The 115,343-nt window shown below is 65.8% G+C and carries 108 protein-coding genes and 1 pseudogene (2 of these 109 only partly in view); 52 read left to right on the plus strand and 57 right to left on the minus strand.

Annotation, left to right across the window (positions count from 1 at the left end; translation table 11 throughout):
* The 40 genes from GAK28_RS03450 to GAK28_RS03645 form a co-directional block, all read right to left on the minus strand.
* Positions 1 to 2,445 carry the 5' portion of a phage tail length tape measure family protein gene (locus tag GAK28_RS03450; protein WP_291775138.1) on the minus strand. Its footprint begins 1,341 nt before the window's first position, so 2,445 of the gene's 3,786 nt are visible here — the first part of the coding sequence; the start codon lies at positions 2,443 to 2,445; its stop codon lies off the left edge, out of view.
* 24 nt (positions 2,446 to 2,469) lie between these two features.
* The gene (locus GAK28_RS03455) at positions 2,470 to 2,616 is read right to left on the minus strand and encodes a hypothetical protein (RefSeq protein ID WP_291775140.1); all 147 of its coding nucleotides are present in this window, start codon (positions 2,614 to 2,616) and stop codon (positions 2,470 to 2,472) included.
* 2 nt (positions 2,617 to 2,618) lie between these two features.
* Positions 2,619 to 3,149 carry a DUF6631 family protein gene (locus tag GAK28_RS03460; RefSeq protein ID WP_291775142.1) on the minus strand — a complete coding sequence of 177 codons (531 nt, stop codon included), beginning with the start codon at positions 3,147 to 3,149 and terminating at the stop codon, positions 2,619 to 2,621.
* A gap of 206 nt (positions 3,150 to 3,355) precedes the next feature.
* The gene (locus tag GAK28_RS03465; protein ID WP_291775144.1) at positions 3,356 to 4,114 is read right to left on the minus strand and encodes a hypothetical protein; all 759 of its coding nucleotides are present in this window, start codon (positions 4,112 to 4,114) and stop codon (positions 3,356 to 3,358) included.
* Complete coding sequence (locus tag GAK28_RS03470) at positions 4,111 to 4,299, minus strand: hypothetical protein (RefSeq protein ID WP_291775146.1); 189 nt, start codon at positions 4,297 to 4,299, stop codon at positions 4,111 to 4,113. Before GAK28_RS03470 ends, GAK28_RS03465 begins: the two co-directional genes overlap by 4 nt.
* A 7-nt stretch (positions 4,300 to 4,306) precedes the next feature.
* The gene (locus GAK28_RS03475; RefSeq protein WP_291775148.1) at positions 4,307 to 4,786 is read right to left on the minus strand and encodes a hypothetical protein; all 480 of its coding nucleotides are present in this window, start codon (positions 4,784 to 4,786) and stop codon (positions 4,307 to 4,309) included.
* Positions 4,783 to 5,289, minus strand: a complete 507-nt coding sequence (locus GAK28_RS03480) for a DUF1320 domain-containing protein (RefSeq protein WP_291775149.1) — start codon at positions 5,287 to 5,289, stop codon at positions 4,783 to 4,785. Before GAK28_RS03480 ends, GAK28_RS03475 begins: the two co-directional genes overlap by 4 nt.
* A 23-nt stretch (positions 5,290 to 5,312) precedes the next feature.
* Entirely contained in the window at positions 5,313 to 5,810 is a 498-nt protein-coding gene (locus GAK28_RS03485; protein WP_291775150.1) for a hypothetical protein, read from the minus strand.
* Between the two features lie 70 nt (positions 5,811 to 5,880).
* Positions 5,881 to 6,780, minus strand: a complete 900-nt coding sequence (locus GAK28_RS03490; protein ID WP_291775152.1) for a Mu-like prophage major head subunit gpT family protein — start codon at positions 6,778 to 6,780, stop codon at positions 5,881 to 5,883.
* 53 nt (positions 6,781 to 6,833) lie between these two features.
* On the minus strand, positions 6,834 to 7,235 hold the full coding sequence (locus GAK28_RS03495) for a hypothetical protein (RefSeq protein ID WP_291775154.1): 402 nt from the start codon (positions 7,233 to 7,235) through the stop codon (positions 6,834 to 6,836).
* A 31-nt stretch (positions 7,236 to 7,266) separates the two neighbouring features.
* Entirely contained in the window at positions 7,267 to 8,415 is a 1,149-nt protein-coding gene (locus GAK28_RS03500; protein WP_291775155.1) for a phage protease, read from the minus strand.
* Between the two features lie 246 nt (positions 8,416 to 8,661).
* Positions 8,662 to 9,252, minus strand: coding sequence for a phage virion morphogenesis protein (locus tag GAK28_RS03505; RefSeq protein ID WP_291775157.1), 591 nt, complete (start codon positions 9,250 to 9,252; stop codon positions 8,662 to 8,664).
* Positions 9,252 to 10,484, minus strand: coding sequence for a phage minor head protein (locus GAK28_RS03510; protein ID WP_291775159.1), 1,233 nt, complete (start codon positions 10,482 to 10,484; stop codon positions 9,252 to 9,254). The genes GAK28_RS03505 and GAK28_RS03510 overlap by 1 nt, the downstream gene beginning before the upstream one ends.
* A complete protein-coding gene (locus GAK28_RS03515) occupies positions 10,477 to 10,647 on the minus strand; it encodes a hypothetical protein (RefSeq protein ID WP_291775161.1) in 171 nt (56 codons plus the stop codon). Before GAK28_RS03515 ends, GAK28_RS03510 begins: the two co-directional genes overlap by 8 nt.
* A complete protein-coding gene (locus GAK28_RS03520) occupies positions 10,647 to 12,233 on the minus strand; it encodes a DUF935 domain-containing protein (protein ID WP_291775163.1) in 1,587 nt (528 codons plus the stop codon). The genes GAK28_RS03515 and GAK28_RS03520 overlap by 1 nt, the downstream gene beginning before the upstream one ends.
* On the minus strand, positions 12,227 to 13,825 hold the full coding sequence (locus tag GAK28_RS03525; protein WP_291775164.1) for a hypothetical protein: 1,599 nt from the start codon (positions 13,823 to 13,825) through the stop codon (positions 12,227 to 12,229). Before GAK28_RS03525 ends, GAK28_RS03520 begins: the two co-directional genes overlap by 7 nt.
* On the minus strand, positions 13,822 to 14,376 hold the full coding sequence (locus GAK28_RS03530; RefSeq protein ID WP_291775166.1) for a phage protein Gp27 family protein: 555 nt from the start codon (positions 14,374 to 14,376) through the stop codon (positions 13,822 to 13,824). Before GAK28_RS03530 ends, GAK28_RS03525 begins: the two co-directional genes overlap by 4 nt.
* A gap of 3 nt (positions 14,377 to 14,379) precedes the next feature.
* Positions 14,380 to 14,685 (minus strand): ArsR family transcriptional regulator, encoded by a 306-nt coding sequence (locus GAK28_RS03535; RefSeq protein ID WP_291775169.1) that lies wholly within the window; start codon positions 14,683 to 14,685, stop codon positions 14,380 to 14,382.
* On the minus strand, positions 14,685 to 14,987 hold the full coding sequence (locus GAK28_RS03540; protein WP_291775171.1) for a DUF2730 family protein: 303 nt from the start codon (positions 14,985 to 14,987) through the stop codon (positions 14,685 to 14,687). Before GAK28_RS03540 ends, GAK28_RS03535 begins: the two co-directional genes overlap by 1 nt.
* Entirely contained in the window at positions 14,984 to 15,223 is a 240-nt protein-coding gene (locus GAK28_RS03545) for a TraR/DksA C4-type zinc finger protein (protein ID WP_291775173.1), read from the minus strand. Before GAK28_RS03545 ends, GAK28_RS03540 begins: the two co-directional genes overlap by 4 nt.
* Positions 15,220 to 15,519: a hypothetical protein gene (locus GAK28_RS03550; RefSeq protein WP_291775175.1), complete on the minus strand. Its 300-nt coding sequence runs from the start codon at positions 15,517 to 15,519 to the stop codon at positions 15,220 to 15,222. Before GAK28_RS03550 ends, GAK28_RS03545 begins: the two co-directional genes overlap by 4 nt.
* A gap of 159 nt (positions 15,520 to 15,678) precedes the next feature.
* Positions 15,679 to 16,116: a hypothetical protein gene (locus GAK28_RS03555; RefSeq protein WP_291775176.1), complete on the minus strand. Its 438-nt coding sequence runs from the start codon at positions 16,114 to 16,116 to the stop codon at positions 15,679 to 15,681.
* Positions 16,113 to 16,829, minus strand: coding sequence for a transglycosylase SLT domain-containing protein (locus GAK28_RS03560; protein WP_291775178.1), 717 nt, complete (start codon positions 16,827 to 16,829; stop codon positions 16,113 to 16,115). Before GAK28_RS03560 ends, GAK28_RS03555 begins: the two co-directional genes overlap by 4 nt.
* Positions 16,826 to 17,149, minus strand: a complete 324-nt coding sequence (locus GAK28_RS03565) for a hypothetical protein (RefSeq protein WP_291775179.1) — start codon at positions 17,147 to 17,149, stop codon at positions 16,826 to 16,828. The genes GAK28_RS03560 and GAK28_RS03565 overlap by 4 nt, the downstream gene beginning before the upstream one ends.
* A 186-nt stretch (positions 17,150 to 17,335) precedes the next feature.
* The gene (locus GAK28_RS03570; RefSeq protein WP_291775181.1) at positions 17,336 to 17,755 is read right to left on the minus strand and encodes a Mor transcription activator family protein; all 420 of its coding nucleotides are present in this window, start codon (positions 17,753 to 17,755) and stop codon (positions 17,336 to 17,338) included.
* A gap of 32 nt (positions 17,756 to 17,787) precedes the next feature.
* Complete coding sequence (locus tag GAK28_RS03575) at positions 17,788 to 18,060, minus strand: hypothetical protein (protein WP_291775183.1); 273 nt, start codon at positions 18,058 to 18,060, stop codon at positions 17,788 to 17,790.
* A complete protein-coding gene (locus tag GAK28_RS03580) occupies positions 18,057 to 18,512 on the minus strand; it encodes a regulatory protein GemA (protein WP_291775184.1) in 456 nt (151 codons plus the stop codon). The genes GAK28_RS03575 and GAK28_RS03580 overlap by 4 nt, the downstream gene beginning before the upstream one ends.
* Entirely contained in the window at positions 18,505 to 19,041 is a 537-nt protein-coding gene (locus tag GAK28_RS03585) for a hypothetical protein (RefSeq protein WP_291775186.1), read from the minus strand. The genes GAK28_RS03580 and GAK28_RS03585 overlap by 8 nt, the downstream gene beginning before the upstream one ends.
* Positions 19,038 to 19,565, minus strand: a complete 528-nt coding sequence (locus GAK28_RS03590) for a hypothetical protein (protein WP_291775188.1) — start codon at positions 19,563 to 19,565, stop codon at positions 19,038 to 19,040. Before GAK28_RS03590 ends, GAK28_RS03585 begins: the two co-directional genes overlap by 4 nt.
* Positions 19,562 to 20,044 (minus strand): hypothetical protein, encoded by a 483-nt coding sequence (locus GAK28_RS03595; protein WP_291775189.1) that lies wholly within the window; start codon positions 20,042 to 20,044, stop codon positions 19,562 to 19,564. The genes GAK28_RS03590 and GAK28_RS03595 overlap by 4 nt, the downstream gene beginning before the upstream one ends.
* On the minus strand, positions 20,041 to 20,256 hold the full coding sequence (locus GAK28_RS03600) for a hypothetical protein (RefSeq protein ID WP_291775190.1): 216 nt from the start codon (positions 20,254 to 20,256) through the stop codon (positions 20,041 to 20,043). The genes GAK28_RS03595 and GAK28_RS03600 overlap by 4 nt, the downstream gene beginning before the upstream one ends.
* Positions 20,253 to 20,528: a host nuclease inhibitor protein gene (locus GAK28_RS03605; protein WP_291775191.1), complete on the minus strand. Its 276-nt coding sequence runs from the start codon at positions 20,526 to 20,528 to the stop codon at positions 20,253 to 20,255. The genes GAK28_RS03600 and GAK28_RS03605 overlap by 4 nt, the downstream gene beginning before the upstream one ends.
* Entirely contained in the window at positions 20,525 to 21,139 is a 615-nt protein-coding gene (locus GAK28_RS03610) for a DUF3164 family protein (RefSeq protein WP_291775192.1), read from the minus strand. The genes GAK28_RS03605 and GAK28_RS03610 overlap by 4 nt, the downstream gene beginning before the upstream one ends.
* Positions 21,132 to 21,692 carry a hypothetical protein gene (locus GAK28_RS03615; protein WP_291775194.1) on the minus strand — a complete coding sequence of 187 codons (561 nt, stop codon included), beginning with the start codon at positions 21,690 to 21,692 and terminating at the stop codon, positions 21,132 to 21,134. The genes GAK28_RS03610 and GAK28_RS03615 overlap by 8 nt, the downstream gene beginning before the upstream one ends.
* A 2-nt stretch (positions 21,693 to 21,694) precedes the next feature.
* Entirely contained in the window at positions 21,695 to 22,015 is a 321-nt protein-coding gene (locus tag GAK28_RS03620) for a hypothetical protein (RefSeq protein WP_291775196.1), read from the minus strand.
* A 41-nt stretch (positions 22,016 to 22,056) separates the two neighbouring features.
* On the minus strand, positions 22,057 to 22,365 hold the full coding sequence (locus tag GAK28_RS03625) for a hypothetical protein (RefSeq protein WP_291775198.1): 309 nt from the start codon (positions 22,363 to 22,365) through the stop codon (positions 22,057 to 22,059).
* Positions 22,362 to 23,327 carry an AAA family ATPase gene (locus GAK28_RS03630; RefSeq protein ID WP_291775200.1) on the minus strand — a complete coding sequence of 322 codons (966 nt, stop codon included), beginning with the start codon at positions 23,325 to 23,327 and terminating at the stop codon, positions 22,362 to 22,364. The genes GAK28_RS03625 and GAK28_RS03630 overlap by 4 nt, the downstream gene beginning before the upstream one ends.
* A gap of 72 nt (positions 23,328 to 23,399) precedes the next feature.
* Positions 23,400 to 25,349: a transposase domain-containing protein gene (locus tag GAK28_RS03635; protein ID WP_291775202.1), complete on the minus strand. Its 1,950-nt coding sequence runs from the start codon at positions 25,347 to 25,349 to the stop codon at positions 23,400 to 23,402.
* Positions 25,349 to 25,804 (minus strand): hypothetical protein, encoded by a 456-nt coding sequence (locus GAK28_RS03640; RefSeq protein ID WP_291775204.1) that lies wholly within the window; start codon positions 25,802 to 25,804, stop codon positions 25,349 to 25,351. Before GAK28_RS03640 ends, GAK28_RS03635 begins: the two co-directional genes overlap by 1 nt.
* Before the next feature lie 190 nt (positions 25,805 to 25,994).
* Positions 25,995 to 26,342 carry a helix-turn-helix transcriptional regulator gene (locus tag GAK28_RS03645; RefSeq protein ID WP_291775205.1) on the minus strand — a complete coding sequence of 116 codons (348 nt, stop codon included), beginning with the start codon at positions 26,340 to 26,342 and terminating at the stop codon, positions 25,995 to 25,997.
* Positions 26,343 to 26,471: 129 nt separating this feature from the next.
* Between GAK28_RS03645 and GAK28_RS03650 the strand changes: the two genes are divergently transcribed.
* Both GAK28_RS03650 and GAK28_RS03655 read left to right on the plus strand, forming a co-directional pair.
* A complete protein-coding gene (locus GAK28_RS03650) occupies positions 26,472 to 26,954 on the plus strand; it encodes a helix-turn-helix transcriptional regulator (RefSeq protein ID WP_291775206.1) in 483 nt (160 codons plus the stop codon).
* A 663-nt stretch (positions 26,955 to 27,617) separates the two neighbouring features.
* Positions 27,618 to 29,456, plus strand: a complete 1,839-nt coding sequence (locus tag GAK28_RS03655) for a diguanylate cyclase (RefSeq protein WP_291775207.1) — start codon at positions 27,618 to 27,620, stop codon at positions 29,454 to 29,456.
* 139 nt (positions 29,457 to 29,595) lie between these two features.
* Here the strand turns inward: GAK28_RS03655 and ykgO are convergent, their stop codons facing one another.
* The 4 genes from ykgO to GAK28_RS03675 form a co-directional block, all read right to left on the minus strand.
* Complete coding sequence (gene ykgO / locus GAK28_RS03660; protein WP_029213509.1) at positions 29,596 to 29,721, minus strand: type B 50S ribosomal protein L36; 126 nt, start codon at positions 29,719 to 29,721, stop codon at positions 29,596 to 29,598.
* Positions 29,722 to 29,809: 88 nt separating this feature from the next.
* Positions 29,810 to 30,724, minus strand: coding sequence for a LysR family transcriptional regulator (locus tag GAK28_RS03665; RefSeq protein WP_291775208.1), 915 nt, complete (start codon positions 30,722 to 30,724; stop codon positions 29,810 to 29,812).
* A gap of 305 nt (positions 30,725 to 31,029) precedes the next feature.
* Entirely contained in the window at positions 31,030 to 31,665 is a 636-nt protein-coding gene (locus GAK28_RS03670; RefSeq protein ID WP_291775210.1) for a CoA transferase subunit B, read from the minus strand.
* Positions 31,666 to 31,678: 13 nt separating this feature from the next.
* Entirely contained in the window at positions 31,679 to 32,398 is a 720-nt protein-coding gene (locus GAK28_RS03675; RefSeq protein WP_291775211.1) for a CoA transferase subunit A, read from the minus strand.
* Between the two features lie 146 nt (positions 32,399 to 32,544).
* Here GAK28_RS03675 and gndA point away from each other — a divergent pair, with 146 nt between their 5' ends.
* Together gndA and gspD (GAK28_RS03685) are read left to right on the plus strand one after the other, a co-directional pair.
* The gene (gene gndA, locus GAK28_RS03680; RefSeq protein WP_291775213.1) at positions 32,545 to 33,966 is read left to right on the plus strand and encodes an NADP-dependent phosphogluconate dehydrogenase; all 1,422 of its coding nucleotides are present in this window, start codon (positions 32,545 to 32,547) and stop codon (positions 33,964 to 33,966) included.
* Between the two features lie 177 nt (positions 33,967 to 34,143).
* Positions 34,144 to 36,522, plus strand: a complete 2,379-nt coding sequence (gspD, locus tag GAK28_RS03685; RefSeq protein ID WP_291775215.1) for a type II secretion system secretin GspD — start codon at positions 34,144 to 34,146, stop codon at positions 36,520 to 36,522.
* A 5-nt stretch (positions 36,523 to 36,527) separates the two neighbouring features.
* Here the strand turns inward: gspD (GAK28_RS03685) and GAK28_RS03690 are convergent, their stop codons facing one another.
* The gene (locus GAK28_RS03690; RefSeq protein ID WP_291775216.1) at positions 36,528 to 36,881 is read right to left on the minus strand and encodes a hypothetical protein; all 354 of its coding nucleotides are present in this window, start codon (positions 36,879 to 36,881) and stop codon (positions 36,528 to 36,530) included.
* Positions 36,882 to 37,061: 180 nt separating this feature from the next.
* Between GAK28_RS03690 and GAK28_RS03695 the strand changes: the two genes are divergently transcribed.
* The 17 genes from GAK28_RS03695 (at position 37,062) to GAK28_RS03775 (ending at position 66,806) form a co-directional block, all read left to right on the plus strand.
* Positions 37,062 to 37,760 carry an STN domain-containing protein gene (locus GAK28_RS03695; protein ID WP_291775218.1) on the plus strand — a complete coding sequence of 233 codons (699 nt, stop codon included), beginning with the start codon at positions 37,062 to 37,064 and terminating at the stop codon, positions 37,758 to 37,760.
* 1 nt (position 37,761) lies between these two features.
* Positions 37,762 to 38,298 (plus strand): RNA polymerase sigma factor, encoded by a 537-nt coding sequence (locus GAK28_RS03700; protein ID WP_291775219.1) that lies wholly within the window; start codon positions 37,762 to 37,764, stop codon positions 38,296 to 38,298.
* The gene (locus GAK28_RS03705; RefSeq protein ID WP_291775221.1) at positions 38,295 to 39,269 is read left to right on the plus strand and encodes a DUF4880 domain-containing protein; all 975 of its coding nucleotides are present in this window, start codon (positions 38,295 to 38,297) and stop codon (positions 39,267 to 39,269) included. Before GAK28_RS03700 ends, GAK28_RS03705 begins: the two co-directional genes overlap by 4 nt.
* A gap of 136 nt (positions 39,270 to 39,405) precedes the next feature.
* Positions 39,406 to 41,016: a ShlB/FhaC/HecB family hemolysin secretion/activation protein gene (locus GAK28_RS03710; protein ID WP_291775223.1), complete on the plus strand. Its 1,611-nt coding sequence runs from the start codon at positions 39,406 to 39,408 to the stop codon at positions 41,014 to 41,016.
* A gap of 37 nt (positions 41,017 to 41,053) precedes the next feature.
* Positions 41,054 to 42,829 (plus strand): MotA/TolQ/ExbB proton channel family protein, encoded by a 1,776-nt coding sequence (locus tag GAK28_RS03715; protein ID WP_291775224.1) that lies wholly within the window; start codon positions 41,054 to 41,056, stop codon positions 42,827 to 42,829.
* A 10-nt stretch (positions 42,830 to 42,839) separates the two neighbouring features.
* Positions 42,840 to 43,247 (plus strand): biopolymer transporter ExbD, encoded by a 408-nt coding sequence (locus GAK28_RS03720; protein WP_291775225.1) that lies wholly within the window; start codon positions 42,840 to 42,842, stop codon positions 43,245 to 43,247.
* Positions 43,248 to 43,251: 4 nt separating this feature from the next.
* Positions 43,252 to 43,932 carry a ferric siderophore transporter TonB gene (locus GAK28_RS03725; protein ID WP_291775227.1) on the plus strand — a complete coding sequence of 227 codons (681 nt, stop codon included), beginning with the start codon at positions 43,252 to 43,254 and terminating at the stop codon, positions 43,930 to 43,932.
* Between the two features lie 41 nt (positions 43,933 to 43,973).
* Positions 43,974 to 45,680, plus strand: a complete 1,707-nt coding sequence (locus GAK28_RS03730; protein ID WP_291775229.1) for a putative porin — start codon at positions 43,974 to 43,976, stop codon at positions 45,678 to 45,680.
* An 11-nt stretch (positions 45,681 to 45,691) separates the two neighbouring features.
* On the plus strand, positions 45,692 to 46,318 hold the full coding sequence (locus tag GAK28_RS03735) for a hypothetical protein (protein WP_291775230.1): 627 nt from the start codon (positions 45,692 to 45,694) through the stop codon (positions 46,316 to 46,318).
* 102 nt (positions 46,319 to 46,420) lie between these two features.
* The gene (locus tag GAK28_RS03740) at positions 46,421 to 46,912 is read left to right on the plus strand and encodes a hypothetical protein (RefSeq protein WP_291775232.1); all 492 of its coding nucleotides are present in this window, start codon (positions 46,421 to 46,423) and stop codon (positions 46,910 to 46,912) included.
* 58 nt (positions 46,913 to 46,970) lie between these two features.
* Entirely contained in the window at positions 46,971 to 59,045 is a 12,075-nt protein-coding gene (locus GAK28_RS03745) for a filamentous haemagglutinin family protein (RefSeq protein ID WP_291775233.1), read from the plus strand.
* A gap of 230 nt (positions 59,046 to 59,275) precedes the next feature.
* On the plus strand, positions 59,276 to 60,646 hold the full coding sequence (locus GAK28_RS03750) for a substrate-binding domain-containing protein (protein ID WP_291775234.1): 1,371 nt from the start codon (positions 59,276 to 59,278) through the stop codon (positions 60,644 to 60,646).
* 136 nt (positions 60,647 to 60,782) lie between these two features.
* A complete protein-coding gene (locus tag GAK28_RS03755) occupies positions 60,783 to 61,217 on the plus strand; it encodes a prepilin-type N-terminal cleavage/methylation domain-containing protein (RefSeq protein WP_291775236.1) in 435 nt (144 codons plus the stop codon).
* The gene (locus GAK28_RS03760) at positions 61,214 to 61,870 is read left to right on the plus strand and encodes a general secretion pathway protein GspJ (RefSeq protein WP_291775238.1); all 657 of its coding nucleotides are present in this window, start codon (positions 61,214 to 61,216) and stop codon (positions 61,868 to 61,870) included. Before GAK28_RS03755 ends, GAK28_RS03760 begins: the two co-directional genes overlap by 4 nt.
* Positions 61,867 to 62,742, plus strand: coding sequence for a type II secretion system protein GspK (locus GAK28_RS03765; protein ID WP_291775240.1), 876 nt, complete (start codon positions 61,867 to 61,869; stop codon positions 62,740 to 62,742). The genes GAK28_RS03760 and GAK28_RS03765 overlap by 4 nt, the downstream gene beginning before the upstream one ends.
* A 42-nt stretch (positions 62,743 to 62,784) precedes the next feature.
* A complete protein-coding gene (gspD, locus tag GAK28_RS03770) occupies positions 62,785 to 65,058 on the plus strand; it encodes a type II secretion system secretin GspD (protein ID WP_291775242.1) in 2,274 nt (757 codons plus the stop codon).
* 71 nt (positions 65,059 to 65,129) lie between these two features.
* Positions 65,130 to 66,806 carry a GGDEF domain-containing phosphodiesterase gene (locus GAK28_RS03775; protein ID WP_291775244.1) on the plus strand — a complete coding sequence of 559 codons (1,677 nt, stop codon included), beginning with the start codon at positions 65,130 to 65,132 and terminating at the stop codon, positions 66,804 to 66,806.
* Here the strand turns inward: GAK28_RS03775 and GAK28_RS03780 are convergent.
* On the minus strand, positions 66,716 to 67,417 hold the full coding sequence (locus GAK28_RS03780; RefSeq protein ID WP_291775246.1) for a hypothetical protein: 702 nt from the start codon (positions 67,415 to 67,417) through the stop codon (positions 66,716 to 66,718). The two genes, GAK28_RS03775 and GAK28_RS03780, sit on opposite strands and share 91 nt — an antisense overlap.
* A 134-nt stretch (positions 67,418 to 67,551) precedes the next feature.
* Here GAK28_RS03780 and GAK28_RS03785 point away from each other — a divergent pair, with 134 nt between their 5' ends.
* The 4 genes and pseudogenes from GAK28_RS03785 (at position 67,552) to sodC (ending at position 71,559) form a co-directional block, all read left to right on the plus strand.
* Positions 67,552 to 69,105, plus strand: a complete 1,554-nt coding sequence (locus tag GAK28_RS03785; protein ID WP_291775248.1) for a YdiU family protein — start codon at positions 67,552 to 67,554, stop codon at positions 69,103 to 69,105.
* Between the two features lie 98 nt (positions 69,106 to 69,203).
* Positions 69,204 to 70,260: pseudogene (locus GAK28_RS03790) on the plus strand (methyltransferase).
* Positions 70,257 to 70,955 (plus strand): 16S rRNA pseudouridine(516) synthase, encoded by a 699-nt coding sequence (locus tag GAK28_RS03795; RefSeq protein WP_291775250.1) that lies wholly within the window; start codon positions 70,257 to 70,259, stop codon positions 70,953 to 70,955. The pseudogene GAK28_RS03790 and the gene GAK28_RS03795 overlap by 4 nt, the downstream one beginning before the upstream one ends.
* A 91-nt stretch (positions 70,956 to 71,046) precedes the next feature.
* Positions 71,047 to 71,559: a superoxide dismutase [Cu-Zn] SodC gene (gene sodC / locus GAK28_RS03800; protein WP_291775512.1), complete on the plus strand. Its 513-nt coding sequence runs from the start codon at positions 71,047 to 71,049 to the stop codon at positions 71,557 to 71,559.
* 58 nt (positions 71,560 to 71,617) lie between these two features.
* Here the strand turns inward: sodC and GAK28_RS03805 are convergent, their stop codons facing one another.
* From GAK28_RS03805 to GAK28_RS03815, 3 genes are all read right to left on the minus strand, one after another.
* Positions 71,618 to 72,685: a GGDEF domain-containing protein gene (locus tag GAK28_RS03805; RefSeq protein WP_291775252.1), complete on the minus strand. Its 1,068-nt coding sequence runs from the start codon at positions 72,683 to 72,685 to the stop codon at positions 71,618 to 71,620.
* Between the two features lie 254 nt (positions 72,686 to 72,939).
* On the minus strand, positions 72,940 to 73,899 hold the full coding sequence (locus GAK28_RS03810) for a CorA family divalent cation transporter (RefSeq protein ID WP_291775254.1): 960 nt from the start codon (positions 73,897 to 73,899) through the stop codon (positions 72,940 to 72,942).
* A 61-nt stretch (positions 73,900 to 73,960) separates the two neighbouring features.
* A complete protein-coding gene (locus GAK28_RS03815; protein WP_291775256.1) occupies positions 73,961 to 74,386 on the minus strand; it encodes an OsmC family protein in 426 nt (141 codons plus the stop codon).
* A 98-nt stretch (positions 74,387 to 74,484) separates the two neighbouring features.
* Here GAK28_RS03815 and GAK28_RS03820 point away from each other — a divergent pair, with 98 nt between their 5' ends.
* From GAK28_RS03820 to GAK28_RS03835, 4 genes are all read left to right on the plus strand, one after another.
* On the plus strand, positions 74,485 to 74,775 hold the full coding sequence (locus tag GAK28_RS03820) for a GNAT family N-acetyltransferase (protein WP_291775258.1): 291 nt from the start codon (positions 74,485 to 74,487) through the stop codon (positions 74,773 to 74,775).
* A 54-nt stretch (positions 74,776 to 74,829) separates the two neighbouring features.
* Positions 74,830 to 76,884 carry a S9 family peptidase gene (locus tag GAK28_RS03825; RefSeq protein ID WP_343161838.1) on the plus strand — a complete coding sequence of 685 codons (2,055 nt, stop codon included), beginning with the start codon at positions 74,830 to 74,832 and terminating at the stop codon, positions 76,882 to 76,884.
* A 289-nt stretch (positions 76,885 to 77,173) separates the two neighbouring features.
* Entirely contained in the window at positions 77,174 to 78,721 is a 1,548-nt protein-coding gene (locus GAK28_RS03830) for an EAL domain-containing protein (protein ID WP_291775261.1), read from the plus strand.
* A 133-nt stretch (positions 78,722 to 78,854) separates the two neighbouring features.
* Complete coding sequence (locus GAK28_RS03835; RefSeq protein WP_291775264.1) at positions 78,855 to 81,806, plus strand: ligand-binding sensor domain-containing diguanylate cyclase; 2,952 nt, start codon at positions 78,855 to 78,857, stop codon at positions 81,804 to 81,806.
* Positions 81,807 to 81,877: 71 nt separating this feature from the next.
* Here the strand turns inward: GAK28_RS03835 and GAK28_RS03840 are convergent, their stop codons facing one another.
* Positions 81,878 to 82,360 carry a YajQ family cyclic di-GMP-binding protein gene (locus tag GAK28_RS03840; protein ID WP_291775267.1) on the minus strand — a complete coding sequence of 161 codons (483 nt, stop codon included), beginning with the start codon at positions 82,358 to 82,360 and terminating at the stop codon, positions 81,878 to 81,880.
* Positions 82,361 to 82,441: 81 nt separating this feature from the next.
* Here GAK28_RS03840 and GAK28_RS03845 point away from each other — a divergent pair, with 81 nt between their 5' ends.
* The 3 genes from GAK28_RS03845 to GAK28_RS03855 all read left to right on the plus strand — a co-directional run bounded on the left by GAK28_RS03845 (position 82,442) and on the right by GAK28_RS03855 (position 84,903).
* A complete protein-coding gene (locus GAK28_RS03845) occupies positions 82,442 to 83,617 on the plus strand; it encodes an NAD(P)/FAD-dependent oxidoreductase (protein ID WP_291775270.1) in 1,176 nt (391 codons plus the stop codon).
* Positions 83,618 to 83,703: 86 nt separating this feature from the next.
* A complete protein-coding gene (locus tag GAK28_RS03850; protein ID WP_291775273.1) occupies positions 83,704 to 83,985 on the plus strand; it encodes a hypothetical protein in 282 nt (93 codons plus the stop codon).
* Positions 83,986 to 84,045: 60 nt separating this feature from the next.
* The gene (locus GAK28_RS03855) at positions 84,046 to 84,903 is read left to right on the plus strand and encodes a nitrate reductase (RefSeq protein ID WP_291775276.1); all 858 of its coding nucleotides are present in this window, start codon (positions 84,046 to 84,048) and stop codon (positions 84,901 to 84,903) included.
* Positions 84,904 to 85,262: 359 nt separating this feature from the next.
* On the opposite strand, the gene GAK28_RS03860 is transcribed toward GAK28_RS03855, so the two are convergent.
* Positions 85,263 to 86,138 carry a PhzF family phenazine biosynthesis protein gene (locus tag GAK28_RS03860; RefSeq protein WP_291775278.1) on the minus strand — a complete coding sequence of 292 codons (876 nt, stop codon included), beginning with the start codon at positions 86,136 to 86,138 and terminating at the stop codon, positions 85,263 to 85,265.
* Positions 86,139 to 86,278: 140 nt separating this feature from the next.
* Between GAK28_RS03860 and GAK28_RS03865 the strand changes: the two genes are divergently transcribed.
* From GAK28_RS03865 to lpxK, 9 genes are all read left to right on the plus strand, one after another.
* Entirely contained in the window at positions 86,279 to 86,884 is a 606-nt protein-coding gene (locus tag GAK28_RS03865) for a rhomboid family intramembrane serine protease (RefSeq protein ID WP_291775281.1), read from the plus strand.
* A 166-nt stretch (positions 86,885 to 87,050) separates the two neighbouring features.
* Positions 87,051 to 87,833, plus strand: coding sequence for a histone H1-like repetitive region-containing protein (locus tag GAK28_RS03870; protein WP_291775285.1), 783 nt, complete (start codon positions 87,051 to 87,053; stop codon positions 87,831 to 87,833).
* 119 nt (positions 87,834 to 87,952) lie between these two features.
* The gene (locus GAK28_RS03875; protein ID WP_291775286.1) at positions 87,953 to 88,462 is read left to right on the plus strand and encodes a hypothetical protein; all 510 of its coding nucleotides are present in this window, start codon (positions 87,953 to 87,955) and stop codon (positions 88,460 to 88,462) included.
* Between the two features lie 164 nt (positions 88,463 to 88,626).
* On the plus strand, positions 88,627 to 90,864 hold the full coding sequence (locus GAK28_RS03880) for a DNA internalization-related competence protein ComEC/Rec2 (protein WP_343161839.1): 2,238 nt from the start codon (positions 88,627 to 88,629) through the stop codon (positions 90,862 to 90,864).
* 83 nt (positions 90,865 to 90,947) lie between these two features.
* Positions 90,948 to 94,301: a GH92 family glycosyl hydrolase gene (locus tag GAK28_RS03885; RefSeq protein ID WP_291775291.1), complete on the plus strand. Its 3,354-nt coding sequence runs from the start codon at positions 90,948 to 90,950 to the stop codon at positions 94,299 to 94,301.
* 228 nt (positions 94,302 to 94,529) lie between these two features.
* Positions 94,530 to 95,189 carry a MotA/TolQ/ExbB proton channel family protein gene (locus tag GAK28_RS03890; RefSeq protein ID WP_291775294.1) on the plus strand — a complete coding sequence of 220 codons (660 nt, stop codon included), beginning with the start codon at positions 94,530 to 94,532 and terminating at the stop codon, positions 95,187 to 95,189.
* A gap of 3 nt (positions 95,190 to 95,192) precedes the next feature.
* Entirely contained in the window at positions 95,193 to 95,618 is a 426-nt protein-coding gene (locus GAK28_RS03895; RefSeq protein WP_291775298.1) for a biopolymer transporter ExbD, read from the plus strand.
* Positions 95,615 to 97,393 carry a lipid A export permease/ATP-binding protein MsbA gene (gene msbA / locus GAK28_RS03900; protein WP_291775301.1) on the plus strand — a complete coding sequence of 593 codons (1,779 nt, stop codon included), beginning with the start codon at positions 95,615 to 95,617 and terminating at the stop codon, positions 97,391 to 97,393. The genes GAK28_RS03895 and msbA overlap by 4 nt, the downstream gene beginning before the upstream one ends.
* 4 nt (positions 97,394 to 97,397) lie before the next feature.
* On the plus strand, positions 97,398 to 98,387 hold the full coding sequence (gene lpxK / locus GAK28_RS03905) for a tetraacyldisaccharide 4'-kinase (protein ID WP_291775304.1): 990 nt from the start codon (positions 97,398 to 97,400) through the stop codon (positions 98,385 to 98,387).
* Here the strand turns inward: lpxK and GAK28_RS03910 are convergent.
* The gene (locus tag GAK28_RS03910) at positions 98,366 to 99,571 is read right to left on the minus strand and encodes an MFS transporter (protein ID WP_291775307.1); all 1,206 of its coding nucleotides are present in this window, start codon (positions 99,569 to 99,571) and stop codon (positions 98,366 to 98,368) included. The two genes, lpxK and GAK28_RS03910, sit on opposite strands and share 22 nt — an antisense overlap.
* Before the next feature lie 97 nt (positions 99,572 to 99,668).
* Between GAK28_RS03910 and GAK28_RS03915 the strand changes: the two genes are divergently transcribed.
* Positions 99,669 to 100,574 carry a LysR family transcriptional regulator gene (locus GAK28_RS03915; RefSeq protein ID WP_291775310.1) on the plus strand — a complete coding sequence of 302 codons (906 nt, stop codon included), beginning with the start codon at positions 99,669 to 99,671 and terminating at the stop codon, positions 100,572 to 100,574.
* Between the two features lie 64 nt (positions 100,575 to 100,638).
* Here the strand turns inward: GAK28_RS03915 and GAK28_RS03920 are convergent, their stop codons facing one another.
* Positions 100,639 to 101,088, minus strand: coding sequence for a glycine zipper 2TM domain-containing protein (locus GAK28_RS03920; protein ID WP_291775313.1), 450 nt, complete (start codon positions 101,086 to 101,088; stop codon positions 100,639 to 100,641).
* A gap of 123 nt (positions 101,089 to 101,211) precedes the next feature.
* Here GAK28_RS03920 and GAK28_RS03925 point away from each other — a divergent pair, with 123 nt between their 5' ends.
* A complete protein-coding gene (locus GAK28_RS03925) occupies positions 101,212 to 102,624 on the plus strand; it encodes a deoxyribodipyrimidine photo-lyase (protein ID WP_291775316.1) in 1,413 nt (470 codons plus the stop codon).
* Here GAK28_RS03925 and GAK28_RS03930 read toward each other — a convergent pair.
* Positions 102,590 to 103,777: a cation:proton antiporter gene (locus tag GAK28_RS03930; protein ID WP_291775318.1), complete on the minus strand. Its 1,188-nt coding sequence runs from the start codon at positions 103,775 to 103,777 to the stop codon at positions 102,590 to 102,592. The two genes, GAK28_RS03925 and GAK28_RS03930, sit on opposite strands and share 35 nt — an antisense overlap.
* 55 nt (positions 103,778 to 103,832) lie before the next feature.
* Positions 103,833 to 105,308 carry an MFS transporter gene (locus GAK28_RS03935; RefSeq protein ID WP_291775321.1) on the minus strand — a complete coding sequence of 492 codons (1,476 nt, stop codon included), beginning with the start codon at positions 105,306 to 105,308 and terminating at the stop codon, positions 103,833 to 103,835.
* A gap of 109 nt (positions 105,309 to 105,417) precedes the next feature.
* Here GAK28_RS03935 and ligA point away from each other — a divergent pair, with 109 nt between their 5' ends.
* The 5 genes from ligA to GAK28_RS03960 all read left to right on the plus strand — a co-directional run bounded on the left by ligA (position 105,418) and on the right by GAK28_RS03960 (position 111,413).
* Positions 105,418 to 107,802, plus strand: a complete 2,385-nt coding sequence (gene ligA, locus GAK28_RS03940; protein ID WP_291775324.1) for an NAD-dependent DNA ligase LigA — start codon at positions 105,418 to 105,420, stop codon at positions 107,800 to 107,802.
* Positions 107,799 to 108,740, plus strand: coding sequence for an EF-P lysine aminoacylase EpmA (epmA, locus tag GAK28_RS03945; RefSeq protein WP_291775327.1), 942 nt, complete (start codon positions 107,799 to 107,801; stop codon positions 108,738 to 108,740). The genes ligA and epmA overlap by 4 nt, the downstream gene beginning before the upstream one ends.
* Positions 108,741 to 108,742: 2 nt before the next feature.
* A complete protein-coding gene (locus tag GAK28_RS03950; RefSeq protein WP_291775330.1) occupies positions 108,743 to 109,129 on the plus strand; it encodes a VOC family protein in 387 nt (128 codons plus the stop codon).
* Positions 109,130 to 109,184: 55 nt separating this feature from the next.
* Positions 109,185 to 110,444, plus strand: a complete 1,260-nt coding sequence (ispG, locus tag GAK28_RS03955; RefSeq protein ID WP_291775333.1) for a flavodoxin-dependent (E)-4-hydroxy-3-methylbut-2-enyl-diphosphate synthase — start codon at positions 109,185 to 109,187, stop codon at positions 110,442 to 110,444.
* Positions 110,445 to 110,582: 138 nt separating this feature from the next.
* Complete coding sequence (locus GAK28_RS03960) at positions 110,583 to 111,413, plus strand: aldo/keto reductase (RefSeq protein WP_291775336.1); 831 nt, start codon at positions 110,583 to 110,585, stop codon at positions 111,411 to 111,413.
* A gap of 27 nt (positions 111,414 to 111,440) precedes the next feature.
* Here GAK28_RS03960 and GAK28_RS03965 read toward each other — a convergent pair whose 3' ends face one another.
* Positions 111,441 to 111,806: a peptidase C13 gene (locus tag GAK28_RS03965; protein WP_291775339.1), complete on the minus strand. Its 366-nt coding sequence runs from the start codon at positions 111,804 to 111,806 to the stop codon at positions 111,441 to 111,443.
* A 104-nt stretch (positions 111,807 to 111,910) separates the two neighbouring features.
* Between GAK28_RS03965 and GAK28_RS03970 the strand changes: the two genes are divergently transcribed.
* Entirely contained in the window at positions 111,911 to 112,219 is a 309-nt protein-coding gene (locus GAK28_RS03970) for a hypothetical protein (protein ID WP_291775342.1), read from the plus strand.
* Positions 112,220 to 112,296: 77 nt separating this feature from the next.
* Entirely contained in the window at positions 112,297 to 112,611 is a 315-nt protein-coding gene (locus tag GAK28_RS03975) for a hypothetical protein (RefSeq protein ID WP_291775345.1), read from the plus strand.
* Positions 112,612 to 112,791: 180 nt separating this feature from the next.
* Here GAK28_RS03975 and GAK28_RS03980 read toward each other — a convergent pair whose 3' ends face one another.
* Positions 112,792 to 113,487 (minus strand): YdcF family protein, encoded by a 696-nt coding sequence (locus GAK28_RS03980; protein ID WP_291775348.1) that lies wholly within the window; start codon positions 113,485 to 113,487, stop codon positions 112,792 to 112,794.
* A 160-nt stretch (positions 113,488 to 113,647) separates the two neighbouring features.
* On the opposite strand from GAK28_RS03980, the gene GAK28_RS03985 reads away from it, so the two are divergent.
* Positions 113,648 to 114,271 carry an XrtA/PEP-CTERM system exopolysaccharide export protein gene (locus tag GAK28_RS03985; RefSeq protein WP_291775351.1) on the plus strand — a complete coding sequence of 208 codons (624 nt, stop codon included), beginning with the start codon at positions 113,648 to 113,650 and terminating at the stop codon, positions 114,269 to 114,271.
* Positions 114,272 to 114,305: 34 nt separating this feature from the next.
* Positions 114,306 to 115,343 carry the 5' portion of an XrtA system polysaccharide chain length determinant gene (locus GAK28_RS03990; RefSeq protein ID WP_291775354.1) on the plus strand. 495 nt of this gene lie beyond the right edge of the window, so the window shows 1,038 of its 1,533 coding nt (coding positions 1-1,038); its start codon is at positions 114,306 to 114,308; the stop codon falls past the right edge of the window.

The raw sequence follows: 115,343 nt of genomic DNA on the forward strand, positions 1-115,343 counted from the left end.
GATCATCGCCTTGGTGTACTTGTCCCAAATCGCAGTGACCGGACCCAGCGCCGTATTGCCCAAGCCGAGAATCTGTTCTTGCAGCTGCTTTTGCGCCTCGGCCAGGGCGTTGGAGGTGTCCTTGACCTTCGGGTCGGCGTAGCGTTTGTTGATCTCGGTACGGATGCGGTCCCAGCCGGGGCCTTGCGGCTCATCGGCCACTGGACCGTTGAAGTTCACCCCGTCGGGCAGCTTGCCGCCCGCCAGGTGCGTGTTGTAAAGCGCGGTGGCGGCCTTGTTGAGCGCGTTTTGCCGCTCCACGGCCTTATCCAGACTGCCAACCAAGGCATCGATGTAGGCGGCGCCTTCATTGCCTTCGGACTGAACCCGGTTGCGCACGCGTTCGGCCGCCGCCGCGTTATCGGAGGCGGCTTGCAGGTTCTTGAGCGACCCGACCTGCTGGTCGATGTAAGCGATGGCCGCCTGTTGGCCCTTGAAGGCCTTGCCATCGACGTACTGGTATCCGTTGGGATGGACGTCATCGGACTGGATTTCGTTGCGCTTGCCTTCGTAGTACGACAGCTGTGCCGCGTTGTCGGTACGGCCTAGATTTTTAAGCTTCTCCCAATAGTCCTGTACCGCTGTGGATACCGAGCGCCATGCACGCTCGATCGTGCCCAGGTTCTCCACGTCGCGTTGCCGGCGCTGTTCAAGTGCATTGGCCAGGGTACGCTGTGCCAACGCGGCCGCTTCGCTTTCCTGACCTTGCCGTTGGAGCACAGCGATCTGCTGATACGTGGTCGTTTGCAGGAAGTGGTACTGCTTATCCAGCTCCTGAATCGCGCGCACCGGGTCCTCCTGTAAGCGGACGATATGCTGCACGGCCTGATCGATGCTTTGATCGGTCAACTGCGCCATGGCAACAGCCGCACGCGCCGCATCGCCCAGGCTATCGGCGCCGACGCGTCCGGAGGCGGCCAGCTGGGTGACGGCCGAACGTGCGGTCGAGAATGAGCCGCTGGTCGCGCCCAAGGTGCCGATGAGCGATTGCAGGTTGGCCGAGGACGTACTGGCGTAGTTTCCCGTCGCCTCGATCGCGCGATTGAGTTCGTGCTCTTCGGTGTACCCCTTGACGACGGCCGCGACCAACATGCCCACGGCCGCCACGCCCAGCGCGATGCCAGCGCCCATCGGCGTGAACGCGGCGCCGATCAAGCCTGTCGCGTTGGCCAAGGTCAACGCGGATTGTTCGAATCGACCCCACTGGCCGGTCGCGATGTCCTTGGCGAGCAAGCCCATCTCACGACGCGCCATGGACGAGTTGAGCGACAGCTTGTGCGCAGACTCCGCCGGCCCTTCCAGGGCGTCGCGCTTGTCCTGGATGCCCACCATGGCCTTGGCGAACTGGTCGGCGCTGATGGCCCCGCTGCGCTGCGCGGCTTCGAGTTTTCCCTGATCAGCATTGAGCCGCTCCAACGCGGTTTGCGCCGGCGCATACCGCGCGAGCAACTGATCCATTTCGGCGCGCAGGCGCTGTTGCTGCTGGACAAGAGAGACCGTGCCCTGGGCGTATTCGTCTTCGGTGATCGCGCCACGCTCAAGCGCGGTATCGAGCGTTGCCTGGCGGCTGGCTACATCGGCCAGCGAAGCGGCCTGGGTTTCCAAAATCGCCTGCGCCCGACTGGCTTCGGCCATGAACTCGACCACTGCATCGCGCTGCCGCTGATACTGCGCGGCCGAAGCGGCCCGCGCGGCAGCATCGCGCTGCGTGGCCTGCTCGCTGGTCTGAGAGGCCGATGCCGCACGCGTTGACGCAGCCACGGCGTCATCGAGCGCGCGTTGCTGCGCGACGCTCGCGGCCACCATGTCACGAATACGTACCGCCGCCTGCGCTTCGCTTTCACCCTGTGCCTGGAGCGCCGCTGACGTCGCCTTGGCCGAGGCCGCCGCACCCTGTTCGCCGGAGGCCTTCTCGCGCGCGGCGGCGGCCGCATCACGGCGCTGTGATGCGACCTGACTCTCGGCCTGGCCGAGGGCCTGCGCTGACGAGGCGGCAGTCTTCGACGCGGAGGCGGCGGCCTGTTCGGCGGCCGCCTGCTCGCGGGTAGTCGCCACCACGCCCTCGGCCTGAGCGGCCACGGCGGTCTCGGCGGTAGCGAGCTGCTGAACGCTTTGCGCCGCGTCCTGGCTCGCCCTGGCGACCTGCTCGGTGGCTGCGGCCGCTTCGCCCGAGTGACTCGCGGTGGCGGCCAATCGCTGATCCATGCTTTGCAGCACCTGGACCATTTGGCTAACGCTGACCAGCAACGCATCCATGCGCTGGCCAGCGCGGCCGACGGCGGTGCCCGTGGTGTCCGCCTGCTGGGCGGTACCACTTAGCGAACCCTGCAACTTCTCCACCCCGGCCGCCGCCGAGGCCAGGTCGGCCTTAATGCGTAGCGCGATGTCGAGCGTGCGATCGGTCACAGGGCATTCCGGCGAAAGGGTGGATTAACGAAGGCGGCGAAGCGTGTTGACGAAGCGGGTCATGGCCTCGAAGCCTTCCTTGCTTTGCGATCCGGCGAAGGCCATCGTGGCGGTCTCCACCAGGTCCGCGCGCTGGCGAGCGCGACGCACCTGCGCGCGCTCATAGAACAAAATCAGTTGGTGCTCGGTGTAGCGACCGAGTCGCTCGACGGGTCCGTACCCTGCGTCGATGAGAGCGTCGTAGACGTCGGCCCAGCGCTGGGCATCGCGTCCCGTGCGCTGCGTTCCTGCCACCGCCGAACGACTTGCCGAAGAAAAAAAGGGCCGCACACTGTCCACCAGGCTTGGACCAGGTCGTCGCCGTCACGGTCGTTCAGCGCCGCCACCCACGCCGGATCGCGATCCACACTGACTGCGATCGCTTGGCGCATCAGGTCCACATGGGTACCCAGCACGTCGTAGACGTCTTCGGCCAGCGGCTTGGTGACGATCAAGGTGCACAAGTCGGCGATCAGTGGCGCGACCACCGGGCGCAGGCGCATGCCTTCGATGAAACCGTATTCACGAACCGTGATCGACTCCCCGGCGATGGGCAGGGTGATGTCGGGATGGAGGACGCTCAGATCGTCCTGGCCCACGGCCGCTTCGGGTGCGGCAGACGCGACAGCGGCGGCGATGTCACTGGGATCGACTTTACGGGCCATGGTGCGAGACTCCTTGGGGCGGGCATGGGTGATGCCAGCGAAGACGAAAGGCGAGAAGGTGTTGGACGGTCTCGCGACGAATAGATCGCGGCGCGGGATAGGCCGGCGTCATCGGGATGCAACATGTCGCCGGGGCCAGGAAAAGCACATCGCGGGCCGAATGACGGTCCGCGATATGGCGTGGACGCGGCGCGCGCGACATGGACTCACGCGACCTTGGGTAGCTCCGCCCGCCAATAGCCGCCGTACTCGGCCTTGCTGGCGTTGACCACGTCCAGCAGCAGGGAGCCGGAGAGCTTCAGCAGGCCGTGGCTGTCTTGGATAAGGCCGATGTCGCTGACCGGATCGAACTGCATGCGGTACATCTGCGCACGCATCCGCGAGTTGTCGATCGTGTTGATGCCGTCGAATACGCCGTATTTCTCGATGGACGGGATCGTGAAGGCCGCCACGTTGGTGCTTGCGCCGTACGCGTAGTTGCCCAGGAACGGCTGCTTGAAGCCATCCACCTTCAGGATCTTGACCAGGCTGGCTTCCGGCGAGTCGATCACATAGTCCTGGTTCAGGACCAGCGGCTTGGGCTGCGCGTCGGTGCTGTCGGTCAACGCGAGCGTGCTCAGATCACGATGGTCGAGCATGAAGGTATCGCCGGCGAGCGCGGGGGGCAGCTTCTCGGCCGTCACCGTGCCGGCCGGCACATCGATCACGGTACCGGCGAGCGCCAGGGCCAGCGTCTTGGCGTCGAAGTAGCGCAGGCTCAGCTCGAAGGTCGCCTTGAGCGCCTTGCGCATGCTCGACGCCGTGCCGCGATTGCCCGTGTAGTTCTCACTGATTTCGTCCTTGTCCTGCGAGAACTTCAGGGTCAGGTCGGGCGCATCGCCTGCCCACGCCAGCGCGCCGGGACGGCCGGTGAGCAGACGGTCGGCCAGCATGACCCTGCCCTGGAGCGAGTAGTAAGTGCTCATGCCAGATTCTCCGTGATGGCGGGCATCTTCGGCGCCGCCGACTTGCCGCCGGCGCCGTCAAGTACCGGATCGATGACCTGCATCTCGGCCAGCCACGCCGCCTGCGACGCGTTGACCTCGATCTCGTCGCCGGCGACGTAGGCGACGCCGTTGTGGGTGTGGGGAGCTTTCAATTTGACTTTCATGACGTCCTCAAGCGGAGAGGTGAATGGTGGTGGACCACACGTCGCACCAAAGCGCGGTGGCGTTGTCGTACTGCAACAACTCGCCTTGGCGAAGTTGCAGCGGCCGGGCACCGGCAATGGGAGGTACCCAACCCAGCAGGCGGGCGCGCACGCTGCCCAGAAGTAACTCGAACTCCCCACTGAGCTGCGCGCCGCCCTGTTCGCGGTAATTGCGCGCGGCGATGACCACGCCAATCGTGACCGTGCCGGACTGGACACTGGTGACCTGTTGTCCTGGTAGTCCAAACGAGGGTGGTTGCGGATCGAACTGCTCGCGGGCAAGCAACACAAACGCGCTGGGTGTCACGAAATCACGGAGGTTCTTCACGGCCGCGTAGTCGGCCGCCATGCCAATCTCACGCAAGCGGCTGTCGGGGCCGACGTCCTGCAGCTCGCTTTCCCGAAGTCGCTCCACCACGACGTTGACATCGAACGGTGCGGTGCTCATCGGAAATGTCGCATCTGAGCGCGATCGAACACCCGTTCATCGTCTTTGAAACGCACGTCGAGCAGCTGCGGATCGGTCAGGACCGGATCGTCCAAGCCCAGGCTAAACTTGCCATCAGCCGTCAGCTGCAGGAATTTGAGCGCGTCCTTGTAGTCGCGCACGATCGGATCGTCGGTTTCCGACGCGCTGCGATCGCCGTGCAACTGATAGCGCGTGATGGCCCGCGCCCACACGGTGACGACGCTGGGCACCTTCGGTAGCGGCAACGGGCGCGTACGGGCCAGAAAGCCGTCGATGATGCCTTGCGCCCCCTGGATCGCTTCCATGATGCGTGCAAGGGCCTCGTCAGCCGTGGCTAGCTGCGCGACCGTCCATGCCGAGCGATCGGAGCCACGCAAGGTCGCGTCCATCAGCGCGTCGGGCACGATGGCATCCCGGGTGCGCGTGGCGACCTGCGCTAATTCGCGCGCGCCAGGCTTCTCGGCCAACTGGGCGGGCGTCACGTACAAGGCAGTATCCATCGACATTACTGGGCACGCTCGGTGGTCGATGCGTCCCGCGCCGCGCGGGCGGCAGCACGCCGCTGCGCGCGCGTGAGAACGGGAGCATCCGTGGCGGTCGCGGGCGGCGCATCCGGGTGCTGCTCGTCCTGGCCGGTGCTGCTTTGGTCGTCGATAGCGCCATCTACCCGATCGTCGCCGCTCGTCTTGAGCGACGAGGGATCACCGGAAACCACACCGCTCGCATCGCCGGCCGGTTGAGTGGTCCCGGTGGCTGCGTCGATACGATGATCCTCCAGAGTCCCGTAGGGAGCTGCCGACCGATCGCCGACCGTGAGTTCACCTTCGTTCTGTCGGTCGGCGAGCGCTACTGGCACACCGATCAGACCGGGATCGTCTTCGATGGCGCGCTGTTGCTCGGTCGTCAAGGTCGATAGATCCAGTGTCACCCCGTGACGAGTGAACTCGATCCCCGCGCGGCGAAGCGACTTGCCGCGCGATCGGTAAAGGATAAGGGTGGACATGGTCATTCCTGACGGGTGAAAGGCCGACGAGGCTGCGTACAGCGGCATCGCCGGTTGGGCAGCGGCCGGGTTAGACGATCCAGGGCGAGTCCAGGACCTGGACCATGCCCTTCAAGACGTTCTCCGCGCCGTTGGCCAGCGTGGTCGCATTGACCAGCTTCGCGGCCGCAAACTTCAGTCCCGGACGAACCACCAACAGCGTCGGCCGGATCGCCAGCGTCCGACCGTTATCTCCCTTACGCTCGGCCATGGCCGTATAGGCCGCGATGAGGTTTTCTTCGGTCAGCGGCTTGCGGCTTCCGTAGGCCATCTGCCAGAAGCCATACCCCACGTTGCGACGCGCATCCACGCCGTAGACGTATTCGCTACGGAAGAAGACGTTGTCGTCGTTCTCGTTGGTCTTGGCAACGAACTGCGGGTCCTTGCGGTTCTGGAAGATGATCGGCTTGAGCGCACGACTGGTGTCGAGCAGATACCACGCAGAGCCCGCGCCACCATTGTCATCCCAGTTGGATTGGGACTGCGCCATGCCATCGGGGCCGATGACCGGGTGATCGGTGTCGAAGAAGTACTGGCCGTCGTAGCACAGCGACGTGTTGCCGTTCTTGAGCAGGCCGAAGCACATCTCGTCCGGCTGAGCATTCACGGAACGGCCCATTTCCTGGAACATCGGCTGGAAGACGCCGTACTGGTCATCTTCGATGGCGGTGCGCGGGACACCGATGGTCAGCTCATACGGCTTGTTCTTAATGGTGTAGCCGTGCTCCTTCACGCCGTTGATGACGCGATCACCGATCCATTCGCGCATGCCGGGGAAGTTACCCAACCATGCATACTCTTCCGAGCCGGTACTGGACGACACCGTCGTGGCGATCTGAGCGTATTGCGACTCGGCCATGCCGAGACCGCCGCGAAACGCTGCGTTGAACGCGGTGTAGAGCGTACGCAGGTTGGTAGCATTGATGAACATGTCGGGGTCCTATAGCGATGGACTACGCCATCGCGTGAGCGAGGTGGGTGGGTTTAACCGACCAGGACCCAGACGCCCGTGGCGTCCACGTCGATGATCTTGCCGGCGACCTTTCGGACGCCCGTGTTGTCGGTCTTGGCGACGGTCTGGTCATCGACCACATATGCGGTGCCATGGATGTCGGCGCGGGCGATCTGGTCACCGGCCAGGCTGTTGGCGAACAGAAAGCAGCCGCGCCGTGCTTCTACGATCTGCACGCCGTCACCCAGGACGGTCGACTCAGCGACACCGACGGCATCGCCGGACGCGGCGGTGCCGGCGGGCACCGCATTGCCGCCAGCGGTGAGCAGGGCGACCAGCGTGCCGGCAAACACGGTGTTACCGGCGTTGACGGGATGCCCCACGCTCTCGGCGTTGCGGCGTTTGGTGTTGCGACCTTCGGTGGCGGCGGTCATAGAACAGTCCTGGTCAAGGGATGGAAGCGCGTCAGGCCGGACGGGCCGCGATGAAGTCCTTGGGATCGGTCCCCAAGGCCGTGCACACCGCCAGTTCGTCGGCGGTGAGGCCGTGTTCGTTTTGCGTCACGCGCTGGTCGCCGCGCGTCTGCGTGCGGGTCAGCGCAGCGATGGGTACGGCCTTTTCCAGGTACGCGCTAAGCGAGGCCAAATTGGACTTGCCCAGGTCGCGGGCCCAACCTTCCTGGGCCGGCAGCAGACGACCATCGGCCAGACCGGCCTTGACCAGTTCGTCGACGTCCTTGTCGACCTGGCGGGCGGTCAGCGCCGCGACGGTGTTCTTCAGATCCTCCACCACGGCCACAGAGACGAACTTGCTCGGGTCCGGGGTGTGGGCCGAGTCGGCGCGCTGTTTGAGTGAGCTGCAGGCGGCGACCAGATCGTCGGTGGCGCCGATGCCCAGCGCGGCGCGCGCCTTCTCCAGGTCGGCCGGCACGGCCGCCTTCAGGCGGGCGGTGAGGGCCGCGAGGGCATCCACCTCGGGCGTGGATTCGGGCAGGCCGAGGGCGGCCAGGAGGGCTTTGAGAAGCGGATTCATGAGGTCGTCCTCAGTGGTAAGTCCGAAAGTGGCGGCGGCCTGGCGAGCCAGCGGCTCCATGCCGTGAATCGCCGGGTCGTTGGTGATGGCAGCCATCCGGATGTCGAGCACCTCGCCCGACACCGGGTCATAGGTGAACACCGGGCTGACGTACTGGTACTCGAGGCCGTCGATGAGCTGCTGGGCCCGTGCCGTCATGTCGGCCACGCCGTAGAGGCCCTGGCCGTCCACCCATTCCAGGGATTTGATCCAGCCAGCGGCCGGCGCCGGCTGACCGTTTTCTTCCTTGTTTAGGGTCTGATGCTCGTAGTCGAGCACCGCGGGGTTCTTCCGCGCGGCGAAGCGGGCGATGACACGCTGCGCGATGGTGCCGTCGATGACCCACTGGCCGGAGGCGGGCAAGTCGGTACGCCCATCGGAGGGCTTGAAGGGGCCACCCGGGGTGAGCTGGATGCGGCGAGGGCCATCACCGGCTTGCGCATCGACCTTGGATACCCACGCAGCGATCGCAACGCGGGGGACGCGGCCGGCCGAGCAGGCGGCCAGGGCGGCAATGCGGGGTTGGGAGCGAAGGCGAGGCATGGCGCCATGGTGGCGATCGCCCGATGGCGACCAGGAACGAAGCCCTTCGCCCCATATCACGTCGATTCGATGCCGCCTCGACGCCGGTGATCCCAGCGCATTTTTACCCTACGCCTGTCCTTACGGTGGCAGCAAGGGGCGTGGCACCCGTTTGACACCCTTTAAACCCCGTTTAAAAACGTCGAGGGGGTGGTTGTCCGGACCCTTGCCGCCCCCCGGGGGTCTCCACGCGCCTTACGGCGCGTTTTAGGTGGAGGCGTTCGGGAAGTCCTGGGTGAGGTGGTCGAGGGTGAGCTGGACGATCTCCGCCTCGTCTTCGGCGTCCACGCCCAGCCAGGGGCGTGCGGGGATCGTCACGGTATGCTCGGGCACGGTCGCCGCCTGGACGAAATTGGCCTTACGCCGGTTGACGAACTGCGGCGACACCTCGCCGTCCTTGTGGTGGAAGTAGAGCGAGGTCGGGCGAGCCGCGTGGGTGACGTCGCCACCGAACTGCTGGAGAGCGCCGTAGGGCGCATTCGTGCCGTGATAGAGCGTGTCGCCCTCGACCTGGCTGCTCAACTGATCGCCGAGCATGTGGTTGTCGAAGCGCAGCATCGCTACGCCCGGCCGCACTTTCGCCTTGGCCTTCGCATACCGTGGCTTCAAGGGCGCCCAGGGGATGCCGTCGGGCGACACCTGGCGAGCCGCTCGCGCTGGTGTGGCGCGCATGAGGTACTCGCCAATGTCCTGGAGCAGCAGCGTCTGACCCTCGGGGGCCAGCTGGCGGGCGAGCGAGGCCAGGGCATCGATTGCCTGCTGTGCCTGGAGGTCCAGGGTGAAATGGGCACCGGCCATCAGTTGAGGGTTCCCTTCAGGAGGATAAGCCGCCCGGCCGCCATGGCCTCACGTAGCGAGGTCAGGTCGGCGTCGGTCACGTTATCGAGAACGATGCCGCCATCGACGGCCATGTTGACGGTCAGCGGGCTCCCGTCGGCCTGCGCGCCGCCCACGTAGAGCAGCCGGGCGTCTGCGCCGGCGAGCAACACGGCCTGCGGATCGCGCAGGATCGCCGAGGCCTGGACCAGCTTGCTGACCTGTGCCGGCGCGGCGCTCGCCAATGCGTGACCCAGGCGTTCGGCCGTGGCCTCCAGCGTGGCCACGGCCGGCCGGATCTCGTGGCTGGCCAGCGCGCGGACCAGGTCTGGGGTCAAGGCGCCGATCGTGCGTGAGGGTTGGTCCGGGGAGCGACCCGTAACGACGTCATCGACCAGGCGCTGCAAGCCGCGATCGAGCGACGCCTGCGCACGCGGCAAGGCCAGTGGCTCGGCCAAGGCCTGCGCGGCCGCCTGCGTGGGCAGCGCCTGTGCTTTGCTGGCTAGGTTTTGTACCTGGGAGTCGAAGGCGGCGCGTCCGGGCGCATAGCCGAAACCGGGATCTACACCAGCCGGAGTGTCCACGATCATCGGTGCCGGGCCTCGCTGACCCACCACGGTTGGCTGCATATCGTCCGGCGGCGGTTGATCGGGCCCCTCCTTGCCCAGGCGCTTTAAGTCACGCAGGTTCAACGCCTGGATCGTGCATTGGCAACCCCAGCCGTTGGGCGGGAAGTGCCGCATCCACCACGGGTGGTTCGCCGGGAGCACCAAACCATTCCACGCCAGGTGCATCGGGCGTGGGTGCTGCACGCTGTCGCTGTGCACGTACCGCCAGAACGGACGCACCTTGACCAGGGCCTGCAGCTGCGACCACCGGCCGGCCGCGTAGGAGGTGCGCAGGTTGGTCTCGTAGATGACCCGCGATCGCCAGTTCCGACCGCCGGTGTAGTCCCAGCCGTAGCGTGCGACGATGGTGTCGAAGTCCTTGCGGAACTCGGCCAGCGTCGTCCCCTGCGCGATCGCCTTGTCGACCGCCGCGCGCATATCGGCCAGCAGGTCGATCCGGTTGGCGCCGGCCACCATGAACGACTGGTCATGGGCCTCTTCCCACACGTCCGTCCATCGATCGGTGAGCACGTTCTTCTTGGCGCGGAAGAACGCGATCTGCTCCTTGAACGGGAGCGAGCCGTAGGCGACCGAACCGTCAGCCACGCCCGCTCCACGGCGCGACGGCCAGGTACAGGGCCTGGAGCTGGTCGAAGGTCAGCGTGACCTCCAGCTGCGCGCCGAACGACACGATGAGATCATGGGCGGTGACCTCGATGACCTCCACGGCGGTCAACTCATCGGCGGACAGGTCGGCCTGGAGCAGCACTACACGCTCCCCGCTTCGCGCAGGATCTCATAGCGCCCGGCCAGCGCGGCCGCCGCCAGGCCTTCGCGCATGGCCTGTGTGTAATCCTCCAGCGTCATGTCCGGCACCAGGGCCATGAGCTGGTCGCGCAGCTCGGCCAACGACGTCGCGGCCGCCGCCGCCGCGCGGATCTGCTCGAGCCAGCCGTCCAGCGCGGGCGAGACCGCCGTGGCTAGCTGATTGACCATGCGCGCCGGCGGATCCTGCGGACCGGTCGGGCGAACGGAAGATGCTGATGCCTGCGCGTGCACGAGGTCGGTGATCGGCGAGGGCGGCGTGACCGCCTTAGGCGGGGCGACCAGAAGATCGGTTTCGTCCGCCTCCGGCTCGGGTATGCCGACGCGCTCCTGCGCCCATTGACGCGACACACGAAAGCCCATGCCGACCAGGGTCGGCAACGATTCGGCCATCGCTGCCAGATCGTCCGGCTCTTCGGTGATGAACTTGAAGCGGGGGCAACGACGCAGGTCGGTGGCCAGCCCGTTAAGCACAGCGATGGGATAGATCAGGTCGTGCCATATGGTGGCGGCCACCTGGCGCGCATCGCCATCACGCAGATCCTTGCGAACCTCGTTGTGGACCTTACCCAGCGCGTTGGTGCTGCTTTTGCCATCGGCCTGGCTGGTTAGCGTACCGCCCAGGATGACCTTCGATTGCGTGCGTTCGCACCAGTCGATCATAGCCTTGAAGGCGTCCGGATCGCCCGTGGCGGCGTCCTTGAAATCCAGTTCCATGCCGTTGGGAATGATGCCGGCGGCGTTGTGCCCTACTTCGGCCAGCGCGCGCAGCAAGGTCAGCTTGTCCTGCTGACTGGAACCGGGCGGGTACTTGCCGATGCGGATGGGGATGCCGTAAATCTCCAAGAACTCGGCCAGGTCGGCCACGGAGTAGTTCTTGAACAGGTACGGCCAGGCCAACACCCGATACATGGACGAGCGCGCCAGGTAGCCGGACTTCGCCCGATGCGTGTGGGTGATCCAGCCGAAGGGTTGCAGCGGCTCGCCCTCGGGCGTGCCATCGCGAAGACGCAGTTCCTCGCGATAGCCACGATGGATCATGAACCAGCTTTGTGGGCGGTGGGTGACCGACGCCGGAATCCAGGTGGCGCCAACCTGGGCCCATTCGATTTCCAGACATGCGTACCCCTTACCGATCGCGTCGGTGACGTCGAAGATCAGCTCTTCGATATCAGGAATCTCCGCGATCAGTTCCTTGAGCGTCTTAGCGGCCGCCTTCTCGGCCGCGCTCGGATTGGGCGGCGGCACGATGTCCCACTCCAGCTGCTTGATCGCGCCTCGGCGCTTCAACATCTCGCTGGCCAGGTGGCCGTCTTTTTCCTCCATGTCTTCGAACAACTCGGCCTGCCCGACCAGGTTGCCCTGCTCGGCCATTTCGAGAATGCCGGCCAAACGCGAGGGCGTAAGGCCTCGGCTGGGGTGGCCTTGCCATTCGTTGCGCAACTGACCGGTACGGCTGGTTTGCGGCTGGGCGAGGTCCGCCTTGGCGATCGGCTCGCCGTTGGGGCCGAGGATGGTTGGCGTCACCATGCTTTATGTTCCGGTAGGGCCAGGTCGTCCTGCTCATCCGCGCGATCGCTCAGACGGTAGGCGGTGACATTGTCGAAGCCGCGAGGATGGCGCGGCAGGGAATCGAACGCGATCGGCGCGCCCGGATGACGGCTGGCGTAGTGCATCAGCGCGATGGAGATGGCCGCATCGCCGTGGCGCTTGGCGCCATCCTTGTCGTCCGCACGTTGCTGAGGCAACCGTGCGACACCGCCGATCAACTTCAACATCCGAAGATCCGAGGCGACGTACACGTCGCGGGGCAGCGCGATCATGTCGTCCTGGAAAGCCGCCTTCAGCGGCGGCATGTGCTCGCGATACCAGCTCTCGCTGGCCATGATCAACTCGACGCGGTCGTAGCCGTACTTCTGCGCGAGGAACTTGGCCACGGCGTTACCGTTACCACGCGCATCCACGGCGGCCTTGACGAAGTTCGGCAAGCGATCGCACAGGAAGAACAGGATTTGCTCTTGCTGCCGGTGCGGCATGTTGCGCAGCTCCAACATGAAGGGCACGCGTCGGCGCAGGTTCTGTTCGATCTGCCCCGGCGTGATCACGGTGAGGTCACCCGTGCGGCCAAAGTCCTGGCCCAAGACGCTTTGCAGCGCCGGGTCCAGCACGGCAAGTAGCGACGCAACCTCTTCCTCCAACCACTGTTGGATGACCGCATAGCGCAGCGCATCGGGTTCGCGCTCGAAGCCGGGCGGGCACGCATAACGCAGCACCGGCGCATCGAACATGCGCGCTTCGATCAACGTGCCGGTCAGCCACGCGCCGGAACCTTGCGAGGGCACGACGTCCAGCTCTTCCTCGGCCGCGTCGGCGTAGGTCTTACGAATCGTCGCTTTCCACGCCGCCTCAGTTTCAGGCGACCAGGCCAAACCCGAGCGCAAGCAGACGCGCCGGTAGAGCCCCTGGGTGCATGCATCCTCGAAGGTGATCCGGTGGATGCTTCCTGATCGTTTCCCCGAGCGAATATCCTCAATCAACTGGTTGAACGGATTGTCCACGCCGTCGTGGGTGGAAATGATGCGGACCTTGCCGCCCCACATGAGCAACGCGATGGCGGCCTTAAGCAACTCATCGAGCGCGCCATGGAAGGCCGCTTCGTCAATGACGACGACACCCTGCTTACCGCGCAGGTTGGCCGGGCGGCTGGACAGGGCGACGATACGAAATCCCGAAGCGAAACGGATGGTGTAGGTCTTGATCGCTTTCTCGTCTTTGCCATCGGCGAACAGCTCTTGACCTTCTTCGATCGCCTCGCTGACCTGGCCGAAGATGCGGGCCCACATGGCGCAGGCTTCGATGTACTCGATGGCCATATCCATGTTGTAGCCGATGTAGTAGACGTTCATCCCACCGGCGGCCCGGTCCGCGCCGGCGATCAGCACGTTGTCGCCGGCTTCGGCCCAGGTCAGGCCGGTGCGCCGGCTCTTCTCTGCCACTTTCAAATCGGCCGTGTCGGCCACCCAAGCCTGCTGATACGGCAGAAACGCCGCCGGCACGTCAGCGGCGGCGGTATTGGGAAGCGCCTGGCGCAGTGCGCCGGTGAGCGTGCCTGACGGGTTCACGTGGGAATGCCCAGGATCTGCTTGCGAATCAGCGACACGGTATCGGACGAGATGCCATTGGTATGAGCCACCGCCTTCAACGCCTCAGCCTGCTCGGCCTGCAGCTGCTCGCGGGCGATGCGGGCAATCTCCTGACGTTCGGCCAGACTCATCTTGCGGGCCTCCATCACCGAGCGCGCGCCGCGAGCGAGCTGCGTGATGTCCTTGATCGACAGCGGGTTCTCGGCATTGGTCGCTTTCAACGCCGCATCCGCCGCCAGCGTGGTTACCGCCTGCACCAACAGCTGGCCCGCGCGATCGTTGGGATCCTCGCCCAGCTCGGCCACCAGGGCGGTGCCTGCCGCCTGGATGTCGCGCATGCGTCCGGCCAGCTCGGTGAACTGCTGGGAGTAGCGACCGACGGCGCTACGGCTGGGCAGCGCGGAGTCAGGAAACGTCGCGCGCACCTGGACGATGATTTCATCCAGGGTATGGCGATCCTCGCGTAACAGACGCTCGAGGAAGGCGCGCTGCTCGGCGGGTAGCCGCTTGATAGAGGACGGGCGCGCCATGGCTCAACGCGCCGTCGGTCGCGAGACGCCGGGGACGGTGGATAGGCCGCCCACGACATCGCTACCGCGCCCTGTGAGCGCGGCGATACGCAGGCCCGGGGCTTCGGGCACGTCGTCCAGCACGACCAGCCCTTGCTCCTTGAGCCAGCACAGGTCGGTGGCGACGTCGTCGCGGGTCGCGTGCACGGCCAGGTGATGCAGGCCGGCATGCAACACCGAGCTGTTCATGCGATAGCCCGGCTGCTCGGCCAGAAGGCGGAGCATGACCAGGCGGCGGTCCTCGCGGATCTTGTCGGCGAAGGTTTTCATCAGCGGTCCTTATCGAGCAAATGCTCTTGAATGGTGCGTAGCAGTTGGGTCACGGTGGCCGTCTGGCCGGTCAGCTCGGCGGTGTTCTCCGCCAGCTCGCTGATGCTTTCGTGCACGCGGCGCAGGTCGCCATGCGTGGGCAGGTTGTCTACCCGCGCTTCAAGGCGCGTCAGACGCCGCTCGACATCGTGGGTATCCACATGCACTTCCGGCCGACGGTTCACCCGCAGACCCACCACGACGACGGCGAACAGGATCACCACCAGCAGCGTCAAGGCGGCGATCGCCAGTGGCTCGTTCACAGCCACCTCCGCTGCGCGCGTTCGGCGTCGTGCGCGCAACTGGCGCAGCGCGAGGTCCGCCCACCCAGCACACGCAGGCGGGCAGCCTCGATGACCGCACCGCAATCGATGCATAGACCCGTGGCTGAGGGCGCGTCCTTCGCGGCTTCCTGAGCGATACGCCACTGAGCATGCTGGAGCGCTAGGTCGCGATCGCGGGCTTCGGCCTCCTGGCCACGGTCGACATCATCACTCACCGGGCGTTGCTCCGTGGGGGTTTGGCGGGTACGCCCGCTTCCAAGCCGCAGTCGACAAGAACGCGGCGAACTTCATCGGCGAGGGCGTTGAGCACACGCGCGTGCGTCTCGGCCTGGATCGCGGCACGCCCGGCTACTTGCCGGGAGAGGTCGCGCTGCTCGAGGCCGCGCGTGCGCCATTGCTTGATAAGCCCATCGAGCCGGCGAAAGACGACCACCACGGTGTCGTCGTTGGCGTGGACGCTGACGCGGCTCCACGCGTCACCCGAGCGACGGTGCTTCGATCCAGATTGCATTGCCTTAGCACCCCTTTCCATTGATCGATTTGCAGCAGGCCGTCCAGCGCACAGACGGCCGGCTCACCGTCGCGCTGACATCGCGCGTCCGGCGGCTCGGGTTCGGGCAGCGGATCGGTGAGACGCCGATCGACGGCGACATACACGGGTTTAGGCACTTCAACGATCGCCTCCGGTCGCGGGGTCACCGGTCGGGCGACCCCACAAGCTGTCAGAGACGACAGGACACACAGGCAAGCGAGCCAGTTCGGCACACTCCGGTGATGCATGGGCGCGATTCCTCAGCAGGGTTTGTGCTGCGCGTTCGGCGGCTTGCGCACGAGCCGTCGCGGCGTCGCGATGGGCCAACGCTTCGGTAGCGGCACGCTGGGCCGCGTCCAACTCGTCGGCCTGGCGATCCAGGCGACGACGCAGCTCCGTGAGCGTGGCACGCGCCGCGTCGCGGTCGCTGGTGGCGTCGGCTTCGGCTTTGACCGACGCTTCGATACGCGCTTGCGCGTGATGCGTGGCGCGCAGCTCGCCGACAAAGAACCCCATCAACACCAAGGCGATCGCAGCCCCGATGGCGATGGCGATATTGCGTCCTCCGGTCATCATGGGCAGGCCTTCCGGCCAGACCAGCCGGCGGCCAGATAGGCTGGTTCCAGCACGCCCAGGATACGCCGCACGTAACCACGATTCTCCGTCCATGCCGCCATCGATCGCGTGCGCATCGTCGCCACCTGGCCGGGCCATACATCCGGCCGAAGACCCTTCGCGCGCGCGACGGCCTGCTCTTTACGCAGTTGCTTCTCGCCGCCGTTGTACGCCGACAAGGCGAATGACCAGGTGTCGCATTCGCCGTGCCCGGGATTGCGATTCACCAGCCACGCGTCATACACGGCGGCGGCCAACGCCGCTTGCTGCGCGTCCCACGGATCGAACGTGCCGAGCTTGTCGGGAAACTGCGTGGCGATCCATCGCGAGGTAGACGGCATGAACTGCGCGAGGCCCTCGGCACCGACGGACGAGTGCGCCTTGGCGTTCCAGCTGGATTCTTGATGGATCTGCGCGGCCAGGCGGGCGGTGGAGCCTTCCACACCCCATTCTTCGGCCACCGCCTGTTCGACCCACCGTCGATACATCGCGCTGGCATCGGGGATGGCGGGCGCCTGCGTGGCGTGGACCGGCGCCACGCTGAGCACGACCAACCCGATCGCACACAGCAAGGCGCCCGGCCACAGCGCACGACGGTAGCCGAGCTGGTCTAGATGGCTGACCCGCTGCATCCATAGGACGCCGCCGAGCGCTAGCACGAGGCCGTAGATCACGGCATCAAACCGGCGGCGATGATCGCGGCCGCCATCAGCGTCGCGCGGCGGGTCTGCGCCATGGAACGCTCGATGCCATCCAGGCCGGCCGGCGCGTCCTTGGGCGACGCGGCGCGATCGAAGCCAAAGCCCAGCACGGCCGCCAACGACAGCTTACTGACGATCCACAGGTAGGATCCGAACTTGGCCGGGTTGAGGAAGCACGCAATGATCACGAGTAGCAGCAGCGACAGCAGCGCCCACAAGGCCATCAGGCCCGCTTCGTTGATGCGCTCGGCCACGCGCCGATAAAGGTCGAGCAAACGAGTGTTCAGTTGCATGGAATGCCCCTTGGCATGAAAAGGACCCGCCGATGCAACGACGGGTGGCTGAGCCGGTGAGCTCGTGTGAGAGCAGCATGCCCAAGGGGGGGAAAGCGTCAGGAGCGAAATGCGTCGCCCTAACGAAAACGCCCCGCATGAGGCGGGGCGTTGAGGGCGATACGATGACGCGGATGGCGCGGCGGATCAACTACTGCCAGCAGGGCCGAACAAATCCGGCTGCAAACGGCGGACGTAAATAGCCCGCTGCTCAGCGGCGATGGTCTCGATGCGGCGCGTGGTGAGCTGGTAGCGCCGGGCCAGCTCTTCGCGATTGCGCCCGTTGTATTCCAGGAAGATCCGTCGATCCCGCACTGCAGCGCGCAGGCGCTCACCGGTCGGCAGATAGATCTGCTTGCCACCCAAGTGCTGGCTAATGGCCAGGACCACCGACTGTGCCGCGTCCAACGCGGTGGCGTCGGACTGGCCACGACGCACGAAGGTGGCGCGCAGCACGTCGACCAGCTCGGCCAGCGTGGTCGGCCAGCGATCCTCCGGCAGCGTCATCGTGACTTTGCTCGGATCGATCGGCGCGTCTTGGAACATGTCGATGGATTCGCTGGTCATGGATTCCTCCACTGCGCGGTGTCTATGCCGTCTCAGTGCGTTCTTGTCTGTGTAGGATCGGCAACGCGGGCGTTGCGCACCTGGTCAGCTAGCGATGCCCATATCAACATGGCGTCATCGAGGCCAAGCTCACCCAGCGCGCCGCCGAGCACCAATCCGAGAACCATGGCAACGAACACGGCCGTGCAGTCGGCCTCGCCGTGGTAACGCTCGCCCATGATCCGGACGGCCTCGAGGCCCAAGCGGGTACCTTCCGCTTTGGCTTCGTCGAAACGTGCCTGCTGAATCCCCAGCGAACTCGTCATGCCTTCCTCCCGCGCCGCTGCTGGTCGTAAGACAGTGCGGCGACCAGACGATGTATTTGGTCAGGGTTAAGCCATTCCACCCGTTCCACCTTGAACATCTTGCGCGCGATGCCGTGCGCGTACTCCCACGTTCGGCTCGCCTCAGCTAGCATGGCGCTGATCTTGCCGATCATCGGCGCGATGTCTGCTCGCGGGCTGTCTGGCGTATCAGGCATCTCGGCGTGGGCGCGGCGCCGCGCCGTATCACCGCTGAGGCGGCGAAGCTCATCCAGCACCTTCTGGCGTCCTTTACCGTCCAGATCGGCCGAACTGGTGACGCCCGACACGCGCGACAGGAGCGCGACGTAGGTCTCACGGTCCAGGCCGAGTTGCTTGTTTGCCAGCACGTGGATGGCGGCGAGCTGGGCGGTCCGACGCTGCGCTGCGCCGGTTACTTGTATCGTCTTACGCATGATCCGTCTCTGCAGCGGCCGAAGGGCCGACATTCGTATCGCCGGGATTGCCGGCATCGTTCTTCGCGCGGTGGAGATGGGTGACCACGAGCGACGCGCTGTTACCATCCTCGGCCATCTCCTGGTGGGCCATAGTGAACGACCGCGCATCGTCATCCATGCGCTCGATCCGGCTGTTGTGCTTGGTGAAGTGCCTTCGCAAGGCCGTGATAGAGGGCCACGCGCAGTCGTAGGTCGTGAACGTGTGCTCCTTCACGAAACGGGCGCAGACGCGCTTTCCGTGGGCACGCAGCTGCTTGTCTGTGATCCTCGGTTTCTTAACCTCGGGCCGCATGAATCGACGGCGGATGTCGCAGTCGTTGAGCAGATAGTCGCGCTTCACCTCACCATTGACGTAAACCCAAATCTCCATACGCATCTTCCGCCGCCCGACGACGAGCTGGACGGTGTAGGTGTCGCACTCCAGCGTGACCATAGCGCCCGGAAAGGACAGGCGCTGCTCGATATCCTTCCACTGTTCGCGATTCATGCCGCACCCCCGTTCTGTGTGGCGGCGAGCTTCGGTGCAGCAAGAATGCTATCGATCACGGCGTCGAGCTCAGGGCCATACACGGGAGCACGGTCGAAGCTGTCGACGTTTACGCCGTTGATGACCCACGGTGTGGGGTTTTCACCATCCTCATGGAAAACAGCTGCGTCACGGAGCCAGCGATAGCGTGCCGCGTCCTTGGCGTCGTCATCCCTCGGCTGGGCGGCTACCGGCGCGGCGGGGGTGGCAGAAATCATCCGATCCCAGAGAGCTTGCTCGCGGCGGCCGGTCTGATCCTGCGTTCCGGCGGCCACTGCCGCATCCATCATCAGCCTGTCCGGCTTGACCGGTACGAGCTTCCATCCATCAGGCACGGACACCAACGTCCCCTTGGCCTCTCGCACGGTGAGCTGTCGAATATCCGCGATGATCGAAGCGAGCTCTTCCGGCCTGGGTTCGTCACGGGTGATGCGGCCATGCTTGGCGAAGCAGTAAGCGACACGTTCCAGCGTCATGGTGTTCATGCGGGTTCTCCCAGGCTTTCCGTCCGTGCCGTGATCGCCGCCGCCTGGCGCAACGCACCGGCGAGTTGCGGCGGGACTACGGCAGCCGCAGGTTCCTCCGCAAAGGCGTACACGACACCGGGCACGGTATCGGTCTCACTACCGCTGATGAGGAACTGGCTGAGATTGGTCGCGCGACGCCAGCCGTAGAAGACGGAGGGTTCCGTCTCACCGGGTACGATGGCGCTGAGCAGCACATCGACGAGAGGCTCGGGCTGCGCCGCGGTGACGGGCTTCCATTCCAGTGCCCCGCGCTTGTTCGGCTCGTAATGGACGTCGTCGGCCGGATGGTAAAGCCGGGTGACCGTGTCACCGTCGATACGAACGCGCAGGAGCGCGCCGGTCGCACCTGCAATGACAGCGCGCTTTCCGTGGACGACGACGCGGCGGCCACGATGGGCTGGCACTCCGTATTGCTGACGAATGTAGGCCAGGCTCACGGCGTTTTCTCCTGTGCAAAGGTGGTGGCGAGCGGCTCCGGCAGCCACTCCCGGTGGCCGTCATCGAGGAAGCACCATTTCACGGCGGGGCCAGCGGCAGACTGGAGTCCTTTCACCGCCTCGCGAATGGCGGGGGCGCGGTGCGACGCAAATGTGAGCACGTTGCGCCAGGCGCCCGCCGTGTTCACCTGCAGCGTGATCATGCGGTTCATGCCGCCTTTCCCCACACGGTGATGCCCGGCCAGTCGCGCTTGCTCAGCCAGTGCAGGTGAGTGATCAGCGCGTCCAGCTTGGCTTCCTGGTCTTCGGCTTCCGGCACGCCCGGCACCAGGAGCGTTGTGTTGTCGTAGGCCAGGCGGGCAGTCGCGGCAATATGTTCACGCAGCGGCAGCTCGGGACCGCTGGCAATCGCGATTGCTCCATGGGGCACCTTCGTCCCGAAGTAAATCACTCCATTGGCATAGCAATAGGCGATCATGGTCATACCCCCGCGAAGTCGAGGCTGAGGTGCTGGTAATCACCGTGTTCGTCGCGCCGCTGGAAGCGCACGTAGCTCTTGCTGCCGATCACCTGGACCGCATCGGCAATGGCCTGCATGGCGCGCTGCCAGCGCTCGTCAGTAATGTCCAGCCGGCGCAGGGTCAGGATCGAGCCAGTGCGGAGCTTGCCCGTTGCATCGACCCGGAACGCGTCCTGGATCAGCGTAGCGATCTGCGGACGGGCACCCACCGTCCACTCCGCCAGGCACTCGTCAATAAGCGCCTTGGCCGCCTGCAGCCGCTCGTCAAACTGGATCGACTCGGCGATAGCGCGAAGCACGCGGATCTCGCCGTCGAAGCTCAGCAGGGTGACGTTGCCCTTGCGGCCGCCCAGCGACACACCGTACTGCTCGGCGGACATCTGAACGAAGGTATCGATCGTCTCCATCGCTTTGCGCTTGAAAGCGGCGAGCTGCGCCTGCGCCTGCTCGGCTTCGGCGAACAGCTCGCGCACGAGTTCGTCGCGCAGGCGGTCGATCGCCTTGATCTTGCTCACGGGCACCAGGCGCCCCTGGGCATCGCGACGGTGGCCGGCGGGAAGGGTCGTGTCATGCATGGTGGGAATCCTCGTGCGCGGCCTGTGCGGCGGCGTGGTAAATGGCATGGGTGGTGTCGCGCATGGCTTCGCCGACGCAGGGCGGCAGCTCGTCGTCATCAACGGTCGTAGGCACCTTCACGGCCTGCCAATACGGTGCCCGGCCTTCGCCGTGCGTCACCCGTCCAGCCGCCTGCAGGCAGCTCAGGAGGTTGCGTACCTGGTCCTTGGTGAAGTCCCCGCTGGCGGCCACGATCATCGCGACGGTCATGGCGCGATCGCCCAGCACGGCAAGGATGCGGTCCTGCTTGGGCGACGCCCTGACGATCCGCTTGCGCGGCGCAGGCCGGCTCACGCGGCAGGCCTGCGGAATGACGTCATCGAGCAGAGTGTAGCGCAGCTCGCCCGGGCCGACATGGTGACGTGCGGCACGACGGCGGCGGATCAGATCGCGCACGACGTTGGTCGCTTCGGCCTGGGAACAGCCGACGCCGTCGGCGATCGCGGCGAGAGATTGCGCCTCGCCGACGCGATGCAGGTAGACCAGGATCTGGCGTTCGATGGACGCTTCCACGGTCAGGCCCTCACTGATGCCGGGCGCAGGTCATAGCGCTCCACCCACTGCACCTGGCAACCCAGGCAACGGGTAACCATTACGCGCTCCTGGTAGGGGCCATTGACGCGCTGCACGCTGCGCACGCCGGTGAGGCGACCCTTCGGCGGCTCCACGTCGATGCAGACGTTGTGGTGGCGTACGGTGACCTGGGTGACGGTGCAGCCCAGGGCGTGCAGGTGGTAGATGCAGGCCTGGGCCTTCTTTACTCCCAGCAGCGTTTCCTCGCTGTGCTTGGCGAGGCGCATGGTGATGGCATGGCGAACACGTTCGAGCGTTTTCATGGCGTTCTCTCCTGGACGGCGCGATGGGCGCCGGATCATGGTCAGTCGTCGGGATACGGGCCGGCCTTACCGTTCTTCGCGTCTTCGGCCATCAGACGCAGGCGTTCGGCGTTGGCGAGGTCGACCACGCTGCGGATGGGCAGCGTGATCAGCTCGTTCGCGGACGGGAAATAGACCGCCAGCAAGGGATGATCGACGGGCAGGCGAATGACCTCGGCAAACGCCCCTTCGTTTGGACCGGCAATTGATCGGTTAGTCGTGGATGTGCCGCCTAACAGGCAACCAAGCGTCGTTCCACCGCGTGCGATCAGATGGGCCGCTTCGCCCGAGAAATACTGCATGGCTTTCATCGTGCACCCTCCATCAGCTCGTTGATCGCGGCACGGACGTCCTCGCAGCAAATGGGCCGGCCACCATCAGCGGCGGCATGCATGCTGGCGAGGCGCAGCGTTTTGGTGAGGCGGCGCAGATGGCCGCCTTCGCGGGCCACAGCAACCAGGGCGGCACGACATTTGATGTCATCGACGCCCCAGGCCTTGATGATCTCGGTCACGTCCTGCTCGCTGCTGGCTGCGAGGCGCAGCTTCTTGCCAACGCGGCTGTAGAGGCGGTCGAGCTGCTGGGCATTGCGACCGCCGGCCATGCGGGCGAAGACGCCGTCGTTTCCCACCAGGGCGACGCCAATCTCGGTGGCGTCGTGGATGCTGCGAATCTCGTCCAGCGCCGCCACGGAGAGGTGCTGGGCTTCGTCGATGATCAGCAGGCCACGCGTGTCGCGGACGCGCTTGGCGATCGCCCGAGACATACGGCGCGCACCGCCGCCGGGCGTGAGACTGAGGGCGTCGCAAATCTCTTCCAGGGCAGTCACAACACCGGCCGTGCTCGGCGCCATGGTGGCGATCCAGACGTTGGGCATCTGCTCGCGGAACTGCACGCACGCGCTGCTCTTGCCAAGGCCGGCGCCGCCGTAGATCACCGCGATGTCGCTGGCAATCTTGGCGTAACTGAGTGCGCCCAATACCCGCATGGCGGTCTGCGTGGGCACGAAGCTCGGCGCTTCGGGCATCTGGCTGCTCGACTCGCGGCGGTGCGTATCGGCCTCGATCCAGATGCGCAGCTTGACCTCGACGCCCTCGTTGTCGCCGGCGTACTTGCCGTTGAGCCACTGGTTCAGGGTGGTCGGGCTGATGCCGACCTCTTTGGCGAGGGTGGCCTGGCTCAGGCGGCGGTCGCCAGCGAGCAGGTTGCGGAACTGCTCGCGCAGTGCAGCATCACCCTGATAGATTTGGGTCACGGTAGCGGTGTCATTCATGCTCTTTCCTTCGGGAGTGGTGGATGGGTTGTTGCCTAGTCGCGACGGTGTTGGCCCACCGTCGCGGCGCCTTTAGAAGCTGTTTTCTTTCTGTCGTTTGGCCTGTTCGAACATCAGAAGATCGAGTTTCGTGGGACCGTTCGTTCCCGTAGCCGCAGGCTGTTCCTGGGACGCCGCCGGCTTCTTGCCATGCAGGCCGAAGACGGGCGCGATGACCGCCGCGTCCGGCGACCTGGGCGGTTCCATCGAAGGGATCTGCGCCGCGACTTCAGCCGCATCCATGAGGCGCTCGGCCGCGAGCATGTCCTTGGCGGCGCGCTTGTACTGTTTCCTGCCTCGGGCGTGCTCACGTGCCGCGTTTACGTCGGCGAAGCCAACATTCGCCACGCACTGCGCCTCGGCAATGTAGGAGCCGTCCAGGGCATAGACGTGGGCGCTCCCCTGTAGGTGGTACGGATCGACGCGCAGGACCACCTTGCGACCCGCGTATTCGCTGAGCGCCTCGGTCCAGTAGCGGTTGCCGGCGAGACGCACACTTCCATCGATAGAGCTGGCAGTGACTGCCTCGGTGGCAAGCAGGAGCAGGCGTAGCTGCTCTTCGCTGACCTTGCGAACCGTGATCTGCTGGAAGCTGTCGGTGAACACCTGGTCGAAGCTGCGGCCAGCGCAGACCTTCGTACGGCGCCCGAGGCGAGCGTTATGCGCATGGATCTCTGACGTCACCACGCTCTCAAAATCGGCCCACGCGATCACGCGGCTGCCATAGTTGGCAGGCTTGTTCGTCGGGTTGTTGCCCACGTAGGCGCCGGAGAACGCTGGGTGCTTTGCAATGGCCTCGCAGAGGTCGCGCCACATGCGCTCGATCGGCTTGGCCTGACCGTGGTAGGGCGTGACCCAGTGCACATTGGTCGCACCGACCAGCGACGTGATGAGGCCCGTCGGATCATCTTCACGCACCTTGAAGCGGTAGCGATTTGGCGTGCCGCCTGTCATCCACTTGCTGGCAAACGCACGGCCGTTGTCGAGCCACACAGCGCCCGGGACGCCGTAGCCACGGCACATGTCGCCAAAGCTAAGCCTGACCATATCGCTGTTTTCGTGGTCGCCCAGGCGCCACGCGAGCAGCTTGCCCGAGTAAAGATCTTGCCATCCAAGGATGCATGGACGGCCTTCGGTACCATCCGGAAAACGGACGCGGAGATCCCAGCGATGTCCGTCCGCGTTGACCGCGTCCAGCGCCCTGAACATCGTGCGGTCGCGCTCCTGGGCGGGGAACGAGCGCATGAGCGCCTCATCGCCCTGGCGGGCGAGAGTGATGACAGCGCGCGGCAGTTCGCGCTTGATCCGGCGCTGCAGGGTCTTCAGGCTCGGCAAGGCCCACGCCTTGCCTAGGCTGATGCGCTTGAGACGCTCGTAGCAGCTGCTTGCCGTCGGCGCCTCGAGCCGGAGGTAGTCCGCCTTGAACAGCTGCCATGCTTCCGGATCGATCTGGGCGGTGTCGATGCGCCCGGAGTAGTGGGGCAACAGTAGCGCCAGATGATCGGCCGGGGCAGCATGGGCGATAGCCTTCTGCCAACGCGCGATGTTGGGCGCGCTGCAGCCCTTGCCGCCGGCCTCGGCCAGGCGCCGTGCCACGTGCTCGCGCGCAACCATTAGCGGCGTCCCGTTGCGGCACAGGGCGTCGACCGTTTCGATGGCTTGGAGGCGCATGGCCGCCACGTCCCTGAGCTTCTTCTTCGCACGCTCAAAGCGATGCCAGGCAGACGCGATGGCGTCGCTGGACGGCGCTGCCGGCGTGATGCGATCGATCGCGGGGCGACTGCGCAGCAGGATGGCTGCCTGCGCGGCCGCGGGAAGGCTGCTGAATGCGTATTCCCAGCCTTTGCCATGCTCGCGATCACGGCGAGACCAGGCGTCGCGCTCGGCACGCATGTGTATTCCTCGTTCCGTACCCGGAAGGCCCGGCAGGCCGGCCAGGTCGGCTACGCAAAACCACTTTTCGTAGACCGAACCGTCAGCCATCAACCCATCCTCTTCCGAATGGCGGCGAGCTCGCGCAGCCGCGCGTCAGCGGTAGCCCGCTCACGGATGGCCCTTCCGATTTCGGCATCCAGAGTGTCGGCGCCCACGAGCAGACGTCCGCCGCGCATATGGGCGTGCCAGTTACCCAGGGTCGTGCTTTGGCAGATCGTTTCGAGAACGGGTGCGAGCCAGAGCGGCAGATTGAAAGCATCGCGGGCCGGCGCGGTGTAACCGTCGAGCATGCTTTTGGAGACGTCCTTGCCGGTCAGGCGGCTTGCTTCGGCCGCGATGGCGTGGCGGTCGAGGCCGAGGCGTGCCGCGTCCTCAAACATGGTCGACGCGAGTTCACTTACCAGGGGGCGATAATCCATGGTTCCCGGCACGGGTTTGGGCGGCTGGGGAATTTCGAAGAGGTCGCCGGTGTACAGGCAGGGTTTCTCGATGCGGCGCCTCATACGGAGGCCTCCGAGGGGTGTGCGGTCCCACACGCGAGGTTCGTCATCACGCGCTTAGGCGTGACCGCCGCGACGCGGCAAAGCGGCTCCCGCACTGCCGAGCTTTTCGCGCGAGAGGACGCGAGGCACTGTCCGGCTGATCCTCGCCCTGTGGCCCGGGCCAGGCTGTCGTAGAGGGACGGCATGTCTATTAACCCCTGCCGTTCCGCAGATTGTCTTGGGCCACCGAGGTGGTAGCCTTGACCACGCGCAGATCTGGCCGCATGGGCTTAGGCCCGCGCGTCCGGTTAGGCGTGCCATCGGAGTTGTAGCGGCTCGGCCAGATGACCTGGGGTTGCACGCCCAGGGCGGCCGCGATGATTGCTTCGCCTTTCGGCGATGGTGAGCCGAGCGCCTTGGACAGCGAGCTTCGCTGATTGTACCCGTTCTCAAGCGCCAACTGCTGCAGCGACCAGCCCTTCTTTCGGAGGGCGGCGATGACATCAGCGCGATGCCAGTCCCCCGTGGCTGGCTTTTTTTGAGCGGTTGGGAGTGACATGTTTGACCCTATCGGTTGGCGGTATCTACGACGCAAATAGTACGCACTTCTGCGGCATCGTCAAGCAGAAGTTCTATTTCCGATTGGGTTGATCGCCGCACATTTGCGTAAACGGAGTGATTCCTTTCTATGACAAAGAGTTACGGCAAATCGGAAGCCGCAAGCGCGCCGGAAGGCGACGTTCCGATTCGCCTTATGGGAATCGGAACGCGCATAGCGACGCTGGCTGATGCTGTGGGTACTAGAAAAACTGCGGCAGCCTGCATGGGTGTGTCCGCAGATTCGCTTCAGCGTTACATCCGGGAGGAGAACATGCCGCCCTTCGACGTGGCCGTGCGGCTGTGCGTGGCCGCCAAAGCGCGCCTGGACTGGCTGGCGACGGGTGAGGGGGACGTCTTCGTGGATCAGGTGCCGTTAGGAGGCTTCCCTGATTCGCAGGTTCTGAGACACGACGAACTCAGGATGGCTCTGGAGCTTGCTGGTGAAACACTGGCTGGCAGGGTGCTGCCACCTGAAAAGCATGCTCAGTTGGTGATGTTGATCTATGAACTGCTGCAGGAAGGGCTTCCCGAGGCCAAAATCCTGCATTTTGCCCACCGCGCCGCCACTTAAAGGGCATTCAAAGCGGCCGCTCACACGGAGGAATGCCCGCCTACCACAGGGGGTAGAAGTGATTGAGGCACGAGTGACGACGATACGGCGCCTTCTAACTGAGGCCAAGCGCTGCGAAGGATCCGGGCCCCGGCTGCACCGGAACGGTCCGATCGGGACAGTAAAGAGGAAGCACCTCATCCAGGAGGCAAAGCTGCTGGCGTCGCGATACAGCCTCGGCGACAGGCTGGACGAAATGGTTTATGCAGCGGGTTGCGAGGCGTTGACGGGCCTGAACCTCGATGAGCTGGAGGTCGTTGTCTCGAAACTGAGGGGCCTGGGTGCGCGGCTCGACGTGGGCTGCGATCCGCCGGAGTTGCCGCCCGCTCGGTAGACGATTAAACGCCATTTGAAGGCGAGTAGAAGCCGGTGGCAGGACCGGCTTCATTTTGCGGATCAAGTGTCTTGATAGCATCGATCAGGCCGGATCGCGCTCACTTTGCAGACTCAATAAAAGTAGCTTTGCCGGGCGCTCTGATGCGCCGCAACCCGCTCCGCGCTTGAGTTCGTCCCGATCTGTCCCGCTATTTCCGGGCTGATCCCATATTCATCAACCTATAAGTCCCCCCACATTCGATACACAGATGGGAGAGGAGTCGCCATCCGAGGACGAGGAGTCAGGGAATGAGCCAGATCACGATGATTCCGAGCCGGCGGAATCGCCCCAGTGACGCCGTGAGGCGAATGGCTCGCCTTTGCGGTCTCGTGCTGGCGGGGTGGCTGGCGTTCGCCGTCGTCGCTCATGCGGTGCCCGCACCTGCCACGCCGGCAGCGATGCTCGCCGAGGCCGATGCCATCAAGGCCCGTGACGAGGGGCGCTTCACCCGGTTGCTGCAGGACCTTGGTGCGGTAGAGAAGAGCCTTTCCCCGCGTGACCTGTCGATGCTGCATTTCCTTCGTGGCTGGCGTGCCACGTGGATCGGTGACTACGAAAGCGGTCGCGCCTTGCTGGAAGGCGTCGCGGACAACTCGCCTGATACGGTGCTGCGTTTTCGCGCCACGGCAACGCTCATCAACCTGCTGGGCAATGGGCATCGCTATGAGCAGGCCTTCCAGCGGCTGGCGAAGCTGCAGGAGATGCTTCCCTCCATTCGCGACCACAAGGCGCGTTTCCAGGGGCAGGGTGAGGCCTCCCAGCTGCTGAGTTCGGCAGGGCAGGACGAGCAGGCCGAAGCCTATGCGCGCGACATGATGGCCGATCCGCCGCCTGGGGAGTCGATATGCAAGGGCGCCCAGCACCTGATCCGCGCGCGTCGCGAAGGTGGTCACCTGGACGTGCTCGACCCGATATTCTTCCAGGCCCTGGCAAGCTGCACGGGCCCCAGCGACGAAGTGTTCGCGCACGCCATACGTTCCGATATCGCGTCGTTCTACCTCACGCACGGGCGTCCGGCGGATGCGGTCAAGCTGCTGACCATGTATCGCGAGCCCATGCGCGCGCTCAATTACCCGGTGTTGCTGGCCGAGTTCGATGCGACGCTGGCGCAGTCGTACCTCAAGCTGGGTCAGTTGGCCGATGCGCGACGTTCCGCGTTGTCGGCGGCATCGGTGGCGATCCGCAATGAATTCACCGATTCGCGTCGTACCGCCTACGATGTGCTGTACCAGGTGGAGCAGCAGCTCGGCAACGTCGGTGCCGCGCTGAGTTACCACGAGCAGTTCATGCTGGCCGACAAGGCCTATCTCGACGACATCAGTGCCCGAAGCCTGGCCTTCCAGATCGTCAATCAGCAGCTGCTGGCGCGCAAGGCGGAGGTCGATGCGCTGAACAAGCAGAACGAGATCCTTCGCCTCACCGGCGCACTCGCGCGCAAGGACGTGGAAACGGGGCGCCTCTACATCTTCGTACTGCTGGTCTGCCTGGTTGCCATCGCGTGGTTGCTGTTGTGGCTGCGTCGATCGCAGTTGCGCTTCATGAAGCTGGCGCGACGTGACGGCCTGACGGGCATCTGCAATCGCGAGCACTTCGTGGACCAGTCCGAACGCGTGCTTGCCTATGGCGCGCGATCCGATCGCGGCGCGTGCCTGATCCTCTTCGACCTCGATCACTTCAAGAACGTCAACGACACCTACGGCCACGCCGTAGGTGACGAAACGCTCAAGCGTGCGGTGGATGTCTGTCGTCGCGCGTTGCATGCCTGCGACGTTTTTGGTCGCCTGGGTGGCGAGGAGTTCGCGGTGCTTTTGTCCGATTGCAGCCCTGCGCAGGCGCGTGCGCGCGCCGAGCAATTGCGACTGTCGATCGCGGCGACCTCGGCAACGCAATCGCTGCCGCACCTGCATGTCACGGCGAGTTTCGGCGTGGGGTCCACGTTGCAATGCGGTTTCGAGCTGCATCGCCTGCTGGTGGTGGCGGATGCGGCGCTGTATCGCGCCAAGCGGGCAGGGCGCAATTGCGTGATGGTAGGCGACACGGGCGACATTCCCGATTCGCCGTACCTCGCCAGCGAAGCGCGAGGCTAAGCCTCGCTCTTGTAGGAGCGCGCTTGCGCGCGATGGGTGCTCGCGGCGACCTTGATCGCGCGCAAGCGCGCTCCTACAACAGCGGGCATAAAAAAAGGCCGCTTTCGCGGCCTTTCTTATCAACCCATCGCAGCTGAAATTAGCGCTGACGAGCCTTGAAACGCGGGTTGCTCTTGCAGATCACGAACACTTTGCCGCGACGGCGCACGACTTTGCAGTCACGGTGACGCGACTTCGCGGACTTCAAAGAGGAAAGCACCTTCACGGCCAGCTCCTGAGATATTGCAGACAAGGAAAAACGAAATTGTAGCGATCCGTGGAGGATCACGCAACCCCCGGGATTGATTCGTCTTTCATGAGGTGCCGAGAGCGCTCCGCGCTTCGCGCACCGTGCGCAGGAAGCTTTCCAGCACGGGGGACGTATTGTCCACGCGACTGGCGACCGCGAGCAACAGGTAGGCCTCCGGGTCGTCCAGGCCGGCGAAGGTGATGCCTTCCAGTCTCACGGCGCGCAGGGACGCGGGTACCAGGGCGATGCCCAGGCCAGCCGCCACCAGGGGAAGCAGCGACGGAATCTGCTGGGCCTCCTGGCGGACATTGGGACGGAAGCGGGCCTTGTCGGCGAGCAGGGTCAGGCGATCGATCAGCGTGGCAGCCTGGCTGCGTGGCGGGGCGACGAAACGCTCTGCCGCCAGTTCCTCCATGTGTAGCGATTCGCGCCCCGACAGGCGGTGGCGCGCGGGCAGGGCGACCACCAGGGGCTCGTGGTCGATCACCTCGACGTTGAGCTGCCGGGCGTTGGCGATGCCCTCGGGATGGGCGCGCAGCAGGCCCAGGTCGATCTGGCCGCTGAGGATGGCGTCGTACTGAGCCTTGGTGGGCATCTCGCCCAGGTGCAGGCTCACGCCGGGTGCGGTTTGCGTGAAGCGCAGCAAGGTTTCCGGCAGCGCCGGATGGAAAGATACCGAGGTCGCATAGGCCAGCTTGAGCTGGCCGGTGAACCCGGCCGCCGCTTCGGTGACCACGGTGCGCGCCGTCTCGGCCCGCGCCAGGATGGCCTTGGCCTCCATGAGGAACAGGCGCCCGGGCTCGGTAAGGGCCACGCGGCGGCGATTGCGGTCGAGCAGGCGCACGCCGAGGTCGGCCTCGAGGGCCAGAATTTGCTGGGAAAGCGGCGATTGTGAGATATGCAGGCGCTGGGCTGCCTGGGTAAAGCTCAGGGTTTCCGCCACTTCCACGAAGTAGCGCAGTTGGCGCAGGTCGAACATAGTCGAATTTCGTATAAGTGGTCGCTGAAAGATATATTGGCGAACATTTCCTAGGAAATCTATGATTCACCTCGACCTACCACCAACCCCTCCCCCTGGGTCGGTAGGTCCCTCGCCCTGCGGCGACGCTAACATCCGGCATCTGGCCTACCTCCCCCCCCGAGGCCCATGCCGAGGCATCTCCCGCAGGGCGACTTCCTTTCCGGGCCCCGGTCGATTGACCGGAGCCTTTTTTGTTGCCTTGTCGCGAAAGGCCATCGCGCGCAAGCGCGCTCCTACAGGAGCGGGCTTGCGCGCGATACGTGTCAGAGCTTGATGGTGAAATCGCACTCGGTGCTGGCGCGCACGTGGTTTTCGTCCACGTCGGGGGCCAGTTCGATCAGTTCGAGGCCGTTCGGGGTGACGTCGAACACCGCCAGGTCGGTGATGATGCGATCGACCACGCCCTTGCCGGTGAGGGGCAGGGAGCATTCGCGCAGGATCTTCGGCGAGCCGTCCTTCGCGGTGTGTTCCATCACCACGACCACGCGCTTCACGCCGGCCACGAGGTCCATCGCGCCACCCATGCCCTTGACCATCTTGCCGGGCACCATCCAGTTGGCGATGTCGCCTTCGTGGGTGACCTGCATGGCACCCAGGATCGAAATATCGACGTGGCCGCCACGGATCATCGCGAAGGAGTCGGCACTGGAGAAGTAGGAGGCGCCGGGGCGGGCGGTGACGGTCTGCTTGCCGGCGTTGATCAGGTCGGCGTCGACTTCGTCTTCCGTCGGGAAGGGGCCGATGCCGAGCAAGCCGTTTTCGGACTGCAGCCACACGTCGACACCGTCCGGCAGGTGGTTGGCGACCAGCGTGGGCAGGCCGATGCCAAGGTTCACGTAATCGCCGTCGGAGAGTTCCAGGGCGGCGCGCTGCGCCATCTGTTCACGGTTCCAAGCCATGGTGGTCTCTCCTTCAGGCGCGCACGGTGCGCTGTTCGATGCGCTTGGACGGCGCGGGGTTGTGCACGATGCGGTCGACGTAGATGCCCGGGGTGTGGATCTGGTCCGGGTCCAGTTCGCCCACCTCGACCATGATCTCGACCTCGGCCACGCAGACCTTGCCGGCGGTGGCGACCATGGGGTTGAAGTTGCGCGCGGTCTTGCGGAACACGAGGTTGCCCGAGGGGTCGGCCTTCCACGCCTTCACCAGTGCCACGTCGGCGACGATGGAGCGCTCCATCACGTACATGCCGCCGTCGAACTCGCGGGTTTCCTTGCCTTCGGCTACCTGGGTGCCATAGCCCGTTCGGGTGAAGAACGCGGGGATACCGGCGCCGCCGGCGTGCAGCTTCTCGGCGAGGGTGCCCTGCGGCGTGAACTCGACCTCGAGTTCGCCGGCTAGGAACTGGCGTTCGAATTCCTTGTTTTCGCCGACGTACGACGAGACCATCTTGCGGATCTGGCGGGTTTCCAGCAGCAGGCCCAGTCCCACGCCGTCGATGCCGGCGTTGTTGGACACGGCGGTGAGGCCCTTCACGCCGGAGTCGCGCAGCGCCTCGATCAGCAGTTCGGGGATACCACAGAGGCCGAAGCCACCCACGGCGATCGTCTGTCCATCGGCCACGAGGCCCGCCAGTGCCTCCTGGGCGGAGGCGACACGCTTGTCGCGCTTGTGCGACTTCACCTGGTTCATGCGTTCTTCCAGTCCAATCCGGGCGGTCCGGCCGCCGGTTCGCCGGCCATCATAGCCGACCGTCGTCACATTCCGTGGCGGTCTGCTGGTGCATGGTCGGATGATGGTTGGCATCCATTTCTTCCTGAAAACCCGGAGGTAGCGACGTGGGCAAGCAGAAGATCGGCGTGGTCGGCATGGCCGTGATGGGCCGCAACCTGGCCTGGAACATCGAGAGCCGCGGCCATGCGGTGTCCATCTACAACCGCACCCAGGCGAAGACGGACGAGGTGATGGCCTTGAGCGAAGGTCGCAAGCTCGTGCCGACGTCCAGCCTGATGGAGTTCGTGGATTCGCTGGAGAAACCGCGACGCATCCTGCTCATGGTGCAGGCCGGCAAGGGCACCGATGCGGTCATCGACGAATTGCGCCCGTTGCTGGACAAGGGCGACATCCTGATCGACGGCGGCAACACCTTCTACAAGGACACGATCCGTCGCGGTGAGGAGCTGGCGAAGGACGGCTTCCACTTCATTGGCACCGGCGTGTCGGGTGGCGAGGAGGGCGCGCTCAAGGGGCCCTCGATCATGCCGGGTGGCCCGCGCGATGCCTACGACCTGGTCGCGCCGATCCTCACCGAGATCGCGGCACGGGCGCCTGACGGCGAACCCTGCGTCACCTGGATCGGCCCGGATGGGGCGGGTCACTACGTGAAAATGGTGCACAACGGCATCGAGTACGGCGACATGCAGCTCATCGCCGAGAGCTATGCCGTGCTCAAGCATGTGGCGGGGTTGTCCAACGACGACCTGGCGGCGGTGTATCGCGACTGGAACGAAGGTGAGCTGGACAGTTTCCTGATCGAGATCACCGCGAAGATCTTCACGCGCAAGGACGACCGCACCGGCAAGGCCATGGTGGACATGATCCTCGACCGGGCGGCGCAGAAGGGCACGGGCAAGTGGACCAGTCAGAGCGCCCTGGACCTGGGCGTGCCGCTCACCCTTATTACCGAATCGGTGTTCGCGCGCGTGCTTTCTTCGATGAAGGACGAGCGCGTGGCGGCGGCCAAGGTGCTTTCGGGGCCGAAGGAGGCGGCCTTCGAGGGCGATCGCAAGGCCTTCGTCGAGGCCGTGCGCCGTGCGCTCTACATGAGCAAGATCATTTCCTATGCGCAAGGTTTTGCGCAGTTGCGGGCGGCCTCGGACGAAAACGACTGGCATCTCGACTACGGTGCCATCGCGAAGATCTTCCGCGCGGGTTGCATCATCCGGGCGCGTTTCCTGCAGAAGATCACCGACGCCTATGGCCGCGAGGGTGCGCTCAAGAACTTGCTGCTGGACCCGTATTTCCGCGATATCGCTTTGGAGTACCAGTCGGCGTTGCGCGAGGTGGTGGCCGCCGCCGTGAAGGCCGGGGTGCCGGTGCCGGGGTTTTCCGCCGCTATTGCGTATTACGACAGCTACCGCGCGGCGGTCTTGCCTGCGAATCTCATCCAGGCGCAGCGTGACTTCTTCGGTGCCCACACCTTCGAGCGGGTGGACGAGAAGGGCAGTTTCCACCTGGAATGGTCCGATCCCCAGGCGTGAATCCTCCGGGCGGCGCGTGCCGCGCGCCGCCTGGGAGCACGTTTGGGCGGAATTGCGTCGCGCTTGCGCAGCATGGTGCTAGCGCTGGTAGCAAACCTCCCTATAGAGTTGGGGAATTCGGCCTTTCGCCGAAAGGAGCGGCGACGGGGCCGCGTCAACGAGGGAGAACGTTGTTCCATGCTCAGAAGTTCGCTGATTGGCGCCACGGCGCTGGCGGTGGCGCTTGCCGGATGCTCGACGCTGCCGCAGCCAAGTGACGATGGCGCGCTGCAGCGTGAGGCCATGGCGGGTACCGAGAAAGCGGTGCCCAAGTCGCGCATCATGCCCAACACCAATCCGACCGTCTCCGGTGTGGTCCAGCCCCAGATTTCCAACGGCACGGGCGAATTCGTCAAGCCGGTGGGCCTGGCGCAGCCCAAGCCGGCGGCACAGGGGGCCGGCACGGTAACCTTCAATTTCGAGAACCAGCCGGTGGAGTCGGTGGTCAAGGCCATCCTTGGCGACCTGCTGCACGAGAACTACTCGATCGTGCCGGGCGTGCAGGGCAACGTCTCGTTCTCCACCTCGCAGCCCGTCACCGAGGACCAGGCCCTGCCGATCCTCGAGACCTTGCTGTCGTGGACGAGCAACGCGCTGGTCCGCACGGACGGACGCTATGTCGTCATGCCGGCGAAGGACGCGGTGCCGGGCAACGTCGTGCCCAGCATCGGCGCCACCGCGCCGGTGGGCGGCCTCCAGGCCCGCCTGTATCCGCTGCACTACATCTCGGCCACCGAGATGCAGAAGCTCATCAAGCCGTTCGCCAGGGCGGACGCGACGCTGCTCGCCGACTCCACCCGCAACGTGCTGGTGATGGCTGGCACGACTAGCGAACTGGACAACTACGACCGCACCATCAAGACCTTCGACGTCGACTGGCTCAAGGGCATGTCGGTGGGGGTGTTCAGCCTCAAGCGCGCGGAGGTCAAGGACCTTACGCCGACGCTCGACAAGCTGTTCGGTGACAAGGGCAACACGCCCATGGCGGGGCTGCTGCGTTTCATCCCGATCGAGCGCACCAACTCGCTGGTGGTGATCAGCCCCCAGTCCGAGTACCTCGACGAGGTGAAGGGCTGGATCGACCGCATCGACAGCGGTGGTGGTAACGAGCCGCAGCTTTACGTGTACGACCTGCGCAACGTCGCGGCCGCCGATGTGACTGACAGCCTGGGCGCCATCTATGGCGGTGGTTCGGGTGGCGGCGGTTCCAGTGACCGTGGCGGTCGCGTCGGGCCGGGGCTTGCGTCGGGTACGCAGGGCGGCGACAGCGATCTGGGTAATCGCGGCGGTTCCGGCCTGGGTAGCAATACCGGTGCCTTCGGCAATAGCTCGTCCGGTTCGTCGTTCGGCTCGTCCTCCGGTTCGTCATTAGGGTCGGGTTCGTTCGGCAACTCCAGCAACGGCAGCTATGGCAGCTCGTCGAACGGTAGCGGCTCCTCCTTCGGCGGTGGCGGCGGTTTCGCCGGCAGCGGCTTCGACGAGCTCGATTCGAACCGTCGCCAGCGCACCGGCCCGATCACCACGGAAGACGGTATCCGCATCACCGCCGTCGATGGCAGCAACCAGTTGATGGTGCGTTGCCGTCCATCGCAGTGGAACGAGATCGAGCAGGCCATCAAGCGCCTCGATACCGCGCCGATGCAGGTGCAGATCGAAACGCGCATCCTCGAGGTCGCACTCACCGGCAACTTCCGCTTCGGCGTGCAGTGGTACCTCGAAGGCTTGGCGGGTGGTACCGCGTCCAAGCCGGGCCAGGCCAGCCAGCGACAGATCGCCCTGGGCAACGGCGGCCTCACCTATACGCCGGATAGCGCGGCGGGCGCGGGCGATTCGTTCTATTACTCGTTCGTCAACCATAACGTCGCCGTCGCCCTGAGGGCGATGGAAACCAGTGGCAACACCAAGACGCTCTCGGCGCCGTCGCTGGTGGTGTTGAACAACCAGAAGGCGCACATCCAGATCGGCGATCAGATTCCGATCACGCAGACCTTCGTCAACACCAACTCCAATACCGACAACACCTATGGCCAGGTGGAGTACAAGGACACGGGCGTGATCCTCAACGTGCGTCCGCGCGTGAATCCGGGCGGTCTTGTCTACATGAACGTCAACCAGGTGGTCAGCACGCCGGGCCCCAAGGATGCCACCACGGGCAACTTCCCGATCCAGCAGCGCGAGGTGGCCACGCAGGTGGCGGTGCAGAGCGGCCAGACCGTGCTGCTGGGCGGCCTCATCAAGCAGGACGAAGGCACTTCCGATACCGGCATTCCCGGTCTCAACCGCATTCCGGTCTTTGGTCGCCTGTTCGGCACGACGGCGCGCAGCCGCAATCGTACCGAGCTGATCGTGCTCATCACGCCGCGCGTCATCACCAGCGGTGAAGAGGCCAAGCAGGTCACTGACGAGTACCAGCAGAAGTTCGAATCGCTGCGTCCGTACAAGGGCCAGGCGACGACCACGCCCGTACCGGCCAGGCTGGGCAGCGGTCAGCCGACCGTCACCGCCCCCATGCACTGAGGGGGCTACCGACCGAGCGGGTTCGGGTAAACCAGCTTCGGTCGGTAGGGCTGGGCGGATACGCCCAGGTTGGGACCCATGCGGTTTTGCAGGCCGCTGGCGTTGTAGAGCCCCAACGTGTTGCTGGGGCGCCTGGCTACATCGGCACCCGATAGATCGGGTGCCTTGGGTGTCTGGTCCGCTGTGACCATTCGGGTGAGGCAGGCGTAAGACAACGTCGCTCCACCGGCCTCGGCAGACGCCACGCATCCTTCCGGCGTGGCCGAAGCCCGCACCCCGGGTAGCTCGACCACCTGCTGTCCGTGAGCCGCAAACGCGACGACCACGAGTGCACCCCACCACACTTGCCGAATACGCATAGTCGTTTCCCTGACGGCTCGATGTGCCGATTATGGCGCGCCCCATGACATGTGGAAGTGACAGTCGAGCTGTCATGTTCCCGTAGTCATTTCTGTCACGAAACATGCGCCGTTGTGTCATTTGGCGCGCCTAGCCTTCCGGCCGAACGAGTCCCGTAAGTCTCTGCACGAGGAATCATCGTGGCACGCAGCGTCATCGCGCTTGTCGCGTGCCTGTTCCTCACCGCCGCGCATCCGTGCGTGGCGCAGGAGTGGGCAACGACGAAGCCACAGGGGTCGGATGAAACGCATGCGCCAACGCGCTTCGATATCGACGCACAGCCGCTGGCGAAGGCACTCCGCGCCTTCAGCGAGGCGACGGGCATCGCTGTGCTTTTCGATGACGACCTGGTCGCGTCGCTCTCCACCCACGGTGTCCACGGCATGGTCGAGCCACGCGATGCCTTGCGCATCCTGCTCCTGGACACGGCGCTCGAAGCGCATTTCGCCTCGATGAGCGCGTTCACCGTCACTGCCCGATCGACATCCCGCGAGGAGCGCGAAAGCGTGCCACCTCCAGCGCCCGTCGATGCATCGCGTCCGGTGCTCGACGATCGTCGGGCCGCCACGCTCCAGCATGCGATCGAGCGCGCGCTTTGCGCTGACGTACTGACCCGTCCGGGTACCTATCGCCTGGCGATGCAGGTCTGGATGGACGACGGCGGAAGCGTCCGGAGAGTGTCCCCGCTGGGATCCTCCGGTGACGATATGCGCGATCGTCGTGTCGTCCAGGCGCTCGACGGGCTCCACGTGCCGTCGATGACAAGTCGTTTCAGCCCTGTGACAGTTTTGCTCACGCCGTCGTCCAGCATGACGGCCTCCTGCGGCGAGGACGCGTAACGTGGAGACCTCGCTGCTCGGACTGTTCCTCGACAACTACGACGACTTCCGGCGCCGGCTGCGTCGGCGCCTGCGGTCGGACGATCTGGTCGACGACGTGATGCAGGAGACCTACCTGCGCGTCGAGAAACTGGATCCGACCGAAGAACGCGCCGCGCATCCCACGGGCTATCTGTTCCGGATGGCACTGAACATGGCTGTCGACCATCATCGGTCGAACGGCCGCCTGCTTACCGGGGAAGAGATCGACGACCTGCTGCATTCGGCGGACGACCATCTCGACCCGCCAACCGTGCTGGCCTCGCGCCAGGACCTCGCGGCGCTTGGCGATGCGCTTGAAGCGTTGACCCGTCGCCAGCGCGACATCCTCATCGCGGCCCGTATCGACGAGCAGCCGCAAGCCGAGATCGCGGCCCGTTTTGGCATCTCCGTACGCATGGTCGGCAAGGAGTTGAAGAAGGCGCTCGATATCTGTGCCGAAAAAGTGGGACGTAAGTCCGTTCAGCGGTTCGGTCCGGGCGCAGGAGAATCGTCATGACCGATATGGACACGACGAGCATCCACGAGAGCGAACGGCAGGCCCGGGCATGGCTCGTGCGCCTCACCTCAGGTATCGCCATCCGCGAGGATGGCGAAGCGTTCCGGCGCTGGTGCGACGCCAGCCCGCTTCATGCGGAAGCCTTCGCCCGGACGCGACGCATGTGGGACGACCTCCGTCCGGCCATCGAGCATCGGCGTGACGCCCGCGCCCGGGGTGATCGTCCCGCGCCCCGGCATGGCGTACGCATGGGACGTCGCATGTTCATCGCCAGCGCGGTGACGGCATCGGTCGCCGCCGTGGTCTTCGCACGCTACGGCCTCGGCGTCGGCCTTGCCGACCGGGGCCCCAGCCTGCGCACCGCGGTGGGCGAGCAGAAGCGGGTGCAGGTCAGCCACGGCGTGGCCGTGGAACTCAATACCGATACCGATATCGGCCTGCGTTCCGCCTCCGGTCATGTCACGGGCATGCGCCTGCGCGAGGGCGAGGCGGTGGTACGCATCGATCCCGCGCGCCTGGATCCTTTCCTGGTCGAACTCGAAGACGCGCGCGTGCTGTCGGCGCCCGGCGCGTCGTTCGCCGTGCGCTGTGTCGACGGCGTCTCGTCCGTCACCTGCCTCGACGGCCAGACCGTCGTGCAACGCGGCGTGGGCAAGACACTGGTGAAACCCTCCCAGCAGGTCGCCCTGGAAGGCGATGGCGTGGCGCCCGCCGTCGCGGTGAATCCCGACACCGCGTTCGCCTGGCGCGAACGCGTGCTGATCTACGACAACCAGGCCCTGGCCGAGGTCGTCGCCGATATCAATCGATACAGGCCGGGTCGCATCGTCATCACCGATCGCGCCCTGGGCGAACGACGCGTGCATGCGCGTTTCACGCTGGACCAGATGGCCGATGTCGCCACGCTGATCCACGACGCGTATGGCGCGCACGTGACACACCTGCCCGGTGACTGGGTGCTGCTGAGCTGACCGCACGATAGGAACCGTCGGAACGATGAATTTTTCGTGACAGCGGTTCAGTGCCACCCGGGCCCAGGCGTCTTGTGGGCAAACGGATCGACAGGGGAAGTTCTCAAGTGGCTACACGTGCAGTACGGGTGAGCGCATGATGCGTGTCACGACCTCGCGGAGCGCGCGCGCTCTCGCGCTGGCCATCGCCTTCGCCCTATGGGCCGATGTGTCCGCCCAGGAAGCGCCGACGTCCTTCGACGTGAACGAATACGTCGTCGACGGTAACACCACGCTGCAGCCGCTCGACATCGAGACGGCCGTCTATCCCTTCCTCGGCCCCGGCAAGTCCATGAACGACGTGGGCGCCGCGCGCGACGCGTTGCAGAAGGTCTACCAGGCCCATGGATTCCAGTCCGTCGTGGTGGATATTCCCCAGCAGCAGGTGAAAGGCGGCGTGATCCGCTTCCAGGTGACGGAGAACGCGATCGGCCGTGTTCGCGTGGAAGGCGCCACCTATCGCTCGCCCAAGGACATCCGCGACGCCGTGCCGGCGCTCAAGGAAGGCGAGGTGCCGAACTTCACCCAAGCGCAGAAGGAGCTCACGGACGTTAACCGCAAGGGCGGTAGCCAGGTCGTGCCCGTGCTCACCCCGGGCAAGCTGCCACAGACGATGGACGTGACGCTCAAGGTCAACGATACCTTGCCGCTGCACGCCAGCCTCGAAGTGAACAACGACCATAGCGTCAACACGCCCGAGCTGCGCACCATCGCCAGCGTGCGCGACGACAACCTGTTCCAGAAGGGACACGCCGCGTCGCTGACCTACATCGTGGCGCCGCAGGATCGCAATGCGGCCGAAGTCTGGGCGGGCTCGTACCTGGTGCCGTTGAACGCGGACTGGAGCGTGCTGACATCGGGCTACAAGTCCAACAGCAATGCCAACGCGGTCGGCGGGAGCACGGTGCTCGGCAAGGGCAATGCCTATGGCTTCACTTTCCTGCGCACGCTGCCGAGCCACGGCGAATATTCGCAGTCGCTCGCCTTCGCGATCACCCGCAAACACTTCGACCAGAACATCACCTTCGGTGCGGAGACGTCGAAGGCACCGGTGACCTATATCCCGCTGTCGGTCACCTATCAGGGGCAGTCCATCGGCGAGAAAGCGAGCAGCACGATCTCGCTGGGCGCCACGGCGGGTTTCCGGGCTGGTGGCAGCGATGCCCAGGCCTTCGACAATCAGCGCTACCGGGCCAATGCGAACTTCCTGTACGTGAAAGCCGAAGGCGGGCACGTGCGCACGTTCGCCGACGGCTTCAGCCTTGCCGGCCGTCTGGCGCTGCAAGTGTCCACGTCGTCGCTGGTCTCCAGCGAGCAGTTCGCGGCCGGTGGCGAGAGTACGGTGCGCGGCTATCTCGAAGCGGAGCAGACCGCCGACCACGGCGTCATTGGTTCGCTCGAACTGCGTACGCCATCCATCGCCTCGCACATCGGGCAGTGGGTCAACGACTGGCGCTTCCATGCCTTCCTGGACGGCGCGCACCTGGTGCTGATGAACGCGTTGCCGGCCCTCGTCGACCCCAAGAACCCGTCCGCCGGCAGCGTGCGCAAGACCAGCTACGACCTTTCCAGCGCGGGCATTGGCACGCGCTTCCAGATCTTCAACATCGCCACCGGCGCGATCGAAGTGGCCTATCCGTTCCAGAGCAGCCAGGCCACTCGCGCGCACGACACACGCATTCATTTCTCTCTCAAGGCAGACCTCTGACCGGCAGGTCGGACCACAGACATCCAGGGGTATCACCGTGAATCGATTTTTGTTCCTGACCTGCTTGCTGTTCCTCGGCCTCGTGCCGATGGCGCACGCCGACGCCTCGTGGTGGAACCAGGACTTCTCCTTCCGCAAGGCCATCACCCTCGACACCACGGCGAAGGGTGCCGCCGTCACGGCCGCGCCGGGACGCACGCCGGTACTGGTTCGCCTGCACTCGGGCAACTTCACCTTTGACGGCGTGTCGGAGACGGGCGCCGACGTGCGCTTCGTCGCGGCCGACGACAAGACCCCGCTCAACTACCAGATCGAAAGCTTCGATCCGGTGCTGGGTGTCGCCCTGATCTGGGTCGACGTGCCGCAGCTGGGCGCCGACGCGCAGCAGCAGATCTGGATGTACTACGGCAACCAGAAAGCGCAGGGCGGTGACAAGGGCGCCGCGGTGTACGACGCCGACTATGCCGCCGTGTACCACTTCGAGGATGCCGCCGGTACGCCGCCGCGCGATGCTACCGCCTATGGCAACAACGCCGTCGGTAACGACATCGTCACGGTCGATGGCGTGATCGGCAAGTCGGCCCGCTTCGACGGCAGCAAGGTGGTCAACCTGCCGGGCAGCGTCTCGATGAACGTCGCCGAAGGTGGCGCCTTCTCCTTCAGCACCTGGCTCAAGCTCGACGCGCTGCCGGCAGGCCGCGCCATCGTCTACGCCCGCCGTCAGGCGGAGCACAAGCTGCTGGTCGGTTTCGACAACGGCGTGCCGTTCGTGCAGGTCGATGACGCCACCAGCGCTGCCGGTGAGCCGGTGAAGGCTGGTGCCTGGACGCACCTGGCGGTGACGGCCGCCGACGGCAAGGTCCAGTTGTACATCGACGGACGCCCGTATGCGACGCTCGATGCGAAGCTTCCCGCGCTGACCAGCCAGGCCACGCTCGGTGGCGATGCCGCTGGCCAGGCCGAGACCTTCGTGCCCTTCGTGGGGCAGATGGACGAAGTGCGCCTTTCGCGTGTCGCCCGGCCCGCCGCGCTGATCGCGCTCGATGCGCAGACGCAGGGCGCGGAGTCACGGCTGCTGGTCTATGGTGCCGACGAAAAGCAGGCGGGCGTCGGCTTCGGCTACTTCGGTGTCATCGTGAAGTCCGTGACCGTCGACGCCTGGGTGGTCATCGCCATCCTGCTCGTGATGGCCGCCATCTCCTGGGTCGTGATGTGGCAGCGCGCCGCCTACGTCAATCGCGTGACCCGCGCCAACGACGACTTCCTGGATGCGTTCCGCCAGCAAGGTCGCAACATTCTTGCGCTGTCGCGCGATCCGACCGCCTCGCGCCTCCAGGACGCTTCGCTGTATCGCCTGTACAAGGTGGGCGCGGGTGAAGTGTGGAGCCGCCGGGACGACGACGGTCACGACCATATCGCGCCGGAATCCATCGAAGCCATCCGCGCCACCATGGACGCCACCCTGTTCCGCGAGAACCAGCGCCTGGCCAAGTCGATGGTGATGCTCACCATCGCGATCTCGGGCGGTCCGTTCCTGGGTCTGCTCGGTACCGTCGTCGGCGTGATGATCACCTTCGCGGCCATCGCCGCCGCGGGCGACCTGAACGTCAACGCCATCGCTCCGGGTATCGCCGCGGCGCTGCTCGCCACGGTGGCCGGCCTGTTCGTCGCGATCCCCGCGCTGTTCGGCTACAACTACCTGCTCATCCGGAACAAGAACGTCACCGCGAACATGCAGGTGTTCGTGGACGAGTTCGTGACCCGCCTGGCCGAGCAGCAGCGCACCATCCAACCGTCCGCCGTGGCGGCCTGAGGCCAGGACGATGCGCGCTCAAGACGACGACAAGCCGTACGACGACATCAACATCACGCCGATGCTCGACCTGGCGTATGTGCTGCTCGTGATCTTCATCATCATGACCACCGCGTCGGTGCAGGGCATCAAGGTCAACCTGCCCAAGGCCAGCGCGGCGGTGAGCATGGCCAAGCCGCAGACCAAGGCGATCACCATCTCCGACTCCGGGCAGATCTTCCTCGATGCCTATCCCGTCACGCTGACGGAACTGGAAGACCGTCTTCGCGCCCTGAAGGCGCTGAACCCGGATTTCCCCGTGGTGGTGAAGGGCGATTCGACGGTCCAGTACCAGAAGGTGATGGACATCCTCGACCTGTTGCGCCGCGTCGACCTGCCGCAAGTCGGCCTGGTCACCGGCAAGCCGGCGAAGGGATGAGCGCGTGAGCCAGAACGATTCCCGTCGCGGTTCGCCCCGTCGTTGGCTCGGTCCGGCGATCGGCATCGTCGCGCTGTTGCTGGTGGGTGCGCTGGTATGGCACTTCTCCGGCAACCGCGTGGGCGTGCGTCGCGAGGCACCCCGGGTGGCGACGATCACGCCGCTTCCTCCGCCTCCGCCGCCACCCAAGGAAAAGCCGCCGGAGCCAAAGAAGACGGATGAGCCCAAACCCGTCGACGAAAAGCCGACGGAAGTCCCGCAAAAGCCGGTCGACGCACCGAAGCCGAGCAACGACGTCGCCAAGCAGGTGACGATCAACGGCGATGCGCAGGCGGGCAGCGACGCCTTCAACATCGGCGCTGGCTCGGGCGGCGGCATGGTCGGCTCCGGTGGTGGCACCGGTACCGGCACCGGTAGCTACGACCAGTACCTGGGCTACGCGATCCAGCAGGCCATCCAGCGCGACGAGCGGGTCAATCGGCTCGTCTTCGAAGTACGCGCCGACATCTGGCTGGACGCCGACGGCAAGCTGACCCGCGCCGAACTGGTCGGCACCAGCGGCAACACACGAACCGACGAAGCGCTGCTGGACACTCTGCGGTCGATGCCACGCATCGACGTCGCGCCTCCGTCCTCGCTGCGCTTCCCCCTGCGCGTCGCCATCCGCGGGAAGCGCCCCGCATGACGACCGCCACGCCAAATCATTCGTATACCCGGAGAGTTCGCATGACCATCGGAAAGGCCCGCCAACGTCCCGCGCGAGCCATCATGGCCCTGGCCATCGGCCTGGCCCTGTGCGCCGGCACGACGCACGCACAGAGCGCTCCGTCGGAAAACGCCACCATCAACCTCGTGCGCCTGCTGGTGAAGCGGGGCGTGCTGACCCAGGCCGATGCCGATGGCCTCATCGCCCAGGCCAACGCGGACGCCACCCAGGCACAGAAGCTCGCCGGTACCGCCAACGCGGTGCCTGCTACGCCGGGCCAGGTGCGTGTCACCTACGTGCCCGAGGTGGTGCGCAACCAGATCAAGGACGAACTGCGCCAGGAAGTCGTGGCACAGGCCAAGAACGAGCATTGGGCTGAGCCGGGCAAGCTGCCCGAATGGCTCGACCGCGTCACCTGGACGGGCGACCTACGCGTACGCGACGAATTCCATTACTACGACAAGGGCAACGCGTTCCCCGTGGTGGACTTCGCCTCGCTCAACCGTACCGGTCCGTACGATCTGAACGGCGTCAATGCGCCGCCGCTGTTGAATACGCGTGAAAACCGTACCAATTCCCTGCGTATCAGCGCGCGCTTCGGCATGCTGCTGAACCTCGGTGAGAACGTGACGGCGGGCATCCGCCTGGGCACGGGCAACATCAACGATCCGGTGTCGACCACGCAGACCCTGGGTGGCGGCCTGACCAAGAAGAACATCTGGCTCGACCAGGTCTGGATGGCATGGCAGCCGACCGACTGGGCGAAGGTGATCGGCGGCCGCATGCCTAATCCCTTCATGAGCACGAACCTCGTCTTCGCGGACCACCTGAACTTCGACGGCGTCGCCGGCAAGTTCGACCTGCCGATCGCCGACGGCTTCCGTGGTTTCGCCACGGCGGGCATGTTCCCCATCGACTACCAGGGCGACGACTTCCCGTCGTCGGCGGCAGTCAAGAACGCCAGCCGCGACAAGTGGCTCACCGCGGCGCAGATCGGTGCGTCCTGGAAGTTCAGCGAAGATGCGGAGTGGAAGCTGGCGCTGGCCTATTATCGTTTCGACAAGCTGCGCGGCCAGCTTTCGTCGCCGTGCGCACTGTACCTCGGCGTGAACTACTGCAGCACGGACGCCAGCCGTCCGACCTTCATGCAGAAGGGCAACTCGCTGTTCCTGATCCGCGACATCATCCCGGATCCGAACAATCCGACCAACTACGCGCAGCCGCAGTTCGTCGGGCTCGTGTACGACTATCACGTCGCCAACGCCACGACCCAGCTCGACCTGAAGGTGGCCGATACGCCGCTGCGCCTGGAAGGCGACTACATCCGCAACATGGCCTATCACCGTAAAGACGCCTTCGCCCCGAACGTGGGTCTCTCGCGCCTGGTGAACAACTTCGGCGCGGGCGATTTCACGGCCGACAACTACAAGAGCGGCCCGGTCGGCTGGATGCTGCGCGCGACGCTCGGCAATCCGAACCCGGACGCTGCCGGCGACTGGAACGCGAGCGTGGCCTACAAGTACCTGCAACCGGATGCGACGGTCGACGGCCTCAACGATCCCGACTTCCGCCTGGGCGGTACCAATGCCAAGGGCTTCGTCCTGAGCGGTAGCTACGGCCTGTCGAAGTTCGCATGGTTGACCACGCGCTACCTCAACGCACGCCAGGTCTTCGGCGCGCCGCTGGCGATCGACGTGTTCCAGCTCGAAATGAACGCACGGTTCTGAGGAGGATTCGCATGAAACGCACGCTCATCGCCCTCGCGCTGCTGTCGATCGTACCGGGCGCGTTCGCCCAGACCGCGAGCCTGGAAAGCCGCTTGCGAGACCAGCTGCGCGAGACGCGCTCGCAGCTGCAGTCGTTGCAGGCCGAACAATCGCAGTGGGCGGCCGAGAAGGCCGCGCTCGAGAAGGAACGCGATGCCGCGAAGCAGGATGCCGAGACAGCCCGCGCGGGGGTCAAAAAGTCGACAGGTATGTCGCCGGAGGCGAGCAGGGTGCTCGCCGAGGAGCGTCAACGCAGGGAGGCGGCGGAGGCCGGTCTACAAAAAGGGAAGGCGGACGCGGAGTCGTCCGCAATGGCGCTGCGCACGGCGGAGACCGAACGCGTGCGCCTGGCCAAGGAACTGGATACGGCGCACGGGCAGGTCGATGCCTGCACCGCGCGCAACGTGCAGATGTACCGCGTGGGCCAGGAGGTGATCTCGGCCTACGAAAACCTGGACGCGAGCGACGTGTTGGCTTCTCGCCAGCCGTTCGCCGCCAAGGCTCGGGTGAAGCTGGAAAACGCCGCGCAGTCCTTCGGCGACCGGCTCTACGAGCAGCGTTTCGATCCGCGTGCGGGGCAGGCTTCCGCCTCCCCATGAACCAGGACCCTTCAGCCCAGTGGTTGGGCGCAATGGAATGTAAAGGAAACCGCAATGGACAGGGACGTCCCCTTCCGTCGGCGTGGTGTAGCGAGGCAAACCATGTATCCGGACCATGACATCGCCTGTACGCCCGAATACCGCGCGCAGCGGCCGCGACACTCGCGGGCCCGCGCCGAGGTCGATGTACGGATGGGTGGCATGAGTTGCCTGCATGCGCTGTCGGAAATGCTTCGCCAGCTCTATGCGGCACGCCAGGGCAAGCAGGCGGACCTGCTCATGGACCGTTGCTCCAGCGCCGCGCTGGAGAAGCTCCTGGGCGAATCGTCCGCTTTCCTGGGGGCCAGGGTGCGCTATGCGGTGTCCGACCGACTGCGTCACCGTAAACCCCAGTTGGACGATACGGCGATGCCCACGATCCGGGCCATCGCCAGTGTGCTCAACGCGTGGCTGCATGACGGGCGCCGGCTGGCGATTCGCAATGTGCTGCGCGAACTGAGCGCGGACGAGCTGAGAGAGCTTGCCGCGCTTCCCGAATTGAACGACGAGGTGGCGTCGATGACCGGTGACTTCGCGGGCGGAAGCTCGCCGTGACCGGCGCCACACGACAGGGCGGCCTCGCGTCGCCGCATTCCGTATCCCGAGGTCAGTCATGATCGTACGTACCCAGTCTCCCGAATCCCGCCGCCCGGCGATCGCCGTCGCACGCCCCACGTTGCGCCGACGCACCATGTGCCAGTTCATCGCGCTCGCGCTGTTCGGTGGTGTCGCTCACGCGGCCACGCCGCCAGCGTTCAGCCCGGCATGGTTCGCGAACAAGCAGGCCAACGCGGCCACGCAGGCACCGCCGCCGGGGCAGGGTGCGGGCAACGCGGGAGGCAATGTCTTCACACCGGGTAACGTGATGTTGCAGCAGCGTGTGCAGCAGTCGATCGCGAACCTCGACGCGGCCGCCCAGGCGGTGGCCGCGCAGATGGCGGCGCAAAAGGGGGCGCAGTCCGCCGCGCAGCAGCTGATATCCAACGTGCCCAATGGCATCGGTGACGGCGGCCTCAAGGTCGATCGCAACGTCGGTACCGATCCGTCGCTGTGGCAGAACGCCAACCAGCCGACGCAGACCGTCGCCAACGGCCGTACCAACGTCGAGATCAAGCAGACCGCCGGCAAGGCGATCATGACCTGGGAGTCGTTCAACGTCGGCAACCAGACCACGGTGCACTTCGACCAGACCGGCGGCAACCAGACCGGCGGCGGTAACCAGTGGATCGCGCTGAACCGGATCAACGACCCCTCGGGCAAGCCCAGCCAGATCCTCGGCCAGATCAAGGCCGAAGGCACGGTCTACCTGCTCAACCGCAACGGCATGATCTTCGGCGGCGGCGCGCAGGTCGACACGCATTCGCTGACCGCCAGCTCGCTGGACCTGTTCAGCACCGACGTGAAGAAGAGCAATGCGTTCTTCCTGAAGTACGGTATCGGTACCAACACGGACTCGGAGAACATCCTCGGCAACGGTGCGGGTGCGAGTATCAGGGGCTTCCTTGTCAGCGGATTGCTGACAGGCGTAGCCGGGGATGCACGCGGTGCGGTCACGATTCAGAAGGGTGCTTCGATCAACGCGACGAAGGACGGTTTCGTCATCGTGGCGGCACAGGACGTTTCGAACGCCGGTTCCATCGTCGCGGATGACGGCCAGGTGGCGATCGCAGCGACACCTGGACTCATCATGGGTAACGGGGGCGTCTCCGACATTCAGGCGTCAAGCTTCAATCAGTCGACGAACGGACCCGGTTGGAACGTCACCAATACCGGCCTGGTGCAAGCGAGGCGCGGCGGTATTCACCTTTTTGGCGACCACATGACGCAAGGCGGCGTTCTCGTCGCGTCCACAAGTCTCAGTCATCCGGGGCGGATCGCTTTCGATCCGTTGCATAGCGGCGACAATAAACTGGTGTTCGATACGTCGTCGGTGACCACCGTGCTCCCGGAGAAGGATGGCGAGACAACGACGTCGTCAGCCGCCGCGAATGCCGCCTTCGTCACCAGCCGGGTCGATGTCGGCTTGAATGCGGTACTTCGCAAAGGATCGCTTATCGAAGTGCCCTCCGGCAATGTGACGTTCGGTTTCTCGACCTATGTCGATACGGGGGCGACAGTAGACGTCTCCGGCCTTGCCAATGTCACTCTTCCGGTATCGTCCTTGTTGGTCACGATTCCCCGTATTGGCCAGAACGAACTGGCCGACTCTCCGCTACTTAGAAACAGCTTTCTTTTTACGCAGAAGAACGTAGCCGTAGACAGTTCGCAATCCGGAACGCGCACGGATGGGCTGAGTTGGGTGGGTAGCCCTGTTCTCAATGCCGCCGGTTACGTCTCGAACATACCGCGGACCGTTGATCAGTTAATGATCAATTCGGGCAACATCGCGTTTCAGGACAGCGCGGTGATTCGTTCGGGGGCGCAGATTCGTCTGGACGGCGGGTTTATCAACTATCTACCCGGGTACATCCAGACGCCCAGGCTTCAGGGCGCCAATGGCTTGATCTACAACCTGGCTTCCGCCGACCCGCAGGTATCCTATACGGGCTTTGCTGGCGTATACAGCAACGATCACGCACGGTGGGGGGTTACCGAAACATACGTCACGAGTCCGTTGTTGGCAAACATGGGGAGATGGGATCCCGGTTTTATCAACGGGGGTAATGCGGGAACGCTTTCGTTTGGCAAGAGCACGGACAATGGCCAGGCGTACCGCTACGTTATCGATGGCGACATTACGGCACATGCATACGCGGGCCGCGAGCAGGTGCGTAGCGGTTCGCTACCGTTGGCCGGCATCCTGGATATCCGGTCCCGCGACCTGGCCTCGTTAGGCGAATCGGTCAACGTCAGCCTGGCCGGGTCGGTCAACTACGTCATACAAAACGATCCCGTGCCGTTGCAGACCTATGCGCCGGATTTCGACGAGAACAGCACGTTCCCGGCCCGCGGTGGCGATCCTTCCGATCCGAGCAACCCTCTGTACTGGCATACCTTGTCGACGGCAATGATCGACAATGCGGGCTTTCGTCGCCTGAAGCTGAGTACACCGGGTACCGTGTTGATCAAGGACGGTGCCACCCTGCGTCTCGCCGACGGCGGCTCGGTCGATATCGCCGGTACGAGCATCGACGTCCAGGGCGACATCGTCACCCACGGCGGCAGCATCACCCTTGGCGTGCGTGGCCAATCCGATAATTTGCCCACCAATGTCGCCACTTCCCTGGTGATCGGCGAACACGGCCGCCTGGATGCCAGCGGTCTTTGGGTCAACGATTCGGGTCGAGCGGCGGATGCCGCTCAAGGTCGAGCGTTCATCAACGGCGGCTCGGTGACGCTGTCGGCCTGGAAGGGTGGCCGGTCCACGGCCGGCGATCTCACGCCGGATATCAGTGTGCTCAAGGGCAGTGTCGTCGACGTGAGCGGCGGTGGTTATGTCGGCACCGATGGCAGGCTGGCGATGGATGGCAACCTGCCGCTCGGACGGGGCGGCGATGTCACGATCCAGAGCCATACGGATGGCGGCCTCAATACATTCACGAATGTGACCCGCCCCAATGACCTGGCGGGTGGAAAGATCACGCTCGACGGCACATTGCTGGCGGATGGGTTCTCCGGTGGCGGCACGTTGACCTTGCATGCGCCGTATATCCAGATCGGTGGCGAAGCCATCGACGATGACAGCGTAGCCGCCCTCTATCTCACGCCCGATTTCTTCGTCGGTCAGGGCTTTTCCCGTTACAACCTGATCGCAGATACAAATGTCGTGACGGCCCCTGGGGTGCAACTGCAGGTCCGGCCGTCCTACATGGTGGGCGACCGTACCGCGTTGCTGACGCTGGGTAGCCGCACGTCGCTGTTCGGCGATTCCGGCGCCGCGATGATTCATGCTGGCAGCGTGGCCGCCTACGACCGGTACCGCCATCTTCGTCAGGGCGATGGCATTTCGATGCAGGCCGGTCTGTATCAGGGATGGAATGCCGGAACGCAGACGCCTTCCTACGACGCCTTGACCGGCTCGGTGATCGTGGGCGACGGCGCTTCGATCGATGTCGGGGCGGGCGAGACCATCGCACTCAATAGCGCAGGTCGCATCGTCGTCGGCGGTGCGTTGACGGCGCGTGGCGGCAGCATCCTGTTGCACGATATCGGCGTCGCGATCAATACGGACCCCGTGGGTCGGCAAATCTGGCTGGGATCCAACAGCATCCTCGATGCTCGGGGCACGACACTATTGGACCCTTCGGCGGGCGCGCTTCCCGGTACGGGAACGACGATCCGGCGCGATGGTGTGCTTCTGGGGGGCGGCACCGTTGAACTCCAGTCCGATGCCAGTCTCGTCGCCGAGCGTGGCGCGACGGTTCTCTTTTCGGGCGCGTCGGATCATTTCGACCTGGCGGCCGAGGGGCGCCAGGCGGGCCTCTCGTCGACGCCTTTCGTCGATACGCCGGTGTGGAGCGATGGCGGCAGCCTTAGCCTGCAAGCCGCCAAGACGCTCCAGTTCGATGGCACGATCGATGGTCACGGCGGTGGCCCCTCCGCCCGGGGTGGGCGCTTCAGTGTCGCGACGCGTTTCCCCGCCAAGGGCACCGCCGGGACCGTGACGACGCTGTTCATCCAGCAAAGCGGCTGGTTGGCCCAGCCGGTCGATCCGCTGGCTTCCGTCGAGCCAGGCCAAGGCCTGACGGGCAACCTGCGATTCGCCGTCGATCGGCTCCAGGACGCGGGACTGGACGATGTCCTGATCGGCAAGACCTTTAGCGATGACGACCCGTCCGTTCCGACCACCAATATGGCCTTTGCCGGCGACGTGAATCTCGCCACCGGACGTAGCGTACAGGTCAGCGCAGCCGCGGTAGCCGCCGTCGCGCCCGATGCCCGCGCGCTGCCTTCGAATGGCGCGACAGGCGTCGGCGGCGGAAGGGTGACGATCTCGGCCCCCTACGTGTCCTTCAGCAACCCCCGTATCGCCGACTCGATCCTGACGGCGAGTGGTAGCGGCTCGCTTTCGGTGAATGCGGATTTCATCGATATTGGGGGGCGTCTTTCCCTGGCCGGCATGGCCGACACGGCGTTCACTTCGACGGGAGACATTCGTTTCTCCTTGCCCGCGAACTCGGCATACAGTGCGAGTGGTCCAGCGACGGGATGGCTCTACACCACGGGAGACCTCGACTTCACCGGTTCGCGTGTCTATCCGGCGACCGACTATCGCTTTCTCATCGATGCCACGAATCCTGTCCGCAAGACGACGGTCAGCTTCCATCAGGCGGCGGTTCGCGACACGTCGACACCGTTGTCCGCGGGCGGTGTTCTCGCGGTCGGCGCCGACACTATCGAGCAACGCGGTACGGTGTGGGTGCCGTCGGGTGCCCTGGCGCTGGGTACCGACAATCCCGCGGCGACACTGGCTGCGCTCGGACTGGCATCGTCGATGCCGTTGGGTATCACGAGTGCCGTGCATCTGGCGCCGGGCAGTGTGACCTCGGTATCGCTGGACAACGCGATCGTGCCCTATGGCACCACGGTCGATGGCAAGGACTGGCGTTACGATGCCAGCAATGTGCTACCCGGTCGGATCGTGACCGCCCCGCCCGAGAAGACGCTGTCCATCGCGGGCGGAACCGTGGCCGTCGACGCCGGCGCAAACGTGGACCTGAGCGGCGGTGGCCATGTGCAGGCCGTGGAGTGGGTGCCGGGAACCGGTGGCTCGCGCGACGTGCTTTCGCAGTACAACCTCAGCTATGCGAATTCGACGCAGGGCCAGCAAGTGCCGCTTTATGCGGATGGTCGGGCTATCTATGCCATCGTCCCGGGTTACGACGCGCCGTTGGCGGCGCATGACGCGGCGCTGGAAAAGGGCGCCGGCGCCGGGCCGGCGGTGGGCCAGGGCGTCTACCTGTCCGGCGTGCCTGGTCTGCCGGATGGCGTGTATACCCTGCTTCCCGCACGTTATGCGACGCTGCCCGGTGCCTATCGCGTCGTCCAGGATACGTCGTCGAGCAACGCGGTGCTGGGACGAAGCACGACGATGCCCGACGGCACGGTGGTGGCGTCCGGTTACTTCGCTGACACGCTGACCGGTGCCCACGATGCACAGGCGAGCAACTTCCTCGTACAGTCCGCGAAGGTCTGGGGGCAGTACTCGGAATACAGCATCACGTCCGCGGACACGTTCTTCACGGACGCCGCTGCCCGCTCGGGCTCGGTGGTGCCGCAGCTCGGCGCGGATGCGGGTCGCCTGACGCTAGCCGCCTCGGCGGCGCTGACCCTCGGCGCGACACTCAATGCGCAACCGGGTACGGGCGGTCGCGGATCGCAGGTGGATATCGCCGGTGACGCCATCCAGATCCTGGGCGGAAGCGGCCAGGCGCGTGACGGTTACCTGCACGTGGACGCGGACGGCCTGTCCCGGCTTGGCGCGGGCAGCCTGCTGATCGGCGGCAAGCGCTCGCGCGAGAGCGGCGGCGACCGGGTAGACGTGCTCGCCGATAACGTCCTGTTGTCCAATGACGCGGCGCATCCCTTGCAAGGTTCGGAAGTCATCCTCGTGGCGAACGGCCAGGGCGGGGTGACGCTCGATGCGGGCAGTTCACTGCTCGCCAACGGGGCGACGAGCGGTTCGACGACGCCGCTTCTCATCGGCCGCGTGGCCGACAAGACGGGGAGCGCCGTGGTCGGCGATGGCTCGCTGTTGCGGGTGTCGGGTGGTGACGTGGGGCGCGTCTTGCGCGCCAACATCACCGGCCTCGACGGTGTGGCCGGCCTGGCAGGCGGTTCCCTCTCCATCGGTTCCGGTGCCTCGATCGGCTCCACGGGCTCCATCAGCATGGATGCGACGGGTGCCACGACGCTGGCCGACGATGCGCACCTGAAGGCCTCGGCGATCGACGTGACGGCCAATCGCATCGCGCTCTCCGGCGTCGACGCCTCGGCCGCGGATGCGTCGGGGCGGCTGCTCGTCGGCCCTCGCATCCTGGCCCAATTGGCCGGGCTCGATGCGACCGTGCTGCGCGGCCGTTCGGGCATCGACCTGCTCGGCGACGTGAACCTTGGTGTCGCCCATGCGCTCACGCTCAGTGCGCCGCAGATCGTGAGCGACGGCGGAAAGACGACACTGAAGGCCGACATTCTCACCCTGTCCAACGATACCGGTAACACCTCCGCGCCGGTCCAGGCGGGTCACGGGTCGCTCGGGATCGACGTCCGTGAGTGGCATACGGGTAACGGCAATCTCTCGCTGGGCGGTCTCGACACCGTCAACCTGCGGGCGTCCGCGGGGATGTACGCGTCCGGCGTCGGCACGCTGGACCTGGGCGCTGCTGCGCTCAACGCGACGACACCGGTCGTCGTGGTGGATCACGGTGCCAACGCGCACTGGCAGGGTACGGGCGCCATCCTTATCGCCGCGACCGGAACGGGAGCAGGCATATCGACGACGGCCAGCGCAGGGCAGCTCGGAATCAAGGGTGCCTCCATCGACCTGGGTAGCAACCTGCTGGCGAAGGGAGGCACGGTCAATCTGGATGCGACCACGGGCGGTATCGTCATCGAAGATGGCGCGACGCTCGACGTGTCCGGACTGTCGCAGGCCTTCAACGATACCTCTGTGCATGTGTCGGGAGGCTCCGTTTCCCTGCGGGCGGAGCAGGGCAATATCCGCATCGCGCCGACGGCGGTCATCGACATCCGTGGCGATGTCGCGGGTGGCAATGGCGGCAGTCTCGACCTGCGCGCGGATGCGGGTCGTGTCGACGTGGCGGGCAACATCGCCGGATCCGTCGCGACCGGGTACTTCGGCTCCTTGTTCTCCCTCGATTCCCTTGGTGCGGTGGACCTCGGTTCGCTGACCGACAAGCTCGCGTCCGGCAGCGTGGACGGTCGCGTCAAGGTGCATACGCGGCAGGGCGACCTTGCGGTCGACGCGGGCCACACCTTGCGGGCGCACCTGGTCACGTTGACGGCCGATGGCGGCGCCGTGAACGTCGGCGGTACCGTCGACGCGTCGGGCACGTTTGGCGGCACGATCGCCCTGAGTGGTGCGCATGGCGTGGACATCGACGGCACGTTCGATACCAGCGCGTCCGCCAAGGGCCGTTACGGCGCCGACATCACGCTGGCGACGTCCGGAACGGGCAATGGCACGCTGAATAGCCAGTACGGCTATGAGGAAGTGACCGCCGACAACGCCGGGCATATCCGCATCGGGCAGGGCGCCCGCATCGAGCAGGGCGGCGACACGGCGAACGGCAACCTCTATCTGCGCGCGCCATTGCTCGCCAATGGCGATACGCCGGTCGATATCGCTTCGTCCGCGTCGATGGCGCATACCAGGAACCGTACGCTCGAGGTGTACGCCATCTGGGATACGCAGGATGCGAAGACCGATCCGTCGAAGCACTTCGATGGCCTGGTGGATCCGGCGGGCTGGTTCCGCATGGACGACGCCACCGGTCGCCCGGTGCTGGTCGCGGGCACGTTCACCGACAGCAATGGCAACGCGGTCGCCGGTCCGGATCCGACCGACATGGCCAAGGTCACGGATTTCCTCGCTCGTTACACCTTCACGCCGGATAACGCCAACACCGATCATCAAAGCTTCTACGGATTCCTGAACGGCGATTCGTCGCAAGGTCCGGGCGCGCTGATGGGCTTCGTGCAGTCGCCCGGCTTCACCTTCGAGTCGCGCCTGGCCGGTGTCGCAGGCCTGGCGGTCCGTCCCGGTATCGAACTGCGCAATGGCGACCCGAATGTCGACAAGGGCGCGATCAGTGTCATGACGCCGTGGAACCTGGGGGCGGGTACACGGAACGCGGACGGCTCGCTGCAGCTCGACTATCGTTACAAGGGACAGGCTCCCGTGCTTTCGCTGCTCGCCAGCGGAGACCTGAACGTGAGAGCCAGCATTAGCGACGGCTTCTTCCAGGATGGCAACGCGGGAGGCAGCGCGGGAACGCCACCGCCGCCCGCCAGCTACGACGCCGCGGTCGCCGCATGGCAGGCGTTGTTCGACCTGGGCCTGGGCGTCGAACAATACCCGGATCTCTTTGAGCAGCCGACGCAGTTGACGAGCGACCCCACCCAGCTGTTCGACTATTACGGCCAGTACGTCGCTTATGCGAAGTATCTTGCCGCGCCGATCCCGGACCTGGCTGGTTACCAAGCCGCCCAGATCATCCTGTACGGGCTTGGTTATCAGATGACTGTTCCGGTGCCGAATGCACCACCGCCGCCCGCGCCACCGACGACGTTGACGTCCTATCTTGCGTACATGGCGGTGTATCCGGCGTACCTGAAGGACTCCGCGACCAAGTCGGGATTCGCGGACTCGCTGTCCGTGCCGGAAGGCTTCCAGAAGCTCTACGCGCCACTGGCGACGACGACTCCGATCGACACCAGTGCGCCGGTCGACAACAGCCCGTCGCCGCTTGCGTTGTCCTCCAATCCGCTACCTTTCCTCAGCGCCGGCCTGACCGGTGGCTCGAGCAGCTCCTATCGGTTTGTCGCCGGCGCGGATCTGTCGTCCTCCGATCCCCTCGCGACGTCCGCCGTCACGGTGGCCAATCTCCATCTGGCCGGTCATACGGAATTCAACGATACGGTCGGCGGTCGCGTGCTCGCGGCCCCCACGGTGGTGCGCACAGGCACCGGCGATATCGATATCGTGGCCTCCGGCGACCTGACCTGGGATGACGAAAAGGCGCCGGCGGCGGTGTATACGGCAGGCGAACCGGCACCGGGGACGCAAGTCGGCACCGGCGCATCGATCCTGCAGCCATCACAGGCCGGTTTGCTCGATCGGCAAGCGACGCCCGAGCTGGTCCTGTCCGGCGCGGTGAATCCGATCAACGCGGGCCATGTCGGCCTGAGCGCGGGTCGCGACATTCTCGGAAAACAGGACATCACTGACGTCGACGGCACGTTGACGGGCACGGTGGGCACGCCGCTGGCCCAGTATTGGTGGCAGTGGTTGCAGACGACGAATACGGAAGCGCGTTCGTCGATCAACTTCGGCGCGTTCGATCAAGGTGTGATGAGTGCCGGCGGTAATGTGGCGGTGTCGGCAGGCGGCGATATCCGTCAGCTGTCGGTGTCGCTGCCGACGACCTGGTCGATCAATACGGCAGCCGACGGTACGCGATCCTTGACGACCTACGGCGGGGGCGATCTCGACGTGAAGGCCGGAGGCGACATCCTCAGCGGAAGCTACTTCGTGTCTCGTGGTCAGGGCACGATCCGTGCGGGTGGCAACATCGGCTCGGATTTCTCGACCACCTATCGCATGCCGGATAGGAGCCAGGCAACCGGTCCCGTGTCCACCCTGCTGGGCATGCAGGATAGTCGCCTGGACGTGCAGGCAGGCGGCAGCGTGAGCCTGGGCGGCATCTTCAATCCATCGTGGCTGGATTCGTCCGCCGTGAACGCGCTGATTCCTGCAGGTCACGCGGATGGCCAGTCGTATTCGCAGTCGTCCCGCATCGACGTGACGGCGCTGGGTGGAAACATTGTATACGGCGACCTGGCCGCACCAGTGCAGTTGTTCGCACCAGGTATACGTAGTATCCAGGACGCCGGTAGCGATACCGCGGGAGACATACTCCCCGCCACGGTGAACTTCGCGGCGGTGTCGGGCAGTATCGACCTCGAAGGATCGGGCGAACTTTTTCTGTCGTCCAATGGCAACCTGAGTCTGCTGGCCAAGGACTCGATCACCTTCGACATGCCGGCGATCGGGCTGGGCTGGCGTTATGGTTGGGGCTTGATCGACGCGCCGTTGTCTTCGATGGTTTCCCCGCTCAATCTTCCGCCGCTGACCGACCAGAGCGCGACGATCATCAATCATCTTCGCCAGTACGGTTACCTCGACATCGGGAATTTCCCGACAGTCGGCACGTCGAACTTCGTCCACGCGTCGACGCCGTGGCACGCCGACGATACCCAGCCGGTGCGGATCTACGCGCAGACGGGCGATATCGTCAATGGCACCGGTGGCGGCGTGGGAGGCGTCTACCTGGTTACGTCAAAGGCGACGAAGATCAAGGCGGGCCGGGATATCGTCGATCTCGCCTATGTAGGGCAGCAGCTGCGCGGCGCCGACATATCGTCGATCGAGGCCGGGCGCGATATCTACGATACGCCGTTGACGACGACGGCGGCCACCCAGTTGTCTCCGCGGGCGGTCTTCCCGAGCCTGCTCCAGGGTGGTCCCGGCTACTTCTATGTGACCGCGGGCCGCGATATCGGGCGGCTGGCGTCCCAGTCGGAGTACTACGCGTTATTGCCGTACGTGCAGACACAATACATGGTCGCAGCCCAGCCGGGCAGCAGCGCATTCATGACGGGTATCGACACGATCGGCAATCTCTACAATCCCTACCTGTCCCCGACGGGCGCGTCGATCTCGATCGCATACGGCATCGCGCCGGGCATGGACAGCAAGGCCTTTGTCAGCGCGTATATCGACCCATCGACATCGAAGCCGCCGGGCCTGGACGACGGAGCGAAATCGCTGGTTGATTTCGTGCAGTCATACGACGCCGGCCTGCAGGTCGACACCGGTCTTGTAGCGAACGCATCGACGCCCGTCTATACGACCGAACAGGCCTGGACGCGCTTCCAGCAGCTGCCCGAGGAAGCCCGGAACATCTTCATCCAGAAGACGCTGTCCCGAGTACTGGCCCAAGTAGGCAAGGACTACAACGATGCCGGCAGCCCGTTCGCCGGCAAATACGCCCGAGGCTTCGCGGCCATCAATGCATTGTTCCCCGCATCGCTGGGCTACACGGCAAACGGCCTGGAAGGCGGGCTCAATGGCGCCGGCACCACCGTCCATACCGGTGACCTGGATATCCGTGGCAGCACCATCCAGACCCAGCGTGGCGGTGACATTTCCATCATCGCGCCGGGTGGACAGGCGCTTCTTGGTAGCGTCTCGGCTCCGCCAATCATCGTGTCGTCTGCTGGCGTGGTGCTGGCCGGCCCGAACACGCAAGGCGTGCTTACCCTGCAGGAGGGCGACATCACCTTCGTTACGGACCGCAGCACGCTTCTGGCGCAAAGCCGTATTTTCACGGAACAGGGCGGCGACATCGTGATGTGGAGTTCCAACGGAGATATCAACGCGGGCAAGGGCGCGAAGACGAACAGCGAAATTCCGCCGGTGCGCTATCTCTGCACGGTCGATGCGTGGTGCGCGCAAGACCCTTCCGGTCAGGTCGCCGGTGCGGGTATCGCCACGCTGCAGACCGTGCCGGGGGCTCCGGAAGGCTCGGTCTACCTCATGGCTCCGCGTGGTACGGTCGATGCGGGCGATGCGGGAATTCGTGTTTCGGGAAATCTCGTCGTCGCTGCGGCGCGTGTCGCCAATGCCGATAATGTGCAGGTGAAGGGGGAGTCGGTCGGACTGCCCGTCGTGCAAAGCGTGAACGTGGGCGCATTGAACGCGGCCAGCGCTGCGGCGAACGCCGCCAGCAAAGCCGCCGAGGATGTGGTTCGCCAACAACAGTCCGATAGCCGCGACCGCATACCGTCGATCATTTCGGTGCAGGTGATCGGGGGAAACAGCGGGGCAAGCGTGAGCCCGTCGAAGGCGGCCGGCGCGTACGACAGCGATAGTGCCGTACAAGTCGTGCGGCGCGCGGGCTATGGCGATGGCTTGACCGACGCGGAGCGCTCGCGGTTGCGCTGAAACAATCGATAGCTATCGTTTGTTCGCGCGAGGGTGACGATCGTCGTCACCCTCGCGTCTTTTTTTCTGTCACTGTCATCTCGCATGTCATGTCGAGTGACGAGAACCGCGCGTTAAACCTGTCATCGTCCTGGCATGTTGCGCGACATGCCTGCGTCATTCGCAGGACAACTGGCTATCGAATAATCGTGCGGCCTCCAGAAGGAGGTCCATCGATTAGGGGTAATACCATGTTCAAGCGTAACGCTATGGGGAACACCCGCACGAAGCTCGTCGCGGGAGCGGTACTTCTCACCCTCGGCCTCACGGCCGCCGGCTCGGCGATGAGCACGGACACGTTCGGCGGTGGCGCTACGCTGCCCGCCGGCGCTTACGTTGGTTTCGATTTCCTCAGCGGCGGCCAGAAGCAGTCCGCCAACACGTCCGTCAACGCCACGGGCGCGGCGACGGTTTCGGGCGGCTCGCTGTTCGGCGCGTGGGCTGCTGCCAGCAGCAACAAGGTCTCCTACTGCCAGACCGGTAGCGGCAACGGCAAGAAGATCTTCGACAACTCCGACGGCACCAACCACCTGACCGCCGTGGGCGCCTGCGACGGTACCACCGCTGGTTTCAATGCCCCGGCCGGCGTGCTCGTCAACCCGCACTTCGCGGGTAGCGATGCCCCGATGTCGACGACGGAATACAGCTGGTTCAACACCGGTGGCAAGACCGCCACCTATGGTGAGCCGACCCAGTTCCCGGCCGTCGCCGGTTCGATCGCCATCATCTACAACAACGGCGACGTCACCACCCAGCTGAACCTGACCGACGCGCAGATCTGCAGCGTGTTCAACGGCACGACCACCAACTGGTCGGCGTTCGGTTTCCCGTCCAAGCCCATCAAGGTCGCCTTCCGTTCGGACGGCAGCGGCACGACGTTCTCGCTCGCCAACCACCTCGCCACCGTCTGCTCCGGCACGGCCAGCCAGCACTTCGTCGTTGACCAGGCCTTCAGCACGGTCATCAGCAAGTTCCCGGCCCTGTCGGGCTCGATCGGTGCCAGCGGTAACCCGGCTGTCGTCACGGCCGTGAACAGCAACGACGGTGCCATCGGCTACGCCGAGTCGGCGAACCTCAAGGCCGCCGCTTCGCTCAACCCGAACGTGAAGGCCAGCAAGGTCAACGGCTTCGACCCGTACTCCGACTTCCCGGTCGCTGGCGGCGTGCCCGTCGGTACGAGCCCGAACACGGGTGGCAACACGACCGCCAACTCGATCAACGTCGCCACTTCCAACGACCGCGCCATCACCGGCGTCGACGCCACCACGGGTCGTCCGACCCTTGGCGCGCTGACCCCGCTCGGTCAGACCGGTTGCATGAAGATCGTCGATCCGGCGAACTATGCCAACAGCACCACGCGTTACCCGATCGTCGCCGTCTCGTACCTGATCGCCAACAACAAGGGCAACGGCACCGACGCCGCCGCCGTCCAGGGCCTCATCGGCTCGGCCTACGCTCCTTCGGCTGGCGTCACCTCGATCGGTCAGGGCACGGGCTTCGCTTTCGTGAAGCCGGTTCCGGCCATCGCTCAGTCCGCGATCAACGCCTGCGTCAATATCTGATCGAACTCCGATCAGGATTCATGGAAGAACGCAGGGAGGGGTCTTCGGACCCCTCCTTTTTTATGTGTTCGTGGCGTATGTCGTCATCGCTCCGAAACCAACACGTGACTATGCTCACCGCGACCAGGAGGGGATGATGCGACGCATACGGAACGACGGTTTCAGCCTGCTCGAAACACTGGCGGCGATGTTCCTCCTGGCGCTGTGCTTCGGTGCGCTGATGCGGGCCACGGGTGCGTCGGTGGCGCTCAACTCCCGGGCTTCCGAGTACACGCAGGCATCGCTCTGGGCGAGCGGTCTCCTCGACAGGACCTTCGTCGCGGAATTTCCGGAAGAGGGCACGCGTAACGGTCGCTTCGACGACACCTATCGCTGGACGATGAAGGTAAGCACGCCGCCGGAATCGTTGGCCTTGCGTACGAAGGTGCCGATTCATCTCTATCGCGTCGAACTCACGGTCGAGTGGAACGAAGGCGGCAAGACCCTTTCCTCCCACTTCGAGACGTTGCGCACCGTATCGGAGCGTCCGCGCGCGCAGGAGTTGCCCTTCTACGCGCGGGGCGATTCATGAAACGCGCGGCGGGTTTCAGCCTGATGGAGACGCTGGGCGCGCTGGCGCTGCTCGCGCTGCTTCTGCTGGGCGTTACCGCGTCGTTGCAGACGATGGCTCGTTCGACCCGTGCGGGCATGGCGTCGACCGAACGGCTGGACCAGGTGCGTGCGGCGCAGATGTACATGCGGCGTGCCTTGTCCGAGGCGATGGCGTATCCCTGGGCCTTGCAGGAACGACGTCCGGTGGTACTGAAGGGAGCCGCCGACGAGGTGTCCTTCGTGGCGTCCGGACCCGGTTATCTGGCCCGCAGCGGCCTTCAGTTGCAACGGCTCGCCATCGTGGGCGAGGAGGGCGACAAGCGTGTCGAGGTGGCGTTCGCACCGCTCGCTGCGCGCAATGCGGCGCAAATCGTGCCTTCGGAGCCGGAAGTCCTCATCGATCACGTGGTCTCCGGGCATTTCGTCTATAGCGGCCTGGACAACGAAGGCAATCCCGTCGCCTGGCAATCGACGTGGCCCTTTCCGAATCGTCTTCCGACGATGGTCGGCGTGGAGCTGGTGATCGCCGGTGGCGTTCACTGGCCGACACTGACGGTGCCTCTGCGCATGGATCCGGCGGCGACGAATGCCCGCGAAGCGTTGGCGCGGTTACAGACGGCGAAGGGGGCATGATGCGCGCCGTCGAGCGACCGTCCGTTCGACAGCGCGGAGTCGCGCTGTTGATCGTGCTGTGGGGATGCACCCTGGCTGCGATCACGCTGGGTGCGCTCGCGACCAACGCGCGTGTCGAAAGTACGCAGGCCCGTGGGCAGTCGCTGAGGATGCAGGCGTTCTATGCAGCACAGGCGGGGATCGAGCAGGCGGTCTTTCGCCTGAACGCCAGCGAGGACGCGCAACGCTGGTTGGCGGACGGCAGACCGTACCGCCTGAAAATAGGAGATTCCGATGTCGAGGTATCGATTCGCGACGAGGACGGTAAAATCAATCTCAATACGGCATCGCCCGAGGTGATCGGTCGCTTGCTCGCGGCGTCGGGCGTGGAGGCCAGCGGCATCCCGGGTGCGAGCGCCGCGATCGTGGGATGGGGCAAGCGCGGCCACATGGATGCCTCCATGCTGCTGGCGAAGGGTGGTTTCGCCAGCCTGGAGGAACTGTATCGCGTGCCGGGGCTGCGCGCCGATATCGTCGATCGCATTTCGCCGGCCCTGACGCTGTGGTCCGGTGAGAATCCCAATCTCGCGCACGCGTCGCCGCTCGTCGTCTCCGCGGTGACGGGGGCGGACGCCGTCGCCGCGCAGGCGTATGTCGCCAAGGTGCATGAGCTGCAAGCCGGAAGTTCCAACCTTCCCCCGATGCCGGGTACGATGCCGGGGAGTGCTTCGGTGGGCGCCAGTGGGGTGGTGAACATCGTTTCCGTTGTAAAAGGGGATAAGGGCCCCGGCTTTACCCTCGATGTGACCTTGATCCTGAAGAGCGAACCCGGCGATCCTCGGGCTTATCGCGTTGTCCGCTGGCGCGAGGTATCACCTTCGGGCGATACCTGAACACGGACGGCAGGGCCTCCCATTGCCGCAAAGGTTTCCTGAATGACCCGATTTACGAAAATCGGCGCCACGGCGCTACTTGTCGGCCTTTCCGGATGCGCTTCGCTGCCGCAACCCAGCGATGATGGTGCATTGCAGCGAGAGGCGATGGCGGGCACGGAGAAAGCCGCGCCGGTGCCGACGACGATCGACAACGCCAATCCGACCACCTCTCGCCTGCCTTCACCGTCGATAGAGCGCGGCACGGGCCAGTTCGTGAAGCTGGTGGGCCTGGCCAAGCCGCGACCCGTCGCGCAAGGCGAGGGCACCGTCACTTTCAATTTCGAAAACCAACCGGTCGAAGCGGTCGTGAAGGCGATCCTTGGCGACTTGCTGCACGAGAACTACTCGATCGTGCCGGGCGTGCAGGGCAACGTCTCGTTCTCCACCTCGCAACCGGTCACCGCGGGTGACGCGCTGCCCATCCTCGAGACCTTGTTGTCGTGGACAGGCAATGCGCTGGTGCGTACCAACGGTCGCTACGTGGTGATGCCGACCAAGGATGCCGTGCCGGGTAACGTGGTGCCCAGCATTGGCGCGACGGCACCGGTCGGAGGTCTCCAGGCACGGCTGTATCCGCTGCACTACATCTCGGCCGCCGAGATGCAGAAACTCATCAAGCCCTTTGCCCGGGCCGATTCGATCCTGCTCGCCGATCCTACGCGCAACGTGCTCGTGATGGCGGGCACCACGAGCGAGCTGGAAAACTACGGGCGCACGGTGAAGACCTTCGACGTGGACTGGCTCAAGGGCATGTCCGTCGGCGTCTTCAGCATGCAGCGCGCGCAGGTCAAAGAGCTCACGCCGACGCTCGACAAGCTGTTCGGCGAGAAGGGCAACACGCCCATGGCGGGCCTGCTGCGCTTCATCCCGATCGAGCGTACCAACTCGCTGGTGGTCATCAGTCCGCAGTCGGCGTATCTGGAAGAAGTGAAGGGCTGGATCGACCGCATCGACAGTGGTGGCGGCAACGAGCCGCAGCTCTACGTGTACGACGTGCGCAACGTGCAGGCGGCCGACCTCGCCGATTACCTGTCGGACATCTATGGCAGCGCGAGTGGCGGTCGTTCTGGCGATCGTGGCGGTCGCGTGGGGCCAGGCCTCAGCTCGGGCACGCTGGGCGGTGGCAACAGCGATCTGGGCAATCGAGGTGGCTCGGGGCTGGGCAGCACCACCGGCGCGTTCGGCAATACCCCTTCACCGTCGTCGTCGTCGAGCGGTGCGTCGGCCTCCGCAGGTTCGAATGGTGCCAGCGGTGGCGCGTCCGGCGGACTGGTAACGAGCGCGCTGGGTGACAGTGGTTCGGCATCCGGCTCGGGCGCCGGCGGCAGCTCGGCGCGCCATTCGTCCAGCACCACGGAAGACGGCGTGCGCATCGCGTCCGTGGACGGCAGCAACCAGGTCATGGTGCGTTGTCGTCCGTCGCAGTGGAACGAGATCGAGCAGGCCATCAAGCGCCTCGATACCGTGCCGTTGCAGGTGCAGATCGAAACACGCATCCTCGAGGTCGCACTGACCGGCAGCTTCCAGTTCGGTGTGCAGTGGTATCTCGAAGGCCTGGTCGGTGGCACCAACGGGTCCGTCGGTCAGCCGGGTAACCAGCAGCAGTGGGCGCTGGGCAACGGCGGCAATGTCTACAACCCGAAGACCGACAGCTTCTTCTATTCGTTCGTCAACAAGGATATCTCCGTCGCCATTCGCGCGATGGAAAAGAATGGCAACACGAAGGTCCTGTCCGCGCCATCTCTCGTGGTGTTGAACAACCAGAAGGCGCATATCCAGGTCGGCGACCAGATTCCCATCACCCAGACCTTCGTCAACACCAACGCCAATGCGGGCAACACCTATGGCCAGGTGGAGTACAAGGACACGGGCGTGATCCTCAATGTGCGCCCGCGCGTGAATCCGGGTGGCCTGGTCTACATGAACGTCAATCAGGTGGTCAGTTCGCCGGGTGACAAGGACGCCACCACGGGCAACTTCCCCATCCAGCAGCGCGAAGTGGCCACCCAGGTGGCCGTGCAGAGCGGCCAGACCGTGCTGCTGGGCGGCCTCATCAAGCAGAACGACAGCCTTTCCAATACCGGTATCCCCGGCCTCAATCGCATACCCATTTTCGGCAGATTGTTCGGTACAACCAGCCGCGACCGGACCCGCACCGAGCTGATCGTGCTGATCACGCCCCGCGTGATCAGTGACGGCAGCGATGCCAAGCGGATCACGGACGAGTACCAGCAGAAGTTCGAATCGCTGCGTCCTTACCGCCCCGAGGGCTGAACGACGTCGCATACACCGGCATCACGGGAGCCGCCGCAGATTGGGGTGGTCTTAAGGGTGCGGGAGGATGCGTGATCCACGATCTGGCCAGCTGGTCCAGGGTGTTGGAGCTGATGCCCACGGCGATGTTCGTGCGCGACGCGTCGCACCGCTGGGTGTTCGTCAATCGCATGGGCTGCGAGTATTTCGGTGTGTCGCCCGGCGATGTGCTGGGCAAGGACGACGAAGCCCTGTTTCCTCCCGAGCAGGCCGCGCGTTTCGCGCGGGGCGACGAGGCGGTGCTCGCCGGTGCCGAGGTGGTGGAAAGCGAAGAAGCGGTCACCGACCCCCAGGGGCGGGTCCGTACGCTGATCACCCGCAAGACCTGCATCGAACTCGACGGGCAGCCCCATGTGTTGGCGTCGGTCACCGACATCACCGAACTGCGTGAATCCGAAGCGCATGTGCGTTGGCTCGCCTATCACGACGCGTTGACCGCGCTGGCGAACAGGACGTCGCTGTTTTCGCGCCTGGATGCCGCGGTGGCAAGGGCGGCCGCCGGCCAGGGCGAGGCGGCGCTGTTCTACCTGGACCTCGATGGGTTCAAGCGCGTGAACGATACTTACGGACATCAGGCCGGCGATGAACTGCTGCTGCAGTTCGGTACGCGACTGCGTGGCGCGGTGCGCGCGGAAGACATCGTCGCCCGCATCGGCGGTGACGAATTCGCGATGCTGGTCGAAGACGACGGCACGCTCGATATTGATGCGCTTGCCTCGCGCGTGCTGGATCTGGCGAGCATGCCGTTCGACGTATTGTCCGCGAAGGCGCTGGTGGGTACGTCCGTCGGTATCGTTCGACTGGATCGCGACGCTGTCGCGGCAGGCGAAATGGCGCGCAAGGCCGACGCCGCGCTTTACGAAGCGAAGAAGCGTCGCAATCGCTATGTCGTCTATACCGATGAACTCGACGCAGCCGTCGCGCATCGCCGCAAAATGGAAGTGGCGCTAGACGAGGCGCTGTCTACCGGGGAAGGGCTTGCCTGTCACTACCAGCCCCTGGTGGATGCCGCGTCCGGCCACGTAGTCGGCGTCGAAGCCTTGGCCCGCTGGCGGCATCCCACGCTTGGCGTGGTATCGCCGATGCAGTTCGTCGCCGTCGCCGAGGAAACCGGCCTGATCGGCCGGCTGGGCGAATGGATGCTGCGCACCGCCTGCGCTCGCGTCGTGGGGCTGCCGGAGCTGTTCGTGGCGGTGAATGTCAGCGCGGTCCAACTGCGCGACGATCGGTTCGCGGACAGGGTGCTGGCGATCCTCGCGCAAACGGGTCTGCCCGCGGCCCGGCTCGAACTGGAGATCACCGAGACCGCCATCGTCCATGCGGACGGCGCGGCGGTACGCCTGCTGAGGCAGTTGCGGAAGGCGGGCGTGCGCATTTCGCTCGACGACTTCGGTACGGGCTATTCCAGCCTGACCCTGCTGAAGGACCTGGACGTGGACAAGGTGAAGATCGACCGGTCCTTCGTGCAGATGGCTCCGCTGGCGGAGGACTCCGCCGCCATCGTCCGCGCGGTGTCACACCTGGGTGCGGCGCTGGGACTGACGGTGGTGGCCGAAGGGGTGGAGACCGAGGAGCAGTGCCGTTTTCTGCAGGACGCGGGCTGCGACGAACTCCAGGGCTACCTTTTCTCCGCTGCCGTCCCGGAAGATCGGATCGAGCGCATGAGGTCGTCGTTCACGCCTTGCCCGTCGGTGGACTCGGCCACATAGGGCATGGGCCAGGTGTGGCGCAGGTCGGGCATGCCGGGGACGGTGGTCGGTTGCGGCATCGGCAGGGGCATGCGCGGCCCTGGTGTATCGCCCGTGGCGTCGCCGACGATGGCGATCACGCAGTCGCCGCTTTCCTGGGAGGTGCCGAACGACAGTCGCCCCCACGGCATCTGCATCATCAGGTAGCGGTTGGGCAACATCGACGGTGCGGCCGGCAGGTGCGTATCGGAGCCGGTCGCGTGAAAGGTCGCCGGCAAGTCGGCACGCGAGAAGCAGGGCCGCTGTTCGAGCTGGATGGAGGTGAAGCGGACCATCGCCACGTCGCCGCCCTCGTCGAAGCCGCGGGCTTCGAAGGCGCTCACGCGATAGCCGTCGCGGGTGATGAAGGGTTCGCTGCGGACGATCAGCGGCGGCGCATCCGGGGTGGCATGCAGGCCGCCGGGGAGCTTGCGCGAGAGCATGTCCATCGCATTGGGCAACGTGGCCATGGTGCCGTTGATCAGCTCAACCAAGGTCTTGTCGCTGCGCTGGATGGCCGCCACGGGCTGGGCACCGGCGGTCGTGGCCAGGGCGGCGGCGATCAGGGCGACGAGCGGACGGTACGGGCGCATGGGACGCGACGACAGGGATTCGGGGGCGCTAGTGTGCACGACTTCGGGGGCGACGTGAGGGCAGTGAGGTCGGCAGGGCTTGCATGTCGCCCCGGCGCCCGGATATTTCCCTGAACGTTCCACGATCGATCCCGATGACCGACCTCCATTTCGACAACGCCTTCGTCCGCGAGCTGCCTGGCGACCCTTCCGGCGGGAACGAGCCCAGGCAGGTGGCCGGCGCCGCCTATTCGCTCGTGCGGCCCACGCCGGTGGCCGCGCCGCGGCTCGTGGCAGCCTCCCCGGAGGTCGCTGCGATGCTGGGCCTGGACCCTGCCGCGCCGGGCTTCGCGGAGGTTTTCGCCGGCAACCGTGCGCTGCCCAGCATGACGGGCTACGCCATGGCCTATGGCGGCCACCAGTTCGGCCAGTGGGCCGGCCAGCTCGGTGACGGGCGGGCCATCGGCCTGGGCGAGGTGCTGACGGCGACCCAGGGTCGCCAGGAGCTGCAACTAAAAGGGGCAGGGCGCACGCCGTACTCGCGTGGGGCCGATGGCCGCGCGGTATTGCGCTCGTCCATTCGCGAGTTCCTGTGCAGCGAGGCCATGCATCATCTGGGCGTTCCGACCACCCGGGCGCTATCACTAGTGGCCACGGGCGACGAGGTGGTGCGCGATGTGCTCTACGACGGCCACCCCGCGCCGGAGCCCGGGGCGATCGTTTGCCGCGTGGCGCCCAGCTTCATCCGCTTCGGCTCGTTCGAGCTGCCGTCGTCGCGCAACGACCTCGACCTGCTGCGTCGCCTGGTGGATTTCACCATCGCCACGCACTTTCCTGCGATCCAGTCGTTGCCGGCCGCCGAGCGTCTCGCGGCGTTTTTCCGCGAGGTCTGCGAACGCACCGCCACGCTGATGGCGCACTGGATGCGCGTGGGCTTTGTCCATGGCGTGATGAACACGGACAACATGTCCATCCTGGGCCTCACCATCGACTACGGTCCCTATGGCTGGGTCGACGATTTCGATCCGGACTGGACGCCGAACACCACCGATCGTCGCCAGCGTCGCTACCGTTTCGGCCAGCAGCCGAACGTGGCCTGGTGGAACTTGCAACGGCTGGCCCAGGCGCTGGCGCCCCTGTTCGACGGCGTGGAGGCCTTGCAGGCCGGACTGGATCGCTACGTGGAGGTCTTCGAAGCCACCGACGCGGCGTTCGCCCTCGGGAAGCTGGGCCTGCTCGACACGCGACCGGGCGATGAGGCGCTGGTGGCCGACCTGCGCGGCGTCCTGGCCGCCGGCGGCATGGACATGACGATCTTCTTCCGCGACCTGGCCCTGCTCGACATCGACGCGCCGCATGCGGGCACGGTGGGGGCGGCGTTCTACGAGGAGGCCCGCCGCGTCGCGACGCAGGAGCTTCTCGATGGCTGGCTGGGTCGGTATGCGGCACGGGTCAGGGAAGAAGGCTCGCCGGAGGGCGAGCGCCTCGCGCTGATGCATGCCTCGAACCCGCGCTACGTACTGCGCAACTACCTCGCCCAGGAGGCGATCGATTGGGCGGAGCGGGGCGACGATGCCGGTGTCCATGACCTGCTGGACACGCTGCGCCGTCCCTACGACGAGCAACCGGGTCGCGACCACCTGGCCGGGCGCCGTCCCGAGTGGGCACGCGACCGGGTAGGGTGCTCGATGCTCTCGTGCAGCAGCTGATCGGGTAGGGCGAAAGGCATCGGGTGCCTTTCGCCCTCGGGAAAACGGCGCGCTGTCGCTAGAATGGTCGGTCCCGATCCCCGCGAGTCCGTCCTGCCGTGTCTGCCGGTTCTGCTTCCGATGCCGCCCTCGAGGCGCTGTTCGTCCCGTTTTCCACGGGCGAACTCGCGCTGCCGCCCAAGGGTGACCTGCTCTTGCTTCGCGCGCGCGACGGCTTCGCGCTGCGCGAGCACCGGCGTCCGGGCTGGATGATGCAGCAGTCGTTCAAGCCGGCCGCCAACGCGCTGGCGCGGTCCGGTTTCGAGGTAGTGGCCGAGCCGCCGGAGGGGCGCTACACGATCGTGATGGTGTTGCCGACGCGTCAGCGCGAGGAGACGCGCGCCTTGTTCGCGCAGGCCATGGCGCGGCGCGGCGCGGGCGGCATCGTGCTCGTGGCGGTGCCCAATACCGAGGGCGCCAAGACCGCTGAGGCCGATCTGGCCCTGCTCGCAGGTGGCGTCACGACACTGTCCAAACACAAGTGCCGGGTGTTTTGGACGCGATCGGACGCGGTGGCCGATCCGTCGCTGATGGAGGCGTGGCTGGCGCTCGACGCGCCGGTTTGCGTGGCTGACGACCGGTTCACCAGCCGTCGCGGCCTGTTCGCCTGGGATCGGATCGATATCGCCTCGGCGCTGCTCGCGGAGGTATTGCCGAACGACCTGTCCGGCCGCTTGGCCGATCTCGGTGCGGGCTTCGGTTATCTCGCCTGCGAGGCCATCGCGCGTTGCGAGGGCATCGTGTCCGCCGACCTGTACGAGGCCGAGGCGCGCGCTGGTGCCAGCCCGAGCCAACCTCGCTGAGGCCGTCGCCCGTTCCGGCCGCGCCGTGGAGACCGCGGTGCACTGGCATGACGTGACCCAGGGCGTCCCCGCCACGTACGACGTGGTGTTGTCCAACCCGCCGTTCCACCAAGGGCACGCGGGAGAGCCCGACCTGGGGCGGGCATTCATTCTCTCCGCGGCCCGTGCGCTGTCGCCGCGCGGACGGTTCTGGATGGTGGCCAACCGCCACCTGGCCTACGAGGCCACGCTTGCCGCGCATTTCGGCGCGGTGCGTACGGTTGTGGAACGCGATGGATTCAAGGTCATCGAAGCAAAGGAGCCCCGCCAATGAAACTCTTACGCCTGTTGGCGAACCTCGGCTATGGCAGCCGCAAGCAGGTCGCGGCGATGTTCCGCGAAGGACTGGTCACCGACGCTTCGGGCGAGGTGCTTTACGCGGACGACAAGATGGAGCATGCCGACGTGCGCTTCGACGGCGAGCCGCTCGATCCGCCGCAGGGCCTGGTGGTGATGCTGCACAAGCCCACGGGGTACACCTGCTCGCGCAAGGACGTGGGGCGCCTGGTCTACGACCTGCTGCCGCCGCGGTTCGGCCTGCGCAATCCCGTGCTGTCCACGGTAGGCCGGCTCGATCGGGATACGTCGGGCCTGTTGCTGTTCACCGACGATGGCGGCCTGCTGCACCGGATCATCTCACCGCGCGCATCGGTGGCGAAGGTCTACGAAGCGACGCTCGCGCAGGACCTGCGCGGCGACGAAGGCGCCCTTTTCGCGGCCGGTACCCTGATGCTCGACGGCGAGACGGATCCCCTGGAGCCGGCGACGCTCGAGGTGCTCGGGCCGCGACAGGTGCGCCTGACCCTCACCGAGGGCCGTTACCACCAGGTTCGCCGCATGTTCGCCGCCGTAGGCAACCACGTGGAGACGTTGCGGCGCACGGCGCTGGGTGGCCTATCGCTGGATGGCCTGCCCTCCGGCGAATGGCGGGCGCTGTCGCCCGACGACGTGCGCGGTATTTTCGGCTAAGCACGTGCGGTATGGACGCGCTGTCCACGGCGGGTGCAGTATCCCGGGGTTTCCTAGACCCGGAGGAGTGGCACGATGAAGAAGTTTCGCGATCGTCGCGGCAGGTTTGTTCGTGTGTGCGGCCGCGCAGGCTGCCGAGAAGAGCGTGGTGGTTCCGATGACCCTGGTCACCGCCAATGGCGTGGGTGCCTCGGTGGGCAAGGTCACCGTGACCGAGAGCGCGCAGGGCCTGGTGTTCACGCCGGACCTCAAGGGCCTGCCGCAGGGTACGCACGGCTTCCACCTGCATGAGAAGCCGAGCTGCGCACCCGGCGAGAAGGACGGCAAGATGGGCGCCGCCCTGGCGGCGGGCGGCCACTACGACCCCGAGCACACCGGCAAGCACGAAGGCCCGGACGCCATGGGGCACGAGGGCGACCTGCCAAAGATCGAGATCGGCGCCGACGGCACCGACACCACGGCAGTCACCGCGCCGCGCCTGAAGAGCCTCGCGACGCTGAAGGGCCACGCCCTGATGATCCACGCGGGCGGCGACAACTATTCCGACCAGCCCGAGCCGCTCGGCGGCGGCGGAGCACGCATCGCCTGCGGCGTGGTGAAATAAAAGCATCGCGCGCAAGCGCGCTCCTACAGTAGGAGCGTGCTTGCACGCGATCGGGGTATCAGAACAGGTCGATACTACCCAAAGTCACCGGCGCCAAATCCCCCGTCTGCGCCAGCGTCTCATACCCATGCACCGCGTCCCGCCCGTTCTGCTTGGCGAAATACAGCGCCTTGTCGGCGCGATCCAGCACGATTTCGGGGTAATCGTTCTCGGTGATTCGCGCGTAGCCGATGCTCACCGTGACGTGGCCTACCTGCGGGAAGGCATGCGAGGCGATGTACTGGCGGAAACGGTCCAGCGCGGTATAGGCCGTGCGCTCGTCGTGCGCAGCCAGCAGCATCACGAATTCCTCGCCGCCGAAGCGGAACAACACGTCGCCCTGGCGGAAATTGGTCCGCATCTGCTGGGCCAGCATGAGGATGACCTCGTCGCCGTAGACATGGCCATAGGTGTCGTTGATGCGCTTGAAATGGTCGATATCGAGAATGGCGAGGAAGATATGCGCGCCTTCCTCGCGAACCAGGCGGCGGTCTTCCTTGCCCTCGGCCATGGCCCGGGCGCGCTGGCGACGATGCTTGAGCATGCGCTGGAGGCGGCGGTCGAAGCTGCGCCGGTTGTACAGGCCGGTGAGCTTGTCGCGCTCGCTCTCGTTGAGCAGGGCGATGTAGTTGCCGTAGATCCGGGCGAAGCCCTCCACCAGGCCGCGCACGCTGTCCAGCGATTCGTCCGATTCGAGCATCAGCGCGCCGATGGCGGCCTGCTCGCGCAGGATCGGGATGACCAGGCGGTTCGCGCCTTCGGCCGTGACGTCGCTGATGGCTTCCAGCATCTCCATCGCGCAGACGATGGTGTCGATGGGATCGCCCTCACGGGACGGGTCCACGGCTTCCACCACGAAGGCGCCTTCGGCGTCGCGGGAGCACAGCACGAGGGAATCGACCGGAAACTGGGCGCTTTCGCCGCGCTTGCACAGCGTGACGCTGCGCACCTTCACCAGCTCGGCGAGGGAGAGCACCAGGCTGTGGTCGAGCGCGTCGATGTCGCGGTGATGGGTGAACTCCGCGACGGAGGCGAGCAGGCGGGAGTCGGGCAGGGTGCCTGACGGGGAATGCCAGGAGGCTCTCATGGACGTGCCTTCCCTGCGACGTGACGTTGGCTACTGACAGGCACCGAACTCACCCTTACTCCCCTCGAGCAGGGCCGCACCGTGCGGCCCCATGTTCGCGTCAATCGATCGCCCGGCTCGCCGGGCTTGCCCGAGCTAGCGGCCGCGGGAGCGCCAACTTTAGGGCAAAATGGCGCCTGATTGTAAAAAATGTGAACCAGTTCAGGTTTACAGGTCTTCACAAGTCGCGGGGCTTTCTGTAATGCGAGAGGGGTTCAATCCCCCGACCACCAGCCCCGCCATTTGAAGAACAGCACCGGCAGGACCATGCTCAGGAGGATGATGCCCAGCGCCACCGGATAGGCGTAGGGCAGGTCGAGTTCGGGCATGTCCTTGAAATTCATGCCCCAGATGCCTGCGAGGATGACCGGCGGGATGGTCGCCACCGAGGTGACCGTGAGCACCTTCATCACGTGGTTCTGGTCGGTGCTGATGAAGCCCAGGGCGGCGTCGAGCAGGAATTGCAGCTTGTTCGTGAGCTGGTCGTCGAATTCGTCGAGCGTGCGCAGGTCGTGGTCCACCACGCGCAGCCGCACCTCCACGTCGTCGGACATCCACTCCGGCTGCTTGGCGCGAACGAAGGACACGATGCGCTGCACGCCCAGCATCGACGAACGATTGCGCGCCTGGAGCCCTTCGAGCCGGCCCACCTCCAGCATGCAGGCACGCAGCACCGGGGTGCCCAGCCGGTCCGGCGTGAAGATGCGGTCGGAGAGTTTTTTCAGTTCGGCCGATACGTCTTCCATCCGCTTCGCGGCGAAATTCACGATCGCCTCGATCAGGGTCGCCAGGACATCGGCGCTGGACTCCCAGCGATGCTCCGCGCAGCTGTCGCTGGCGAGCCGGAAGGCGGGAGAGTCGGCGAAGCGCAGCGTCATCAGCACGCGGCCCGTGACGACCAGGCCCACGGGGCCCGGCGCATGGCCTTCGACGGCGTCGGCGAAGTACGGGATGGACAGGTACATCGCATCGTCGTCGGTGCGGATGCGGCTGGACAGCGCCAGGTTCACGACATCGCTGCGCTCGGGGACGCGTAGGCCGGTGAGCTCCGCGGCGCAATGGCGCTCTTCGTCGGTAGGGTCGTACAGGTCGATCCAGATGGGAGCGTGCGGCTTGTCCATGCCGGGCGACCATCGCTCCGGTGTCGGGTGGCCGTGTTCGTGGATGATGAACACGTGTGGGGGTGTCCTCGCCGGCTTTTGAACGCGCCGCCGGGAATCCGGCGGCGCGCGCAGTTTACGCCTCCAGCGTGGCGTCCATGCTGATCGCCGCGTTCAGCACCTTGGACACGGGGCAACCTTCCTTCGCCTGGTTCGCGATCTTCTCGAAGCCGGCCTGGTCGGTGCCAGGAACGACCGCCTTCACGGTGAGGTGCACCTTCGTGATCGAGAAGCCGTCGCCGTCCTTGTCGAGGGTGACGCTCGCCTTGGTTTGGATGCGATCGGCGGTGAGTCCCGCATTGCCGAGCATCAGCGAGAGGGCCATGCTGAAGCAGCCCGCGTGCGCCGCGCCGATCAGTTCCTCGGGGTTGGTGCCTGGACCGTCCTCGAAGCGTGACTTGAAACCGTAGGGCGCTTCACGGAGCGCCGCCGTCTGCGTCGAAATGACGCCCTGGCCGTCCTTGATGCCGCCTTTCCATACCGCCGATCCCCATTTCTGCATGATGGTGACTCCCGCGTGGTGGTGGATGAAGTGGCTACCCCTTGACCCTAACCCCACCCGCATCCAGAAAATGCGAATACCCAAACCGGAGCGTAGCGATGAACGATCAGGCCCGTCCGCTGGACATCATCCACGACGAAAAGCGGCACACGTTCGAGGCGGTGGTGGATGGCCACACCTGCGAGCTGGACTACCGGCTGGAAGGCTCGGTCATGACCATCACGCACACGGGCGTTCCCGATGCCGTCGGCGGGCGTGGCATCGCCCATCTTTTGACCCGGTTTGCCGTCCAGGTCGCCGAGGCGAAAGGCTGGAAAATACGGCCCGCATGTTCGTACGCCGCCACCTGGTTCAAGCGTAACGAGGAATACGCGCACCTGCTCGCCTGAGGTGCTATCGGGTGTGCTAGCTTCACGTTTTATGCACACCCGGAGCCACCCCCGATGCGAATGAACTGGATCGCCGCCGCCGTCGCGCTCACCTGCGCCGGCGCTGTCCATGCCGAGACCGCCAAGGCCGTCGCCGATCCGCGGATCGCGGCCATCCTCGACAACCTCGGCAAGGTGCGTCCGATCGAATCGGTGGCCCTCTCGCCCGATGGCAAGCACCTCGCATGGACGGTGAAGACCGACGGCAAGCCCGTGCTTGAAGTCGCCGATGCGGACGGACACAACGCCCATCGCGTGACGACCAGCAAGGGCTGCCGCGAGCTGTCCGCATCGTGGTCGTCCGACTCCCGCCACCTGGCCTTCATTTCCGATTGCGCAGGCGGAAAGCCGGGCGTGGAGGAGGGCAAACAGAACGACGTCTACGTGGTGGACATCGATGCCAAGGCGGCGCCGAAGCGCCTGACCAAGCTCAACGGCTATATCGACGGCCTCGAATGGCGTCCCGACGGCAAGGCGCTGGCCTTCCTCTACGTACCCAATGCCACGCGTCGCGCCAGCGCCACGGCGGCGGCGGGCCCGCAGGTGGGCGAGATCGGCGTGGACAACGTCGAGGTGCAGCAGGTGGCCATGGTCGACGCCGCCGGCGGCGCCACGAAGTCGGTCACCCCGAACGGCCTGCATGTGTACGAATTCAGCTTCTCCGCGGATAGCGGTCGCATCGCCTACGTGGCCGCGCCGCCGCCGGGCGACAACAACTGGTGGGTGGCGCGCCTCTACGCCCAGGCGCTGGCCGGTGATGCGAAGCCGGTGACCGTCGTCGACACGGCCCGTCTCGACGGCCCACTCAAGGGTCTTCAGGTGGCCGTGCCGCGCTTCTCGCCCGATGGCTCGCGGATCGCCTTCATCGGCGGCCTGATGAGCGACCAGGGCTCCACGGGCGGTGACATCTGGACGGTGTCCTCCGATGGCTCGGCGGCACCGGTGGACGTCACGCCGGGCGTGCGCACCACGCCGGCCTGGATGGCCTGGGCTGGCGCCGATCGCCTGATCGTCTCCGAGGCCGTGGCCGGTGCGAGCCGGGTTTCGTCCTACAGCCTTCCCGCGCAGGGCGCCGCGACGGCCACGACCCTGTTCGAACTGCCGATGACGATCGGCGACGGACGTCTGTCGATGTCCCTGTCGCTGGACACCGCGGCCGACAAGGCCGCCTTTACTGCCAGCTCGTTCGACAAGGCCTACGAGGTTCACGTCGCCGACCTGGACGGCAAGACCGCACCGCGCGCCGTGACCAGCTTCAACACGGGCCTGAAGCCGTCGTGGGGCAAGGCGGAGTCCATCACCTGGAGCAACGAAGGCCACGACGTGCAGGGTTGGCTGCTGTATCCGGCCAACTACGACGCCTCGAAGCGCTACGGCATGATCGTCTCCATCCACGGCGGTCCCGCCGCCTCGGTACTGCCGCGCTGGCCGGGCGTGGGCTACGGCCCGGCGCCGCTCTCCGCGCTGGGCTACTTCGTCTTCATGCCCAACCCCCGTGGCAGCTACGGGCAGGGCGAAGCCTTCGTCCAGGCCAACCGCAAGGACTTCGGCTACGGCGACCTGCGTGACGTGCTTGCTGGCGTCGACGCCATCGAGAAGTCGCATCCGGTCGACGACAACCGCCTGGGCCTCACCGGCTGGAGCTACGGCGGCTTCATGACCATGTTCAGCGTGACCCAGACCCAGCGCTTCCGCGCCGCGGTGGCCGGTGCGGGCATCTCGAACTGGCAGAGCTACTACGGCCAGAACCTGATCGACCAGTGGATGACCCCGTACTTCGGTGCCTCCGTCTACGACGATCCCCAGGTCTACGCCAAGAGCTCCGCAATCAATTTCATCAAGAGTGCGAAGACCCCGACCCTGGTCGTGGTGGGCGAGCGCGACGCGGAAACCCCGGCGCCGCAGTCCTTCGAGTTCTGGCACGCGCTGCGCGCCCAGGGCACGCCGACCTCGCTGGTGGTCTATCCGGGCGAGGGCCATGGCTTCGCCCAGGATGCCCACCGCAAGGATGTCCTGGCCCGCGCGCTGGCCTGGTTCGATCGTTACCTGTCTGCCGGAGGCGCCCACTGAGTCCATCCGCACGCGGATGGCAGGACGTCACGGATTGCGTTTTTTCTCCGACCAATCATCATTCGTGCCTGGGTCGACCCGCTTCCTCGGGAAGCGGGTCGGAATACGCGTCACGAGGCGCTAAAGCCGGAGGCGGTAGTGGCCGATACTCCATGGGATATCTCGCGTTCCGCGGCTGGCTTGCCGCCAGTTCCCACGGCGCGGTCGTTTGGAATCTGGGTCGATCCGTGGGCAGGGACATGCGCGTTCCGGCTTGCGACGTATCCCGCAGGCAAGGCCGGAGCGTGGCGTGCTGACAAATCGTAACGTCGAAGGCGGCCTGGACCTGGCCCTGAACAAATGCGTCCGTTGGCCGATGATCGGCCCCGAGACCGCCCATTGCGGCGGTTTCAGCACCGTGGGTGCCGGGTTCGGCTGGCTCATTTCGCTGATCGTGGTCTGCGCCGTGGCCGCCGTCGTCATCGTGTGGCTCATGGGCCAGCGCCGCCGGCTCGCCGCCAGGCTCAAGGACCCTCGTGAGCAGGCCCGTCATGCGCTGGCGTTCCATGCTTACCACGACACCCTGACCGGTCTGCCCAACCGCGCCTATCTCATGCAGGAGCTCGAGCACGCCCTCGCGGGGCCGGACGCCGGTTCGCTGGCGGTGATGTTCATCGACCTGGATGGCTTCAAGTCGATCAACGACACGCTGGGTCATGAGGCGGGCGATGCCTTCCTTCGTGCGGTGGCCAGCTCCTTGCGCAGCAGCGTGCGTGAGCGCGATACCGTGTCCCGCTTCGGTGGCGACGAGTTCGTGGTCGTCGTGCAGTCCTATGGCGGCATGGAAAACCTGGTACGGGTCTGCCGCAAGGTGCTCGATCTCGTCTCCCAGCCCGTGAACGTTTCCGGCCAGTTCGTCGCCGTCAGTCCGAGCATCGGTGTCGCCGTGGCGCCCCAGGACGGGCAGGTCGCCGAGGCCCTGATCCGCAACGCCGACGCCGCCATGTACGCCGTGAAGGAGACCGGCAAGGCCGATTTCCGCTTCTACGAAGACGGCATGCTCGAGCAGGCACGCGAGCGGCTGGCCCTTACGGTGGAGCTGCGCGAAGCGCTCCAGCGCGGCGAGTTGGACGTGGAATACCAGCCCAAGCGCAACCTCCAGGACGGCTCGCTGGCCGGCGTGGAGGCGCTGGCGCGCTGGCACCATCCGACGCGCGGTGACGTGCCGCCCACAATCTTCGTCGCCATCGCCGAGCGCTCGGGCCTCATCCACGCGCTGGGCGAATACGTGCTGCGTTCGGTGCTCAACCAGTTGCGTGCCTGGGACGATGCCGGCCAGCGCATCGACTACATCGCCATCAACCTGTCCATGCACGAGCTGAGCCGCCCGGCCTTCGTCGAGACGCTGCATCGCGCCGTGCGCTCGTACGGGGTGGACCCGACGCGCATCCGCTTCGAACTCACGGAATCCACGGCCATGCGCCAGCCAGAGGAAACCCTGCGCCAGCTCGTGAAGCTGCGCTCGCACGGTTTCGACCTGCTGATTGACGATTTCGGTGCGGGCTACTGGAACCTCGGGCACCTGCGTGAACTGCCGGTGGGCACCATCAAGATCGACCAGTCCTTCGTACGCGGCAGCCAGTCGAACCTGGCCGATCGGGAGATCACAGAGGCGATCGTGGGGCTGGCCAAGAAACTCAACATGCAGACCATCGCCGAAGGCGTGGAGACCGAGGCCCAGGCCGACTGGCTGCGCAACCTGGGGTGCGACATCGGACAGGGCTTCTTCTTCGCCCGTCCCATGACCGCGGCTGCGTTCAGCCGCTACCTCGATCCGACCACCGCCTATGCCGGTTGACCGCCCGACGCGGCCTCGTCGCCTTTCTTCCACGCGCGCCCGTCTCGCCTTCCTGTTGACCTGCCTCTGCCTGGTGGTTGGTTTCGCCGTGCATGCGCAGCAAGCGCCTGCCGCGGGGGTGGACCCATGGGCCGTGTTCGAGACGGCCTGGTTCGATACCGTGGGCGTCACCGATGGCCTGCCGCATTCGACGACCACGGCCATCGTGCAGGACAAACGCGGGCTGATCTGGATCGGTACCTTCGGCGGCCTGGCCCGATTCGACGGCTACCGCATGCAGGTCTTCGGGCAGGAGCCGGACTCCTACGCGGGTGCCGTGCTGCCGGATTCCTACGTGCGCGCGTTGATGCCGCTGGACGACGGTAGTCTGCTCATCGGTACCAATGCCGGTGGACTGGTGCGCTTCGATCCGACCACCAGCCGCTTCCATGTGTATCCGATCGGTCCGGGCGGCACGTCCAACGGCAAGATTTTCGCCATCGCGCGATCGCATCAGCCGAACGTGTACTGGATCGCCACCGAGGGCGGTATCGACCGCATCGACGTGGGCAACGACACCATCACGCGCGAGTCGGGCCGCCCCGGCGACGCCCACGACATGCTGGCCCGCACCTTCGTGGTGGCCGAGGACAAGGTCGGCAATCTTTGGGCGGGTGCCAACAACGGCCTGTTCGTCCGCCACCCGGGTGGGCATTTCGAGCGAGTGGTGTCGACCGATCCGGCGGTCGACGAGATGCTGCACGACCAGGTCTGGGCGATCCGCCAGGACAGCAAGGAACGGGTCTGGATCGGCACCGGCCAGTTGGGTGCGTTCTATATCGACGCGCAGGGGCAGGGCCATCAGGTGCCGGGACTGTCCGGCAAGGGTGGCATGGCACGTCGCCGTACAATCCGTGCATTCCACGAGACGCCCGGGGGCGTGCTTTGGGCGGCTACCGATGGCGCGGGCGTGGTCACCTACGACTTCAATACGGGCAGCCTGCGCACGCTGAGTCATGACGCCGCGATGCCATCGTCGTTGCCCGGCGACATCACGCGCGACATCTACCAGGACACCACCGGCAACATCTGGGTAGCTACCGAGCTCGGCGCCGCGCGCTACGACCCCAACGGGCGCAAGGTGTTCTCCGTGCTGCCGTCGCCGCTGGAGACACATACGCTTTCCAACGCGAACGTCCATGGTGTGTTCGTCGATCCGCGCGGACGGGTGTGGCTTGGCCTGGGCATGGGTCGCATCGACGTGCTCGACCTTTCCAAGGGCACGATGCGTCATCTGCAGTTGGATGGCGAACAGGCGGAGCGCGACGTGCAGGCCTTCGTCGTGGCGCCCGACGGCTCGATCTGGGCCGGTGCGCAAGGTGTCTCGCGTATCGACCCGGATACCTTCGCGCTGCGCAGCTCCATGGTCCCGGCGCTGGACAGCCGCCTGATCCTGTCGATGCAGCGGGATGGGCAGGACATTCTGATCGGCACCTACGACGGCCTGTTCCGCTACGACACGGTTACCGGTGTCTTGCGCCAGATGCGCCATGACGATGCCGATCCCAAGAGCCTGGTGGGCGACCAGGTGCGTCACATCGTGCGCATGTCGGGAGCATGGTGGTACGCCACGATAAGCGGCATCAGCATCGCCTATGACGGCGAGCCGGGCTTTACGAACCTTCGCCACGATCCCGCGAACCCGAACAGCCTGCCGCAGGACTACACCGGCTCGATGGTCTTCGATTCACACCATCGGCTCTGGCTCGGTACCTTCGGTGGCATCGCCTATCTCGAGAAATTCAACCCGCGCGGTCCCTTCCGTTTCGGTGTCATCGGTGCGCGCGAAGGGCTCGCCAACACCAAGATCAATGCGCTGCTGATCGATCATGACGACCGCATCTGGGCGTCGATGGCCAATGGCGTGGCGATGGTGGAGGCGGGCAGCCACCGGGTCTTCGACCTGGGTGTCCGCGATGGCCTGCGCATTCCCAGCTACATCCATCGTTCCGCGGCGGAAGCGCCCGGCGGCGAACTCATGTTCGGCGGCCTGGGTGGCCTGACCGTCGTGCGTCCCTACTGGACGGCACCGCAGGCGGCGCCGGCGAGGCTCGAGATCACCCATGTCGCGATCAACGATAAGCCGTTGCCACTCAGCCAGGTGCCGGAGGATGGCGGGCGCATCAAGCTCGACAGCGATGGTCGCAACCTGCGTGTCGATTTCGCGCTGCTCGACTACCGGGCGGCGGCGGAGACGCATTACGCGTATCGCATGGAGGAAACCGACAGCGCATGGAACGAGGTGGCCCACAATATTCCGCCGAGTGCGATCTACACTAACCTGTCCAGCGGCACCTATACGCTGCGGCTGCGCGCGACCACGCGCGGACTCGATGCCCGCACGATTGAATCGACAGTGCGGGTAACGGTGACGCCGCGCTGGTACGAAAGCGTGTGGACCCAGCTTGCCGGCATCCTGCTTTGCGTCGGGGCCTTCTTCGGCCTCGTCTACCTGCGCACGCTCTACCTGCGCCGCCGTGCCCAGCTCCTGCAGATCCAGGTCGATGCGCGGACGCGTGACCTCAAGGCGGCCAACGAACGGTTGGCGCACCTGGCAGGCACCGACGAGTTGACCGGATCGCTCAATCGTCGCCGCTTCCTCGAGCAGGCGGAGCGGGTACGCCAGGGCGCCGCGAACGACGGCATTCCCTTCAGCCTCGTCCTGCTGGATATCGACGACTTCAAGTCGGTGAACGACACCTTCGGCCACCTGGCCGGCGACACGGTGATCCGCGAGACCATGCGCGTGATCTCCTCCATGTGCCGGGCGGATGACCTCGCGGGTCGTTTCGGTGGCGAGGAGTTCATCCTCTGCCTGCCGGGCGCCCTGGCGGAACACGCGCTGGACATCACCGAGCGCGTGCGTCATGCGCTGGGCTCGCTGGTGATCGTTCACGGCGACTACCGCATCCGCATCACCGTGAGCGCGGGTGTCGCGATGTGGCGCGGCCCGGAGTCGTTGAACTCTTTGCTGGGCCGCGCGGACGAGGCGCTGTACGAGGCCAAGAACGAAGGCCGCAACCAGAGCCGACTGGCCGGCCTGTAGGAGCGCGCTTGCGCGCGATCCGGGTATCGCGGCCCCCATCGCGCGCAAGCGCGCTCCTACGGAAGCCTCGATCAGTCGCGGAAGTTCTCGAACTGCAGCGGCACCTCGACGTCAGCCTTGCGCAGCATGGCGATGGCGTCCTGGAGGTCGTCGCGCTTCTTGCCGGTGACGCGTACCTTCTCGCCGTTGATCTGCGCCTCGACCTTGAGCTTGGCTTCCTTGATCTTCGCGATGATCTTCTTGGCCACGGCCTGCTCGATGCCCTGCTTGACGGTGATCTTCTGGCGGGCCTCGGCGAGGTTGGTCTCGACCTTGCCTTCGTCCAGCGCGCGCAGGTCGATGTGGCGGGCGGAGAGGCGGGCACGCAGGATGGGTAGCATCTGCGTCAGGTGGAATTCGGTCTCGGCCTTCTGCGTGATGACGTTTTCTTCCAGTTCGAACTTGGCGCCGGTGCCGCGAAGGTCGAAACGGTTGGAGAGCTCGCGATTGGCCTGGTCGACCGCGTTGGTCAGCTCGTGCTTGTCGACTTCCGAGACGATGTCGAAGGAGGGCATGGGATCGATTCCTTGGAGTGGGCCGGCCGACAAGTCTACGCGACGGCGGTACCATGTGCGTTTGCGTTTCGGGATTTCCCCATGGAATACGACGTCCTCGTCATCGGCGCCGGCGCGGCGGGCCTGATGACGGCCATCGTCGCCGGCCGTCGTGGCCGGCGCGTGCTGGTGGTGGACCACGCGAACCGGGCGGGGAAGAAGATCCTGATGTCCGGCGGTGGCCGCTGCAATTTCACCAATACCAACACCACGCCAGCCAATTTTCTCTCCGGAAACCGGCATTTCTGCAAGTCGGCCCTGGCTCGCTACACGCCCTGGGATTTCATCGCCATGGTGGACCGCCACCGGATCAAATGGCATGAAAAGTCCCCTGGCCAGCTGTTTTGCGACGAATCCTCCAAGCTGATCGTGCGCATGCTGCTCGACGAATGCGCCTCTGCCGGCGTGCGTGTGGAGACGGACTGCGCCGTATCGCGGCTGCGTGCGACGGAGAGTGGTTTCTCTGTCGATACCGCCCAGGGCCACGTCCGCGTGGCCTCCCTGGTGGTCGCCACAGGCGGCCTGTCCATTCCGAGCCTTGGCGCGACAGGCTTCGGCTATGAGGTCGCGAAGCAGTTCGGTCACGCCGTGCTGCCTGTCCGGGCCGGGCTCGTGCCCTTAACCCTCAGCGGGAAGCACCAGGAGCGCTTCGAGGGCCTGTCCGGTGTGGCTCTGCCTGTGGAGGCCCGCGTGGGCGACATCGCCTTCCGCGACGCCATGCTGGTCACCCATCGCGGGGTCAGCGGTCCGGCGATCCTGCAGATTTCGTCGTATTGGGAACCGGGCGCCGACCTCCGCCTGGACCTCCTGCCGGGCATGGACGCGGCCGAGACGCTGCTGGCCGGGCGCGCCGAACGCCCCGCCGCCGAACTGAAGACGGTGTTGTCGGGCCTGTTGCCGCGTCGTCTCGCGGAGCGCCTGTGCGAGGTCTGGCTACCGAACCGACCCATGCGCCAGTACCGTGACGCGGAATTGAAGGACATCGGCGCGCAGCTGGCGGACTGGCCCCTGGTGGCGAGCGGCACCGAGGGCTACCGCACGGCGGAGGTCACGCTCGGCGGCGTGGACACCGATGAGGTGTCGTCGTCCACGATGATGTCGAAGCGTCAGCCGGGCCTGTACTTCGTCGGCGAGGTGCTCGATGTCACGGGCCACCTCGGCGGCTACAACTTCCAATGGGCCTGGGCTTCGGGCCACGCCGCAGGCCTGGCCGCCTGACGGATCGGGCGCCTTCACATCGGTCTTCGCTTCGCTTGTCCAGAATCCCCGTTGCACGATGTCGTGCGGTTGCGCAGGTGGAACACATGTCCGCAAGCTGGAAAACCGTGTACGAAGGACAGCATGAAGGGCGTTCGATCACCGTAAGGGAGTCGGGCGACGGCACGTTCAAGGTGCTGACCCAGCAGAACGTCCACGACGAAGGCATCGCCTACCAAGACGGAAAGACCTTTGTGCACGTCTCGCCCAGTAGCGTCGGGGAACAGGTGGAAAGCGAAGTCACTTCCCGTGACGCCCTGCGCGAAGCCTTGAAGGAACTGCATTTTTCCTCCGCTACCGTGTCGGCCATCGTCGACCACCTGCACTGACGACCTGCGCCGTGTTTCTGCCATGATGGGGTTTCGTTCCCCATCAAGGCGCTGGCGTCCATGGCTGAACCGAACACCCCGACCTACGAGCGCACCGTACCTCGCGTGCTGATGTGCGCACCGACGTTCTTCGAGGTGAGCTACGTCATCAATCCGTGGATGACCGACCATGTCCACGACACCACCTCGGAGCGCTCCCGCCTTCAGTGGGACGCGCTACGGGAAACCGTCGCGCGATACGCCGACGTGGTGCTCCAGCCGCCGGCCGAAGGCCTGCCGGACATGACCTTCGCGGCCAACGCAGGCCTCGTTTTCGGCAACTCCTTCGTGACCAGCCGTTTCCGTTATCCGCAGCGGCAGGGTGAGGAGGCGCATGCGCGAGCCTTCTTCCATCGACACGGCTTCGACATCGTCGACCTCTCCGAGGGCGTGTTTTTCGAAGGGGCAGGCGATGCGTTGTTCGATCGCGGTACGGGGCGGCGCCTGTGGATGGGGCATGGGCATCGCTCCGATCTCGCCGCGGCGACCGAACTGGCGAAGAGACTGGATATCGAGGTGCTGCCGCTGAAGCTGGCGGATCCGCGGTTCTACCATCTCGATACCTGCTTCTGCCCGCTAGCCAACGGTTACACGCTGTATTTCCCGGCCGCGTTCGACGCGGAGTCGCTGGCACGCATCGAGCGGCACGTGCCGCCAGGGTTGCGTATCGCGGTGCAGGAGCACGACGCCGTCGAATTTGCCTGCAACGCCGTGAACCTGGGGCGCGTCGTGATCCTCAACCGTGCGAGCGAGGGGCTGCGTTCGCGGCTGGAGGGCGCGGGCTTCATGCTTATCGAAGTGGCCCTCGACGAGTTCATGAAGTCGGGCGGTGCGGCGAAATGCCTGACGTTGCGGCTGGATGAGGCGGTGGGCGCGTAGGAACGCCATGAGCCGACGAGGCTGGCGATCCGTCGTTCCAGCGAACGCTGGAACCCAGCGCGGGGCGATCGGTTATCGCCTCGCAGCCTCCTACGTAAAGCCGATGCAACGCCCTCGCCGTGCTGGCAAACCGAGGCGCTGGGTTCCTGTTTTCACAGGAACGACGGGGCTGGGAGACCGTCGTTCCAGCGAACGCTGGAACCCAGCGCAGGGCGATCGGTTATCGCCTCGCGGCCTCCTACGCAAAAGCCGATGTGACGCCCTCGCCCTACTGGCGAACCGATGCGCCAGGTTCCTGTTTTTACAGGAACGACGGTTTCTCCATCGTGTTGAGGAACCCAGTGCTAGGCGCAGGATGCTCAGAGATCCTGCCAGTCCACCATGCCGTCGATAATCGTGTTGGTGCGACCACCCACCCATACGGCCTCGCCGTCGAGACGGATGATGATGCGGGCGTCGTGGCCCACTTCGCGGCCCTGGCTCACGATGTAGCCACGCGAGAGCGTGCCGGTGGTGTCGCGGGCGGCCACGTAGGCAGCGATGAGGCCGTTGGCGGCGCCCGAGGCCGGGTCTTCCACGATGCCCACACCCGCCGGGAAGGCGCGCACGGCCAGGCCTTCGGCCGAGCGGGCGAACACGCACAAGCCCAGGGTATCCGTGGCCAGCGCCAGGGCGCGGATGGCCGCGTGGTCCGGGCGCCAGGCGCGCAGTTCGGACTCATCCGCGAACTCGGCCACCCACCAGCGGCGGCCGCCCTCGACGCAGGCCGGGGGCAGGGCGCCCAGGCGCACGCCGTAGAGCACCGAGGACAGGGCCTCGCCGCCGCAGGTGCCATCGCCGACGATCCGGGCCTTGGGCGACTGCACGAACAGCTCGCGCGCCGCGCCTTCGCCCTCGACCAGAATAGGCAGCACGCCGGCGCCGCATTCCTGCCAGACGATGCCGTCGGCCCCGGGACGGACCAGGCCCGCGTCCAGCGCCGCATGGGCGCTGCCGATCGTGGGGTGTCCGGCGAACGGAATTTCCTTGCTGGGCGTGAAGATACGTACGCGGTAGTCGGCCTTTGCCTCGCGCGGGGGAAGCAGGAAGGTGGTCTCGACCAGGTTGGTCCAGTGGGCGAAGCGCTGCATGCGCGCGTCGGACCAGCCATCGGCCTCGACGACCACGCCGAGGGGATTGCCACCGCCGTGACGGGCGGCGAAGACATCGAGCTGCTTGTAGCGGATGGAGGACATCGGGGGACGCCAGGAGCGGGGGATAGCGGGGCATGATAGCCGTCCGTACGCCAAACGGCACCGACACGGGGAATCGACATCCGCCCGCGCAGCCGCCAAGATGCGCGCTGGCTCGACGCGTAAGGACGCTGTTTCATCGCATGATCACGCTGCTCATCATCCTCCTGACCTGTGTGGTCTCGATCGTCGCTTTCCGCAACCGGCGCCTGATGGACGACCTCATCCTCTGGCCGCCTGCGCTGAGCCGCAGCCGCGAGTACTACCGCCTGGTCAGCTATGGCCTGGTGCACGCCGATGGCGGACACCTGTTCTTCAATATGTTCTCGCTCTATTTCGCCGGGCGGATCATGGAAGGCTTCTTCACTTCCGTCATGGGGCCGCTGGGCTTCCTGACCTTCTACATCGGCGCGCTGGTCTTCTCGATCCTGCCGTCCTACCTGGCGAACCGGCGCAACGCGGGCTATCGCAGCCTGGGCGCCTCCGGTGCGGTGTCGGCGATCCTGTTCGCCTTCATCATCCTGAGCCCGTGGGCGAAGATCTACCTGCTCATCATCCCGATGCCAGCGATCCTCTACGCCATTCTTTTTGTGGTGTATTCGGTCTACATGGACAAGCGTGGCGGCGATAACGTGAACCATAGCGCGCACCTGTGGGGCGCGGCCTACGGCGTGATCTTCACCGTGGCGATGAACCCCGCCGTGCTTCCGCGTTTCCTGTCGCTGATCTCGCAACCGCAACTCTTTTGAGCCCTTTCCTGAATTTTTCCGACACTTTTATGTGACTTCGGGCGACAGCTGTTACATCATTCACCCGACCGGCACGTAACGTGGCTCGTCGCGTTCGTCCGGCATGCACGCGGGTTTCCCCGGAGGGGTGGTTCGCGTCCGCACCTACCGCAGGAGGAATGAGCGCATGGCAACGACCCGAAAGTCCGCTGCGAAAACATCCGCGGCACGCAAGACGGCAACGAAGAAGACCGCCACCCGCAAGACGGCAGCCAAGAAGGCCGCCGTGAAAAAAGCCGCTCCGCGCAAGGTGGCCGCGAAGAAGACCGCCCGCAAGGTTGCGGTCCGCAAGGCGGTGAAGAAGACGGCCGCGCGCAAGGCAAGCACGCGCAAGGTCGCCGTGCGCAAGGCGACGAAGAAAGCCGCGACTCGCAAGGTCGTCGCGAAGAAGGCACCGGCACGTAAGACCGCGGCGAAGAAGACGTCCACTCGCAAGGTGGCGGCCAAGAAGACGCCCGCACGCAAGACGGCTGTGAAGAAATCGGCCGCGAAGAAAGCCGTGGCGAAGAAGGCGGCAGTGACGAAATCCGTCGCGAAGAAGGCCGCGCCGAAGAAAACCGTCGCCAGGAAAGCCAGCACAAAGAAAGTGGCGCCGACAACGGCGGTGACGAAGCGGAAGGCCTCACCCGTCGTCCCGTCAACGCCGCGCACGCGTGCTCGTCCCAAGCCGGTCGATGCACCGGTCCCGCATATCACGCAGGAAGAAGCCGTCGCCCATATCCAGGCCCTGCTCGACGCGAAGCGCGAGCGCGACCGGCAGCCGCCGTCCTGGCCTGGCGCGGACGAACATGGGAAACCGGGGGCGGCACCCGACAACGATGCCGGTCCGGGCCCACGCAGCGTTTCCCCGGAAGCCGGCTACGCCAACGCCTCGCACGAGCGCGGCGATCAGCAGAAGAACAAGGGCTGACGATCGTCCCGTTCTGAACGCCAGGGACAGGGGCGCGAAGGCGCCCCTGTCCTTTTATGGACCGTTCAACCGGCGGGGAGCAGCGTAGGAATCATTCCCCTGCATTGTGGGTTTCGCCCATGCGCCGGCTATCTCTATGGTTGTTCGCCCTGGCGGCTACGTTGCCGCTCGCGGGCTGTTACTACGATCCAGACTACGGATACGTACGCAACGGCACAGGCGCGGACATTTACTACGGCACCGAGACCACGACCGTCGTGTCGCCGGGTTACGTCGATCCGGGGTTCGGTTATTACGATGACTACGGTGGCTACGGTCCAGGTTGCTGCTATTCGGGTATCGGCGTCGGTACCGTCTGGTATCACGATCGCTACTACCGCGGCGGGTACTATCGCGACCGCGACTGGCATGGTCGTCCGCCTCCGGGTGGCCCATGGCACGGCGGTCCGCCGGGTGGCTGGCATGGTGGTGGCCGTCCACCGCCGGGCGGTTGGCAGGGCGGTGGCGATCATCGTCCGCCACCGGGCGGGTGGCATGGCGGCGGGGGCCGTCCGCCATCTGGCGGCTGGCACGGCGGTGATGGTGGACACCATTCACCCCCGTCGGGTGGCTGGCATCACGACCGGTGATCGTCAGGTCCTGCGGGCTTGGCCTACCTTCGACCGAGGGCGCTCGCGCGCGAAGACGACATTAGCCTGAGTGGCCGTCGTCCTTCGTGTTGTCTCATGTGATCCGTTGTCCGGGTTTTTCCCTGCCGTCCGCCGCGCTCCTGGCCCTGCTGGGATGCGCGGCGGTGCAGATCTTGCCTGCGCTGCCGTCGCGCCCCATGGCATTGGTCGCGTGTGCGCTGGCGCTTGCGTCGATGTTCTTGTGGCGTCACCCGGCGTACCGTCATGGCGCATGGTGGGTCGCCTTCGCGGCGTGGACAGCGTTTCATGGTCAGCGAGCGATGGAGGCGCGATGGCCTGTCGACCGCGAAGGGCAGGATATCTTGGTCGAAGGACGCGTGATGGATCTTCCGCGTCGTCGCGGCGCCGATGTCGTGTTCGTCTTCCGCCCCGATACACAACAGACATCCGGCCTCCGCCTGCGCGGCGACATCCGAGTGACCTGGTTCCGCACGAAGCTCGTGTCGCCACGGGCTTGCGAGCACTGGCGACTGACGCTCCGCCTGCGACGCCCGCGCGGCGGCGTGAATCCCGGCGGTGCCGACAGCGAGCGCAGTGCCCTGCAGCGGAATACGATCGCCGTGGGTTACGTGCGCGATTCCCCGGGCAACGCCCGGCTGGCGACGCCGACCTGCGTGGACGGCTGGCGCGAGACGCTCGCGGAGCGCTTCGATCGCGCCATCGGCGCCCGCGACGCGCGGATGCTGAAGGCCCTCGCCATCGGCGATACACGTGGACTGGACGCGACGGACTGGGATATCGCCCGTGCCACCGGTACCTCGCACCTGATCGCGATCTCGGGTTTCCATGTGGGCGTCGCCGCAGGAGGAGGCATCGTCCTGGCACGCTGGTTATACCTGCTGTTTCCCCTGATCGCGTCGCGCGTGCCCCGGCAACTCGCCGAGGCGTTGGCTGGCCTGTCGGTGGCAGGCGCCTACGGCGTGCTCGCGGGGCTGGGCCTGCCAACCGTGCGCAGCCTGCTGATGGCGTTCGCCATCGTGCTCGCAGGTGTGGCACGGCGACGGGGGCGGGGTTTTCACCTACTTGCTCTCGCGGCGCTGGCGATGCTGGCGGTCGATCCGCTGGCGATGTTGTCCGCCGGATTCTGGCTGTCGTTCGCGGGTGTGGCGTTCTTGATGCTGTGCGTGTCCGGCGGCGTCGGCAACTGGCGCTCGCGCGTACTCGTGACGCTGCGTGCGCAGGCGGCGATGAGCATCGCCTTGCTGCCGTTGTCGTTGTGGTTCTTCGGCAGTGCGTCGTTGGTGGCGTTTCCCGCGAATCTCGTCGCGGCGCCCGTGGTGAGCTTCGTGGTGGTGCCGCTGGCGCTGCTGGGTTGCCTGCTGTCGCCGTGGCCCTGGCTGGCGACTGTGCCGTGGAAACTCGCCGCGTTGGCAATGACAGGCATGACCTGGCCGCTTGCCGCCATGGCGCAGTGGCCTGGCGCCCGTTGGGCGGTCGCCGACGGCGGTGTCCTTCCCGTCGTGCTGGCAACGCTGGGTGCGGCATGGCTGTTCGTGCCGCGTGGCGTGCCGTTGCGTGTGTACGGATGCCTGTTGTTCTTGCCGTTGGCGATGCCTCGTCATAGCGACCCGCCACCGGGTGGTTTCCGTGCCTGGGTGCTCGATGTGGGGCAGGGGCTCGCGGTGCTTGTCCGCACGCACGGGCATACCCTCGTGTACGACGCCGGTCCGGCGTATCCCGGTGGTGATGCGGGGCAGGCGGTGGTCCTGCCGTCCGTGACAGCACTCGGCATCGCCCCCGTCGACGCCCTCGTGGTGAGCCATGGCGACAATGACCACGCAGGCGGTGCGGCAGCCGTCGCGACGCGCTATCCGGACGCGGCGCGGTGGTCCGGGGAGCCCGGCCGCCTGCCGTTCGCGGCGCAGCCTTGTGATCCGCCCCGGCACTGGCGCTGGGATGGTGTCGACTTCCGTTTCGTCGATACGGGTGTGCGTGACGCGACCAAGAGCAACGAACGCTCGTGCGTACTGCTCGTCGAGGGTGCGGCGGGCCGTCTCCTGCTCACGGGCGACATCGGCGTGCGCAGCGAGCGCCAGATGGCGCGGGACGACTTGCGATCGCCCTTGCCGACGGTCACCACCGTGGCCCATCACGGCAGCCGGCACTCCTCGGACACCGGCTGGCTGGCGACCACGCGACCGGTGATCGCCGTCGCGTCGGCCGGCTGGCGCAACCGCTTCGGCCATCCGCATCCCGACGTGGTCGCACGTCACGAGGCGGTGGGCGTGCAGTGGCGGGTCACGGCGAGCAGCGGGGCGGTGGCCATCGACTTTCCGGCCGATGCGCCGCCGTCGATCCTGCGCGAGTGGCGCGCGCCAAAGGATCGATATTGGCGGGAGTAATCCGTTTCGTGTTGCGGCGCGGTTTGACATGTGGAATTTAGAACGATTTAAATCGGGGATCGACCAAGCGCAGGGGATAAAGGGTGAAGGCATCGAAACACGTGTGGGGCCGGGCGGCGCTCGCCCTGGCAGTGGCGACCGCGTTGCTGCCGTCGGTGGCCTGGTCCGCGGAACGCGGCTTTGCCTCGTCGTTCGAGAAGGGCGATCCGCAGCCGGCGAAGCCGGGGCAGGGTGGCCTCGACCTGCGCGTGGTCGGCGGCCCGCCCAAGGAGGCCGTGCTGACCGCCAAGGCCGATGTCGGCTTCACCGGCACGCACTCCCTTCGCTACGCGGCGACCGCCAGCGGCTCGCCGCAGACGGCGAAGCTGTTCGACGTAGACCTTCGCGTGGATGCGGGCACCCAGCTTTCGTGGCTGGTCTTCCCGCGCTCGGTGAAGGACGACCTGTCCAACCCCGCCAACTACGTGTCCATCGACCTCGTCTTCGACGATGGTTCGCGCCTGTCGGCGCTGAAGCTGCCTGACCAGCATCGCGTACCGGCCACGGCGGCCGGGCAGGGTGCGGGGCGCGTGCTCTACCCCGACCAGTGGAACTACGTGAGCGTGGATCTTTCCGCCGCGAAGGGTCGCCGCGTGCGCGCCATCGAGGTCGTCACCGACGCGCCGGCGGGCAAGGTCTTCGAGGGCTGGCTCGACGACGTGCATATCGGCGCGGCGACGACCGTGGCAAGCGACCGACCTACCGACCACGTGGACACGCGTCGCGGCTCGAACGCCAACGCGAACTTCTCGCGCGGCAACAACTTCCCGGCCGTGGCCGTGCCGCACGGCTTCAATTTCTGGACGCCGGTAACCAACGCCGGCTCCAACTGGCTTTACCAGTACCAGGACCGCAACGGCCCGGATAACCGTCCGCGCATCGAGGCGTTCCAGCTTTCGCACGAACCTAGCCCGTGGATGGGTGAGCGCCAGACCTTCCAGGTGATGCCCGCCCAGGTTGCCGACGGCGCGCCCCCGCTGAAGCGCGAGACCCGCGCGCTGTCGTTCGGCCACGATGCCGAACTGGCGCACCCGGACTACTACCGCGTCCGATTCGACAACGGCATCGTCACCGAGATGACGCCGACCGACCACGCGGCGATGTTCCGCTTCACCTTTACCGGCAAGCGCGCGCAGCTGGTCTTCGACAACCTCGACGACCAGGCCGCGGTGACGTTGGATCCCGCCGGCCGTGCCATCCAGGGCTGGTCGGACGTGAAGAGCCGCCTGTCCACCGGCGCCACACGCCTGTATTTCTACGCGACCTTCGACCGTCCGGTGAAGGATAGCGGCCGTCTGACCGGCGAGAAGCGCGACGCGGCTTCCGCCTGGTTCGGTTTCGATACCGCCGGGCGCGACGGCAAGACCGTGACGATGCGCATCGCCACGTCGTTGATCGGCGTCGAGCAGGCGAAGGCCAACCTGGCCCAGGAAATCGCCGCCTCCGACACCTTCGACACGGTGCGCGAGCGCGCCCGTCAGGCTTGGGACGACCAGCTTGGCATCGTGAAGGTGGAGGGCGCCTCGCCCGACGAACTGACCACGCTGTACTCCAACCTCTATCGCCTGTTCCTCTACCCGAACCACGCCTACGAGAACGCCGGCGGCACGAACGAGGCGCCGTCGTGGCGCTACGCGAGCCCGTTCTCGGCGCCGGTCGGCGAGAACACGCCGACGCAAACGGGTGCCCGTGTCCTCGACGGCAAGCCCTACGTCAACAACGGTTTCTGGGACACCTACCGCACCGCGTGGCCCGCGTATGTACTGCTGACGCCGAAGGAGGCCGGTCGGATGATCGATGGCTTCGTGCAGCAGTACCGCGACGGTGGCTGGATCGCGCGCTGGTCGTCGCCGGGCTACGCCGATCTCATGGTCGGCACCAGTTCCGACGTGGCCTTCGCGGACGCCTGGTTGAAGGGCATCCACGACTTCGACGTGTCGGCGTTCTACCAGTCGGCGATCCGCAACGCCTCGACGGTGAGCGATATCAAGGGCACCGGCCGCAAGGGCATCGAGCGTTCGCTGTTCAACGGCTATACCGATGACAAGGTGGCCGAGGGCCTGTCCTGGTCGATGGACGGCTACATCAACGACTTCGCCATCGGCAATCTTGCCTCGGCGCTGGCAAAGGACAAGCCGACCGGCGACCACTACGCGTCCTACGCCGACGACGCATCGTGGTACCGCGCGCGGGCGCTCGGCTACGCCAACTTGTTCGACCCCGATGTCGGCTTCTTTGTCGCCCGCGACCCGGCCGGCACGTGGCGCTGGAACGCGAAGGATTTCAATCCGCTGCGCTGGGGTGGCGACTACACCGAGACCAACGCCTGGAACATGGCCTTCCACGCGCCGCAGGACGGCGCGGGCCTGGCCGGTCTTTACGGTGGCCGCGAGGCGCTGGGCGCGAAGCTCGATGCCTTCTTCTCCACGCCGGGCAAGTTCGACGTGGGTGACTACGGCGACGTGATCCACGAGATGCTGGAAGCGCGCGACGTGCGCATGGGTCAGTACGGTCATTCCAACCAGCCCTCGCACCACATCATCTGGATGTACGACGAGGCGGGCCAGCCCTGGAAGACCCAGGACAAGCTGCGCGATGCGGTGTCGCGCCTGTACGTCGGTAGCGAGATTGGCCAGGGGTATCCCGGTGACGAGGACAACGGCGAGATGTCGGCGTGGTGGATCTTCGGCGCCGCCGGTTTCTACCCGCTGCGCATGGGCACGCCGGAATACGTGATCGGCGCGCCGCATTTCCCGCACATGACCCTGCGCACGGACAACGGCGCCACGATCGACATCCGCGCGCCTGGTGTCAGCGACACCAATCGCTACGTGCAGTCGCTCACGGTGAACGGCAAGCCGTGGAACCGCCTCACGTTGCCGCACGAACTGCTCGCCAAGGGCGCGACGCTGGACTTCACGATGGGTCCCAAGCCCTCGTCGTGGGGTACCGGCGCGGACGCGCTGCCGCCGTCGATCACGTCGGAAGGGGCGAAGCCCTCGCCGCTGCACGACATCCTGCGTAAGGAAGATCTCACGCTCGACGGCAAGACCCCGCAGACCCTCGGCGCCGCCGTGGACAACGATTCGTCGACCGAACTGGCCCTGCCCACGGGCAAGGCGGTCTTCGTGGATCACCCGGCCGCTCCCGCCACCGTGTCGATGTACACCATCACCTCGGCGGCTCAGGCTGCCGCCCCGGCGGCGTGGAAGCTCGAAGGGTCGGCTGACGGCAAGCGCTGGACGGTGCTGGATGCGCGCCAGGGCGAGACCTTCCCGTGGCACCGCCAGACGCGCGCCTTCACCGTGGCCCATCCGGCGTCTTATGCGTATTACCGGTGGAGCTTCGACGGGAAAGCGCCGACCGCCGTGGCAGAGCTGGAGCTCCTGAGCCGCTGATCCCTCTTGTAGGAGCGCGCTTGCGCGCGATCCGCGGCAGCGGCAGTCTGGCCCGCTGCCGCGGATCGCGCGCAAGCGCGCTCCTACAAGAACAGCCTAGGTAACGGCCATCGGGCCCGCGGCCGCGGGGGGTGGGGCTGGCCGGCTTGCCTCACTGTGAAGACCGCCTCAGTCCCCGGGGCCGGCCCTGCTATCATGCCCGCCTGATTTGGTACCTCCGGGGTTCACGTGCTCGAGATCCTTCTGGCTGGTGGCTGGGCCTTGTTGCCCATCCTCGTCTGCTCCCTGGTCGCCCTGGCGATCGTGTTCGAACGTTTCTGGGCGCTACGCCGCGCGGCCGTGCTTCCTCCCGGCCTGGGCGCCGAAGTGCGCCAGTGGGCGCGTTCCGCCCAGCTCGACGCCGCCCATCTCGAGGCGCTGCAGAAGGGTTCGCCGCTGGGCGAGCTTTTCGCGGGCGCCCTGGCCGTGCGCGATCGCCCTCGCGACATCATCAAGGAGCGTATCGAGGACACCGGCCGCCATGTGGTCCACCGCATGGAGCGCTACCTCAATACGCTGGGCACCATCGCCCTGATCGGGCCGCTGCTCGGCCTGCTGGGCACCGTCGTGGGCCTGATTCGCATGTTCCTCAACGTCATGGCGGGCGGCATCGGCGATCCCACCAAGATGGCCGGCGGCATCGGCGAGGCACTGATCTGCACGGCCTTCGGCCTGATCGTGTCCATTCCCGCCTATGTGCTGCACCGCTATTTCCGTTCCAAGGTCGGCGGCTACGTGGTGCAGATGGAAAAGGAAGCCACGGCCCTGCTCGACGATCTCTCGGCGCCGCGCGCCGCGCCGCGTCGCCGTGCGCCCACCGCCGACGTCGCCGCCACGCAGGCCGATTGATCCATGCGTATCGGTTCCCGTCGTGAAGACGACTTCGAGATCAACGTCATTTCGTTGATCGACGTGCTGCTGACCCTGCTGATGTTCTTCGTGCTCAGCACCACCTTCATCGAGCACTCCCGGCTCAAGGTGACGCTGCCGAAGGCTGACGCCGAGGCTCGCGAATCCACGGACAACGCGTTGACCCTCGTGGTGGATCGCGATGGCCATTACGCCGTGGGCAGCGACGAGGTGCCGGGCGAGGGCGTGGAGTCGCTCAAGACCTCCATCGAGCGCGTGGCCGGTAGCGACCGCAACCGCCTGGTCGTGATCCGTGCGGACGCCATGACCCCACACCAGAATGTCGTCCGTGCCATGGACGCGCTGGGCCAACTGGGCTTTACCCGTCTGTCGATCGCGACGACACCGAGCGAGGCTTCGGGCAAGTGAGCAGCACCAAGAAAGTGTCGGTCTGGGATCGCCAGACCTGGCTGACGTACAAGCGTCTGCTGACCTACACCCGCCGTTTTCGCACGGCGGCGTACATCGCCATCGTGGGCATGATCATCGACCCGATCTGCCTGTCGGTGTTCACCGGCATGCTGAAGCCGCTGATCGACAACCTGTTCGTCGACAAGGATCCGTACACGATCTTCTGGATGCCGATCTGGATCGTCTGCATCTTCCTCGTGCGCGGCTTCGCCTCCTACGCGACCGACTACGGCATCGCCTATGTCGGCCGCAACGTGGTGCAGGCCATGCGCATCGACGTGTTCGCGGCCTACCTGCGCCTGCCGTCCACCTTCTTCGCGAAGGAACCTTCGGGCCAGCAGATCTCCCGCATCACCTACACCAGCGAGCAGGTGGCGTCCGCGTCCGCCGATTCGTTGAAGGTGGCGATTACCGAAGGCCTCACGGTCGTTGGCATGCTTTGCGTGATACTCTACCACAGCGCCTATCTTGCGATGGCGCTGCTTGTGCTGGTGCCGTGCGTGGTGGTGATCGTCACCGTCATCAGCCGGCGCTACCGCAAGATCAGCAAGCGCATCCAGGGCAACATGGGCACCGTCACCAGTGCGGTGGAGGAAGCGGTCGCGGCCAACCGCGAAGTGCGCATCTACGGTGGCCAGCAGCATGAGGCCGAGCGCTTCGCCGAAGTGGCCGAGCGTCAGCGTCGCCTGAACCTCAAGGTGAGTTCCACCAGCGCCATGTCGAGCGCGACGATCCAGACCACCGGCGCCGTGGCGCTGGCGATGCTGGTCTTCCTCGGCACGCGCCCGGACGTGCTCAACAACATCACCCCCGGTGTTTTCACCGCCGTGCTCACGGCCATGGGTGCCATGTTGCCTTCGCTCAAGCGCCTCGCCAGTATCCAGTCGAGCCTTCAGCGTGGCGTGACGGCGGCCGAAGACCTGTTCGCCATCATCGACGAACCGCCGGAAGTCGACCACGGCACCGAGGAACTGGTCCGTACCCGTGGCGACATCCGTTTCGAAGGCGTGCGCCTGGTCTACGAGCGCAACGAACACGTAGCCTTGCGCGGTGTGGACCTGGTCTGCGCGCCGGGCACGGTCACCGCCCTGGTAGGACGTTCGGGCAGCGGCAAATCCAGCCTCGTGAGCCTGCTGCCGCGCTTCTACGAGCCGTCGGGTGGCCAGATCCTCATCGACGGTCGCGACTACGCCCAGTACACGCTGGCCTCGCTGCGACGCCAGATTGCCTGGGTAGGACAGCACGTGGTGTTGTTCGACGACACCGTGGCCGCCAATATCGCCTACGGCGAAATGGCTGGTGCGTCCGAGGCGGACATCATCGAGGCGGCCAAGGCCGCCAACGCCATGGAATTCATCGAGCGCCTGCCGCTGGGCTTGCAGACGCCGATCGGGCAGGGCGGTAACTCGCTCTCCGGTGGCCAGCGCCAGCGTATCGCCATCGCGCGCGCGATCCTGAAGAACGCGCCCATCCTCGTGCTCGACGAGGCGACCAGCGCGCTGGATACCGAGTCCGAGCGACTCATCCAGGATGCGTTGACCCGCCTCATGCGCGACCGCACCACGCTGGTGATCGCGCATCGCCTGTCCACCATCGAACACGCGGACCAGATCGCCGTGATGGAGCAGGGGCGCATCATCGAGTTGGGCGCGCACCGCCAGTTGCTGGATATCGGCGGGCAGTACGCGGCCCTGCATCGCATGCAGTTCCACGAGCAGGCCACGGGGGGCTGACCCCGTGGCGCTTGGCGATTCGCTGACACGACGCTGGTATGGCACGGGCTCGCCGCCTCTGTGGGCGCGACCGCTCGAAGTCCTCTACCGGCACGTGGTGAAGCGCCGCGCGCAGGATTACCGTGACGATCCTTCGCGGATCGTGCGTCTTCCGGTTCCCGTCGTCGTGGTCGGCAACATCACCCTGGGCGGTACCGGCAAGACGCCGCTGATCGTGGCGCTTGCGCAGGCGATGGCCGCGCGCGGTTTCACGCCGGGTGTCGTCAGTCGTGGGTATGGCGGTAGTGAGCGCGGCCCCTACCTGCTTGGCGAGGACGACCTGCCGTCAAAGGTGGGCGACGAGCCTTGCCTCATCCGCCAGAACGGTATTCCCGTGGCTATCGGCCGCGAGCGGCCCGCGGCGGCGCAGTTGCTGGTGGCCGCGGGTTGCGACCTCGTGCTCGCCGACGATGGCCTGCAACATCACCGGCTGGGTCGCGACGTGGAGATCTGCGTGCTCGATGGCGAACGTCGCCTTGGCAACGGTCACCTGCTTCCGGCAGGGCCGTTGCGCGAACCGGCCGATCGCCTGCGCGAAGTGGATCACGTCGTGGTCAACGGCGGCGTGCCGGGGGAAGGCGAAGTGCCAATGACCCTCGAAGGCGGGGTCGCAGTGAACATGGACGATCCGACCCTTAGCGCGCCGCTGTCGGATTTCGCCGGACGCCCTGCGCACGCGGTGGCGGGCATCGGCAATCCGTCGCGTTTCTTTGCGAGCCTTGCCGCCCAGGGCATCGCGGTGGACGGACATCCGTTTGCCGACCACCACGCGTTCACCCGCGACGATTTTCTCTTCGCCGATGGCTGCCCCGTACTCATGACGGACAAGGACGCGGTGAAGTGCCGAGCCTTTGCCCGGGCGAACTGGTGGCGCGTGCCTGTGCGCGCCGTGTTGCCGGCATCGTTCTACGACGGTATCGCGGAACGCTTGCGTCAGCTTGCCCGTGCGCCCTGACGTCGCGCGGCGAACACCAGCAATAGCCCCATCACCACGAACGCCGCCGCCACGGCGGGAATATGCGCCGGCCCCATGGCGTTGACGATGAGTCCGCCGATCAAGGCGCCCAGGCCGATGGCGGCATTGAACACGGCCACGTTGATCGATGTCGCAGCATCTTCGCCGCCGGCGATGGTCGCTGCTTCCTTGAACACCGAGGTCTGCAGGAGTACGGGCAGCGCACCGTAGGATGCTCCCCATAGCGCGAGGACAACGATCGTCGCGAACGGTCCCGTGACCTGGTTCAGCGCGATGAGGCTGATCGCCATCAGGGCGGTCACGATACCGAGGCACGCGTTCAACGACCTGGCGGCGAAGGGACCGATGGCGAAGTTCAGCACCACGCCGGCCGCGCCGTACACGAGCAGCATGGCGCCCACCTGGTCCGGTGTCAGCCCGGCAACGCTTCCGAGATACGGAGTGACGTAGGTGTAGGCGAGGAAATTGCCCGTCACGATCGAGGCCGTGATGGCGAAGATCAACATCAGCGGACGGTGGCGCGCGATGGCGCCCAGTGCGCCGCGAATCGAGGCATGCGGCAGGCGCACGGCAGGAATGGACCAGGCCAGGGCCCCGAACACGAACAGGCTGAGCAGGCCCAGCGCGGCGAACACGGCGCGCCATCCCGAGTGCTCGCCGATGATGGTGCCGGCGGGTACGCCCAGCACGGTGGCCAGCGACACGCCACCGAAGACGATCGAGGTCGCGCGTATGGCATGGCGCGGCGCCACCATGTGCACGGCCGTCACCACCGCCGTCGACCAGAACACGCCGATGGCGGCGGCGACCAGCACGCGGCCCAGTAGCACTGCGAGGTAATCCGGGGCGAGGTAGGTGACCACGTTGCCCACGCAGCACACGGCGAGCAGGGCGGACATCAGCAGCTTGCGGTTGATCGCGCCGAGCAGGCCGGTCAACGGCGTGGCGGTGAGGGCGACCACGAAGGAGAAACAGGTGACGAGGTAGCCGGCCTCGCCGAGCGAGACATGCAGGCCGGCCGCCATCGAGGGCAGTACACCGACGGGCATCAGTTCGGTGCTGACAAAGCAGAAGCACCCCAGCGTCAACGCCAGGATGGCGGCGGCGCTGCGGGCCTTCGGAAGCGCCAGGGGCGCTTCGACAGAGGGAGCGAGGGTATCCATGATCGATCCGTGGGGAGGGGAGGCCGGCATTGTCGGTTTGCCCCAGGGCCGAATGCGATATCATCAAAGGCACATCATTCATGCCTGGTATTCACCAATGCGCGAGCTGAGCACCCAGTTGCTGGAAGGCGTGGATGTCCTGTCCGCGGTGGTCGATACGGGTAGTTTCGGCGGGGCCTCCGAGGTGCTCGACATGTCGCCGTCGGGCGTGAGCAAGGCGATCTCCCGGTTGGAATCCCGCCTGGGGATTCGTGTCTTCGAGCGCACGACGCGCTCGGTCCGGTTGACGGACGAGGGCAAGCGCTTCTACGAAGAGGTGATGCCGCTGATCGCCGCGCTCGCCGACGCCACGGTTAATGCGGCGGACGGCGCACGGAAGGTGCGTGGACGCCTGCGCGTGAACGTTGATCCGTTGTTCGCACAACTCGTGCTGGGGCCGCGTCTTGGCGCGTTCATGGACAGCCACCCCGAACTGGAGATCGAACTGCGCAGCAAGGACGAACTGGGCGACCTCGTCGCCGACGGTTTCGACGTGGCGATCCGCTTCGGGCATCCGCAGCCCTCCACGCTGGTCGCCAGGAAACTCCTCGACACGCACGTCTTCGCCGTCGCCTCGCCGGCGTACCTCAAGCGTTTCGGTGCGCCGAAGGATCCGCACGACCTGGAAGGGGCCGGGCACCGCTGCATCCAGTACCGCGAGCCGGTGACGGGCCGACCGTTCCCGTGGGAATTCCAACAGCGGCGAAAGAAGCTGGTCGTGAAACCGGAAGGCACGCTCACGGTCAACGACCCGGGCACCCTGCACAGCATCTGCAAGGCCGGCCTTGGCATCGGGCAATTGTTCGAGCTGGGCATCGAGGACGATCTGGCGACGAAGCGCCTGGTCCGCCTGTTTCCCGACTGGTCCGACCTGCGTTTTCCCCTGTACGCCTATTACCCCTCTCGCCACCACGTGCCCGCCAAGACCCGCGCGCTGCTCGATTTCGTGATGGCCCTGGTCTGATCCCTGGCGCCCATGAAAAAGCCCCCGACAAGCGGGGGCTTCGGGTAAAACGCGAACCGCTGCCTTACTGCACGCGGCTCACGTTGCCCTGTTCGTCGACCACTACGACGTCGCCGTTGCGGATCGCGGAGGCGTCCTTGACTTCGACATTGGTGTAGCCGCCGGTGCCCATCTTCAGACGCAGGGTGTAGCTCTCGCTGCCACCGCCTTTGCCGACGGCGTTGCCGGCAAAGCCGCCACCGACGGCGCCGGCCACGGTCGCCAGCTTGCGGCCATTGCCGCGACCCACCTGGTTGCCCAGCACGCCACCGGCGATGGCGCCGATGACCGCGCCCGCGGTGCCGTGGTCACGGCCCTGGGTGATGTTGTGTTCGATGCTCTGCACCACGCCGCACTGGTCGCAGCGAACGTAGATGCCATCGGGACGGTTGAGGACGGCCGCCGACGCCGGAGCGACGACCGCCGTGGCGAGAAGGGCGGCCATGGGGATGCCGAGGACGGTCTTCAGGTTCATTAAAACTCTCCTATCGCACGGTCTGTAAGGGGATCTGCCGTGTGCGTCCAAGTCTAAACAACGTGACTGAACGGAAAGCGAGCAGATTTCTCAAAAGCATGTACCCAGGGGGATACTACGCCGATGACTACCGCCATCGTCTGGTTCCGCCGCGACCTCCGCCTCGCCGACCATCCGGCCCTCGACGCCGCCGCCTCGGCGCACGATCGCGTGCTGCCGCTCTATATCCATGCACCGGACGAGGAGGGCGCCTGGGCTCCGGGTGCCGCCAGCCGCTGGTGGCAACATCATGCCCTTGAGGCGCTCGACGCCTCGCTGCGCCGCCATCGCGGCGGCTTGCAGGTGCTCCATGGCCCGAGCCTGGACGCGCTGCGCGCCGCCATCGAAGCGACGGGGGCGACCACGGTCTACTTCCATCGCCTGTACGAGCCGCTGGCGCTTCGTCGCGACGAAGCCGTCCGCCGGGCGCTGGAAGACGACGGCATCGAGGTCAACATCCTCAACGGCTCGCTCTGGTGCGAACCCTGGGAACTGGCGACGAAGCAGAACGAGCCCTACAAGGTGTTCACCCCGTTCTGGCGCAACCTGCGGCCGCGCATCGACGACGCGCATCCGCTGCCCGTGCCCTCACCACTACGCCTCGCAGCATTGCCGCGCTCGGTGCCGGTCGCCGACCTCGGCTTGTTGCCCACACTGGACTGGGCGAAGGGCTTCGACGAATGGACGCCCGGCGAAACGGGTGCCACCGAGATGCTGGACCTGTTCGCCGACGACGCCGTGGGCCACTACGTGGAAGGTCGCGACCTGCCGGCCCGACATGGCACCTCGCGCCTGTCACCACACCTGCACTGGGGCGAGATCACGCCCCGCCAGATCGCCGCCGGTCTGCGCGAACGCCTCGGGCGTCGGCGTAACGGCGCGGACATCGAGCCTTATCTGCGGCAGTTGGGCTGGCGCGAATTCGCGCACCATCTGCTCTACCATTTTCCGAAAACGCCTACAAAAAACTTTAACCCACGTTTCGATGGGTTCCGTTGGGCGAAGCGTGACGCTCACGCGTTGCGTCGATGGAAGCAGGGCCTTACCGGCATCCCCATCGTCGACGCGGGCATGCGCGAGCTTTGGGCCACGGGATGGATGCACAACCGCGTGCGCATGCTGGTGGCCAGCCTGCTCACCAAGAACCTTCGCCAGCACTGGCTCTTGGGCGAGAAGTGGTTCTGGGACACGCTGGTGGACGCGGACCTCGCCAACAACGCGATGGGCTGGCAGTGGGTGGCTGGCAGTGGCGCGGATGCCGCGCCGTATTTCCGTATCTTCAATCCGGTGACCCAGTCCGAGAAGTTCGACCCTGACGGCGCCTACATCCGTCGCTGGGTACCCGAGCTGGCCAAGGCGCCGGGGCGCCTCGTCCATGCGCCTTGGGAGGACGAGGCCTTCCTCAAGCGCTCGGGGTATCCCGCGCCGCTGGTCGACCTGAAGACGACGCGCGAGGCGGCGCTTACGGCGTACCAGTCCCTGCGTTCCTGTCCTTGAGCAGCAGGGCGAGCACGGGCGGCGTGATCATGGCGGTGAGTAACGACATCGCCACGATCACCGCGTAGATACGCTCGTCGAACACCCCGGCCGCGAGGCCCAGGCTGGCGATCACCACGCCCACCTCGCCGCGCGGCACCATGCCGAAACCGACGATGGTCGCGCCGCGCCGTCCGAGGCGGATGGCACCCAGGAAGCCGCCGGCGAGCTTCGACACCACGGCGATCGCCGTGACCACTGCCAGCATCCACAGCGCGCTCGCGCTGCCCAGCTCGGCGAGATTGACCTTGGCGCCGGTGACCACGAAGAAGAACGGGGTGAGGAAGGCCAGCAGCGGCGCCGTCTGTTCCTCGAGCTGGTGTCGCTGACGGGTTTCCGAGGCGATCATGCCGGCGAGGAAGGCGCCGATGATCGCCGCGAGGTGGAACTTCATCGACAGATAGGCCAGGCCCAGGCACAGCGCGAGGACGATGCCGAGCGCCGACATCGGGCTGCTGGGTTTGTCGAGCCAGCCGGAGCCACGACGCATGACGCGGGTGCCGCCCCAGCCGATCACCGCCACGAAGCCCACGGCGCCTAGCAGGGTGCCGGCGAGGCTGCCGATATCGACCGAGCCGCCCCCTTGCAACGAGGAGACGACGCCCAGCAGCAACATGGCGAGGATGTCGTCGATGACGGCGGCACCGAGGATGATCCGGGCCTCCTGCCGTTGCAGCACGCCCAGTTCCTGGAGCACGCGCGCCGTGATGCCGGCGGAGGTGGCGACAAAGGCGGCGGCCACGAACATCGAGCGGATCCAGTCGAAGCCGGAGCCATGGGCCCAGATCGCACCGAGCGCGAACGGAACCAATACGCCGAGCACGCCGACCAGGAAGGCGCTGGTGCCCACGCGCTTGAGATCGTCGAGCCGGGTTTCGAGGCCGACTGAGAAAAGGAGGAGGATGACGCCGATTTCGGCCAGCACGTCGAGCGGCGTACCCGTGGCGATGTCGGGCAGGGCGACCCATCCGAGCGCGGAAGGGCCGATGGCGCAACCGGCGGCGATTTCGCCCACGACGGACGGCAGGCGCAGGCGCTGCGCGATCTCGCCGCCGATTTGCGCGGCGACGAAGATGATGAACAGGGTGAGCAGGATGCCCGCGGAGTCGTGCATGGAGGTGGTCCCGGTACAGCGGCGCAGGAAGCGCGCCGGGTCCGAGGGTAACCCCTCAGGCCCCGGTTCCGGGAGTCGTCCCTGGCCGCGTGTCGCGCAGACGGCTGAAGATCCAGCTGGCGGCGAGGGTGATCATGCCCAGCACGATCACGGACCCGCGGAAGGCATGGACATACGAACCGGCCGCGCGGTCGTTGAGAAAGCCCGCCATCATCAACGACGCCAGCGCGATGCCAAAGCTCATGGACAGGTACTGCGCTGTGGAGGCCATGGACGAGGCCTGTGAGGCGTAGCGCACGTCGAGGTCCACATAGGCCAGCGTGTTCATCGAGGTGTACTGGATCGACATGATCGCGCCATACACTCCGACGTAGGCGGCGATCGCCCAGGTTGGCGTCGCGGGTGACAGCAGCGCGAAGCCGCAGAGCACGATGGCGACGCCAATGGTGTTGCCCAGTAACAGTCGGCGGTACCCGAAGCGGGTAAGCAGGCGGTCGATGAAGGGTTTTACCGCGATGGAGCCGAGCGCCTGCGGCACCATCATCATGCCCGCCGCCAGTGGCGACCATCCGCAGCCGATTTGCAGGAACAGCACCAGCAGCAGGTACATGCCCGACACGCCCAGCCGGGTGAACAGGTTGCCGGCGAGGGACACCCACACGCTACGCACGCGCAGCAGTGAGAGGTCGCTGACGGGATGGGCCACGCGACGGCTATGCCGGGCATACAGCGCGCCCAGGCCGACGGCGGCCAGCGCATAACCGGCCACATGCAGCCAGTGGCCGTCGCTTCCTGCCGTTTCCGCCGCCATGAGCATCAAGGCCGAAGCGCCGGCGAACAGCACGAAACCGAAGGTGTCGAAGCGATTGGCCTCGTCCAGGCGGTAGTCGGGCATCTCGCGCCGGTTCAACAGCAGGCCGCCGATGCCTACCGGCACGTTGATCAGGAAGATCAGCCGCCAGTTGGTGAATTCCACCAGCGCGCCGCCAAGCAAGGGGCCGAACACCGAGCCGAGCAGGCCGAAGGTGGCGACGGTGGTCATGGCGGTCACGAATTCGCGGCGATCAATGCTGCGCACCAGCACATAGCGGCCCACGGGCATCAGCGCGGCGCCGCCCAGGCCCTGCACCACGCGCGCCATGACCAGTTGCGGCAGGCTCTGCGCGAGCCCGCACAGCAGCGAACCGAACGAAAACACGAGAATGGCCCCGCCGAACACGCGGCGCGTGCCGAAGCGGTCGCACAGCCAGGGGCTCATCGGGATGAAGATCGCCAGCGTGAGCACGTAGCAGGTGAGGGCGGTACGCATGCTCAGCGGCGTGACGTCCAGCGCGCCCGCGATGGCCGGTACGGCGGTGTTGACGATGGTCGAGTCCAGCGCCTGCATGAAGAACGCGGCCGAGACCAGCCAGATGAGGCCCCGATAACGGGCACGGCTGGAAGGTGCGGCAGGCGCCAGGGCCGGTCGATCAGTGGGAAGCGGGTGTGCGTCGGCTTGTGAAGGTTTATCGATGACGTCGTCGAGGGGCATGGTAACGGGCATTATAGCCCAGCCAGCCAATCGGCTCCTTGCAATTGGAGCGGCATCGGCCGAAAGTTGTCGGTTGTCCCGATCGAACGCGCCCTCACGGATCCTCCACATGACCCAAGCCATCGCTACCGTCGAAGACGTCGAACGCGCCGCCGACCTGCGTCGCCGCATCGAGGACGCGAACTATCGCTACCACGTGCTCGACGATCCCACGATCAGCGACGCCGAGTACGATCGCCTCATGCGCGAACTGGAGGCACTGGAAAACCAGTACGCCGAACTCGCCGTCGTGGATTCGCCGACACGTCGTGTCGGCGCCAGGGCGCACGGTGGTTTCGCCGAAGTGACCCACGCGGTGCCGATGCTGTCGCTGGGCAACGCCTTCGAGCAGGACGGCGGCACCGATCGCGAAAAATATCGCGAAGTCGCCGATTTCGAGCGACGCATCGAGCAGACGCTGGGTCGCGCGCAACCCGTGTTCTCGGTCGAACCGAAGCTGGACGGCCTGGCCATCAGCCTCGTCTATGAGAACGGCGTCTTCGTGCAAGGCGCCACGCGTGGCGATGGATCGGTGGGCGAGGATGTCACCGCCAACCTGCGCACGGTGAAGGCCGTGCCGCTGCGCCTGCGCGGCGACGATTGGCCGCGCGTGCTGGAAGTGCGCGGCGAGGTCATCATGCCGCGTGCCGCCTTCGAGTCCTTCAACGAGCGGGCCCGCGAAGCGGGCGAGAAGCCGCTGGCGAATCCCCGCAATGGCGCCGCCGGCTCGCTGCGCCAGCTGGATCCTGCGATCACTGCGAAGCGGCCGCTCGCCTTCTTCGCGTACGCCGTGGGTCGTGTCGAAGGTGGCGAACTGCCCGATACTCACTCGGCCACGCTCGCGAAGCTGCGCGACTGGGGGTTTCCGGTATCGCCCGAAGTATCCACGGCCAAGGGTTTCGAAGGCCTGCTGCAGTATTTCCGCAAGATCGGCGACAAGCGCGACAGCCTGCCGTATGACATCGATGGCGTGGTCTACAAGCTCGACGACTACGAAGGCCAGCGTGAGATGGGCTTCGTCTCGCGTGCGCCGCGCTGGGCCATTGCGCACAAGTATCCCGCGCAGGAACAGATGACCACGGTCGAGGCCATCGAGATCCAGATCGGCCGTACCGGCGCCGCCACGCCCGTGGCGCGCCTGACACCGGTGCAGGTCGGTGGCGTCACCGTCACCAATGCGACGCTGCACAACGCCGACCAGGTGGCACGCCTGGACGTGCGCGTCGGCGACACCGTCATCGTGCGTCGCGCGGGCGATGTCATTCCCGAAGTGGCTCGCGTAGTGGAGGACAACCGCCCGGCGAGGACGGTGCCGTGGACGATGCCGTCCACGTGCCCGGTGTGCGGTTCCGCGCTGGTGCGCGAAGAGGGTGCGGCGGCCTACCGGTGTTCCGGTGGATTGATCTGCGCCGCGCAGCGCAAGGAAGCCCTGATCCACTTCGCCTCGCGTCGCGCGATGGATATCGACGGTCTCGGCGACCGCTTCGTGGACGCGCTGGTCGAGTTCGACATGGTGAAGACGCCGGCCGATCTCTACGGGCTTACCGTCGAGCGCTTCGTCGAGATGAAGCGCCATGCGGATGAGCGCGACGGCACCACGCCCGAGACGGTGAAGCAAGGCAAGGTCGCCACCAAGTGGGCTGAGAACCTCGTGGACGCCATCGCGGCCAGCAAGAAAACCACGCTGCCGCGTTTCCTCTTCGGCCTGGGCATCATGCATATCGGCGAAAGCACGGCGAAGACGCTGGCCCTCTGGCTGGGCTCGCTCGAGGTGGTTCGTCGCACGCCGGAACCCGTGTTGCGCGTGCTGCCGGATATCGGCGACGAGGTGGCGAAGTCCATCGCGGCGTTCTTCCAGCAGGCAGGCAACGAGAAGGTGGTGGATGACCTGCTCGCCGCCGGTATCGTCTTCTCCGACGAAGGCGCGCCCTCGCCGAAGCTGCGCGAGCGGCTTGGCCTGGATGTGCTGCTCGATGCCGCGCGTGTGTCCAAGCTGGGGCCGAAAAGCACAGCCATCCTCGCGAAGAACTACGCCAGCCTCGATGCGCTGATCAAGGCCGGCGAGCACCAGTGGATCGTCGCGGGCGTGCCGCAGGCCGCCGCCTCCAACCTGTCGGCCTATCTCGCGACGCATGCGGCGACGATGCAGGCGAACGACAGCGCCATGCGCACGCTGCTCGACGCGCTGCCTGCGAAGTCCGCCTCGGCGGCGCCGCTCGAAGGCCACACCTACGTCATCACCGGCACCATGGCCACGCTCAAGCGCGACGACGTGACCGAACGCCTGGAATCGCTTGGCGCCAAGGTCGCCGGCTCGGTGTCGAAGAAGACCACGGCCGTGTTTGCGGGCGAAGCGGCCGGTTCCAAGCTGGACAAGGCCAACGAATTGGGCATCCCGGTGATGACCGAGGACGACCTGTTGGCCCTGTTGACCGAGCATGGAGTCGCGCCGTGAAACACTTGCGCCTGCGCGCGGAAACCTACGCCCGCATCCGCCGGTTCTTCGCCGATCGCGGCGTGCTGGAAGTGGAAACGCCGATCCTTTCCGCCGCCGGCAACACCGATCCCAACATCCAGAGCTTCAGCACGCGGTTCTTCGGTCATGTGGACGCGGGTTCGCCGCAGCGCTGGCTGCGCACCTCGCCGGAGTTTCCGCTGAAGCGCCTGCTTGCCGCAGGCGTGGGCGATTGCTACGAGCTGGGTCGCGTGTTCCGTGATGGCGAGGCGGGTGGCCGACACAATCCCGAGTTCACCATGTTGGAGTGGTACCGCGTGGGCTGGGACGATACGCGGCTGGCGCGCGAGGTCATCAACCTGCTGGAGCACCTGTTGCTCGAGGCGGGGCGCACCTTCGACATCGTGGAGACCACCTATCGCGGTTTGTTTCACGATACGTTGGCCGTGGACGCGCTCACCGATCCGGTCGAGCGCCTGCGCGAGGCCCTTGGCGATATCGGCATCGATGGCGACGGGCTCGGTCGCGACGACTGGCTCGACCTGTTGATGACCCATCGCATCCAGCCCGCATTCCCGCGCGACCGCGTCACCATCGTCTACGATTTTCCCGCCAGCCAGTGCGCGCTGGCGCGCATCCGCCACGACGATCCGCCGGTGGCCGAGCGCTTCGAGGCCTATGTAGGCCGCTACGAGGTAGCCAACGGCTACCACGAACTCAACGACGCGAAGGAACAGCGGGCACGCTTCGAGCGCGACAACGCCGTCCGTCGCGAGCGCGGCGCCATCGAGGTGCCGCTCGATGAGAACCTGCTCGCCGTGCTTGACAACATGCCCGATTGCGCCGGCGTGGCGCTGGGCGTGGAGCGCCTGCTCATGGTGCTGGCCGATACCGACGCCATCGCCGACGTGCTGGCCTTTCCGTTTTCCGAGGCTTGACCATGATTCGTGCCATCCACCACGTCGCCATCATCTGCTCCGACTACGCGCGGTCGAAGGCGTTCTACACCGAGACCCTGGGCCTGAAGGTCGTCCACGAGGTCTATCGCGAGGCGCGGGACTCCTGGAAGCTCGACCTGGAGGTGTCTCCGGGAGTGCAGATCGAGCTGTTCTCGTTTCCGTCGCCGCCGCCTCGGGTCTCCCGGCCGGAGGCCCAGGGCCTGCGTCACCTGGCCTTCGCCGTGGACGACATCGATGCGGCCGTGGCCCGGCTGACGGCCTGCGGCGTGGCCTGTGAGCCGATCCGGGTCGACGAATACACCGACCGGCGGTTCACCTTCTTCGCCGATCCCGACGACCTGCCGCTGGAACTCTACGAAAGGGGCTGAACGGCGCCCGAGGCAGTCGCCGGCCGGTCACGCCGATGCGCTAAAATACCCGGCTATGACCGAAGACCTTTCCAGCCGCCCGCGTCCCGCGGAAGCCGGTGCCCGCCGTCCCAGCACGGGTGTCCACATCGACCGCGTGCAGGTCGGCGGTGGCGCACCCATCGTCGTCCAGTCGATGACCAACACGGATACCGAAGACCCGGTATCCACCGCGAAGCAGGTGGCCGAACTGGCCCGTGCCAGCTCGGAGATGGTCCGCATCACGGTCAACACCCCGGCCGCCGCCGCCGCGGTGCCGCGTATCCGTGAGCGCCTGGACATGATGGGCGTTTCTGTGCCCCTCATCGGCGACTTCCACTACAACGGCCACCAACTGCTCGAAGGCGAGCCAGCGTGCGCCGAGGCCCTGGCGAAGTACCGGATCAACCCGGGCAACGTCGGCTTCGGCAAGAAGAAAGACAGCCAGTTCGCCTCGATCATCGAGATGGCGATCCGCTACGACAAGCCGGTGCGCATCGGTGCCAACTGGGGTTCGCTCGACCAGTCGATGGTCGCCGCGCTGATGGACGAGAACTCCCGCCGCGCCGATCCCTGGGACGCCGGCCATGTTGCCCGTGAAGCCCTGATCCGTTCTGCGCTCGACTCCGCCGCACGCGCCGAGGATCTCGGCCTGGCGCGCGATCGCATCATCCTGTCCTGCAAGGTCTCCGGCGTACAGGAACTCATCGCCGTGTATCGCGATCTGGCCCGCCGTGGCGACTACGCGCTGCATCTGGGCCTGACCGAGGCCGGCATGGGCTCCAAGGGCATCACCGCCTCCAGCGCCGCGCTGGCCGTGCTGCTGCAGGAAGGCATCGGCGACACCATCCGCATCTCGCTCACGCCGGAGCCGGGCCAGTCGCGCACCGGCGAGGTTATCGTGGCGCAGGAGCTGCTCCAGACCATGGGCCTGCGCGCGTTCACGCCGCTGGTCACGGCATGCCCGGGGTGCGGCCGCACCACCAGCGAGTTCTTCCAGGAACTGGCCAAGACGGTGCAGGGCCATGTGCGCGAGCGCATGCCGGAATGGCGCGTGAAGTACGACGGTGTCGAAAACCTCACGCTGGCCGTCATGGGCTGCGTGGTGAACGGTCCGGGCGAATCCAAGCACGCCAACATCGGTATATCGCTGCCGGGCAACGGTGAAGCGCCGTCTGCACCGGTGTTCATCGACGGCGAGAAGGCGATGACGCTGCGCGGCGACAACATCGCCGACGAGTTCGTGGCCATTCTCGACAACTACGTGGAAACCCACTACGCGGTTCGCCACGATTGATCCTTGGATTGTCCCTGTAGGAGCGCGCTTGCGCGCGATCCCGCGGCAGCGGACCAGATTGCTGCTGCGGGACCGTACATGTTCTCGTCACGCCGTTGCGCCCACGATGACGAACGGCATTCCACGCAGGACATCGGCATGACGCATTCCGTTCCGCTTCTCGACCTCAACGACGGTCGCAAGGCACCGCAGCTGGGCTTCGGCGTATTCCAGATCCCCAACGACGAGACCGCGAAGGCCGTCGAGGCTGCGCTCAAATCCGGCTATCGCTCCCTGGACACCGCGGCGATCTACAAGAATGAGGAAGGCGTGCGCCAGGGCATCGAGCGCTCCGGTGTCGCACGCAAGGACATCTTCCTCACCACCAAGCTGTGGAACAGCGAGCAGGGTTTCGACGCGACGCTACGCGCTTTCGACGCCAGCCTGAAGAAGCTCGGCACCGACTACCTCGACCTTTACCTCGTCCACTGGCCGACGCCAAAGCACGATCGCTACGTGGACACCTGGAAGGCCTTCATTCGCCTTCGCGAGGAAGGCCGCATCCGCTCCATCGGCGTGTCCAACTTCCAGCCCGACCATCTGGACCGGATCGTTCGAGAGACGGGCGTGACGCCTGTGGTGAACCAGATCGAGGTGCATCCGGATTTCGTCCAGAACGACGTGGTCGCGGCCAATCGCAAGCACAAGGTGATCACCGAGGCGTGGAGTCCGCTGGGGCAGGGCGGTGACCTGCTGAAGAACGAAACCCTGGTGGCGCTGGGCAAGAAGCACGGCAAGAGCCCGGCACAGGTCGTGCTGCACTGGCACGTCCAGCTGGGTCACATGGTGATTCCGAAATCGGCGACGCCGGAGCGCATCCGCTCGAACATCGAGGTGTTCGATTTCCAGCTCGGGGATGACGACATGGCTGCCATCGCGAAGCTCGACGCGGGCAAGCGCATGGGCCCGCATCCCGATGAGTTGAACTGAGACGTGTAGGAGCGCGCTTGCGCGCTCCTACTTGTCCATCGAAACATCCACCTCGATGGGATAGGGCGCTGGCGACTTGGGCGGCGTCGGCAAGGTCCACGTCGCGAACTGTCCGGCAAAACAGCTCGCCACCGGCGTCGCCGGACTCACCACGACATCGGTGCTGCGCCCATCCGAACCGACATTCGCCACCAGGGTGAACGGCCGCTTGTCCGCCGGTGCGTTGCTGGCGATGCAGTCGCGCAGGGCGTCGGTGGCGGGATTGCCGAAGTGATCCCACATCGCGCCCTGCCAGGCCTTGCCGTCGGGCTTGGCCTCCAGCGCTTTCGCGATGTGCATACGCTGGTCGAATCCAAGGTCGGTGGCGAGGGCCAGGGCAAGGGCCAGCAGCATGCGAATGTCTCCAGGTCGGGTACGCCGGACAGGCGGGGAGTTCACATGGTCGCCACTACGGTCGTCACGTCAAGCGTCGCCGTCGTGACGCAAGGAGCACGCCCATGCGTATCCTCACGTTTTTGCTGTCTGCCGGCCTCGTCGCCACCTCGGCCATGGCCCAGGACGCCGCGCGACCCGCTACGGCGGCACGCCCGGTCGATCCCGTCCAGCCCAATCCGGCCGCCGCGCCCGTGCATCCGGTGTCCAGCGCGGGGGCGACCGAACGCGGCATGGCGCCCGTGCAGCCCGCTCCGGGCGTGACGCGCCGCGTGGAAGAGGCCGGCAACCACGACGTGGATGCCCAGGGTCACACGCTCGATCCGCATGGAAAGCCCGTCGGACAGTCTCCGGCGCCCACGTCATCGCGGTGATTCCCCCGGTCTGGGGTCGCGCGGTCCGGTGCCCTGGGCTAACATCGCCTGAATATCGTATTCAGCCGGGAGTTGGGATGAAACGTGCGATCGTCCTGGCCGTCGTGGCCCTCGCCCTCAGTGGGTGCCAGGGGATGGCCAGCAAGATGTCGAAGCTCGACGTCGGCACCGGCCGTGACGAGGTCATCGATCGCCTCGGCAAGCCGGACTCCGATCGCTCCATGATCGGCTACGAGGTGCTGAGCTGGCTTGACCGCCGCCCCTCGCGTTTCTCCTTCAGCCATCAGGACTACACCGTGGTCCTGAAGGACGAGAAGGTCACCCAATTCGGCCCCGGCCTGATCCGCCGCGACGGCAAGACCACGCTGCAGATCGAGACCGACGGCAACTAGCCCTGCGTCCCCTCCGGGCGCCGATACCTTCTTTCGCGCGCCCGAATGCCGCCCCGATGCCTTGTAGGAGCGCGCTTGCGCGCGATCCCGCGGCAGCGGCAGTCTGGCCCGCTGCCGCGGGATCGCGCGCAAGCGCGCTCCTACAAGAACAGCCTGGGTAACCACCGCGACACAAGCGCGCTACAGCCACCCGCGACGGTGATACACCCATAGCGCCACATATTCCCGCAAGCTCCGCGCCGTCAGCGTAAGCGCGTCCCGCCGTGGCCACCACGCCGGTGCACGGGCCAGCAACGCATGCCCTTCATCCGCCGCCACCGGGCGCACGGCCAGGCCAGCGGCGCGAAAACAGCCCATGGCGCGGCGCAGGTGGATATCCGAGCTGACCAGGGCGATCGCCTGCACCCCGTTGGCGCGCAGCACGGCGGCGGAGGCCAGCGCATTCTCGTGGGTGTTGGCGCTGCCGGCCTCGGTACGCAAGACCGAGGCCGGCACGCCGGCAAGGATGAGTCGACGCATGAGGTCGTCCGCCTGGTCCCGCCCTGACGCCAACAGCAAGGGCGCCTCGCCGTCGTTCCACAGCCTCAGCGCGGTGCCTGCGCGGCTATCCGGCGGCATGCCCTCGTCCGGCAGCTTGCCGCCGCCCAGCACGACGATCGCCTGGACCCGTGCCGGTTCCGGTGACCAGCCCGGCAGCAGCCCGTCGCGCAGCCAGAGGGCGAAGGCCGGCGTCGAGGCAAGCCATATCCATGCCACGGCGATCACCGCCAAAGCGGTGCCCACGCGAGGCCGGCGCCAGGCGATGAAGGCCAGCGCCAGGATGCCCAGCACTAGTGACTGGACGGCGGGATGGAGGAGGCGGCTCGCGTAGTCCAAGACGAAAGTTGTAATGCCCGTGGGTGGATGGGCGACAGGGTGGCGCAATCACCTTTGTTCCGCCTTCGGTCAAACGGCATAGGCGGGCTGTCGAATGGACGCCATGGCCCATCGGCAAGACGATACCGACCGAGCGAAGTCACAGGGGTGGGTGGTCGTCATGAAGCGTTGGAATCGCGTCGCCGTACTCATCGCGGCCGTCATGCTGGGTGCTTGCGCCACGGGTGGAAGCAGCTTGCCGCCACCGAAACAGGAGGCCAGCAACACGATGGTCGACGCCTACCTGATCGGCGTCGACGACCAGTTGCAGGTCACCGTCTGGCACAACCCGGATCTCAGCGTTAGCGTGCCCGTGAGGCCCGATGGCAAGGTCACCGTGCCACTGGTGGGCGATGTCGCCGCAGGCGGGCGCAGCACCGACCAGGTCGCGGCGGAGATCCAGCAGAAACTCGCGCAATACATTCGCGATCCGCAGGTGGCGGTGATCCTCACCGCGTTGCGAAGCCATGAGTATCTATCCCGCGTGCGCGTCACCGGCGCCGTGCGCAGCCCCATTTCCATCCCGTACCGGCAGGGTATGACGGTGCTCGATGCGGTGCTTGCCGCCGGCGGCACCACCGAATTCGCGGCGCCCGACCGTACGGAGCTTTACCGGCGCAACGACGGTGGCTCCACGCAGTCGTATTCGGTGCGCCTGGAAAAGATCCTCCAGCAAGGCGACCTCGCCAGCAATTACCCGGTGCAGCCGGGCGACGTGATCACGGTGCCGCAGCGCGCCTTCTGAACAAACCCGTGAATCCGGGTGCAAGGGGTCATCGATGAGTGGTGAACTGGTTCCGTTCGCGGGCATGCTGCCCGCCCTGCTCGGCGAGGCACGCCGGCGACGCATGGCGATGGGCGTGACCTTCGCGGTCATCGCGCTGCTCGCGCTCGCGCTCGGCCTGGCATGGCCGAAGAAATACGAAGCCTCGGTCACCATCCTGGCGCAGGAGTCGAGCATCATCACGCCGCTGATGGAAGGCGCCGCCTCCGCCACCGGCAACAAGAACCGCGCCGGCATCGCGCGCGATGTGATCTTCAGCCGCAAGGTGATGGACGAGGTGATGGCGGCCGGTGGGTGGGACGCCACCAAGCCGTCGCCGCTGGAGCGCGACAAGATCATCGAAGGCATCAAGTCGCGCACGAAGATCGTCAACACCCGCGACAACATCATCACCATCAGCTATTTCGACTCCGATCCGCGGCGGGCCTTCACGGTTACCCGCTCGTTCGGTCAGCTGTTCATCAGCGAAAGCCTGGCTTCCAAGCAGCAGGAAAGCCGCGAGGCCTATGAGTTCATCAACAGCCAGGTCGAGGCCTACCGGGCCAAGCTCACGGACGCCGAGGACAAGCTGAAGACCTACCGCGATGCCAATCCCGACGCCCGTCCGGGCAGCGAGATCGACACCAATTCGCGGATCAGCCAGCTGCGCACGCAGATCGAAACCAATCGCATGGACTACATGCAGAAGCAGTCGCAGGCCGCCGCGCTTTCGTCGCAGTTAACCGGCGAGTCCGAAGTGAACGCGGTGCAGACCGTCGGCGGCATCTACCAGTCGCAGTTGGCCGACCTGCAAGGCCAGCTCGACAAGCTGCTGCTCAACTACACCGAGGACTATCCGGACGTGGTGCGCATCCGCCACCAGATGGACGACGTGCGCAACCAGATGCAAGTCGCCGATGCGCGTCGTGCCGCCGGCGCGCCGATGCCGGTGGACCACGCGACCACGCTCAACCCGGTCTACCAGCAGATGCGCGTACAACTAGCCGGCGTGCGCGGCGATGCCGCCGCGAGTGCCGCACGGGTCTCCGCCAGC

Source organism: Luteibacter sp. (assembly GCF_009912395.1).
Lineage (GTDB): Bacteria > Pseudomonadota > Gammaproteobacteria > Xanthomonadales > Rhodanobacteraceae > Luteibacter.

Bases quoted from the DNA above. Each gene is read 5' to 3' on its own strand.
- GAK28_RS03575 (WP_291775183.1), bottom strand. From the start codon at position 18,060: ATGACGAGTTCGCTGGGGATTCAGCAGGCACGTTTCGACGAAGCCAAA.
- GAK28_RS03950 (WP_291775330.1), top strand. From the start codon at position 108,743: ATGATTCGTGCCATCCACCACGTCGCCATCATCTGCTCCGACTACGCG.
- GAK28_RS03490 (WP_291775152.1), bottom strand. From the start codon at position 6,780: ATGTTCATCAATGCTACCAACCTGCGTACGCTCTACACCGCGTTCAAC.
- GAK28_RS03825 (WP_343161838.1), top strand. From the start codon at position 74,830: ATGCGAATGAACTGGATCGCCGCCGCCGTCGCGCTCACCTGCGCCGGC.
- GAK28_RS03925 (WP_291775316.1), top strand. From the start codon at position 101,212: ATGACTACCGCCATCGTCTGGTTCCGCCGCGACCTCCGCCTCGCCGAC.
- GAK28_RS03665 (WP_291775208.1), bottom strand. From the start codon at position 30,724: ATGTTCGACCTGCGCCAACTGCGCTACTTCGTGGAAGTGGCGGAAACC.
- GAK28_RS03645 (WP_291775205.1), bottom strand. From the start codon at position 26,342: ATGTCACTCCCAACCGCTCAAAAAAAGCCAGCCACGGGGGACTGGCAT.
- GAK28_RS03605 (WP_291775191.1), bottom strand. From the start codon at position 20,528: ATGACCATGATCGCCTATTGCTATGCCAATGGAGTGATTTACTTCGGG.
- GAK28_RS03705 (WP_291775221.1), top strand. From the start codon at position 38,295: ATGACCGATATGGACACGACGAGCATCCACGAGAGCGAACGGCAGGCC.
- GAK28_RS03960 (WP_291775336.1), top strand. From the start codon at position 110,583: ATGACGCATTCCGTTCCGCTTCTCGACCTCAACGACGGTCGCAAGGCA.
- GAK28_RS03460 (WP_291775142.1), bottom strand. From the start codon at position 3,149: ATGGCCCGTAAAGTCGATCCCAGTGACATCGCCGCCGCTGTCGCGTCT.
- GAK28_RS03580 (WP_291775184.1), bottom strand. From the start codon at position 18,512: ATGCGTAAGACGATACAAGTAACCGGCGCAGCGCAGCGTCGGACCGCC.
- GAK28_RS03620 (WP_291775196.1), bottom strand. From the start codon at position 22,015: ATGAAAACGCTCGAACGTGTTCGCCATGCCATCACCATGCGCCTCGCC.
- GAK28_RS03870 (WP_291775285.1), top strand. From the start codon at position 87,051: ATGGCAACGACCCGAAAGTCCGCTGCGAAAACATCCGCGGCACGCAAG.
- gspD (WP_291775242.1), top strand. From the start codon at position 62,785: ATGACCCGATTTACGAAAATCGGCGCCACGGCGCTACTTGTCGGCCTT.
- GAK28_RS03860 (WP_291775278.1), bottom strand. From the start codon at position 86,138: ATGTCCTCCATCCGCTACAAGCAGCTCGATGTCTTCGCCGCCCGTCAC.
- GAK28_RS03740 (WP_291775232.1), top strand. From the start codon at position 46,421: ATGTATCCGGACCATGACATCGCCTGTACGCCCGAATACCGCGCGCAG.
- GAK28_RS03745 (WP_291775233.1), top strand. From the start codon at position 46,971: ATGATCGTACGTACCCAGTCTCCCGAATCCCGCCGCCCGGCGATCGCC.
- GAK28_RS03865 (WP_291775281.1), top strand. From the start codon at position 86,279: ATGATCACGCTGCTCATCATCCTCCTGACCTGTGTGGTCTCGATCGTC.
- GAK28_RS03690 (WP_291775216.1), bottom strand. From the start codon at position 36,881: ATGCGTATTCGGCAAGTGTGGTGGGGTGCACTCGTGGTCGTCGCGTTT.
- GAK28_RS03630 (WP_291775200.1), bottom strand. From the start codon at position 23,327: ATGAATGACACCGCTACCGTGACCCAAATCTATCAGGGTGATGCTGCA.
- GAK28_RS03590 (WP_291775188.1), bottom strand. From the start codon at position 19,565: ATGAACACCATGACGCTGGAACGTGTCGCTTACTGCTTCGCCAAGCAT.
- GAK28_RS03535 (WP_291775169.1), bottom strand. From the start codon at position 14,685: ATGAAAACCTTCGCCGACAAGATCCGCGAGGACCGCCGCCTGGTCATG.
- GAK28_RS03485 (WP_291775150.1), bottom strand. From the start codon at position 5,810: ATGTCCACCCTTATCCTTTACCGATCGCGCGGCAAGTCGCTTCGCCGC.
- GAK28_RS03805 (WP_291775252.1), bottom strand. From the start codon at position 72,685: ATGAGAGCCTCCTGGCATTCCCCGTCAGGCACCCTGCCCGACTCCCGC.
- GAK28_RS03610 (WP_291775192.1), bottom strand. From the start codon at position 21,139: ATGCATGACACGACCCTTCCCGCCGGCCACCGTCGCGATGCCCAGGGG.
- GAK28_RS03675 (WP_291775211.1), bottom strand. From the start codon at position 32,398: ATGAACCAGGTGAAGTCGCACAAGCGCGACAAGCGTGTCGCCTCCGCC.
- GAK28_RS03765 (WP_291775240.1), top strand. From the start codon at position 61,867: ATGATGCGCGCCGTCGAGCGACCGTCCGTTCGACAGCGCGGAGTCGCG.
- GAK28_RS03475 (WP_291775148.1), bottom strand. From the start codon at position 4,786: ATGAGCACCGCACCGTTCGATGTCAACGTCGTGGTGGAGCGACTTCGG.
- GAK28_RS03750 (WP_291775234.1), top strand. From the start codon at position 59,276: ATGTTCAAGCGTAACGCTATGGGGAACACCCGCACGAAGCTCGTCGCG.
- GAK28_RS03910 (WP_291775307.1), bottom strand. From the start codon at position 99,571: ATGGATACCCTCGCTCCCTCTGTCGAAGCGCCCCTGGCGCTTCCGAAG.
- GAK28_RS03530 (WP_291775166.1), bottom strand. From the start codon at position 14,376: ATGGCGCGCCCGTCCTCTATCAAGCGGCTACCCGCCGAGCAGCGCGCC.
- GAK28_RS03555 (WP_291775176.1), bottom strand. From the start codon at position 16,116: ATGATGACCGGAGGACGCAATATCGCCATCGCCATCGGGGCTGCGATC.
- GAK28_RS03930 (WP_291775318.1), bottom strand. From the start codon at position 103,777: ATGCACGACTCCGCGGGCATCCTGCTCACCCTGTTCATCATCTTCGTC.
- GAK28_RS03975 (WP_291775345.1), top strand. From the start codon at position 112,297: ATGAAACGTGCGATCGTCCTGGCCGTCGTGGCCCTCGCCCTCAGTGGG.
- GAK28_RS03585 (WP_291775186.1), bottom strand. From the start codon at position 19,041: ATGAATCGCGAACAGTGGAAGGATATCGAGCAGCGCCTGTCCTTTCCG.
- ligA (WP_291775324.1), top strand. From the start codon at position 105,418: ATGACCCAAGCCATCGCTACCGTCGAAGACGTCGAACGCGCCGCCGAC.
- GAK28_RS03795 (WP_291775250.1), top strand. From the start codon at position 70,257: ATGAAACTCTTACGCCTGTTGGCGAACCTCGGCTATGGCAGCCGCAAG.
- GAK28_RS03495 (WP_291775154.1), bottom strand. From the start codon at position 7,235: ATGACCGCCGCCACCGAAGGTCGCAACACCAAACGCCGCAACGCCGAG.
- GAK28_RS03780 (WP_291775246.1), bottom strand. From the start codon at position 67,417: ATGCGCCCGTACCGTCCGCTCGTCGCCCTGATCGCCGCCGCCCTGGCC.
- GAK28_RS03505 (WP_291775157.1), bottom strand. From the start codon at position 9,252: ATGGCCGGTGCCCATTTCACCCTGGACCTCCAGGCACAGCAGGCAATC.
- GAK28_RS03970 (WP_291775342.1), top strand. From the start codon at position 111,911: ATGCGTATCCTCACGTTTTTGCTGTCTGCCGGCCTCGTCGCCACCTCG.
- GAK28_RS03875 (WP_291775286.1), top strand. From the start codon at position 87,953: ATGCGCCGGCTATCTCTATGGTTGTTCGCCCTGGCGGCTACGTTGCCG.
- GAK28_RS03785 (WP_291775248.1), top strand. From the start codon at position 67,552: ATGACCGACCTCCATTTCGACAACGCCTTCGTCCGCGAGCTGCCTGGC.
- GAK28_RS03520 (WP_291775163.1), bottom strand. From the start codon at position 12,233: ATGGTGACGCCAACCATCCTCGGCCCCAACGGCGAGCCGATCGCCAAG.
- GAK28_RS03600 (WP_291775190.1), bottom strand. From the start codon at position 20,256: ATGAACCGCATGATCACGCTGCAGGTGAACACGGCGGGCGCCTGGCGC.
- GAK28_RS03755 (WP_291775236.1), top strand. From the start codon at position 60,783: ATGCGACGCATACGGAACGACGGTTTCAGCCTGCTCGAAACACTGGCG.
- GAK28_RS03845 (WP_291775270.1), top strand. From the start codon at position 82,442: ATGGAATACGACGTCCTCGTCATCGGCGCCGGCGCGGCGGGCCTGATG.
- GAK28_RS03650 (WP_291775206.1), top strand. From the start codon at position 26,472: ATGACAAAGAGTTACGGCAAATCGGAAGCCGCAAGCGCGCCGGAAGGC.
- GAK28_RS03550 (WP_291775175.1), bottom strand. From the start codon at position 15,519: ATGCAATCTGGATCGAAGCACCGTCGCTCGGGTGACGCGTGGAGCCGC.
- GAK28_RS03815 (WP_291775256.1), bottom strand. From the start codon at position 74,386: ATGCAGAAATGGGGATCGGCGGTATGGAAAGGCGGCATCAAGGACGGC.
- GAK28_RS03465 (WP_291775144.1), bottom strand. From the start codon at position 4,114: ATGAGCACTTACTACTCGCTCCAGGGCAGGGTCATGCTGGCCGACCGT.
- GAK28_RS03500 (WP_291775155.1), bottom strand. From the start codon at position 8,415: ATGCCTCGCCTTCGCTCCCAACCCCGCATTGCCGCCCTGGCCGCCTGC.
- GAK28_RS03935 (WP_291775321.1), bottom strand. From the start codon at position 105,308: ATGCCCCTCGACGACGTCATCGATAAACCTTCACAAGCCGACGCACAC.
- GAK28_RS03655 (WP_291775207.1), top strand. From the start codon at position 27,618: ATGAGCCAGATCACGATGATTCCGAGCCGGCGGAATCGCCCCAGTGAC.
- GAK28_RS03635 (WP_291775202.1), bottom strand. From the start codon at position 25,349: ATGGCTGACGGTTCGGTCTACGAAAAGTGGTTTTGCGTAGCCGACCTG.
- GAK28_RS03625 (WP_291775198.1), bottom strand. From the start codon at position 22,365: ATGAAAGCCATGCAGTATTTCTCGGGCGAAGCGGCCCATCTGATCGCA.
- GAK28_RS03470 (WP_291775146.1), bottom strand. From the start codon at position 4,299: ATGAAAGTCAAATTGAAAGCTCCCCACACCCACAACGGCGTCGCCTAC.
- GAK28_RS03895 (WP_291775298.1), top strand. From the start codon at position 95,193: ATGCGTATCGGTTCCCGTCGTGAAGACGACTTCGAGATCAACGTCATT.
- GAK28_RS03965 (WP_291775339.1), bottom strand. From the start codon at position 111,806: ATGCTGCTGGCCCTTGCCCTGGCCCTCGCCACCGACCTTGGATTCGAC.
- GAK28_RS03640 (WP_291775204.1), bottom strand. From the start codon at position 25,804: ATGAGGCGCCGCATCGAGAAACCCTGCCTGTACACCGGCGACCTCTTC.
- GAK28_RS03985 (WP_291775351.1), top strand. From the start codon at position 113,648: ATGAAGCGTTGGAATCGCGTCGCCGTACTCATCGCGGCCGTCATGCTG.
- gspD (WP_291775215.1), top strand. From the start codon at position 34,144: ATGCTCAGAAGTTCGCTGATTGGCGCCACGGCGCTGGCGGTGGCGCTT.
- GAK28_RS03735 (WP_291775230.1), top strand. From the start codon at position 45,692: ATGAAACGCACGCTCATCGCCCTCGCGCTGCTGTCGATCGTACCGGGC.
- GAK28_RS03760 (WP_291775238.1), top strand. From the start codon at position 61,214: ATGAAACGCGCGGCGGGTTTCAGCCTGATGGAGACGCTGGGCGCGCTG.
- GAK28_RS03670 (WP_291775210.1), bottom strand. From the start codon at position 31,665: ATGGCTTGGAACCGTGAACAGATGGCGCAGCGCGCCGCCCTGGAACTC.
- GAK28_RS03855 (WP_291775276.1), top strand. From the start codon at position 84,046: ATGGCTGAACCGAACACCCCGACCTACGAGCGCACCGTACCTCGCGTG.
- GAK28_RS03730 (WP_291775229.1), top strand. From the start codon at position 43,974: ATGACCATCGGAAAGGCCCGCCAACGTCCCGCGCGAGCCATCATGGCC.
- GAK28_RS03840 (WP_291775267.1), bottom strand. From the start codon at position 82,360: ATGCCCTCCTTCGACATCGTCTCGGAAGTCGACAAGCACGAGCTGACC.
- GAK28_RS03710 (WP_291775223.1), top strand. From the start codon at position 39,406: ATGATGCGTGTCACGACCTCGCGGAGCGCGCGCGCTCTCGCGCTGGCC.
- ispG (WP_291775333.1), top strand. From the start codon at position 109,185: ATGACCGAAGACCTTTCCAGCCGCCCGCGTCCCGCGGAAGCCGGTGCC.
- GAK28_RS03920 (WP_291775313.1), bottom strand. From the start codon at position 101,088: ATGAACCTGAAGACCGTCCTCGGCATCCCCATGGCCGCCCTTCTCGCC.
- GAK28_RS03720 (WP_291775225.1), top strand. From the start codon at position 42,840: ATGCGCGCTCAAGACGACGACAAGCCGTACGACGACATCAACATCACG.
- GAK28_RS03565 (WP_291775179.1), bottom strand. From the start codon at position 17,149: ATGCAACTGAACACTCGTTTGCTCGACCTTTATCGGCGCGTGGCCGAG.
- GAK28_RS03820 (WP_291775258.1), top strand. From the start codon at position 74,485: ATGAACGATCAGGCCCGTCCGCTGGACATCATCCACGACGAAAAGCGG.
- GAK28_RS03850 (WP_291775273.1), top strand. From the start codon at position 83,704: ATGTCCGCAAGCTGGAAAACCGTGTACGAAGGACAGCATGAAGGGCGT.
- GAK28_RS03915 (WP_291775310.1), top strand. From the start codon at position 99,669: ATGCGCGAGCTGAGCACCCAGTTGCTGGAAGGCGTGGATGTCCTGTCC.
- GAK28_RS03570 (WP_291775181.1), bottom strand. From the start codon at position 17,755: ATGACCAGCGAATCCATCGACATGTTCCAAGACGCGCCGATCGATCCG.